Genomic DNA, 115,343 nt, shown 5'->3' with positions numbered 1-115,343 from the left:
CACCGAGGCGACGTCGTCGTCGGTGTGGTCCTGGGCGGCACTGATCGTGGTCACCGCCTGTGCCTGCAGATTTTGGTGGGTCAGCATGGCACCCTTGGGTTTTCCGGTGGTGCCGGAGGTGTACATGATGAGCGCGACGGTGTCTTCGGGGACGTCGACCTCGGGCAGGTCGGCCGACCCGTCGGCGAGCAGCGTCTCGTAGTCGAGGTGCTCAGGATTGTCGCTGCCGCCGACGACGATGGTGGTGTCGATTCCGCCGATCGATGCGTTGACCGCGGCGGCGAGCGGGGCGAGCAGCGTCTCGGTGACCACCACCTTGGCGCCGCTGTTGGTGGCCAGGAAGCCGACCTCTGCCGGGCTCATCCGGATGTTGACCGGGACCGGGATGGCGCCGATCACGTTGGCGCCGAGGACCGCCTCGACGTACTCGGTGCGATTGAGTAGCGCCATCAGGATGCGGTCACCGAACTGCACGCCGTTACGGCTGAGCGCGGCACCGAAGGCCCGACTGCGTTCGTCGAGTTCGCGCCACGTCGTGGTCTGACCCTGGAATCGGAGAGCCGGGCGGTCGGGCGTCATGAAGGCGTGCCGGTGCACCTGGTTGTTCCAGTGGTTACGGCGGGACCGCAGTGGTTCGGTCGTCAGATCGCTCGACGTTTGAGTGCTGGTGGTCAATGAACTCCCCTGACTCTTCTGTGACGCGCGGGCGCCGTGATGTGTGCCCTGGCACACACATTAGAGGGGTGTGGTGGCGGTGGGGGTGGATCGCGAAGGTTGTCGGCGCGCGGTCCCGATCGGCGACGGTGAGCCGGTGAGATAAGGTGACCCTAACTGACGGTGAGCACGTACCCGGCACGCAGCGTTCTTGATCATGTGATCGAGTAAGTGACCGGCGTGACCGGCACATCGAATCGGAAGGTCCATGACAGTTCTGCAGCGCAACCGGAGTGCACTGGTGCAGTCCGTACTCGGTGAGGCCAACTACCGTCGCGTCATTCGGATACTGGCCGAGCGGCGGCAACGCCCCCGAGTCGGAAAGGTGCGATTCGGAGACCTCCGCCGCACCCAGCCCATCTGCCGCGAGTACGGCTTCGAACGCGGCCGTCCCGTCGACCGCTACTACATCGAGAGCTTCCTGGAACGCAGCGCCGACCTCATCACGGGTGCGGTCCTCGAGGTCGGGGAACGCACCTACACCGAGCGGTTCGGTCGCGGGGTGACCCGCTCGGACATGCTGAACATCGTCGAGGAACCCGGCGCCACCTACGTCGACGACCTGACCGACGCGCCGAGTGTGCCGAGCAATACTTACGACTGCATCATTCTGACGCAGACGCTGCAGATGATCTTCGATCTGCCCTCGGCGATCCGAACCATCTACCGCATTCTCAAACCCGGTGGTGTTCTGCTGTGCACCGCGCCGGGGATCAGCCAGATCGCAGATCCGGTGTGGAACTCCACCTGGTACTGGTCATTCACCGAACTCTCGGCGAACCGGCTGTTCGGTCTGGCCTTCCCGCCGGGGAACGTCGACGTCCGAACACGCGGAAACGTGTTGTCGGCCACCACCTTTCTCTACGGCATGGCCGAGGGTGAACTGCGCCGCAGCGAACTCGACGTGGTGGACCCGGAGTACCCGGTCATCATCACCATTGCGGCTCGCAAGGGCGATCTGGGGCAGCGGCAACCGACCGTGCTCGCCCCGGCCGTCGAAGCCGCCACCGAGGCAGCTCTGGCTGACGATGACCCGGCACTGCAGGCGGCGACAGAGTTCCTGAGTGCTGACGTCGGCCCGGTCGGCGCGGGTCCGGGCGAGGCTGCTCCGGTCATCGAGAACTGGGCCGAGGTCGACGTCGCAGACATCGCCGACCGCGTCGGGGGTTCCGGACGGGTGCTGCTGCCGCGGGTGCTCGAACACAACTGGGGGTGGCGGCGCATCATGGCCAACGCCGTGGCCTCCTCCGGTGACCGTCTCGCAATCGTGCTGTCGGTTCCACTCGGGGACAGTGAGATGCGCGTCGACAACGACAAGGCCATCCCCGCACTGCAATTGCCGCGGGAGGAGTTTCTTGCGCACTTCGCCGGCATGACCGTCCGCGAGGACGTCGTCGAATCGGGCGATGGCACCGAGACAGTGATCTATGTCGAGAAGTAGAGCCGCGGCCGCCGCGGTCAGGCGCCGGATTCGGCGGTTGCGGCCGCGCGGCGGGATCCTGATGTATCACTGCGTCTGTGCCGAGGCCTGCGACCCATGGGCGATCTGCATCGCACCCGAGCACTTCGACGATCAGATGGCCGTCCTCGCCGAGGCGCGTGCGGCGGTGCCGCTCGCGGATTTCGCCGACGAGGACGGCTACACGCGGGACGGTTCCCGGCTCGCGGTGACCTTCGACGACGGCTACGTCGACAATCTTCTTGTCGCACTGCCGATCCTGGAGAAGTACGACATACCCGCGACGATCTTCGTGGTCGGCAACGCCGTCGACCGCAGGCGCGAGTTCTGGTGGGATGCGTTGCAGCGGGCGATCCTCGGTCCGACCACTCTCCCCGAGATCCTCGACCTCCCGTTCGGAACCGGCAGGCAGACGTTCACCTCGACCGATGGCTGGGGTGCGGTTGCCGATAGCGCCGGATGGCGTGCCGATGCCGAAGAACCGAGAAACCGGCGGCAACAGCTGTTCCGGACCCTGTGGGATGCCATCGTTGTGCTGGGTCCCGACGAGCAGGACGCGGCCGTCGACCACCTCCTGGAGTGGGCTGGTGAACCCGAGATCGGCGTCAGCTCACGACTTCCGGTGACCGGTGAGCAGTTCGCCGAACTGGCCCGGCATCCGTTGATCACCCTCGGTGGTCACACTCTGGACCACGTCTCGCTCACCGACATGACGTTGCCGGACCGGCACGATCAGATCGACGCGGGTAACCGGTCGGTGTCCGAACTTGCCGACGCGCCGGTGACCCAGTTCGCCTTCCCGTTCGGGCGTTTCGACGCTCCGACGCGAAACCTGTTGCGTGACAGTGATGTCACCGTGGGCTGTACCAGTGTGTCGACACCGGCGACATCTTCGGATGATCGTCACGCGCTGCCCCGACTGCACGCCACGGACATGGACGGCGAGGCATTCAATCGGTGGCTTCGGCGCGATCACGCTGTGCTCGGGCGCTCGGCGGCAACAGTTCTCTGACCTGCGGCGTCGGGGTTCGTTCTGCGGGAACGGATCTAGCGGATGACAAAGTCATCCCACCGGTCGTCGAGATAGTCGACGAAGCGCGGACCGACCGACTCGTTCACGAGGTGACGCTCGGGCACCGGGGTGTCCATCGCCCGGAACTCGTCGTCGGCGGCGACGTGACGGGCGAAGTCGTGATGCAAGATGGCTCCGGTTCCGATCAACACGAAATCGGCTCCGCGCTCCAGGCATTCACGTGCACCCGGTGCGTCCAGTATCTTGCCGGCCGCGCCGAGTCGCGTCGATCCACGTGGGAGGTCGACGAAGTACTCGATCAGGAGGCGGTCGGAATGCTGCTCCTCGTAGGGACGCTTGAACGCATCCCACAGCGAGAGGTCGAGGTAATCCAGTTGTCCGTCGGACAGGACCTCACCGGCCAACGCACGGGCCTCGTCGAGTACGATTCCGTACCTCTCCGGCGAAAGTCGAAGTCCCAGTTGCAGATCCGACGAGGTCGCCGCCCGGATCGCGGCGATGATCTCGTGCACGATGCGGAACCGGTTCTCCGCCGACCCTCCAAAACGGTCGGTGCGGCGGTTGTGCCGGACGTCGAGGAACTGGGCCACCAGGTAGCCGTGGGCGCCGTGGATCTCGACGCCGTCGAAGCCTGCCCGTTCGGCCCGGACCGCGGCGTCGGCGAAGTCGGCGATCACGCGTTCGATCTGGTCGGTGGTCAGCGCGGTCACCCCGCGTTGCGGATCGTCCCACGGCCCGAGCGCCGGCCGACCGGACAGTGCCGGATCGGCGCGACGGCCACCGTGCTGCAACTGCACCGCCGACACCGAACCCGCGGACCGGATACCGGTGGCGAGCCGTCGCAGACCGTCGAGATGGGTGTCGTCGCAGATGCCGAGCTGACCGGGGAATGTCTGTCCCTCCGGACTGACATGCGCGGCGCACGTCATCACCAGACCGAATCCACCCTCGGCGCGGCGAACCAGCCACCGGTATTCGTCGTCGGACAACGTTCCGTCGGCATTGCTCTGCAGGTTGGTCAGCGGTGCGAGCGCGACCCGATTGCGCCACGGGCGACCGTGAGCGAGCTCGAGGGGCGAGCCGAGATACTGCATGGACCTGTCCTTGGGTGCCGAGGGGATGGACCAATCAGTTGTAGCGCACCGACGGTGGCGCGGTGGCGGCGACCATGCCGGCGGACCGGATGGTCGAACTTCGCCCGCGTGCGATGGGGTCGGTGCCAGAATCGCGGTATGAGCGAACATGTATACCGGGTCATCGAGGTTGTCGGTTCATCGGCGGAGGGTACCGATGCGGCGATTGCCAATGCCATTGCGCGCGTGACGAAGACGACGCGGAACGTCGACTGGTTCGAGGTCGTCGGAACGCGTGGGCATGTCGTCGACGGCGCCGTCGCGCACACGCAGGTGACCCTGAAGGTCGGCTTCCGGATCGACGAAGACGACGCCGCGTCGTGAATTCGGCTCGCCCGGAGGTGGCGACGCTATCCTGACGGCGGGCGGACGAGCGGGCCGCGGCATCCGAAGGGAGTCCGGTGACAGACGAGGTCGAATGCGTGGTGGTCGGCGCCGGCGTCGTCGGGCTGGCGGTGGCGCGGCGACTGGCGCGCGACGGTCGCGAGGTGGTGATCGTCGAATCCGAGGACGCCATCGGGACAAAGACCAGCTCCCGCAATTCCGAGGTCATCCACTCCGGGATCTACTATCCGCGCGGCAGCCTGAAGGCACGTGCGTGCGTCGCGGGTCGCGAAATGCTCTATCGCTACTGCGCCGAGGCCGGTGTGGCCCACCGACGCTTCGGCAAGCTGATCGTGGCCACCACCGAGGATCAGCGTCCACAACTTCAGCGCATCATCGCCGCCGCGCACGCCAACGGGGTCACCGATCTCCGTCTCGTCGAGGGTCCCGAACTGGCCGAGATGGAACCGGACCTGTCAGCCGTCGCGGCGGTGCTGTCCCCGTCGACGGGCATCGTCGACGGGCACGGCTTGATGCAGGCGCTGCGCCGCGACGCCGAGGACGCCGGAGCCTCGGTGGTCGTGCACAGCCCGCTCGTCGCCGGCGAGATCGGCGCCGACGCGACGATCACGGTCGAACTCGGCGACTCGTTCCGGGTCCGGTGCGCGACACTCGTCAACTGCGCCGGGCTGGGGGCGTGGGATGTCGCCGCCGCACTGGACGGGTTCCCGCCCGGGCAGATCCCGTCGCGCCGTTTTGCCAAGGGCAACTACTTCGGACTGGACCACGGCACCGCGCCGTTCTCCCGCCTGATCTACCCGGTGCCGGTGGCCGGCGGCCTCGGTATCCACCTGACGCTCGACCTCGACGGCCGGGCGCGATTCGGCCCCGACGTCGAGTGGCTGGGGGACGTCGATCCCGCGCAGATCGACTTGTCCGTCGATCCCCACCGCGTGGATACGTTCACCGAAGAGATCCGGTGGTACTGGCCCGGACTCCCCGACCACGCGCTGCATCCCGATTACTCGGGCGTCCGCCCCAAGATCAGTGGTCCCGGTGACCCGGACGCGGACTTCGCGGTGCGCGGACCCTCGGATCACGGGATACCGGGCCTGGTCCACCTGTTCGGCATCGAATCGCCCGGACTGACGTCGAGCCTCGCGCTCGCCGACGAGGTGGCGGCGAGACTGCGGCCGTAATCCGACGGCGCTCTCTCAAACGCCGGTCGAGCTCGACGAGGCGCCGGCCGGGGAGGCGTCGAGGAGGTGTCGAGGCCTGGTGGGGTGAGGCTGGAACGTGCTGGGGCGTCGGGCGCAACGACATCGAGCGCTGTCAACGGGAAGCCGAGCGCTGTGAACGCGGAGACGGGCGCCGTCGATGTGAGCAGGAGCGCGGTCGACGAGCGGGCGATTGCGGCGTCTGAACAACCCGCTCGTTGATGTGATCCATGTCGCCCGATCAGATCCGTGTGACGTGTCGGTGGCCGGAGCCGGGGTCGTAAGCTCGGAGAGGACCCCGACCCGCGGGCCGCGGATGCGGCGACAGCAAGACAACGCATCAACACGCACGATGTCGCCGCGACCGCGATACTGGTAGCGCCGAGACAACACGAATCCCGGTGCTGCGTGACCACGACTGGAGAGTAAGGCGGATTATGAGCGCGGAAAAACCGACCATCATCTACACGCTGACCGACGAAGCGCCCATGCTGGCGACCCACGCTTTTCTGCCGGTGATCCGAGCGTTCGCCGATGCCGCCGACATCAACGTCGCGACGACTGACATCTCCGTCGCAGCCCGCATCCTGGCCGAGTTCCCCGACTACCTCACCGACGAGCAGAAGGTTCCCGACAACCTCGCCGAACTGGGCAAGCTCACCCAGGACCCCAGCACCAACATCATCAAGCTGCCGAACATCTCCGCGTCGGTGCCGCAGCTGCTGGCCGCGATCAAGGAACTGCAGGCCAAGGGATACAAGATCCCCGACTTCCCGGGCAGCCCGAAGACCGACGAGGAGAAGGCGATCCGCGACCGCTACACCAAGTGTCTGGGTAGCGCAGTCAACCCCGTTCTGCGTGAGGGAAATTCGGATCGACGCGCCCCGAAGGCGGTCAAGGAGTACGCCCAGAAGCACCCGCATTCGATGGGTGACTGGTCGATGGCGTCGCGCACCCACGTCGCGCACATGCGCCACGGCGACTTCTATCACGGCGAGAAGTCGATGACCGTCGACGGTGATCGTGACGTCAAGATGGAACTGGTGACCACCGGCGGCGAGACGATCGTCCTCAAGCCGAAGGTGTCGCTCACCGACGGCGACGTCATCGACGCCATGTTCATGAGCAAGAAGGCCCTCATCGACTTCTACGAGGAGCAGATGGAGGACGCCTACAAGACGGGCGTGATGTTCTCGCTGCACGTCAAGGCCACGATGATGCGGGTCAGTCACCCGATCGTGTTCGGCCACGCCGTGCGCACCTTCTACAAGGATGCCTTCGCCAAACACGGTGACCTCTTCGACGAACTCGGCGTCAACGTCAACAACGGGCTCTCGGATCTGTACGCGAAGATCGAGTCGCTGCCGGCGTCGAAGAAGGAAGAGATCATCGACGACCTGCACAAGTGCCACGAGCATCGCCCGGAGCTGGCGATGGTCGACTCGGCGCGCGGCATCTCCAACTTCCACTCCCCCAGCGATGTCATCGTCGACGCGTCGATGCCCGCGATGATCCGCGCCGGTGGCAAGATGTACGGCGCCGACGGCCGGCCCAAGGACACCAAGGCGGTCAACCCGGAATCCACCTTCTCGCGGATCTACCAGGAGATGGTCAACTTCTGTAAGACCAACGGCGCCTTCGATCCGACGACGATGGGAACGGTCCCCAACGTCGGCCTGATGGCGCAGCAGGCCGAGGAGTACGGCTCCCACGACAAGACCTTCGAGATCCCCGAGGCCGGTTCCGCCAACATCGTCGACGTGGCCACCGGCGAGATCCTGCTGTCCCAGGATGTCGAAGAGGGCGACATCTTCCGTATGTGCATCGTCAAGGACGCCCCGATCCGGGATTGGGTGAAGCTCGCGGTCACCCGCTCCCGTGATTCCGGCATGCCGGTGGTGTTCTGGCTCGATCCGTACCGCCCGCACGAGAACGAGCTGATCGGCAAGGTGCGGACCTACCTGAAGGATCATGACACCGAGGGTCTCGACATCCAGATCATGTCGCAGGTGCGCGCGATCCGGTACACGATGGAACGCCTGATCCGGGGTCTGGACACCATCTCGGCAACCGGCAACATCCTGCGTGACTACCTCACCGACCTCTTCCCCATCCTGGAACTCGGCACCAGTGCCAAGATGCTGTCGATCGTGCCGTTGATGGCCGGCGGCGGTCTCTACGAGACCGGTGCCGGTGGGTCTGCGCCCAAGCACGTGAAGCAGCTGCTGGAAGAGAATCACCTGCGCTGGGATTCACTGGGTGAGTTCCTCGCGCTGGCGGTGAGCCTGGAGGATCTGGGCCGCAAGAATGACAATGCGAAGGCGACGATTCTCGCCAAGACGCTCGACGCGGCCACCGGCAAGCTCCTGGAGAACAGCAAGGGTCCGTCGCGGTCGACCGGTGAGCTCGACAACCGCGGAAGCCAGTTCTATCTCGCCATGTACTGGGCGCAGGAACTCGCCAACCAGACCGACGACGCCGAGTTGGCGAAACACTTTGCGCCGCTGGCGAAGTCGCTCGCCGAGAACGAGGACGCCATTGTCGCCGAGCTGAACGACGCTCAGGGCGGTGCCGTCGACATCGGTGGCTACTATGCACCGGATTTCGAGCTGACCGACAAGGTGATGCGCCCCAGCGCCACGTTCAACGACGCCTTGGCTGCCGTCAGCGGCTGACCGCCGGTCACAACGATCAGGGGTCGTCGCCGGATGCGACAAGCACCGGTGGCGGCCCTCCGTCGTGTTCGGGCGCTGTCGGTGTGGCGGGGCTACATCGATTCGAAGGCGCGGCCCAGCTCGGTGGCGACGTCGATGATGCGTGCCTTGGTGATGGCCGGATCGTTGATGCGCACGGCGACGTCGGCGGCGATGAACCGGCGGATCTCGTCGTCGACCTGGCCCACCATCCGGATGATCTCGCCGCGCAGGTTGCGGGCCGCCACACCCACTGTCACGTCCCGCGGACGTGGTTCGGCGACGTCGATGTGCAGTTCCAATGGCTCGATCGCCCGAGCGGTCAGGGCGAGGGCCACCGAGCCGTCGACGTCGTAGCGGATGCGATCGACCTTCAGATCGACCAGCAATCGGATACTCAGCGGTATCTGGACGGCAAAGGTGATGACGTCGGAGACCTCACGCACGATGTGGGGTTCGTCAATGCGCACCCGGGCGCGGACCTTGGCGATACCGCCGGGGCCCGACGGGATCGGTCCGACCTCGAAGGAATCACCCGTCAGCGTGGAGAATGCGCTGGCCACGCGGTCCTCGGTGACCGCCACCTCGAAGAAGCGGCGGCCGAACTCCTCGTACGTCAGCTCTGGCATCTCTCCATGGTGGCAAATCTCACCGAACTCGGGGGCGATCAGGGTCAACAAGCGTGGTCAGTGCCTGCCGTGCGCGTCGGCGCGGGCAGCCGCGTCCGGCCACATCCGGGGACATGGCGTGCCCGGGATGGTCGCGACCTCGAAGTGCCACCACTCGTTGGCGAATGTGCGGCACAGCCCCCACCGGTTGCCGTTGCGCTCGAGCCAGGCCGCCCCGGCCTGCGGCCCGACGTCGATCGCGTGACCGCCGACGTGGGTGGACTCATCCGGCGGTAGCACCCAGCGGCGTGCCGCCTCGGGGCTGCCGTAGGTGCCGATCGCGTCCCGCCACAGTTGCTGCTGCTCGGCCCGGGTGCGGGCGCCGGAGGTGATGTGCAGCGGAACCCCGTCGTCGTGTGCGGCCGCGGCGGCCTGCGCGTACGCGGTCGCCAGGACCGGGTCGAGGCCGGCGGTGCCCGACTCTGCGTGTGCCGGGGCCGCGGTCCCCGACCAGAGCAGGGCCAGCGCCCCGAGGACGGCCGACAGCATTGCGAGGCGGGCGGTCAGTGGTGTGCGACGGGCAGTTGGCGGCATCAGGGAGAACGACACCCGACCCAGTATGCCGTCTACTCTCGGCCGGTCGTGGTGAACGGCAACACCAACCGCGAGGGGTGGGCGGCGTCGCGGAACACCTTATGGGTGACCGGACGGCCGACCGGCAGGTGGAAGGCATCCGGTGGCAGCAGCGAGTTGTGGTCGTCGACCAGCGGCTCGTCGCCGCCGTGGGATTCAACGGTCCCGGCGGCGGTGCCGGCATGTTCACCAGCACCTTGGCGATCTCGGGATGCAATGCCATCGCTCATGCCCCCGCGGTCTGGGATGTCGACTGTGCTGCCGGCTTCTGACCCGGGAAGGCGTCGTTGAGTTCACCCTCGGTCCAGCCGGACCGCGAAATACGTTGCAGCTCATCGGTGCCGGGCTTGCGGACGGCCTGATACTGCGCCAGCGCGGCCGGGACGGACGCCGCGTCACGCAGTGCGTTGGCGAGTTCGCCGGCATCGAAGATCGCCGAGTTCGCGCATCTCCTCGTTGGACACCACCGGTCACCAGGCGGGGATCCCGTTGTGGAACAGCGCTATCGAACAGGCGAAGGTGGCCGCGACGACGTTGCTGCTCGGCGCGGATGCGCCCGCGCTGGTGCATCGGCCGTACTTCTGGACCGAACAGTTCGGGCTGTCACTCAAGGCGGTCGGTGATCTTCCCTTCGTCGGCGAACCCGAGCGTCTCGACGGGGACCCGGACACCGATTCCGCGTCTGCGTCGACTGTGCGCGTCCTCGCGGGGCCGCGCCGGTGGACTGAGCAGGACGCGTGCCCAGGACCCCGATGGTCACCGGGCCAATACAGTAATGCCCATGACCAGTCTGCGCGAGGCCCAGAAGCAACTCACCCGCCGTCGACTCCTGACGGCCGCGCTGGAGACCTTCCAGGCCAAGGGATACGCAGCCACCACGGTCGATGACATCGCCAAGGCGGCCGGCACCACTCGGGTGACGTTCTATGCCTACTTCCCCAACCGCAGCGATCTGATGAGTGCCCTCGTCGACGAACAGCTCAACGAGTCATTGCAGCGCGATCGGTCCGATGACCACGGGTCGACCGCCACCGATCTGGTCGCGGTGGTGGCGGCGGGGACTCGCGACAGCATCGAGGCGTGGATGCGTGAACGCGTGACCATCTGGCCGGAGATCCGGCCGATCATCCGCATCGCCCGGCAGGCGGCCGGGGTAGATCCCGATCTCGGTGACATCGTCGAACGGTGGATGGAGGAGGCCGTGGCCGACATCGAGGAGGGACTCGAGCGGGCCGGCCGGTTCGAGAAACACCAACGCCACTTCCGGGGCGTCCTGGCCATCGCCGAACTCGACTACGTCGCCCAGAACTGGGGCAGCTCCGACTGGAAACTCGACGAGGAACAGATGATCACCGAACTCGTCGACAGTTGGGTTCGGCTGCTCGCACCGGCCGCGCACTGAACGTCCGCCGTGGTTGTGCCCGACGATCCGGACGAGTCGGAGTCTGGTGTCGGCAGGCGCGTCCTGGTGGTCATCAGTGCGCTGTTGGCATTCGGCCCGATCTCCACCGATCTCTACCTTCCGGCGCTCCCCCGGGCCATCGTGGGCCGATCGGTGTTCGGGATCGGCACTGGTGTCGGTCTTTGCGCTGCTCACCGTCGTCGTAGGGCTCGGCCCGGTACTGGCCCCGCTGCTGGGTAGCGCCATCCAGCTGGTCGGTTCGTGGCGCACGATCTTCGCCGTGCTCGCCGTCATCGGTGCGCTCCTCGTCGTGGCCACCGCGATGTGGATCCCGGAAACGCTGCCGCCGGGACACCGAGTGTCCGGCGGGGTGCTGGCCGGCGCCTCGGCGTCGTATGGGCGGCTGCTCAGCGATGGCCGTACCTGCTGGTCATCACCACCGGCGCCGTCGGTTTCGGGGCGCTGTTCGCCTACATCACCGGCTCCCCCTTCGCATTCCAGGAGGTGCACGGACTGAGCCCCTCGGAGTTCGCGGTGGTGTTCGCGGTCGACGGTCTGTGCCTGATGGCGTGTGCACGGTGGGTGCGATTCTCCCGAGCGCTCCACCAGATCGCCTGTGGTGCTGCGTTTCTCGTAGCCGGTTCGGCGCTTCTGGTCGTGGCCGCGGGAACAGATGGCCTGGCGGCTGCTCGTCGGCTGTGCGGTCATCGCAGCGTTGTGGGGTGTGATCGGCCGAGCGTCACCGCCCTGGCATTGATGCGCCATCCCGAACGCGCCGGCGCGGCGGCGGCACTGCTCGGCGCACTGCAGTTTCGTGGTGGGCGCGGTGACGGGCTCGCTGGTGGGGCACAGAGCCACCACGGGGATCCCGTCATCATCCCGCGTCGCATGGGCCGATTGCATCGAAATGACAAGCCATGTCCGGCAGCGCTTCTCGTCGCCGGTCCGGGGACAGGCGAGGTTCCTGTCCCCGCGTCGGAGGCCTATGGTGGAGGTGCCTGCGAATGAAGTCGGAGGCCTATGCTGGGGGTGCCTGCGAGAAAAGGAGTCAGTGGTGAGTGAGCATGAGGTCAAGATGATCGTGCTGTCGACCGATGATCTCGACGCATCCATCGAGTTCTACAGCGAGACCCTGGGTTTCGCGCTGAAGTTCCGTGACGGTGCGCATTTCGCGGCATTGAACGGCGGGGCCGTCACCCTGGCGCTGGCCACCGAGGTCGATCACCCGATCCCGGGACAGGTGGTGGTCGGGATCAAGACCGACGACGTCGACGCGGCCGCCAAGGCCATCGAGGCGAGTGGCGGCGGCATCGTCAAGGGTCCCTACGACGATGCGCATGAACGTCGCGCCGTGGTCTACGACAACAAGGGCAACGGACTGGTGTTCTACAGTCCGCTCGCACGCTGATCGTGCCGACCGGGGGTAGCGCTTGCGCATCAAAGTGAATACAATTAAATCGTGCACTACTTATCGGCGCCGGGTGGATCGCCCGGTGTACGCGGGTAGCCGACACCCGAGCCGTACACCCCAGAGCCATACACCACAGCCGAGACAAGGAAGACCCCGATGAGCAAGACGTCCACGGTCACCACGACCAGCACGGCCACCGAGCGCCCGCACGGCTGGCAGTACGTGAAGTATTGCTACGGCGCTCGCCTGCCCGATTCGATGCGCGACTGGGTGACCAACGATCTCGCCGGGCCCGGCGCGGCCACCCGGATGGTCGCGCGCTGGGCGATACCCTGCATCATCGTTCTCGTCCCGCTGCTGTTCGCGCCCGCCGACTGGCTCGTGCGCGCGAACATGACGGTACCGATCCTCATCCCGTACATCTTCTTCTCGATCGCGTTGAACCGGGTGTACCGGCGTTTCCGGCTGACCCAGCACGGACTCGATGCCGATCTCGTCAACAAGCTCGAACGTGAGAAGAACGCCGACCTCTACGACGAGTACCGGCGCAAGTACCGCGGCACCGGACACTGAGCCCGGCGCTTCGGCGCAATCCCGACCCACGAAGTGGGGGAAGCATCGTCTTCCCCCACTTCTTCTGTTGTGTCGTCTTCTGTTGTGTCGTCGGTCGGCTGTTCTGGTGGGTCGGCGTTGTCAGATTTCTGGTGGGTCAGCCGTGTCAGATCAGCCGGTTGCGGCCCGATGACCGCCGCAGTTCGGTGAACGCACCGATCGACTTCGAGGTCGCGGTGGCGACCGGCCGCCCACCCGTCTCGGTCTTCGACACCATGATCACGTTGTCGATGTAGGGCTGGATGGTGCTGGTGTTCTGCACGGTGGCCACGATGATCAGCTGGAACCCGAACTTGCGGAACGCCGAGAGGGCCTGCTGGGCGAACTGCGGATCGGACTTGGAGAACGCCTCGTCGAGCATCAGCTGCGCGAAGATCGGCCGATTGTCGTCCCCGTCGGGACTCGCGAGGTTGAAGCTGAGCGCTCCGGCCAGACAGAACGCCATCAGTTTCTCCTGCTCACCACCGGAGTTGTCGCCGGCGTTGCTGTAGGTCCGGATCGTCTCGCCGGTCGTGGCGTCGTGCTCCTCGCAGTAGAAGTCGAAACGGTTGCGCACGTCGAGGGCATCGCGGGTCCACTGGCGATCCTCCGGGGTGGCACCCGCGAGACGTTCGCGCAGCAGCAGGATGTCGGCATACTGCTCGAGGATCGCCTGCTCGTCGCCGAAGGCGACCGCGGTCGACCGCCGGGAGATCTGACGGGCCTTCTCGGTCAGTTCGGCCGCGGCGGCGAGGTGCTTGCGCCCGGGCTGCAGACGCAGCCGGGTACCGCGGTTGAACGCGACGGCCCCGAGGCCGGTGTTGACGCGTTCGATCTGTTCGACGATGCGGCGTTCCTCGGCGTCTGCGGCCATGTGCAGGTTGAGGATCGCTCCCGGCGCCTGCTCGGTGATCAGTCGACGCATCCGTTCGTAGGCCGACGGCAGTTCCCGTTCGTCGATGCGGCGGCACATCGCGACGTAGTCGTAGACCCGCTCGTCGAGGTCGTCGCTGTCGTTGGGGATGGCGTCGGGGAACTCCTCGTCGTAAGTCCGCACGATCCGTGCGAGTTCGTCCCGGGAACGCCGGGCATCGGCGCGCATGCGGTCACGGTCCCGGCCGACCGCCTTCACCAGTTCCGCGCGGTACGGTTCGGGTGCGAGGACGTCGAGGATGGCCGGCGACTCCTCCCGGAATCCGTCGAGCGCCACCTCGATGCCCTCACCGACCTGTTCGGGCGTGAGTCGGTCGGTGAGGTCGAGCAACTGGGTGCGGCGCTCGTCGTGGGAGGCGATGCGGTCGCGCACCAGCGCCGCCTTGGAGATCGCCGCGCGCACCTGTTCCCAGATCTCTTCGGCCTTGCGTTGCAGGGCCTCGACGTCGGGATGCTCCTCCATCAGCAGTTCGTACTGGGCGGACAGGCGCTCGGCGCGGTCCTCGGCCGACTCGACGTCGATCTCGGTCCACTGGGTGAACTGTTCGCAGACACTGCGATACGCGTCGCGTCGCCGTTGTTTGTCGGATCGGTCGGCCTCGATCGACGCCGTCGCCGCGCGGGCCGACTCATAGTTGCTCTCGTGCTGATCGAGTTCGTCGCGCAGGGCGGCGAGTTTGGCATCGACGTTGCCGACGAAGATGAACTGCGACGCCCGCAGGGTCTGACGGTCATCCTTGATGGCGAGTCTGGCCGAATCCTTGCGCAGCCCGCGATCGGTGACTGCCTTCGCGTGCCGGGAGAACTCGGCGGGATCGTCGACGCAGACGTAGTTGCCCAACCGGTTGAGGATGGTCAGGGCCTCCGCCGAACTGGGATGGGTGGGGTCGACCGGACGCAGCGTCGCGGCGAGCGTACCGGGATCGGCGGCGCCGGCGTCACGGGACTGGACCTGGTGCAACTGGATCCGGCCACGCATGTCGTGGGTATTGACGAAACGCAGTGCGGCATGGAAATGCCTGTCGGGCACCAGGAGTCGTAATCCTGCGGTGCGCAGTACCTTCTCGACGGCCGGCCGCCACCGTTCCTGACCGGGATCGAGTTCGACGAGTTCGGCAACGTAGCGCAGTTCGGTGTCGTCGACCTGCAGGGCGTCGGCGATCACCCGGCGCATCTCGTGCTCGGAGCGCGGCAGCGCCGAACCGGCGTTCTCGACGCGGGTGAGTTCGTCCCTCGCGGCGTCGCGCCGGGTCCGGGCGGCCACCTCCTGGGCGAGAACCTCGGCGTAGTGTCCCTTTCCGGCGTCGAGGAGCCCGTCGATCCGGGTGGCCTCCTCGATCAGGAACTCGCGTGATTCCCAGAAATCCTCTGCGGTGTCCGGGATCTCGACGTCGAGCGCGGACAGTTTCGCCTCATACGAGGAGAACCGGATCGACACCTCGTTGGCGGCCTTCTGGGCGGCGGTGAGCTGCTCGGACAGCGGGGCGAGATCCGCTGTGCTCGAAGCGATCCGGGACAGTAGGTGACTGTGATCGGTCCGCAGCTGATCGTGTTGGGCGGTCAGCGCCTCGAGGTCGCCGTCGAGGCGTTCGATCTGATCGTCGAGGTCGGCGATCTCCGGTTGTGCGTGCCGGATTCGCAGATTGGTCAGGTAGGCGCGTACGGCGGCGGTGTCGATGGTGTCGAGGACCGAGAACTTCGCCGCCTCGGTCGCGTAACGTTCCTGGATCGCCTCGATGTCACCGAGAATGGTGCGTTTACGCCGGGCGATGTCGAGGAGTTCACGTGCGTCGACCAACGGATCGATCTGCTCGAGAGCATCCTTGATGCCGACAATGCTCGTCGGTTCGTCGAGCATGAACTCGCGGACGAACTGCGCCAGGCCACCGACGCTCTTGAGCGACTTGGCCTTTCCGAGAAGTTGTTGGGCCGCATCGGATCCGCGGATGCCGATCAGTGAGTACAGGGATGCGAGGTACTTGCCCTCACCGGGACCACCGCGCCAGCCACGTTCACGGAGTCGGGCGGCGTTGTGATTGCCCTGCGCCCACTCGTTGCAGGCCTCGACGATGTCGGCGTCACCCTCGGTCAGGAAGTAGGCGCTGTGCGCATCTGTCATCTTGCCTGCGGCAAGCCATTTGAGCACCAGCCCGGTGATCGCGGCACCCGAATCGGAGGTGTAGGTGACCGCGATGGCCGCCCACGCCGGACCCGTGCCGCGCAGATACATCACCTCGCGGGTGGAATTGACCCCGTCGCGGCGCTCGCCCCACGCGCCGCGGACGTACTTGCCGACCGTGCGTTTGCCACTGGCCGAACCGGCGGCCGTGGCGTCGCCGGAGGCGTTGAAGTTGCGCCGATGATCGGGCAGGAAGGCCAGCGAGATCGCGTCCAGCAGTGACGACTTACCACTGCCGGACGAGCCGGTGACCAGAGACCCGTTGACGCTGAACGGAATCGAGTGGTACCCGTCGAAGACACCCCAGTTGATCAGTTGCAGCCGGGAGAGGTGGAACTGATCGACGCGGCTGCTCACCATTGGTCATCCCCCTCGTCGTCGATATCGTCGGCATCGAGATCCACCGGATCGGCGCCGTCGTGATCCGACGGCGTGTCCTCCGCGTCGTCGTCACCGACTTCGCCGGAACCGATGAACACCTCGAACTGGTGTTGGAGATCGGTGATGACCGAGGCGGTCATCACCGCGGTGATCACCGGGCTGACGGTGAAAGTGTCGGGGTCGTCGCGGTGACGACGCAGGAACTCGAGCTCCTCGAGTTTGTCGATGGCCTTGTCGATGCGCTTGTCGAACAGTGTCAGGTCCCGGTCGATCGTATTCGACACGCCCGCGAACAATTCGTGGATCTCCTCGTGGGTGATCAGCACTTGTTCCTCGCGCGCGGCCCGCATGTGTTTGGCCAGATGCAGAGCCAGGATCGCATCATAGGTCTGGATGGTCTCTCGTTTGAGAAGCCTTCTACCCCAGCGTGAGTCATAGCCCACCTGCTCGACGAAGGCGACCTCGAGTTCGGTGACCAGCCGCAGGCGCAGATCGAGTTCGGACAGCCGTACACGCAGCCGATCCTGATACTCGAGGACCCACGACCACAGCTGCGGGGTGCGATCGGCACTCACGTAGCGGCGGGTCACCAGGTTCTGCAACGCCCAGCACGCACGGTCGGGCATCTCGCTGAGGTCGCCGTCGAAACGCGGCACCTTCGGGCTGTCGTCGACGGTGGCGGTCCGGGCGACGGCGGGCAGGTCGTCGTAGCCGCGGAACTCGTCGGTGGTGGCAGGGTCGACGGCGGTGCCGTGGTCGCGATTGTCGGTCACAGGGTGTCGGCCTCCGCGGTCGGAATCGGTTCGGTGAAGGTGAGGCTCGGTACCTCGATGAAGCGGTCGTCGCCATCGAGCGAGCGGAAGCGGAGGACCGAGGTCGGCGTGGATGCGGTTGGGGGTGGCGCCGACGCCCCGGGTTGGCGCAACGCCCACGACCACAACACGATCACATGGGCCAGATACGGTTCGTCCAGCGAGTCGATGGCCTCGGCGAGGGTGACCGGACCGGTGTGCAGGGCGTCGTTGACGCGCTCGGTGAGTTCGACGGTGTCGACCTGACCGGCCAGCGACACGAACGAGTCGAGATCGGTCCGGCCGTCGGCGATGAGCGCCGGGGTCGGTGGTTCGGGATTGCGGATCTCGAACGCCAGTCGGCCGATGGAGGTCAATGACGTTGTGGCCAGGGGCAATTCGTAGCCGAGGCGACGATCCGACAGCGATGTCGACAGCAACTCGTTCGCCGTCGACAACGCGTCGTTGAGCTGGCGGGCGATGCCGCGGCTCTGTTCGAGGGTGCCGGAGGCGACGAATCGGCGGATGCGGCGGGCGCAGCGCCGACGGATCCGGCCGACCTCACCGATCTGCTGGGTGACCAGGACGAAGAAGTTGTCCATCACCGACCGCAGCGCCGGATCGATACCGGGGAGACGGGCGATGACGGTGTCGATGTCGGCGATCAGCTTCGCGCGTTGTGCGGGGTCGCCGATCATCGTCGTGAAAGCGTGGTAGGAGGCGCTCTGTGACGACTCCAGCAGCGATTCGTAGTCGTCGAACATCTGCCGTTGCCGATCCCGGTAGGCGAGGTCGGAATCGCCGGGATCGTCGAGCAGCGCGGTGGTGATGCGATCGAGCATGCTGCCGTACTGACCGATGTCGGAGATGATCTGTTCCATCTGATAGGCGATGGCGCGGGCCTCGTCCTCGGCGGCGGCCAGGTCGGGCTCGCGCCGACGACCGGCATCGAGGTCCGCCAGTTCGGCGTCGAGTTCCTCGATCTGTTGGGTGAGGTCCTCGCGCAGTGCGTCCGCGTCGTCGCTGACCTGTCCGGCGACGCGCCGCAGGCCCGCGGCGATGCCGTTGATGGACCCACCGGTGGCCACCGAATCCTCACGACGCAACCGGCGGGTGTAATCGAGGACCGAGCGAGCCTCGGGCGTCAGGTGGCACAGATTCTGCCCGGTGACCGCCGGATCGGGCATCCGGTGCAGCCATCCGTTCTTGGCCCACAGTTTGATGAGGTCGAGTCCTTGGGGCTGGTCGGTGAGACCGAGGTCGGCGATGTCGCGATCGAGGCGGACCGCCAGGTCGGTCTCCGACCGTCGCGAGCCGAAGTCGAGGTGGCGCTCCATCAGGGTGACGTAGAGAGCGGAGTTGGTGGCCGCGAAGAGGCGCACGGCGGCAGACTTCTGGATCGAGCGATTGGCCTCCCACGCCTGCGCCAGCGCCGGCTGTTGCACACTCTCCATGGCCGCCTCGTGGGTTCGTCGGGAAACAGTTCGTCGGGGACACTTCGTCAGGGACATTCGGACCCGAGGTAGTGTCCCACGGCCGGGTCGCCTCGCCCGCGTCGCCCGGTGGCACGTGTGGAGGCATCGAGGTATCCGCAGGTCGATCGGCTGGGGTCGATGCCCGCGCACGTCGTTGACGGCGCTCTCGCCCGCATCGACAGCGCTCTGCCGGACGTTGACGGCGCCCCGATGACAGAAGCCAACGACGCACAGAGCGCCGTCGGTGAGGAAAGGGCGCCGTCAGTGAGGAGCAGAGCGCTGTCGGTGAAGCGGTGTTGACGCCGCGGTGGGTCGAAGGGGTCAGCGGCCTGGCATGGTTGCGACGGCGGTGCCAGAGTGGAGCACATGCTGCCGATCCTGGATCTCGCCGACGCCGATACCGATCCGGAGGGTTTTCGGCTCGCGCTGCGCGAGGCCACGCATGTGCACGGATTCTTCTACCTGACCGGCCACGGGATACCCGCCGAACAGATGTCGGCCGCGGTGGGAGTGGCCCGCGAGTTCTTCGCCCTCGACGATGCGGAGAAGGACGAGATCAGCCAGCTGGACAGCCCGCATTTCCGCGGCTACTCGCGACTGGGCGGAGAACTCACCAACGGGCGGGTCGACTGGCGTGAACAGATCGATCTGGGTCCAGATCGACCGGTCATCGACAACGCTGACGGCTATTGGAACCTTCAGGGCCCGAACCTGTGGCCGACGCGACCCTCGCGGTTTCGTGAGGTGTTCGGATCGTGGAGTGACTCCCTGTCCGAGGTCGGGCTGCGGCTGCTGCGGCAGTGGTCGTTGTCGCTGGGTGCCTCGGAGGACCACTTCGACGAGGCGTTTGCCCACGCGCCGGCCACCTTGCTGAAGGTGGTGCGCTACCCGGGCACCGCCGAACGTGAGCAAGGCGTTGGGGCGCACAAGGATTCGGGTGTCCTGACGCTTCTGCTCGTCGACCCGGGATCGGCGGGACTGCAGGTTGAGACCACCGGCGGTGAGTGGATCGATGTGCCGCCGGTGCGCGGCGCGTTCATCGTCAATGTCGGTGAACTGCTCGAAGTCGCGACCGGAGGCTATCTGCGAGCCACCCGTCACCGGGTGCGCGCACCGAAACCGGGAACCGATCGCATCTCGATCCCGTTCTTCCTCAATCCCGCCCTCGATGCGGTGATACCGATCATCGACCTGCCTCCGGAACTCGCCGCCCGCTCACGCGGCGTCGAAGCCGATCCGGCCAACCCGATCTATGCCACCTACGGGGAGAACGCGTGGAAGTCGCGTACCCGGGCGCATCCCGATGTCGCACAACGTCATCACGGGATCACCCTGACGGGCCCGGCCGCGTCGTACTGACCGGAGGGGGCAACTGTCGTCACGGGACGGACTCATCGGCAGCCACTCCGGACGGCAGGAACCACGCGGCACCAGGATGGTGCGTTCGCCCCGGGCGTGCCGCTCATCCGGACCTGATGGGTGACGCCCTGATAGGCACCGAGTGCGGTGTCGGCGGTGAAGGCCTCCGGATCGAGGTAGCGATGCGCACCGCCACCGGCGACACATGCACCCGATAACTGCCGCCGCGCTCTACCCGGCGGGCCAACGCCTCGGTGACCCCGGCGCCGTGCAACGCCGGCGCCCGCACTGGCGACGACGTCGCCCATCCCGAGCGCGCGGATGCCGTCGAAGGGCTGGTCTGCCCCGCCGGACAGCGGAATCGGGTCACCGTCTCCGATGCGGGTGATCTCGATCAATGGCATATCGGCGAGGACGTCACGGTAGTATCCCCGTCATACTCAATTTCATGACCAGAGGTGTTCCATGATCAGGAGTGTTCGATGAAGGAATTCCGCGAGGCCGTCGAACGCGGCGACACGACGGCGATCGAGGCGTTGCTCGCCGACGACGTGGTGTTCACCAGTCCCGTGGCGTTCGCGCCGTACGAGGGCAAGGCGATCACCGCGGCGATCCTGCGTGCCGTGATGCGGGTGTTCGAGGACTTCGGCTACATCCGCGAGTTCGGATCTGCCGGTGTCGCCGACAGTGCGTTGATGTTCACCGCCACGGTGAGCGGGAAATCGATCACCGGCTGCGACTTCATCCACGTCGACGCCGATGGCCGGATCGATGACCTGATGGTGATGGTGCGGCCACTGTCCGGGGCCACCGCGGTGGCCGAGGCGATGGGTGCGCAGTTCGACCGGATCCGCGCCGAGGCGGCGGCCGCCGGCGGGAATCAGGGCTGAGTCAGGGCGCGTCCGCGCCGTCGCTCCGCGCCGTGGCGGTCATCCGGGCCGTCAGGACGTCGGCGGCGCGCCGGCACCATGCGGCATTCTCACGTTCGAAGGCGATGCCGCGCAGTCCGGTGAGATATGGTCCCACGGGCGAACTTTCGGCGAGAAAGCGATCTTCGGAGACGTCGCCGCGCACCTTGCACAACAACCCTTCGATGAGACGGGCCTTGGCCAGCGCCGACTCGGCGCGGCCGCGCAGGTCCTCGATCAGTGCGGGGGTGTCGCCGATGTCGCAGGCCCGCACACGCACGAGGAGCTCGTCGCGCAGGAAGGTCGGTTTCGAGGCGCCCTCGACGAACACCCGCAACGCGTCCCGGCCGACGTCGGTGATCGCGTAGACCCGCTTGTTGGGACGGCCCTGCTGGATGACCTCGCGGCCGCTGATCAGACCGGCGGCCTCGAGGCGGGGCAACTCCGCGTACAACTGTTGCGGGGTGGCGAACCAGAAGCTCGCGACCGCGACATCGAAGGTCTTGGCGAGTTGATAGCCCGACGCCTCGCCGTTGATCAACTCGGCCAGAATCGCGTGGCGCAAAGACATGACGATCCCCTCCTCGGTCGGCGTGGCCGCCGGGAGCGTTCGGTGGCGACGTACCTATGGTAAAGGAATTGACTGCCGATCCCTTGAGGTTGGTGGACCGGGCGGTATAGGTTCGATGCATCGCTTCATCGCCGATGGTCGAGGAAAGGGCCCGCGAGAATGAAACTCGGTCTGCAACTGGGGTATTGGGGCGCGCAACCCGTGCCCGCCCACAAGGGACTGGTGGCGGCGGCCGAATCCGCCGGGTTCGACGCGATCTTCACCGCGGAGGCCTGGGGTTCGGATGCCTACACGCCGTTGGCGTGGTGGGGTTCGTCTACCGAGCGGGTACGCCTGGGCACGTCGGTGCTGCAGATGTCGGCGCGCACGCCGACGGCGTGCGCGATGGCGGCCCTGACCCTCGATCATCTCTCCGGCGGCCGACACATCGTCGGACTCGGTGTGTCGGGCCCGCAGGTGGTGGAGGGCTGGTACGGCCAGAAATTCGAGAAACCGCTGGCCCGAACCCGCGAATATGTCGACATCATGCGGCAGGTGTGGGCCCGTGAGGCGCCGGTCGAGAGCGCCGGCCCGCACTATCGGTTGCCCTACACCGGTCCCGGTTCGACCGGACTCGGCAAATCCCTCAAGCCGATCACCCATCCGTTGCGCGCCGACATCCCGGTGATGCTCGGCGCGGAGGGACCCAAGAACATCGCGCTGGCCGCCGAGATCGCCGACGGCTGGCTGCCGCTGTTCTACACACCCCGGATGGCCGACACCTACAACGCCTGGCTCGACGAGGGATTCGCGCGAGCGGGCGCCCGCCGCAGCCGCGCGGACTTCGAGATCTGTGCCACCGCGCAGATCGTGATCACCGACGACCGGGCGGCCACCTACGCGGCGATCAAGCCGTTCCTGGCGCTCTACATGGGCGGAATGGGCAGCGAGGACACCAACTTCCACGCCGAGGTGTATCGCCGCATGGGGTACGGCGAGGTGGTCGACGAGGTGACCGCGCTGTTCCGATCCGGACGCAAGGACGAGGCGGCGGCGATCATCCCCGACGCGGTGGTCGATGATTCGGCCATCGTCGGCGACCGCGAGTACGTTCGCGAGCAGATCGGGATCTGGGAGAAGGCGGGCGTGACGACGATGCTCGTCTCGCCGGGCAGCGTCGCCGAGGTGGAACAGTTGGCGTCGCTGGTGCAGTCGAGCTGACCGGCCTGCGGGTGTGCGCCGGCCGGCCGGCGCACACCCGGTAGCGTCGAGCACCATGCGTACAGTACGTGGAGTCCTCGGGATCCTGGCCGTTCTCGCTGTTCTGGTGGTCAGCGGGTGTGGCTCCGATGATGGCGGATCGGACGGGGGCGGCAGCTCCGCGCCGGGTGCCAGCTGGAAGCTCGATGGGACCACCGGCAGTGTGACGGTGGCCGCATCGCAGAACACGAGCACTCCACCCACCGTCAAGGTCACCACCCCGTTCGCGGTCGAACAGACTCAGGTGCACGTGCTCACCGAGGGCACCGGCGAGACCGTGTCCCAGTCGGCGATCGTCGAGGTCAGCTATGTCGGCGTGAACGGCCGGACCGGCATCCAGTTCGACAGCAGCTACCAGCGCGGCAGGCCGGCCAGTTTCTCGCTGGCCCAGGTGATCCCCGGGTTCGCCAAGGCCATCGGCGGGCAGCGGGTCGGGTCGACGGTCGCGGTGGCGATCGCCCCGGCCGACGGGTACACCACCGGCAACGCCGACGCCGGGATCGACGCCGGCGACACCCTCGTGTTCGCCCTCACCATCATCGACGCGCAGGGCTGACCGGCGCACCCGGCCGGGTCCGGGTCAGGCCCCGACGTAGTCGGCGAGGTGCCGCCCGGTGAGGGTGGATCGATCGGCGACGAGATCGGCCGGCGTGCCCTCGAACACGACCTGCCCGCCATCGTGGCCGGCGCCGGGACCGAGGTCGATGATCCAGTCGGCGTGGGCCATCACCGCCTGGTGGTGTTCGATCACGATCACCGACTTCCCGGAATCGACCAGCCGATCGAGGAGACCCAGCAGCGCTTCGACGTCGGCGAGATGCAGTCCTGAGGTGGGTTCGTCGAGGACGTAGATGTCGCCCTTGTCCCCCATCTGGGAGGCGAGCTTCAGTCGTTGGCGTTCGCCGCCGGACAGGGTGGTCAGCGGCTGCCCGATGGTGAGGTATCCCAGACCCACGTCGACCAGCCGCGTCAGGATCTTGTGTGCGGCCGGAACTTTCGCGTCCCCGTCGGCGAAGAACGTGTGCGCCGTGGCCACCGACATGCCGAGGACCTCGTCGATGTTGCGGTCGCCGAAGGTGTAATCGAGGACCTCGGCGAGGAACCGTTTGCCCTCGCAGACCTCGCAGATGGTCGACACCCCGGCCATCATCGCGAGGTCGGAGTAGACGACGCCGGCCCCCTTGCAGTTGGGACACGCGCCCTCGGAGTTGGCGCTGAACAGTGCGGGTTTGACGCCGTTGGCCTTGGCGAAGGCCTTGCGGATGGGTTCGAGCAGACCGGTGTAGGTGGCCGGGTTGCTGCGTCGCGATCCCTTGATCGCTCCCTGGTCGATGGTGACCACGCCGTCGTGGGAGGCGACCGAACCGCCGATGAGGGAACTCTTGCCGGATCCCGCGACGCCGGTGAGCACCACGAGCACACCGAGCGGGATGTCGACGTCGACGTCGCGCAGGTTGTGGGTGTTGGCGCCGCGGATCTCGACGGCGCCGGTCGGTTGGCGCACCACGTCCTTGCACGCCGACCGGTCGTCGAGGTGACGTCCGGTGAGGGTGTCGCTGTGGCGCAGCTCCTCGACGCCGCCCTCGAAAACGATGGTGCCGCCGTCCTTTCCGGCACCGGGACCGATGTCGACGACGTGGTCGGCGATCGCGATCGCCTCCGGTTTGTGCTCGACCACCAGGACGGTGTTGCCCTTGTCGCGCAACTGGATCAGCAGATCGTTCATCCGGGTGATGTCGTGCGGGTGCAGGCCGATCGTCGGTTCGTCGAACACATAGGTGACGTCGGTCAGCGACGAACCGAGATGCCGGATCAGCTTGGTGCGCTGTGACTCTCCACCCGACAGCGTCCCCGAGGGACGGTCCAGGGATAGATAGCCGAGGCCGATGTCGACGAAGGAGTCGAGCAACTCGGTCAGGGAGGTCAGCAGCGGTGCGACGCCGGGATCGTCGAGTCCGCCCACCCACTGCGCCAGGTCGGTGATCTGCATGGCGCAGGCGTCGGCGATGCTGACGCCGTCGATGGTCGAGGATCGGGCCAACTCGCTCAGTCGCGTGCCGTGGCAGTCCGGACAGACGGTGAAGGTGATCGCACGGTCGACGAAGGCACGGATGTGCGGCTGCATCGCTTCCCGGTCCTTGGAGAGGAACGACTTCTGGATCTTCGGGATGAGACCCTCGAATGTGACGTTGATGCCCTCGACCTTGATCCGCTTGGGTTCGGAGTACAGCAGGATGTCGAGTTGCCGCTTGGTGAACTTCGCGATGGGTTTGTCCGGGTCGAAGAACCCGGACTCGCGATAGATCCGCCCGTACCACCCGTCCATCGAATAGCCCGGGATGGTCAGGGCTCCCTCGTTGAGGGACTTCGTGTCGTCATAGAGCGCCCCGAGGTCGAAGTCGGAGACATCGCCGCGTCCCTCACACGTCGGGCACATGCCGCCGGTGACGCTGAACTCCTTGCGTTCCTTCACCTTTCGTCCACCGCGTTCGATCTCCACCGCACCCGCCCCGGACACCGAGGCGACATTGAACGAGAATGCCTGCGGCGAACCGATCCTCGGTGTTCCCAACCGGCTGAACAGGATCCGCAGCATGGCGTTCGCGTCGGTGGCGGTACCGACGGTCGACCGCGGATTGGCGCCCATCCGTTCCTGATCGACGATGATCGCGGTGGTCAGTCCCTCGAGCACGTCGACGTCGGGCCGACCCAACGTCGGCATGAACCCCTGCACGAACGCGCTGTAGGTCTCGTTGATCATCCGCTGGGATTCGGCGGCGATCGTCGCGAAGACCAGTGAACTCTTCCCCGACCCGGACACTCCGGTGAAGACGGTCAGCCGGCGCTTGGGGATCTCGACGTCGACGTTGCGGAGATTGTTCTCGCGGGCGCCGTGCACACGAATGATGTCGTGGGTGTCGGCGGGGTGGAGTGTTGACGCACGGGGCGTCCGGCTCATCGGGTCTCCGTCTGTTCGGGGGTGGGGTTCAGGATGCCTGATTGATGCGCAGGAGGTTGCCGGTCGGGTCGCGGAATGCGCAATCACGGACGCCGTAGGGCTGGTCCATCGGTTCCTGGACCACCTCGGTACCGGCGGCTTCGAGTCGGGCGAAGAGGCCGTCGAGGTCGTCGGTGGCCAACGTCAGGCCGGCGCCGTAGGTGCCCTTGGCGATCAGGTCGAGGATGGTCTGGCGCTCGTCGTCGGTGATACCCGGGTCGGCGGCCGGTGGTTGCAACACGATCGAGGTCTGCGGTTGGTTCGGTGGGCCCACGGTGATCCAGCGCATGCCGTGGTAGCCGACGTCGTTGCGGACCTCGAATCCGAGTGTGTCGCGGTAGAAGCCCAACGCGGCGTCGGGATCGGTCTGTGGCAGGAACGCGTAGTGGATAGTGATGGTCATGCCGCTCACGCTACTGACTCGCGGGGCCGGGGACTTCTCGATTCCTGATCGGTTTGGTGACCTGTTTGGCGACACATGCGGGGATGCCGTCGGTGGACACCCCGGCCGCGAGGTCGGCGGCACGCCGGCGGTACTCACTCGGTGACATCCCGACCAGTTCGGTGAACCGGGTGCTGAAGGTGCCCAGCGATGAGCAGCCGACGGTGAAGCAGGACTCGGTGACCGATACGTCTCCGCGGCGGAGCAGTGACATGGCCCGCTCGATCCGCCGGGTCATCAGGTAGGAATACGGCGACTCCCCGTAGGCGCGTCGGAACTCGCGGCTCAGGTGGCCGGCCGACATGTGCGCGCCGCGGGCGAGGGCCTCGACATCGAGTGGTTGCGCGTAGTCACGGTCGATCCGATCGCGGACCCTGCGCAATCGCTCCAGATCCTGCCGACGTTGCGCGGTGGAGGAGTCGTCGCGGCGGGTCACCTCACCGATCCTGGCATATCACCGGGTCGTCGGACGCGCCCGAACGTAGGCCTGCACGCGTATCCGGAGCACGGTGATGCCGGACTGATTGATCACATCGCATCGGTGGGTGACCAGCGCGCGCCCACGGTCGTCGAAGTCGACGCCCTCGATCTCGAGGAATCCGCCCAGATCGTCGTCGGGGCGGACGGGGGCGAGGAACTCCACCTCGGTGAGCCGACGTCCGGCGATCACATCCCAGGTGTGCAGCACCGCGTCAACCGACAGGCGCTGTGCGACGGCCAGGGTGTGGATTCCGCTAGCGATCAGGCCCCCGAACGCGCCCGCATCGGCGGCGGCGCGGTCGATGTGGAACGACTGCGGGTCCCACGCCGAGGCGTACTCGACGATGGCGGCCTCGGTGACGTGATGTGGGTCGAACTCGTATCGGGTGCCGACGGAGAGATCGTCGGCGTAGACGAGGGTGGGATTCGGGCTCGTATCGGTCATCGGCGGTGATCACTCCTCTGCGGGCCGCGGCGTGTCGGAAAGCTCTATGACCGTACCGCCCGGCGGACACCCGCCGTACCCGCGGGAGGCAGCCCCCGAATGTCTGAGGGCGCTGCAACGGTGAGGCGAGCGCTGTCGACGCGGCCGTCGAAAGGAATCTCTGGGGATGTGTAACACCCGGGTGGGTGGCGCCGAAGACATAGATAGCTCCGACCGAGAGTGCCAGACCCCCGACCCGGCATCCTCGGTCGGAGTTCTTTGTGCTCGGACAATCTGGTGGGCGCCCTGCCGGGACGGTGGTGTCGGACGTGGTCGTGATGCCGGTCGGGATCGACGGTGCGTCGCCCTTTGGCTCCCAGGCACAATTTGTCTCCCGGGCACAATTTGTCTCCCGGGCACAATGCGGCCGGAAAAGTCTGGCTCCCGAGGCCGTATCAGATCACATTCTTACTTTCTAGTGTCAGAGGTCACACCACCTCACACGGAAGGCCACTGCGCAGTGATCAGCTCCTCCTACTTCTCCTGGGATCTTCTCGACCGCGACGAGGCGCCCTGCGTCCGCGACGATGCCGTCGAGTTGTCCTATCGCGGGTTCGCGGAGGCGGTGGACGCGGCCGCCGGCGCCCTGCACCGGCGCGGGATACGCGCCGGCGACGTCGTCGCGACATTGCTCCCCAACCGCGTCGAACTGCTCGTCGTGCTGCAGGCGGCCTGGCGGCTGGGGGCCATCGGGACACCGGTGAATCCCGCATTCACCGCAACCGAGGCCGAGTACCAGCTCACCGACGCGGTGGCGCGCATCGTCGTCGTCGACGACACGACCGCAGCGACCCGGCCGGAGGTGGCCGGATGTGCGGTGATCGACGTGAACGATCTGAGCAGTACCGATGATCTGAGCGCCACCGGATCGCTTCCCGCCGATCTCGGTGGACCGGCCGACGACGCGGCCGACGTCGACGCCCTACTCATCTACACGTCCGGATCGACCGGACGCCCCAAGGGTGTCCGGCTCACGCACGCGAATCTGCGCCACATGGCCACGGCCATGGTCACGCTCCTGGATCTGCGATCCGACGACCACGCACTGCTGATCCTGCCGCTGTTCCATGTCAACGCGATCTGTGTCAGCTTCCTCGCGCCGATGCTGGCGGGCGGGCAGCTGAGTATCACCGGGAAGTTCTCCGTTTCGCGATTCTTCGACGACGTGGCACGTCTGCGTCCCACCTACTTCTCGGCGGTTCCGACGATCTATGCGCTGCTGGCGTCGCACAACGATGTCGCGGAGAAGTCACTGGGGTCCCTGCGCTTCGCGATCTGCGGTGCCGCGCCGATCTCCAAGGAACTACTGGGCCGGGTCGAGAACCTGTTCGGCATCCCGATCCTGGAGGGGTACGGACTCACCGAGGGAACATGTGCCTCCGCCTGCAATCCCCGCCACGGAGTCCGCAAACTCGGGACCGTCGGACCGGCCGTCCCCGGCCAGCAGATCGCGATCGTCGACCCGGATGGCACCGACCTGCGGCCCGGGGAGGTGGGCGAGGTGGTCATCACGGGTCCGAATGTCATGCGCGGCTACCTGAATCGGCCGGAGGCCACCGAGGCGACGATCGTCGGCGGGCGGCTGCACACCGGTGATGTCGGGAGCCTTGACGCCGACGGTTACCTCACGCTGGTCGACCGGATCAAGGACATGATCATCCGCGGCGGAGAGAACCTGTACCCCAAGGAGATCGAGAACGCGCTCGCCACCCACGGCGACGTCCTCGAATGCGCCGTCGTCGGTGCGCCCGATGAGGTCTACGGCGAAGTGCCCATCGCCTTCGTGGTGGCCTACCCGGACCGGGAGATCTCCGCCGACGATCTCGCCCACCATCTCGAGTCCCGGCTGACCGCCGTCAAGCGGCCCGCGGTCATCCACGTCGTCGAGGCACTCCCCCGAAATCCCGTGGGCAAGGTCGACAAGCCGGGACTCCGCGCCCGCCTGTCCACCCCCTCGCCCGCCTGACCCTAACCCCACAGCACTTTTCGTGTCCGTCGCAGTCCCGCGATGGGGGCTGTCCGGTCGTGCCGAGATGACGCGCGGTGCCGCCCACTCGCGGTGACCGAACCGATCACCGAGCCCTCAACCCACCCCCCCCCAAAAAAAGAAAACCGAACCCCCCAAACCGAACCCCGCTGTTCTACCGAACCCGAGGAGGAGTACTCATGGGATTCACCCAACCCGATTTCCCGCCGGTCGATCCGGACACCTTTCTGGACAGGCCCTTTCTGGACCGGCTTCGTGTCCTGGGTGCGCACTGGGCCGAATACGGCTTCGGCACGCCGAAGATGGTGCACACGATCTATCTGCTGAAGGTGGCGATCCTGTATGTCGTTGCCGGACTGTGCATTGCCACCTTCACCTCGGGCTACAACGTCCTCGACGTCGGGGCGTGGTGGGATCAGCTGATCGTGTATCAGAAGATCGTGTTGTGGACGGTGCTGATCGAGACGCTCGGTCTCGGTGGATCGTGGGGACCCCTGGCCGGTCATTTCAAGCCGATGACCGGGGGATTCCTGTTCTGGCTGCGACCGCAGACCATCCGGCTGCCACCGTGGCCGGGTAAGGTCCCGTTCACCAGAGGTGACAATCGCACCGTTGTCGACGTCGCGATCTACGCCGCAATCCTCATCAACCTGGTTGTGGCGCTGGCACTTCCGTCGATCTCGTCGGACTCTCTCGATGCACTGGTCGCCGACAACCACGGCCTGGTCAACCCGGCGGTCCTTTATCCGCTGATCGCCCTGTTCGTCGTGATCGGATTGCGCGACAAGGTGATCTTCATCGCCGCACGTTCCGAGCAGTACCTGCCCGCGCTTGTGTTCTTCGCCGCCCTGCCGTACCTCGACATGATCCTGGCACTCAAGCTGCTCATCGTCAGCGTGTGGGTGGGAGCGGGCATTTCCAAACTCGGACATCACTTCTCGATGGTGATCCCTCCGATGATCTCGAATACGCCGTGGTTGCCGAGCAAGGCGATCAAACGCGCTCACTACCGCGACTTCCCGCACGACATGCGTCCGTCCCGGCTGGCCGGCGGCATCGGGCATGTGCTGGGCACCATCGTCGAGGTGGTCACTCCCCTGGTGCTGCTGTTCTCGACCAACAAGTGGCTCACCCTCGTCGCGGTGGTGCTGATGGTGTGCTTCCACCTGTTCATCTTCTCGACGTTCCCGCTTGCCGTGCCGCTGGAATGGAACATCCTGTTCGCCTACGCCGCGATCTTCCTGTTCTGGGGCCACCCGGCGTGGGATGGGTATGCGCTCACCGACACCACGATGCCGTGGGTGCTCGTCGCCATCGCCGCCGCGCTGTGTTTCTTCCCGGTCCTGGGCAATCTGCGCCCCGATCTGGTCTCCTTCCTGCCGTCGATGCGGCAGTACGCCGGCAACTGGGCGTCGGCGACCTGGGCGTTCGCGCCGGGCGCCGAGGACAAGCTGGACCAGTACGTCGTCCGGTCATCGAAGAACACCCGCACCCAACTGCTGGCCTCCTATCCGCCCGAGGTTGCCGACGTGGTGATGCATCAGATGTTGGCGTGGCGGTCGATGCACAGCCAGGGCCGTGCGCTCTACTCACTGATGCTGCGGCATCTCGGCTCCGACATCGACACCTACACCCTGCGGGAGGCGGAGTTTTCCTGTAACTCGTTGGTGGCATTCAACTTCGGCGACGGCCACCTGCACGACGAGAAGATGATCGCCGCGCTGCAGCGACGCTGCGATTTCGCCCCGGGTGAGTTCACCGTCGCCTGGATCGAGTCGCAGCCCATCCACCGCGGCACGCAGCGGTACAAGGTGATCGACGCCGCCCTCGGTGTCATCGAGACCGGCACGTATCGGGTGGCCGACGCCGTCGCCGAGCAACCGTGGCTCCCCAACGGACCGATCGACATGAAGGTCGACTGGACGCTCGACGTTGACGCCCGGCGCGCCCTGACCGATCCTGACATCGTGGCCGAACCGAAGATGCGCGCCGGCTCCCCCGCCGGACCGGCGCCCGATGTCACCGCCGGGCAGGTGCAGCAGTGACGACTGCGGTCGTCGTCGGCGGCGGGCCCAACGGGCTCGCCGCCGCCCTGCACCTGGCCCGCAACGGCGTCGAGGTGACCGTTCTGGAGGCGGCGAACGAGGTCGGAGGGGGTGCGCGCTCCGGTGAGCTCGCCGTGCCCGGCGTGATCCACGATCACTGCGCCGCGTTCCATCCGCTGGGAATGGGATCCCCGTTCTGGCAGTCGGTCGGACTCGAACGGTACGGCCTGTCGTGGTGCCTGCCACCCGTGGACTGTGCCCACCCGCTCGACACCGGCGAGGCCGGGCTGCTCTACCGGTCCATCGACGAGACGGCACGTGCACTCGGACGTGACGGCCGCCGGTGGCGGCTGGCCTTCGGCGATCTCGCCGCCGGTTTCGATGACCTCGCCGCCGACTTGCTGCGCCCGATCGTGCACGTGCCACGCCACCCGATCCGGTTGGCGGCCTTCGGCCCGCGGGCACTGCTCCCGGCGAGCACGATGGCCAGGCTGTTTCGCACCGACACCGCACGGGCGTTGTTCGGTGGGATCGCCGCCCATGCCTTCACCCGACTCGACCGGCCGCTGACGGCGTCGCTGGGCATGATGATCGCGGCCAGCGGTCATCGCTACGGCTGGCCCGTCGCCCGCGGTGGCTCCGGTGCGATCACCGGCGCTGCGGCTGCGGCACTGCGCGCCCAGGGCGGCAGGATCGAGACCGGTGTACCGGTCACGCGGCCGGCCGACATCCCGCCCGCCGATCTCGTGTTGCTTGATCTCTCTCCCGCGCAGGCGCTCGGACTCTACGGTGATCAGATGCCGTCGCGGGTGGCCGCCTCGTTGAAGCGGTATCGCGTGGGTTCCTCGGCGTTCAAGGTCGACTACGCGATCGCCGGTGACATCCCGTGGCGCAACCCCGCGTGCGCCGATGCGGGCACCGTTCACCTCGGCGGCGACCTGACGGAGATCTGCCACACCGAGCGGCAGCGGGCGGCCGGAATCATGGTGGAACGGCCGTTCGTCCTGCTGGGTCAGCAGTATGTCGCCGACCCGTCGCGCAGCCGGGACGGAGTCAATCCGATCTACGCCTACGCCCACGTGCCACGCGGCTTCGATGGCGACGCCACCGAGGCGGTGACCGCGCAGATCGAGCGCTTCGCCCCGGGATTTCGCGACCGGATCATCGCCGTGCACAGCACCGGTACGGCCGAATTGCACCGGCACAACCGGAATTTCGCGTTCGGCGACATCATCGGCGGCGCCAACGACGGTCTGCAGATGTTGTTCCGGCCCCGCGTGGCGGTCAACCCGTACTCGCTCGGGATCAACGGGGTGTACCTGTGCTCACAGTCCACCCCGCCCGGAGCGGGCGTCCATGGATTGTGCGGGTATCACGCCGCGAGTTCGGCACTGGCCGAACTGCGGCGGCGGCCGACGCGATCGGCGGGATCGAACGGTCGAGGACATCGGGTGTCGCGATGACCTACATTCCGGCCGACGCCGAGGAGGCCCGGTCCCGACTGGCCCGGGTTCCGGCGATGGCCACCACCGATCTGCTCGAGGTGGTGGGCGTGCTCGCCGGTCGACTGCGGGAGCGGGAGGCCGAGATCGTGGCCGATCTGGCCGGAATGATGGCCCGGGAGATCGATCAGCTCGACACCGACCCCAAACTGGTGGAGATGCTCGAGGCGAGCGTGCACGGCAACGTGTCCACCATCATCCACGTCCTCGCCAACGACATCCCGGTCGATCATCTCCAACCCACCACGGCCGCAGTCGAGTACGCCCGACGGCTGGCCCAGCGCGACGTGCCCTCCAACTCCCTGGTCCGGGCCTATCACCTCGGTCAGAACAGCGTGATGCTGCTGTGCTACTCGATCATCGAGGAATTGGGTCTCGACGCGACCCAGGCGATGGCGGTGACCCGGCATGTGTCCGATGTGATGTTCGGGTACATCGACTGGATCACGCTGTTCGTGTTCGAGGCCTATGAGGACGAGCGACGTCGGTGGCTGGGTGCGGACGCGCATGTGGTCTCGGCCGCGATCCGCCGGGTCCTCGACCGCACCGACGTCGATCCGACGGCATTCGAGTCCGAGACACGGTATCGCCTCGACCGGGCCCACCTCGGCGGGATCATGTGGACCGACGACGCGGACGCCCACACACTCGGCCGCCTCGACCGGGCGACCCGTGAGCTGGCCGCAAGTCTGGGTTCCGACGGGCCCCCGCTGGTGATGGCCATGGACCGCTCGACCATCTGGTTGTGGATACCGCTGCGGGCACGCACGACGGTCATCGAGGAGTCGTTGTCGCCCTCGGTGCTGCCCGAGGGGGTGCGGCTGACTGTCGGATTGCCCGGCTCCGGTGTCCGGGGTTTCCGGCGTACCCACGAGCAGGCGTCGGCGGCATATTCGGTGGCCACCATGCCGGGAACGGCGGACCGCCCGGTGGTCGGCTTCGCCGACCGTGGTGTCGCCGTGGTGTCGCTTCTCGCGCAGGACCCGGACGGCACCCGCTCCTGGGTGCATGACGTGCTGGGATCGCTCGCCGAGGACACACCGTCGGCGGCCGTGCTCCGCGAGACGCTGTCGGTCTACTTCGCGACCAAGGAAAGCCACCTGCACACCGCGACGCGACTCAATCTGCACCGCAACACGGTCAAGTACCGCGTCGGCAAGGCGCTGTCGGAGGTGGGTCCCGATCGCGACCGACTCGACCTCGCCCTCGCGTTGACCGCGTGTGACCTGCTCGGCCCGATGGTGCTGAATCCGGCAGCGGGCGGGTCAGGTCCGCGGGTTGCGCCGGCCCGTCACCCCGGGGTCGTCGGCGGGGCGTAGCGCCCATGACGGCACCCAGTGGGTCACCGTCTCCTCGCGGTCGCGGGCATGCAGCACGTAGGTCACCTTGCCGTACCACTCGCCCCACTCGGATCGTCCCCATTCGGTGAGCACGCCGGTGATCACCTTGCGGACCTGCAGGCCGTCGGGGTGGTACGTGCCGCTGTGGTGCGGTGTCTGCGGATAGAGGGCATTGAGATCGATGAGGACGGCGCGATGCCCCACCCGAACGAAGGCGGGCAGGTGGGGTCGACCACTGTCCCCGCCGATGCGCGCCATACCCATGTATGGATCATATGTTCGAATACGGAGCGCACCAGATTCGAGGTGTGCGAGTTGAGTGGACGAATGTACACTCAATCACATGATCGCCACGACATCCGTCGACGAACCCGGCGAGGTCCGAGCCCTCGCCCGGCTCGGCCTGACCGAACTGTCGGCGGCCACGGTGGGCGTCGCGCGAGTCCATCAGGCGGTGTCGTCGACGGTTTTCGGCGCGATGCGGATCGCCGCCGGGCGGCGCGTCGAGCCGATCCGAATGCTGCACGACACCGTGAGCGAGACGGTGTACACGTCGATCACCGGAATCCTCGACTCCGCCCAGATCGTCGCCGACGCACTGCCGGAAACCGCTCGTCAGCCCAGCCGCACCGTGCGGGGCGCAGCGGTGATCGGGGTCCTCGACGGACTGATCGGCGACGCCCTGGTCGACAACGAACCGGCGCTGGCACCGGAGATGGCAGTCCGGGTCGACGGGGTCCCGGTGACCCTGTCGCCGTCGGCGCTGCGCGCGGCCTTCCCCGACGCGACCGGACATCTCGTGGTATTCCTGCACGGATTGATGGAGACCGAGCATGCGTGGCGGATGGGACACCGACCGTCGTACGGCAGCCGGATGGCTCTCGAGATCGGCGCGACCGAGATCCTGGTGCGCTACAACACCGGACGCGGCATCGCCGACAACGGCGCGTCGCTGGCCGAGTTGCTGAACGCGCTGACACTGCAGTGGCCGGTCCCGGTGCGCCGGGTCTCACTGATCGGGCACTCGATGGGTGGTCTGGTGATCCGCAGCGCATGCCACATCGGCGCCGTCGGCGACCCGGCCCGGCGGGCACCGTGGATTCCGCTGGTGACCGAAACAGTGAGCCTCGGCTCGCCACATCTCGGGGCGCCTCTGGCGCGGGGTGTACACGCGGCGTCGTCGGCCCTGCGAGCACTCAGCGTGACCCGGCCGTTCGGTGAGTTGCTGCGTCGGCGCAGTGCGGGTGTTCGGGATCTCTTCCACGGCACGGTGATCGCCGACGCGAACGCCGGCGCCGACGATCCGGACGGCTTCTGGCAGGCGCCCGGCGCCGACGTGGCACTGCTCGCCTCGGCGCGGCACCTGTTCGTCACGGCGTCGCTGTTCGACGATCCGGACCATCTGCTCGGTCGCTACCTCGGTGACGGACTGGTACTCACGCCGAGCGGCCGCGGATTCCACCGGTCCCGGCACATCGGGTTCCGCGCCGAGGACGGCATGCACATCGGTCATGCCCACCACTTCACGCTGCTCAACAGTGAGCTGATCTATCCGTGGCTGCGCGACGCCCTCCGGCCGCTGCCGGCGCTGACGGCGGGATGATCCGACACCGGTATGCCGCCGTGGTGTGTCAGGCTACTGTGCTGGGTCAAGGACGACGCGGACGGTGACGCGGCCCTGCTCATCACGCCGCGCGGTACCGTGACCAGGCCGATCGACACCGTCGAGTGTGAGGCTCAACGGTGATCCCTCGCCGGTGAAGTTGCGCCACCAGGTCTTCTTGTCGGCGATGGCCACACCGATCATCACCTCGTCAGGAGATTCGGGCCGTCGCCGATAGGCGACGGGAAATCGCACGGTGGTCCCCGACTTGCGGCCCGTGTAGGTCACGACGGTCATCGAGCCGGCCAGGACGCCGCCGATCACCGGTAGCCCCAACATCGGGATCACCGCCCTGTTCGCGGCGGCTGCGATGGTGTGGAACGCGCTCACTGGTGAGTTCTCCTTGTCGTGGGATGTGTGACCGGGCGGGTCACGGCCGGGGCCCGATGATGACGGTCCGGGTGGCCAGGGCGTCATCGGCGACCGTGGCGATCAGGGTTCCGGGTTTGCGGCCGTCGCGGATCTCCGACACCTCGATCCCGGCCGAGATCAGCCGGTGCCGGGCGGCATGCACGTCGGGGCTGCGCCACGCAACGCCCCAGAGCGCCACCGGAGCGTCCTCGGGCGCCGCCAGCGGAGCGCTCCCGGGGACGTCATCGGGAACGACCACCTCGATCACGAGGTCGGCGACCCGGAAGAAGAGTTGCCGGACGCCGGCGACGACGCGGCGGTCGAGGCGAAAATCGAATCCCAGCGTTGCGCCGAACAAGGCCACCGCACGGTCCCGTCCGACGCAGCTGAACACGAGGTGATCGATCCCGGTGATGTCGCCGGGGTCGGTGTTGGGCGGCCCATCGCTTGTACCGGACACGCCGAAGGGAAAACCATCGGCATACCACTCGCCCGATGCGTGCGGGACCGGACTGAACGCGAGGCCGCGGCGCCGCAGCAGGCGCACCCGGGCATCCGGGTCGTCGGCGGTGACGAGGACGCGGTGTGCGTCATCGACGTCCTTGTGCTGCAACCGGATTCGGGAATTGCCCACGCACAGGTCGGCAGTCGGCGCGGCCGCGCCCAACAGGCGGGCGTAGGCCGGTGCCGACCGTTGCACGTCCACGACCGCCAGATCCACCACGACCGCCGGCGCGTCGGGATCGATCACCTCACCGCTCCCCGGATCTCGCACGATACCGCTCACCGCGCCCGGCTCCCGCGGCGTCGGCTCGAGCGCGGCGGCTCGTCGCGCGGAGGACTGCTGGTGATGTGCCAGGCGCCGCAGGCGCAGCGGTAGCACCGCAGGGCGAGCGAGCGACGACCCGACTCGGTGATGCGGTCGATGCCCTCCCGGGCGGACCGTTCCGACCCGAACGCATCCTTGTCCGGTGTCGGACACGGCGGGCGCGGTCGTGCCACTCGTCGTCGGCGCGGCGGAGTGAGATCGGTGCGCGCCTCGACACGGCGATAGAACTCCTCGAGATCGTCGTCGGAGAAACCAGGCATCGGGTATCAGTGTGCACCGGGATCCCGGAGTCCGCGCCATCGGTTGATCATGGCCATCGGTTGATCATGGTTGTGGACTCAGATCCGGTATTCCGCTGTCTCAGCGAGCCATCCACAGGCGGCGACGGATCACCTCACGCATGCGCCGCAGCTCGGAGTTGCTCAACTGAGCCGGCGGGGCCGCATCGACCAGGCGGTTGACCTCGGAGAAGAAGTCGCGATCCGACAGCCCGAACTGCTCGCTGATCTCGCGCGACGATCCGCCGCCCAGCGAGTACCAGCTGGTCTCGAAGTCGACCATCTTCTGTTGTTTGTCGGTGCTCATCGTCATGGTGCCGCCCAGCCCTGGAAGTGTGGTGAACCGCACTCGAGCCACGATGGCCGTTGCTTGGCCACGTGTGGGTCGGTGTGCGCGTTGACGTCCTTTGTACACCGCCACGGTGACGCTGCACAGTCATTTGCGCATCGACGAGGTTAACGTGTCCGCACCCGGGATCCGGTGAACGAGACACCGTGTCGCACTGGACATTCCGTGGGCGGGTGTCGAGGTCCGGTCGATGTCCGGATCGGGCGTGCTCAGCCGTCGTAGCGCGGCACGACCGAGACCACCGTCAGTTCCCGCGGAACGCCCTTGGCCTTGAACCGGCGTCGACGCCGCACCGAGTATCGCGCGGGATCGACGAGTGCGAGCGTCGCATCGCTGATCAACAGTTCCCCGGCGCCGGCCGCGGCGGCCACCCGCGCGGCGATGTTGACGTCCACGCCGAGGAAATCGTCGCCGACCGCCCGCGGATTGCCGGTGTGCAGACCGGCCCGCAACTGCGGCCGGTATCCGTCGACGGTGAGCGCGGACACCGCCCCGATCACCTCGTGGGCGGCCGCGATGGCGTCGTCGGGATCGGCGAAGATCGCCATCACGCCGTCGCCGAGGTTCTTCACGATGCGCCCGCCGCGACGGCCGATGACCTCGTCGGTGGCCGTGTTGACCGCGGCGAGCAGGCGCAGTACCTCGTCGTCTCCCGCGGCCAGTGCCCAGGTGGAGAATGCGACGAGATCGGTGAACAGGATGGTGGCGGTGACCGGACCATCCTGGGCGTGTCGGCGTCGGGTCAACGACTGCCAGGCCTGCACCGCGGTCAGACCGAGTTCGCGGGAGGCGCTGGGCTGCTCGGGACGCGACTGACCGATGAGACGGGCCACCCGGTCGGAGGTCCGCGCCGTCGAGATCGCCGGCGTCGCGTCGGGCAACAGGCTACGCAGCGCGCGGATCGCGCGGACCGCGGTCGGGTTGGCGTCGGTGCGGGCGAGCAGGTCCGCGGCACGCCGCGTGGGTGGGCGGGCCGGCGCGTCGGAATCCGGGCCGGAATCCCGGTCTTGCGGTGTGGGGTCGCTCACCGCAGCCGTTCCGCGTCGCGGGCCAGTTCCAGCAGACCCTCCGCGAGCCCGGAGAGGGTCTCGGAATCGGCCGCCTCGGCCACCGCGGTCGCCAGATCCTCGGCGGCACACCGCAGGGCGAACATGCGATCGCCGAAATCGGCGACGTCGAGCGGGGTCAGGATCACCGCATCGTCAGGGATGGAAGTTCCGGCCACCAGGGCGCGTTGTTCGTAGGCGCGTTGACGGCAAGAACGTTTGCAGTACTTGCGGCGACGCCCCATGTCGGAATCGGCCACCGCCGAACCGCACCATGCGCAGGCATAGGTCCGCCGGGACCGGGTCGCATCCACGGGTCAGACCGTACCCGATCGGTCTCTCCACGGACACGATCTGCGGCGGGCGCCGGTGTCGGCCGGGGCCGACATGAGTTGTGGTTGATCTGTACGGCCACCGAGAAGAGTAGAATGGATCTGTTCAGCTGGTTGTGGTCGGCTCATTCCGGCCAGGACGCGAAGCCGAGAGGAAAGCAGTAGGAAATGGCAGATCGAGTACTTCGGGGTAGCCGCCTCGGTGCGGTGAGCTACGAAACCGATCGTGATCACGATCTTGCGCCGCGGCGTATCGTTCAGTACCGCACCGACAACGGTGAGATCTTTGACGTTCCCTTCGCCGACGATGCCGAGGTGCCGTCGAAGTGGCCGTGCAAGAACGGCATGGAGGGCACCATTCTCGAGGGCGCCGAGCCCGAAGAGAAAAAGGCCAAGCCGCCGCGTACGCACTGGGACATGCTGCTCGAACGGCGCAGCGAAGAGGAGCTCGAGGTGCTCCTCAACGAGCGTCTGGAGCTGCTCAAGCAGCGGCGTCGCGGTGTGACCAACTAACGGTGTGAATCACTGACGGCGAGTACGCCGAACGACACGGCCGGGTGGAGTCTTCACTCCCCGGCCGTGTCGTTTGTGCGGTCTGCTCAGCGACGGATACCGAGTTGGGCCATGCGGGCCTCGGCGCCCCAGCGCAGCACCTTGATGAACGCCTCCGACATCACGCCGCCACTCATCTTGGATTGGCCGATTTCGCGTTCGGTGAAGGTGATGGGTACCTCACGGACGTCGAATCCCGCCTGGATGGTTCGCCAGGCCAGGTCGATCTGGAAGCAGTAGCCCGCCGATTCGACGGTGTCGAGGCTGATCTTGTCGAGTGCGGCACAACGATAGGCGCGATATCCGGCGGTGATGTCGTGGATGCCGGCGCCCAGCGCCAGACGGGCGTAGGTGTTGGCGCCGCGGGAGAGGATCTCGCGCCGCCGGGGCCAGTTGACCAGCTTGCCACCGCGTACGTACCGCGAGCCGATCACCAGGTCGGCGCCGTCGTTGATGGCGGCGAGGAGCGCGGGCAGCTGTTCGGGTGCGTGGCTGCCGTCGGCGTCCATCTCGATGATGACCTCGTAGTCACGTGCCAGGCCCCACGCGAATCCGGCCAGGTAGGCCTTTCCGAGGCCGTCCTTGTCGACGCGGTGCATCACGTGGATGCGTCCGGCATCGTCTGCGGCGGCGAGCTCGTCGGCCACCTCGCCGGTGCCGTCCGGGCTGGAATCGTCGACGATGAGGATGTGGACGCCGCTCAGCGTGGATTGCAGCCGGCCGACGATGATCGGCAGGTTGTCGCGCTCGTTGTAGGTCGGGATCACCACCAGTGCGCCACCGCCGTCGGCGGCCACGAGTGGGGTACGCCCGACTCCCCCAACAGGTGATGGGTCACTGTTCGTCAACGGCGAACTCCTCCGAGTGGTCGGTGCTCCCCGCCACGTGCGGCGGCGGAAAATCTCTGTGTGAACCTAGTACGCAAAGCCAGCGCGGCCAAAAGCGACACCACGGCGATGATCACCGCGAGCCGTTCCGGCCATGGTCCCAGGCGAGTCGCGATCGTCTCGTCGGAACTCAACGGCATGCGATTCTGCAGGATCGCGGCCTCGAAGATGCCGGATTCGGCGGTGATCGTCCCATCCGGTTCGATCAACGCGCTGACGCCGCTGGTCGCGGCGACGATCACGGCCCGTCCGTGTTCGACCGCACGGAACTGCGACATCGCCAACTGCTGATACGTCATGTCGGTGCGTCCGAAGGTCGCGTTGTTGGTGGGGACGTAGAGGATCTGCGCGCCGTCGCGGACCGCATGACGTGCGGCGCGGTCGAAGGCCACCTCCCAGCAGGTCGCGATCCCGACGGTCACCTGACCCGACTGCACCGGAACCGACACCACCGACGGGCCCGACCCGGCCCGGAAGTTGCCCGCCATGTCGGCATAGGAGGAGAACTTCCGGAAGAACGGGCGCCATGGAAGGTACTCGCCGAACGGCTGGATGATGTGCTTGTCGTAGCGGTCGACGGGTCCCCGCGCCCCGTCCCACACCAGGACGGTGTTGGTGGGTCGGCCGTCCTCGCCCCGGATCAGTGTGCCGACCAGGATGGGCGCACCCACCGCCTCGGACGCCGCGGTGATCTCGGCGGCGGCATCGGGGTTGGCGAGCGGATCGATGTCGGAGGCGTTCTCCGGCCAGGCCACGAATGCGGGTTGTTCGGCGTGTCCGGTCCGGATGGCCGCGGCCAGGGCGTACGTCTCGCGGACATGGTTGTCCAGGACGGCGCGTCGCTGGGCATTGAAATCCAGACCCAGGCGGGGGACGTTGCCCTGGATGGCGGCGATCTGCGCCGACGACCCGGCGACATTGCGATCGACGGTGTCGGGAGTCAGGGCGATCGCCGACACCGGTGCCAGCAGTGCCAGTACCACCGCCAGCACCGCCGTGCGCAACACCGAGTCGGGGCATGCGCCCGGGGCCCGGCCCTGCTGAATGGTCAGCTGCACCACCCAGGCGACGCTCGCGCCGAACAGGGCCACCGCCCCGGACACGCCGGGGGCGCCGAGCACCGAGGCGAGCGGCAGCAGTGGGCCGTCGACCTGACTGAAAGCGGCTCGGCCCCAGGGAAATCCGCCGAAGGGAAAGGACGAACGCAAGAACTCGACGAGCACCCAGGACAGTGCGAACCAGATCGGCGGGACCGGCAGACGGGTGGTCAGCGTGGCACACACACCGAAGACCGCGAGATAACCGGCCAGGGCGGCCGCCAGTGCGAGCCACGGCACCGGGCCGACATACACCCCGATCCAGGGCAAGAGGGGGACGAAGAAACCCAGGCCGAACACGAATCCGATCCATGCGCCGGTACGTACCCGCACCCGCACCTCGCTCCCGGCGGCCGGCCCTTCGGTGAGGAGCGCATACAGCAGTCCGAGCGAGAGGACCGCCATGAACCACCAGTCGCGGGGCGGGAATGCCGCCGCCATGGCGAGGCCCGCAACCGCGGCCCCGGCGGTCCGCGCACCCCAGGTGACCCATCGGCGGGTGCGCGGCGACCATCGCTCACTGCGCGGCCACCATCGGATCCGGCCGGTTCCGGCGGCGGTGACGACGTCGTCGTGGCCGGAGTTGTCGTGGTGGGAGCCGTCGTGGCCGGAGTTGTCGTCCCCGGAGTCGCCCGCCACCCGTGCATCGTGTGCGGCGGTGTCCTCGGGTGCGGAACCGGGCCCCGGCGTCACCAATCGTCCCCGACGTAGACGTCGTGGCCGTCGCGGACGGTGCGCACGCAATGTGGCAGTCGCGCATCGGCGGACACATCGGGCAGTGCCGGGACCCGGGATCGCGGGTCGGTCGACCATCGCTGGACGCCGGCGTGCGAACCGACCACCACGAGCTCGTCGACGTCCCAGATCGCGTAATGTGCCGGGGCGCCCGGTTCCAGGGTGCCGGTCAGGCCGTCATGGGTGCCCCCGGCCCGCCAGCCACCCCGCGTCGCGGCGGCGAAGGCCGCGCGCGCGGACACCGCATGCTCGGCGCGATGCGGATGGACCGCGGCCCGCACCGTCGCCCACGGGGTGATCGGGGTGACCGGGCTGTCCGACGAAAATGACAGGGCGACACCGGTCTTGGCGAGCATCGCGAAATCGTTGAGGGTCGCGGCACGTGCGTCGCCGAGACGTTGGGCGTACAACTGTCCGGGCCCCGCCCATTCGGCGTCGAACAGGGGTTGCATGCCGGCCACCACCCCGCACCGGGCCAGCACCGCGGCGTCGTCGGCGTCGAGCATCTCGGCGTGTTCGATGCGGTGCGCGCACCGCGCCACCGCCGGGGTGCCGAGGTCGTCGGCGACCGCGGCGAACCCCGCCACCACCGCCTTGGCGGCCGCGTCACCGATGACGTGGAAACCGGCCTGAACCCGGGCGACGGTGCAGGAGTGGATGTGGGCGCGGACCACCTCGGGGTCGAGGTAGGCGATGCCGCCGAGTTCGGGTGCGTCGGCGTACGGCGCGGACAGCCACGCGGTATGCGAGCCGAGGGCTCCGTCGACGAACAGATCACCGCCGAGACCGTGTGCCCGGGTGATGGACATCAGTTCGGTGGCGTGCTCGGCACTCTCGGCCGCCTGGCCCCAGTACCGGCGCACGTCGACGGGATGGTCGAGTTCGCCGAGCGCCAGGAAATCATCGAGTCCGGCGATCTCCGGGCCGCCGTTCTCGTGCACCGACACGACCCCCGCCGCGGCGGCCTCGTCGAGCGCCCGGCGCTGCAGTCGTGCGCGCATCTCGGGTGTGATCAGGGTGCGTGCGGCGGCCCGCACCAGGTGATGGGCGTGTGCGACCAGAGGCTCATCGGGATGGAACCCGTCGGCGGCGGCCAGGTCCGGGACGAGTCGGCGCAGTGCCGTCGACGCGACGGCCGAGTGTTCGTCGACCCGCGCGAGGTAACACGGTCGGTGCCCGACGACCGCGTCGATCTCCGCGGTGGTGGGTACCCGGCGTTCGTCGGGGTCGGTGCCGGTCCAGCCGGAGTCATCCCAGCCCAGACCCCAGATGAGGTCTCCCTCGGCGGTGTCGGTGGCGGCGGCGCGGATGCGGGCGAGTGCGTCGGAGCGGTGAGTGGCCTCGCCGAGTGTCAGACCGTCGAGGGCCAGGCCGGTGGAGGTCAGATGCACATGGGAGTCGACGAACGCCGGCGCGACGAAGCGGCCGCGCAGGTCGGTGACGTGTGCGTCGGGATGCAGCGAACGGCCGACGGCGTCGGATCCGACCCAGGTGACGATCCCGTCGGTGACGGCGAGTGCCGTCGCGTCCGGGACGCTCGAGGAGTAGACGGCCCCGCCCAGCAACAGTTCGGTAGACACGGTGGTCCAGTGTGCCCTGAGCGCGTGTCCGGTCCGTCAGTGGCCCCGCGGCAACTGACGTTCACCCGGGGTCCACGCGCCGGTGTCGGCCGAGACCACGTCACCGTCGACGACGGTTCCGTCGATGACCGTGCCGCGCCGGAAGCCGGTGGTGGCATACACCCCCGCGCGGTCCATCGCGACGACCATGCGGCGGGCACCGAAGGCGGTCACCGCGGGCCGGATCAGGCGTCGAGTCGGCGGTGCCAGCAGCAGCATGCCGAGCAGCGTGGACACCACGCCGGGGATGACCAGCAGGAATGTGGATCCGGCGAGCATCGCGGTGTCGGCCAGCGGGGCGCGCGCGTCGACCTCGTTGCGGGATGCGCGGCGCAACTCGCCGAACACCTTGGCGCCCTGCCACCGCAGCATCACGAATCCCAGGACGGCCGCGGCGATCGTGATCAGCACCGCCCAGCCGAAGCCCAGGGTCATCGTCAACGCGACGAAGACGCCGATCTCCACGGCGAGGTAGATGAGTACGTATGCGAGTCGCATGGCGGTGCCTTTCGGTGACGGCCTTTCGGTGACGGTCTACCCGATGCAACGAACGAGCGTCCGATTTTGCTCCGCGCTGACCGCAGCGGTCCCTGGGAAGTCGCTGAGACCTGCCGGCCCTGTCGTCACCGCCGACTCGCGCCGCCGGCCCAGTCGTCCCCGCGTCAGTCGTCCCCGCGTCCCTCGATGTCCCCCTCGGTCTGCAGGTACACCGCGCGCAGATCGGCGAGCATCTCGGCGGGCGGCTCCTGCCACATCCGGCGTTCCACCGCCTCGAGGAGTCGTTCGGCGATGCCGTGCAGGGCCCACGGGTTCGACTCCTGCATGAACTGCTGATTGGTCTCGTCGAGGACGTAGGACTCGGTGAGCTTCTCGTACATCCAGTCGGCGACGACGTCGGTGGTGGCGTCGTAACCGAAGAGGTAGTCGACGGTGGCCGCCATCTCGAAGGCGCCCTTGTATCCGTGCCGCTGCATCGCCGAGATCCACCGCGGATTGACCACGCGGGCACGGAACACGCGGCTGGTCTCCTCCGACAGCGTGCGGGTGCGCACGGCGTCGGGTCGGGTGGAGTCGCCGATGTAGGCCTCCGGTGAGCGTCCGGTGAGCGCGCGCACCGTGGCGACCATGCCGCCGTGATACTGGAAGTAGTCGTCGGAGTCGGCGATGTCGTGCTCGCGGGTGTCGGTGTTCTTCGCGGCCACCGCGATCCGTCGATACGCGCCGCGCATGTCCTCGACGGCGGCGACACCGTCGAGGTCACGGCCATAGGCGTAGCCGCCCCACTCGGTGTAGACGCGGGCCAGGTCCTCGTCGGTGCGCCAGTCGCGGGAATCGATGAGCTGCAACAGGCCGGCGCCGTAGGTGCCCGGTTTGGAGCCGAAGATGCGCGTGGTGGCCCGACGTCGGTCGCCGTGTTCGGCGAGCGCGGCACGCGCGTGGGCGGCGACGAAGTTGTCCTCGTCGGATTCGTCGGCGCCGGCGGCGAGGGCGACCGCGTCGTCGAGCATCGTCACGACGTGCGGGAAGGCATCGCGGAAGAATCCGGAGATCCGCACGGTGACGTCGATGCGGGGTCGGCCGAGTTCGGCGAGGGGGATGAGTTCGAGTGTCGACACCCGTCGGGAGGCGTCATCCCAGACCGGCATCACCCCGAGCAGGGCGAGGATCTCGGCGATGTCGTCGCCGGAGGTGCGCATCGCGCTGGTCCCCCACGCCGACAATCCGACGGATGCCGGGAATTCACCGTGGTCGGTGCGATAGCGCTCGAGCAGTGAGTCGGCCATCGCCCGGCCGGTCTCCCACGCCAGTCGCGACGGCACCGCCTTCGGGTCGACCGAGTAGAAGTTGCGGCCGGTGGGCAGCACGTTGATCAGTCCGCGCAGCGGGGATCCACTGGGTCCGGCCGGGATGAAACCGCCGTCGAGGGCGTGCAGGACCCGGGGGATCTCGCGGGTGGTCTGGCGTAGGCGGGGCACCACCTCGGTGGCGGCGAAGGTGAGGATGTCGGCGACGGCCTGCGGGTGACCGTCGGCCGCGGCCGCCACGGCAGCGGCCGACCAGTCGTCCTTCGCGCACGTCTGCACCAGCCCGCGGGCGAGGTGTTCGATCTCGTCGACCTCGCCGCGGGCGGCCTCGCCGCTGCCCTCGGTGAGGCCGAGTGCCTCGCGGAGGCCGGGCAGCGCGGCGCTGCCGCCCCACAGTTGCCGGGCCCGCAGCATCGCCAGGACGAGATCGACCTCGGCGTCGTCGACGGGCGGCTCGCCGAGGACGTGCAGGCCGTCGCGGATCTGCACGTCCTTGATCTCGCACAGCCAGCCGTCGACGTGCAACAGCATGTCGTCGAAGACGTCCTCGTCGGGGCGTTCGGACAGACCGAGATCGTGATCCATCTTGGCCGCGGTCAGCAGCGTCCAGATCTGCTGGCGGATCGCGGGCAGCTTCGCCGGGTCGAGGGTGGAGATGTTGGCGTGCTCGTCGAGGAGTTGCTCGAGCCGGGCGATGTCGCCGTAGCTTTCGGCGCGCGCCATCGGCGGGATGAGGTGATCGACGAGAACCGCGTGGGCGCGGCGTTTGGCCTGCGTCCCCTCCCCCGGATCGTTGACCAGGAACGGGTACACCAGCGGCAGATCACCGAGGGCCGCGTCGGTGCCGCAGTCCGCCGACATGCCGAGCGTCTTGCCGGGCAGCCACTCGAGGTTGCCGTGCTTACCGACGTGGACGACCGCGTCCGCACCGAAACCCGGGATGTCCGAGGGATTCTCGCCCCGGCCGGCCACCCAGCGATAGGAGGCCAGGTAGTGATGTGACGGCGGGAGATCCGGATCATGGTAGATGGCCACCGGGTTCTCGCCGAACCCGCGCGGCGGCTGTACCAGGATCGCGATGTTGCCGAAACACAGTGCGGCCACGACGATGTCACCGTCGGGGTTGGTCGCGCGGTCGACGAACAGGTCACCCGGCGGAGGTCCCCAGTGGGCGATCACCGACTCCCGCAAACCGTCGGGAAGGGTGGCGAACCACCGCGTGTAATCGGCCGCCGACACCCGAATCGGATTGGCGGATAAGGCTTCCTCGGTCAGCCAGTCCGGATCCTGCCCGCCGGCGGCGATGATCGCGTGGATCAGTGCATCCGAATCGTCCTCGGCGAGGCCGGGAATCGCACCGTCACCGGTCGCCGGGCCGGTGTCGTAACCGGCGGTGCGCATCGCCGACAGCAGGCGCAGCAGGCTGCGCGGGGTGTCGAGCCCCACGGCGTTGCCGATGCGGGCGTGCTTGGTGGGATACGCCGACAGCATGATCGCGATACGACGCTGTGGAGGGGCGGTGTGCCGTAACCGGGCGTGCGCCACGGCGATTCCGGCGACCCGCGCGCACCGTTCGTCGTCGGGCGCGTAGGTGGGCAGCCCGTTCTCGTCGAACTCCTTGAACGAGAAGGGAACCGTGATGATGCGTCCGTCGAACTCGGGAACCGCCACCTGGGTGGCCACGTCCAGTGGTGACAGACCGTCGTCGTTGGCCTCCCAGTCCGCCCGCGGACCGGTCAGGCACAGGCCCTGCAGGATCGGGATGTCGAGTGCCGCAAGGCGTTCGATATTCCACGCCTCGTCGTCGCCGCCGGCCGAGGCGGTCGCCGGGGTGGCCCCGCCGGCCGCGAGGACCGTCACCACCAGCGCGTCGGCGGTGCCGAGGAGCTCGATGAGGTCGTCGGGTGCGGTGCGCAGCGACGCGCAGAAGACCGGCAGTGCGCGTGCGCCCTTCGCCTCGATCGCCCGGCACAGTGCGTCGATGTAGCGGGTGTTGCCCGCGAGGTGTTGCGCACGGTAGTAGAGCACCGCGATCGTCGGACCGTCGTTGTCGGCGGCGGCACGCTCGAGCACACCCCACGGCGGGGTCTGCACCGTCGGTTCGAATCCGAGGCCGGTGAGCAGAACGGTGTCGGACAGGAAGTTGTACAGATTGACCAGATTGGGCACGCCACCCGCGGCGAGGTAATTGTGGGCCTCCTGCGCGACACCCGCCGGTACCGTCGAGAGGGCCATCAGGTCGGGGTCGGGTTGCTGCTCACCGGAGAGCACGACCACCGGGGAACCCACCGCCAGAACCGCATCGAGCCCCTCCTCCCATGCCCGACGGCCGCCGAGGATGCGGACGACGGTGAGGTCGGCGGCGGCGACCATGTCACCGACCTCGTCGACCAGCAGACGCGACGGGTTGGCCACCCGGTAGTCGGCACCACTGGCATGCGCGGTGATGAGGTCGGTGTCGGAGGTCGACAGCAGCAGGATCATGGTGCACTCCTCACCGGGGTTGCGCGCCCGGTCACGACGGTCGGGGCACCCAGTCGCAGGTCTGGCTTGTGGGCGTCGTCGGCCCGACACAGTGGCGCGACCGCGCCGGAATCGCACCGGCTTCTGCCGCACTGGGTGTGCCCGAAAGCCTAGTCGAGCCCTCCGGCGCCGGAACACCCACGTCGACGCCGCGGCGAGGGGACACACTCGTGTCCGCGACGAGGAGACACACTCGTGTCCGCGACTACCCTCGACGGTGTGACCGGCCACGACCAACGCCCCGCCCACGACCGCTGCCCGGGTGTCTTCGACCCCCATCCCGCGGCCGACGGTGCGCTGGCGCGCATCCGGCTGGTCGGCGGATCGCTGAAGCCGTCGGCGATGGGTGCCCTCGCCCGGGTCGCCGCCGACCACGGCGACGGTTTCATCGAGTTGACCGGCCGCGCCAACGTCCAGTTGCGCGGGATCACCGACGTGGCGGCCGTCGCCGACGCCCTGATCGCCGCCGACCTCGTCCCCAGCACCACCCACGAGAAGATTCGCAACATCGAGGTCAGTGCCCTGACCGGTCGGATCGGTGGTCGGGCCGCCGTTCGTGAGGTGGCGGTCGCCCTCGACCTGGCGCTGCGCGCCGAGGCCGCGCTGACATCGCTGTCGGGACGTTTCCTCTTCGGCGTCGACGACGGTCGCGGTGACATTCTCGCCCGACGTCCCGACGTGTGTGCCGTGGTGCGTGCCGACGGCCGTACCGACATCATGATCGACGGGACGGGCGTCGGGTCGGTGGCCGACTCGGCCGACGTCGCGCCCGCCCTCGTGGCCGTGGCGACCGACATGGTGGAGATCGCCGGGCCGCGTGGCGCGTGGCGTGTCCGTGACCTCGACGACACCTCGCGCGCGCGGTTGCTGACGGCGGCGGCCGCACGGCTGACGCCACCGGCCGGGGCGGCCGACGACGCCGAGCCGGTCGGACCGGCCGAGACGATCGCGCCGATCGTCGGATGGTTCACCCAGGACGACGATCGGGTGCTGCTCGGTGCCGTCGTCGAGGCGGCGCGAGTGCCGGCGCGGTTGGCGGAGTTCCTGTCCGCCATTGGCGCCCCCATCGTCGTGACGCCGAACCGGGAGATCCTGATCTGCGATCTCACCGAGGGCGTCGCCGAGACCGTGGTGCGGGTTCTGGCACCGATGGGCTTGATCTTCGACGCCGCCTCGCCGTGGGCCCGGGTGAGTTGCTGTGTCGGGGCGCCCGGCTGTGCCAACGCCCACGCCCCGGTACGCGCCGACCTGATCGCGCACATCGCCTCCGGTGCCGAGATCACCGACCGGCAGCATTGGGTGGGCTGCGCGCGTGGATGCGGGTCGCCCGCCGGACCGCATCTGCGGGTGGAGGCCGGGCCGGACGGATACGTGCGCAGCGCCCGCTAGGCTTGTCCCACCATGACTGACTATCTGCGCGACGGTGCCGCGATCTATCGGCGATCGTTCGCGATGATCCGCGAGGAATCCGACCTGTCGGCGTTCGCGCCGGACGTGGGTACCGTCGTCGTCCGGATGATCCATTCCTGCGGGCAGACCGACCTCGCCGGTGACGTCGTGGCCACCCCGGGCGTGGTGAGTGCCGCCCGCGGCGCGCTGCGGTCCGGTGCACCGATTTTGTGCGACGCGACGATGGTCGCCTCCGGGATCACCCGACGGCGTCTGCCGGCCGACAACGAGGTGATCTGTCACCTGAAGGATCCGCGGGTCGCCGCACTCGCCGAACGGATGCAAACCACGAGAACCGCTGCCGCGCTGGAACTCTGGGGAGATCGACTCGAAGGATCGGTGGTGGCGATCGGGAATGCGCCGACGGCGCTGTTCGCGTTGTTGGAGATGATCGACGCCGGGGCGCCGCGGCCGGCGGCCGTCGTGGGGGCGCCGGTGGGCTTCGTCGGAGCGGCCGAATCGTGCGCCGAACTCGCCGCCCGCACCGACCTCGAGTTCATCACCGTCACCGGCCGCCGCGGCGGATCGGCGATCACCGCCGCGGCCGTCAACGCCCTGGCCACGCCGGAGGAGTGAGGGTGTCGGCAGCGCCGGGAGTCGGCACGCTCTGGGGTGTGGGCCTCGGCCCCGGCGACAGCGACCTGGTGACGGTCAAGGCCGCCCGCGTCATCGAGAGCGCCGACGTCGTCGCCTACCACTGTGCGCGCCATGGCCGCAGCATCGCGCGATCGGTGGCCGAACCGTACCTGCGGGACGGGCAGATCGAAGAGCGCCTGATGTATCCGGTGACCACCGAGACGGCCGACCATCCCCGTGGGTACCGTGGCGCACTCGACGACTTCTACAGCGAGAGCGCCGAAGTGCTGGCGACCCACCTGAGCGCCGGGCGTGACGTGGCGCTGCTGGCCGAGGGCGATCCCCTGTTCTTCAGCTCGTACATGCACATGCACAAACGACTCGCCGACCGCTTCCCCACCGAGATCATCCCCGGGGTCACGTCGGTCAGCGCGGCGTCGGCGGCCACCGAGATCCCGCTCGTCGAGGGTGAGGAGACACTCACCGTGGTGCCCGGCACCCTGCCGGTGCCGCGGATGCGCGAATTGTTCTGTCGCGCCGATGCCTTCGTGGTGATGAAACTGGGCCGGACGTTCACCCGGGTGCGCGAGGCCCTCGCCGCGGCCGACCGGCTCGACGAGGCCTGGTACGTCGAGCGGGCATCGACGTCGGTGCAGAAGGTGGCTCCAGCCGCGGACGTGGATCCGGCTGCGGTGCCCTACTTCTCGATGATCGTGGTCCCCGGCCGCACCAACAATCCACGCGCCGACGTCGCCGGGCAGGTGCGTGGTGAGGTGGTGGTCGTCGGGTTGGGTCCGGGTGCCGACGACTGGACCACCCCCGAGGTCACCCGCGAGTTGGCGGCGGCCACCGACCTCGTCGGGTACAAGACCTACCTCGCCCGCGTCTCGGCGCGGCCCGGTCAGCGCGTGCACTCCTCGGACAATCGGGTGGAGGCCGAAAGAGCGGAATTCGCACTCGATCTCGCGTCGCGCGGGGCCCGCGTCGCGGTAATCTCGTCCGGCGACCCCGGGGTGTTCGCGATGGCGACGGCCGTCGCGGAGGTCGCCGCGGACCCACGCTGGGCGGACGTGGCGGTGCGGGTGGTGCCCGGGGTGACGGCGGCATCGGCGGTCGCCGCGGCCGTGGGTGCTCCCCTCGGTCACGATTTCGCGGTGATCTCGCTGTCGGATCGGCTCAAGCCGTGGGATGTGATCGTCGAACGGATCCGGCACGCGCTGGCCGCCGATCTGGTGATCGCGATCTACAACCCCGGTTCGGCGAGCCGCCACTGGCAGGTGGCGGCACTCAAAGAGATTCTGGCCGAGGCGGTCCCGGGTGATCGGGTGATCATCCTCGGGCGTGACGTCGGCGGGCCCCAGCAGTCGCTCACCGTGACCACCGTGGCCGCTTTCGACCCGGCCATCGTCGACATGCGCACCCTGGTGATGATCGGGTCGTCGGCGACGACGGTGGCCTCGCGGGCCGCCGGGGATCTGGTCTTCACCCCGCGCGACCATCCACGCGGCGGATCGACGCGGTGATCGGGGTCTGAATCACTCGGCCGGCAACTGATCGGCCACCCATTGGCCCGCGGTCGCGACATCGTCGGTGACCGGTGTGTCGGCCGGTTCGCCGGGACGATCCACCATCACCACGCCGACACCCAGCATGCGTGCGGCGTCGAGTTTCGGTCGGGTGAGCTCTCCCCCGCTGTTCTTGGTGACCAGCGTGTCGATGCGGTGCTCGCGCATCAGGGCCAGTTCGCCGTCGAGGTGGTACGGGCCACGCGAGCGCAGGATCTCGTGATGCGGTGGTACCGCGCCGGTCGGGGGGTCGACGACGCGGATCGCGAACCAGGCGGAGGAGATCTGGGCGAACGCCGAGACATCCTGTCGTCCGGTGGTCAGCAGAATCCGGCGCGGACCGTGTTCCATGGCGCGTGCGGCCGCCCCGATCGTCGGAACCATCCGCCAGACGTCGTCGGGTCCGGGCAACCACGCGCGACGACGCAACCGCAGCAGCGGGACGCGCGCCTCGGCGCAGGCCGTCGCGGCGTTGGTGGTGATGGTGGCCGCGAACGGATGGGTGGCGTCCACCACCGCACCGATGCGGTTGTCGCGCAACCACTCCCGCAGACCCTCGGCGCCGCCGAAGCCGCCGATGCGGACCTCTCCGACGGGTAGGCGGGGATTGGATACCCGCCCGGCAAGCGAACTGATGACGTCGTGGGGGCCGTCGTCGAGAACACGTGCCAGCGCCCGGGCCTCGGCGGTTCCCCCGAGAATCAGCACGCGGCGTCGCCCGTTCATGGGTGTCGACCGTTCATGGGTGCGGGTCCGCTCCGTCGGCGTCGGCGCGCAGCTTCGTCATCCGCGCCGTCGAGTACAGGTAGCTGTCGAGGCGGTCCGGGCTGTCGGCCGCGCCGAGAACCGCTCCGACGAAGATGACGGCGGTGCGTCGAATCGCGTTGGCCGCCAGCGCCCCGGGCAGTTCGGACAGCGCGCACCGGATGACCTGCTGTTCGGGTCGCGAGGCGAAGGCGACCACCGCGGTGGGACAGTCGGCTCCGTAGTGCGGCGTCAACTCGGCGGTGATCTGCTCGGCCTGATGCGCGGCGAGGTGCAGCGCCAGGGTCACGCCCGTCGCGGCGAGGGTGGCGAGGTCCTCCCCGGTGGGCATGTCGGTCGACAGGGTCGACACCCGGGTGATCAAGAGGCTTTGTCCGACACCGGGAATGGTGAGTTCGTTCTCGAGGGCCGCGGCGGCGGCGGCGAAGGCCGGTACGCCGGGCACCCACTCGACGGCGATGCCCAGCGCACGAATGTGTCGGACCTGCTCGGTGACCGCCGAGTACAGCGACAGATCCCCGGAGTGCACACGCGCGACGTCATGTCCGGCGGCGTGGGCGTCGGAGATGTGGGAGATGATCTTCGGCAACGGCATACGCGCGGTGTCGATGATGTGGGCGTCGGGTGCGCAGAGTCCCAGGATCTCGTCCGGGACGAGGGACCCGGCCACCAGTGCCGTCTGACACCGCCCGAGGATGCGCGCCCCGCGCAGGGTGATCAGGTCGGCGGCACCGGGGCCGGCACCGATGAGGTAGACGGTCATCGGCTCCCCTGCCCGGCGGGTGTGTCACCGAACCACTGGACGATCGGCAACGCCGGGCGCCACGCGGAGAAACCACCCAGCGGCGCGGCCGTCTCGATGCCGATCCGGCGCAGGACGCCGGGATGGTCGCGGTGCCAGTCGATCATCAGGGTCTGATTCTCGATGGTCACCGCGTTGACGACCAGACGACCACCCGGAGGTAGTGCCGCCCAAGCGGATTCGAGGATGTCGCGGGTGAGTCCACCGCCGATGAACACCGCGTCCGGCGGTGCGGCGGTACGCAGTGCGTCCGGTGCGGCGCCGCGGATGTCGACCCGCTCGGCGACGCCGTGGTGTCGGGCGTTGGCCGCGATGCGTTCGGCGCGGTCCGGATCCTTCTCGAACGCCACCACCCGCACCCCGGGAGCGGCCCGCAGCCATTCGATGCCGACGCTCCCCGATCCGGAACCGATGTCCCACAACACCTGTCGCGCCGAGGGGGCCAGAGCGCAGACGGTGAGTGCGCGGACCGCGGACTTGGTGATCTGACCGTCGTGATCGAAGGCGTCGTCGGCGCGACCGGGCAGCGTCGAGCGGTGCGGCCCCACACAGGCGAGCGCAATGATGTTGAGAGCGTCCACGATCGCGGCGCGGTCCCAGCCGTCGACGGTACCCGAGGTGACGCGTTCGGCCGGGCCGCCGAGCTGTTCGAGCACGACCATGCCCGAGGCGCCGAATCCGTTGTCGGCCAGCATGTCGGCGACACGCGCGGGGGTGGCGGCGTCCCGGCTCAATACCAGCAGCCGACGGCCGTCGGTGATCTCGGTGAGCACGATCTCCGGATCGGCGGTGACCGCGCTGACGATGACGGTCCGGGCCAGATCCCACCCGAGTCGGGCGCAGGCCAACGACGCGCTCGACACCTGCGGTATGACGGTGACGCGATGGGCGCCGACGGCACCGACGATGGTGGATCCGATGCCGTGGAACATGGGATCACCGCTGGCGAGGACGTGGACCGTCGACGACCCCGCGGTAGCGGTGGTCGAATCGAGGAGCGCGGCAAGGTGTTCGGACATGGGCGAGGTCCACGGGACACGTCGGCCGGCCGGTCCGTCGAGCATGTCGAGTTGACGGCGGGAGCCGTGGATGACGGTCGCCGACTCCAAGGCGCGACGGGCGGGCGGGGTGAGACCGTCCCACCCGTCGGCGCCGATCCCGACCACGACGAAATGCGGTCCGTCGGCGCGAGCGGCTTCGGGTGCTGGGGTTTCTGGTGTCGGGGTCATCGCGGAAGTCGTCGCCAGATCGCTCGTGGCAACATCCGCATCCCGGCGAACAGTGGCCGCAGAGCCCACGGAACCCACACCTCGCCCTTGCCCTTGCGGTACGCCCGCGCCACCGCGGTCGCGACCTGATCGGCGGTCACCGACAACGGTGCCGGCGCGGTGCCCGCGGCCATCAGGTCCGCGGTCATGTTGCCGATCACGAAGCCCGGGCGCACGAGCAGCAGGCGGGCACCGCTGCCGTGCAGGGCATCGGCCAGGCCCGAGGCGAATCCGTCGAGTCCCGCCTTGGTGGAGCCGTAGACGTAGTTGGCGCGGCGCACCCGGATCCCGGCCACCGAGGAGAACACGATGATGGTGCCCGAGCGTTGCGCCCGTAGCGCGGTGGCCAACGGCGTGAGCACACTGATCTGTGCGAGGTAGTCGGTGTGGGCGATCTGCAGTGCGTGGGTGATGTCGGTCTCGGCGCGGGCTTGATCACCGAGAATGCCGAAGGCGACGATGGCGACCTCGATGGGGCCGTGCTCGCGCACGATCGCGTCGATCAGTGCCGGATGGGAGTCGGTGTCGTCGGCGTCGAAGGCGATCGTGGACACCGACGTCGCCCCGGCCGCCCGAAGTGTCGCCGTCTCGGCGTCGAGGTCGTCGGGGCGTCGTGCCGCCAGCACAATCGGATGGCCCGGGGCGAGCTCGGCCGCCAGCGCCACCCCGATCTCGCTGCGACCGCCGAAGACGACGACGCTGCCGGTCCGGTTCTGCCCACCATCATCCGTCACGTTCCGAGTATTTCATCGACGTGAGGTGGGGGCGTGAGGGTGGTGAGTCCCCCACTACCGTGGAGGCCATGTCACGATCGCGGTCCGACCTGGGTGCCGAGGCGCTCACCTTTCTCACCGAACGACATCTGGGCGCCATCACCACCCTGCGTGCCGACGGCACGCCACATGCGGTGGCGGTGGGGTTCACCTACGACCCGGAGTCGGGACTGGCGCGGGTGATCACCGTGGACGGCAGCCAGAAGGTCCGCAACGTCGAGCGCGGTGGATACGCCGCTCTCACCCACGTCGACGGGCCCCGGTGGTTGACCCTCGAGGGTCCGGCCCGGGTGCGCCGCGAGCCCGACCGCGTCGCCGAGGCGGAGAACCGCTACGCCGCGCGGTACCGCCAACCGAAGCCGAACCCGCGGCGCGTGGTCATCGAGGTGACCGTCGAGCGGGTGATGGGATCGCGCACCCTGCTGGGGTGAGGACTCCGGGGGTGAGACTCCTGGGGTGAGGACTCAGAGCACCTGCAGTTCATGGGGCCGGGTGTTCAGCGCCTCGTGACCGTCGTCGGTCACCACCACGATGTCCTCGATGCGCGCACCCCAACGGCCGGCGAAGTAGACGCCGGGTTCGACGGAGAACGCCATCCCGGGTCGCAACTCGAGGTCGTTGCCGCCGACGATGTAGGGCTCCTCGTGCACCGAGAGTCCGATGCCGTGTCCGGTGCGGTGGATGAACTGCTCGGCAAGTCCGCTCTCCCGCAACCGATCCCGTGCGGCCGCATCGATCGATTCCGCGGTGACACCGGGACGTACCGCGGCCACCGCGAGTGCCTGCGCATCCTGCAGCGCGGCGTAGGCATCGGCGATCTCCGATGAAGGCTCCGAAAAGCAGTAGGTGCGTGTCGAATCCGAGTTGTACCCGGGTTCCACGGGGCCACCGATGTCGATGACGACGATGTCGTCGGGCGTCACCACGCGATCGGACTGTTCGTGATGGGGGTCGGCGCCATTCGGTCCGGACCCCACGATGACGAATTCGGCACCGGTATGCCCCTCGGCGACGATGGCCGCCGCGATGTCGGCGGCGATGGCGCGTTCGGTCCGCCCGGGCCGCAGCCACTGCCCCATCTGCGCATGCACACGATCGATGGCCGCCCCGGCCCGACGGAGGGCGTCGATCTCGTCGGCATCCTTGATCATTCGCAGTTCGCGCAGCACATCGGTCGCCAGTTGTGGTGTCGCAGCGATCCGGTCGGCGATCGGAATGACATGGAGCGCGGGCATGGCGTCCGACACCGCGATCCTGGCGGCGGACGGCAACCCGGCGAGCGCCAACGCGTGGGCGTCCTGACCGTCGACCCAGTCGGCGACCTCGATGTCGAGGTCTCCCACCGCGGACTCACGCAACGATGCGGTCTCCAGACGAGCCACCACGAGTCGGGGCGTTCCGTCGGCGGGGATCACCAACGCGGTGAGCCGCTCGAAGGTGTTCGCGCGCGACCCGACCAGGTACCGGAGGTCGGGACCCGGCGAGACGATCAATGCATCCAGGCCTGCCTTCCCGGTGAGTTCGGCCGCGCGGGACACCCGCGCTCGATAGACGTCGGAACCGAAACGCGCTGCGGTGGTGCTCATGTGGGCAGCCTACGCGGGATTCACCCGAGTGTGACGCCGACGAACGCCGGCAGGTGGACGTGACACCGGGATGGATCGGCCCGGACCGGGATGACACAGTGGTAAGCGTGGCCGACACTCACCCGACCGGATCGCTCATGCTCCTCGACGGGGCCAGCCTGTGGTTTCGATCGTTCTTCGCCCTGCCGGAGAAGATGACCGCGCCGGATGGGCGCCCGGTCAACGCCGTTCGCGGGTTCATCGACACCATCGCGAATCTGGTCACCCGTGAGCATCCGACGCGGCTGGTGGTGTGCCTGGACCTGGACTGGCGGCCGACGTTCCGGACCGACCTCATTCCGTCGTACAAGGCGCACCGGGTGGCGCACCCCGCGACCGGTGGCACCGACGTGGACGTCGAAGAAGTACCCGACACCCTCACACCGCAGGTCGACATGATCGCCGATGTGCTTGCGGCGGTGGGACTGTCGACCTCGGGCGCGCCGGGATGTGAGGCCGATGACGTCATCGGCACACTGGCGTTCGCCGAAGCCACGGACCCGGTGATCGTCGTCAGCGGCGATCGGGATCTGCTGCAGGTCGTCACCGACGACCCGGTGCCGGTGCGGGTCCTCTACGTCGGACGTGGGCTGGCCAAGGCGGAGATGATGGGCCCGCGCGAGGTGGCCGAGAAGTACGGCGTTCCGCCGGAGCGGGCCGGCGCGGCGTATGCGGAGATGGCGATCCTGCGCGGCGATCCGTCCGACGGTCTCCCCGGCGTGTCGGGGATCGGTGACAAGACCGCGGCCAAGCTCATCTCGGCGTTCGGTGGTCTCGACGAACTCGAAGCGGCCGTCACCGACCCCGCATCGGATCTGCCGCCACGCAATCGCAAGGCCTTGGTCGCCGCCGCCGACTATCTGTCGGTCGCGCGCACCGTCGTCTTCGTGCGCACCGACGCGGAGACGATCGACAGCGGGAACGATCACCTACCGACGGCCCCGGCCGATCCGGCACGCCTGGCCGACCTCGTCGAGGAACTCGGCATCGGCGCGTCGATCACGCGGCTGTCCAAGGCGTTGGCCTGGGACGTCTGACATGCGCTGTGACACCACGGTGCCTGGGTGCGCAGATCTGGCTGCTCACCCAGGCACCGTAGGAGTCACCGAGATCGGGGCACTCAGCTGGTCGGCCGGGCCACCTGGTACTTGCCGTCGTCGTCGAGGAAGGTCACCTTCACGTTCTGCTGCTGACCGCCGACCTTGACCGTGCAGGTAAACGATGCGCCCTTCTCGACGCGCTGACCGGATGGGCAACTGACGCCGGTGACGTCACTGGCCTGATAATCCTCTGTGAGGACCTGCTTGACGCCACTCTCGGCGGCGGACTGATCGAGCGACCGCGGCCACCACCACAACCATCCGGTGACGACGATGACGATCGCGATGACGACGAGAGCGGCACCCACCCCGATGAGGATCTTCCACGGACCCTTCTTCTGGCCGGTGGCCATCCCACCGAACTGATCGGGCTGCCCGTAGGCGCCGTACGGTCCCGGCTGGCCCGGCTGACCCGGTTGCCCTGGCTGGGAGAACTGACCCGGCTGGCCGAACTGACCGAAGCCTGCCGTGCCCGGCTGGCTCGGCTGTCCCGGGGCGAATCCACCGCTGCCCGGCGCGCCGAACGGAGAGGTTCCCGGCTGTGCCGGCTGACCGTATGGGTTGCTCGCCGCTCCCGGTTGGGCCGGTGTGCCGTAGGGCGTGGTGCCGGGTTGCCCGTACTGACCGGCCGCCTGCTGAGTGGGATCGGCACCGTATCCACCGGGTTGCTGTGGGGTCGTCGGAGCCATCTGCGTCGGGTTGTACTGTCCGGGCGCACCCGGTGTCTGTGGCGGCGTTCCGAATCCGCCGGAGCCATATGCGGGCGGCGGCGTCTGCCCCGGGGTGGGTGTCGCGGTGGTCGGCGGTGCCGGTTGGCCGGTCTGTCCGAAACCGGGTTGCCCGTATGCCGGTGGTTGGCCGAATCCGGGTGTCGCCGGCGGCACCGTGGTGGGATCGCCCGGTGCCGGTGCCGGTGGCTGTCCCTGTCCGGGGATACGGACGATCTCGGTCTTACCGTCCTCGGGACCACCGCCCGCGCCATGGGGTGGCTGGCCGGCCTGTCCGTTCGGGTCGTTGGGGTAGCTCATGTGTGGTGTCTCCCGCCCTCTTCTCGGTCGCCGTGGCCACCGGATGTGCTGCTCGCTCAACCGGGTCGGCAGACACTGCGACACCGCCCGATGCTGTCCGAAACGTTACCTCAGGCACCACACACAATCACTTACTCACGCCCGATGCGCACAAGTGTCGGTCAGACGACCGAACGCGCGAGGTCACCCCAATTCGGCCGCGACGACGCCACGTCGGATGGAACCCACCGCCGACCGGGCCGGACGCGCCAGCGGGGAATCGTCTCCGACGCAGAGTCGGATCTGTTCGAGGAGGTCGACGACCTGCCGGTTCCACCGCACGAAGTCGCCCGGTGAGAGCAGATGGCCGCGTTCTCCGGCGGCGGCGAGACACTCGGTCAACGATCGGCCGCTCACCCACAGGGACACCGCCACGGAGAACCCGGTGTCGGGTTCGCGGGTCGGCGCGACCCGGTGACGGGTCTCGAGGGTGCTCACCTGTCGCCAGATGTCGACGGTGTCCATCATCGCCGTACGCAGCGCCGGATTCCCGGGCAGGGCGTCCACCCCCGAATAGCTGTCACGCCGAGACTCGAACACCATCGACGCGACCACCGCGGCGAGGTCGGGAGGCGAGAGCGAGTCCCAGATGCCCGCCCGGATGCATTCGGTGACCACGAGGTCGCTCTCACTGTAGATACGGCCGAGCACCTCGCCGGTGGGCGTGACGCGCACGGTCCCGTGGTCGTACTCGAGGTAGCCGAGTTCGCTGAGCACGCCGACGATGTGGTCGAAGGTGACACCGAGTGTCGAGGTGCGCTCCCCGATCCGTTGCTCGGCGCTGACGATGTCGCGGAGCAATCGGTTGCGGCGTTCGGCGAGCCGGAACAGTTCGTCGGAACCGTCGATGCGGTGGGCGGGATGCGCGCGCAGTTCGTGTCGCAAGCGGCGCAGTTCGGCGTCGTCGGTGGCCTCCGCACGCTTCTTTCCGCGGCCACGCGGCATCTCGATCCCGGTCGATCGCAGCGCCGCGGCCAGATCCCGCCGGCCGCGGCCGGTGCGGCGGTCGACGTTGCGCGGCAACCGCATTCCCCCGAGCACCTCCGGCGGGTTGATGAAATCGCCGATGCCGACGCGACCACACCACGCATCCTCGGTGAGGACGAGGGGTTTCGGGTCGGCGGGCTGGGTGGCGGTTTCGAGGACCACAGCGAGGCCGCGGTGCCGCCCACTCGGGACACCGATCACCGCTCCGCGTTTGAGGGAGGTCAACTCGGCGGCGATCGAGTCGTGGGTGGTGACGCGGCGTCGGAACTTGAGGTCGCGTTCGGTTCGCCGGATCTCCTCACGCAGGGTGATGTAGCCGAGGAAGCCGTCGTGGGCGCCGTCGGCCGGGGTGCGATCGCCGGGTTCCAGCGGTCCCGGATCGATCCCACGGGCCCGCGCGGCCTCGGCGAGCGCCACGTCGAGCTTGCGGAGCTGCCGCCTCATCTCGTCGACCTTGCGGGCCTGCCCGACCACCGAACGGTCGGCCTGGAACTGGGCGAATGAGCGGTTGAGCAGATCGCGGGAGCCGTTGATGCCCAGGCGTCCGATGAGGTTGACCGCCATGTTGTATTCGGGTGCGAAGGAGCTGCGCAACGGGAAGGTGCGGGCGCCGGCCAGGCCGGCGACCTGTTCGGGGACCATGTCCGGCGACCACACGATCACCGCATGCCCCTCGACGTCGATGCCGCGACGACCGGCACGCCCGGTGAGCTGGGTGAATTCGCCGGGACTCAGGTCGACATGCGCCTCACCGTTGAACTTCACCAACCGCTCGAGCACGACCGACCGCGCCGGCATGTTGATCCCCAACGCCAGGGTCTCGGTCGCGAACACCATGCGGACCAGCCCGCGGACGAAGAGCTCCTCGACGGTGTGGCGGAAGGTCGGCAGCATCCCGGCGTGGTGCGCGGCGAAACCACGTCGCAGCCCGGCACGCCACTCATCGACACCGAGTACGTCGGCGTCGGCGGGTGAGAGATCCATCAGGTGGCGGTCGACGACCTCGTCGACCGCGGCGACCTCGTCCGGTGCGAGCAGGCTCAGACCCGAACGCAGGCATTGCGCCAGCGCCCCATCGCATCCGGCCCGGGAGAAGATGAATCCGATGGCCGGCAGCAGGCCTTCCCGGTCGAGCTGTTTGACCACCTGCGGCCGGGACACGGTATTGCTGCGACGCGGTCGGCCGGACCGCCCTCGATGACCCCGCCGATCGTCGTCGTCGGTCAGCAGGATCCGGTGTCGGATGAAGCGTTTGAGGTCCGGATTGACCTTCGGTCGTTCGCCCGGTGCGTGGTGCGGATCGAAGAGATCGAACATCCGGTTGCCGACCAGCATGTGCTGGGTCAGCGGGACCGGACGATGCTCGTCGACGATGACGGTGGTGTCGCCGCGAACGGTCTGAATCCACTCCCCGAACTCTTCGGCGTTGCTGACCGTCGCCGACAGGCTGACGACCCGCACGGACGGTTCGAGATGCAGGATCACCTCCTCCCACACCGCACCGCGGAAGCGGTCGGCGAGGAAGTGCACCTCGTCCATCACCACATGCGACAGACCGGTCAGCGCCGGGGAGTTCGCGTAGATCATGTTGCGGACGACCTCGGTGGTCATCACCACGACCGGTGCATCGGAGTTGATCGAGGTGTCGCCGGTGAGCAGCCCCACCGATTCCTTGCCGTGCACGGCGACGAGATCGGAGTACTTCTGATTGCTCAGGGCCTTGATCGGGGTGGTGTAGAAACACTTGGTTCCCGACGCCAGTGCGAGATGTACGGCGAACTCGCCGACGATGGTCTTACCCGCCCCGGTCGGGGCGCACACGAGCACCCCGTGGCCGTCCTCGAGTGCGTGACAGGCACGGATCTGGAAGTCGTCGAGCGGAAAGCCGACGCGGGCGGCAAACCGGTCGAATGCCGAATGGGTGGGAGCAGGCCGGGAATCGACCGCAGGGTCGGTGGGAGTCATCGCCTCCAGCATGTCACTGTCGAGGACGTGCGGGGCAGCGACACGTCACGATCCGAGCGTGCCCGGCGCGATCGGAGCAGGTCGCGATCAGAGCACGTCGTCGAAGGTGTGTCCGTCCCGCGCGGACCGCCGGGGACCGGCAGGAGCCGATGACGCGGTCGGCGCCGTCGAGGGTGCGCCGACCTGCGAGGCCATCGGACGGGGAGAGGGTGCCGGGATCGTGGAGGCCTGATCGTCGGGCAGCGATTCCCACTCGGCCGAGCGTTTCGTGCGTCGCCGGTCGTTGAAACGGGCGATCTGGATCGCGATCTCCTGCAGCATGGTCAACGCCAGTGCCAGCGCCAGCATGGTGAACGGGTCCTGCCCGGGTGTCACGATCGCGGCGAAGACGAACATGGTGAAGATCAGGCCGCGTCGCCACGCCTTGAGACGCGCGTAGGTGAGAACACCGACGAGATTGAGGGCCACGATCAGCAGCGGCAACTCGAAGCTGACGCCGAAGATGATCAACAGATGGATCATGAACCCGAAGTACTGATCGCCGGCGAGCGCGGTGACCTGCACATCGTTGCCGACGGTGAGCAGGAAGTGGAAGGCCTTGGCGACGACCAGATACGCCAGCACCGCACCCGCGACGAAGAGCACCGCGGCCGAGGACACGAATCCGATCGCGTACTTGCGCTCGTGGGAATGCAGGCCCGGGGTGACGAACCCCCAGATCTGATACAGCCAGATCGGGCAGGCCAACACCAGACCGGCGGTCAGCGCGACCTTCAGTCGCAGCATGAACTGGTCGAACGGCCCGGTCGCCAGCAGGCGGCAACTGTCGTCGGGGGTCAGCGAGGCGCGCGTCGATGCAGGCAGGGAACAGTAGGGTTCGCGCAGCAGGTCACCGAGCGACGGCAACCCCAGAAACCCATGGGAATACCAGATGAATCCGACGATGGTGGTGACCACGATGGCCACCATCGAGACCAGCAGTCGGTACCGCAGCTCTTGCAGATGCTCGACCAACGGCATCGTGCCGTCGGGATTCAGTTTGCGTTGGCGCCGTCGCGGGTCGAGTGGGATCCGCACAGTGGACGAACCTCAGGCGGACTTCTTCGTGGTCTCGTCGGTGCTCGACGAGGCATGCGGTGCCGAATCCGGCGAGGCCGGCAGTTCGCGTGGCTTCTCGGGTTCGGGCTTGGCGGCCGCGGGGGTCTCGCCGTCCTTCTGCATCTCCTGGACCTCGCTCTTGAAGATGCGCAGGGACTGCCCCAGACCCCGCGCGGCGTCGGGGAGCTTCTTCGACCCGAACAGCAGAACCAACACGATCAGCACGATGACCCAGTGCCACCACGACATTGCACCCATGAAGAACTTCCCTTTCCCCGTCGTCTGGACCTCATCGTACCGCGCGCATCACACCCATCGTTGCGCGCGCGAAGAGTTGCCCCCGTCACCGATAGCGTGCACGCGCCGCCGCGGCCGCGGCGATCACCGAGTTCGCGACGTCGGCGTCGTCGATCACCCGCACGTGCCCGCCGAAGCCGAGGAGGAATCGGGTGAGCCATTCCGGCGATCCGTACACGATCCGGGCGCGAACCGGGGCCTGCGGATCCGTTCGTTCGTCGAGCGCCTCGACCGGAGTCACCGTGTAGTAGTCGAGGATCCACAACTCTCCCGGATCGATCTCGATCAACGCGGTCGGGAGATCCGGGTTCTCCGACAGGATCGGCGACTGCGACGAGACGGCGGCCTGCTCCGGCGGCATGGACGGTTCGTCGAGCAATGTCGCGTCGTCGATCCGGTCGAAACGGAACAACCGAACGCCCTCGCTGTCGCGGCACCACGCTTCCAGGTAGGTGTGACTGTCGACGGCCTGGATGCCGATCGGATCGACCACGCGTCGGGTGACGATGTCGCGGGTGGCCGAGTAGTAATTCACCGACAGTGCGCGACCGGTGCGGACCGCCTCCCGGACCGTGCGGTACTGCGCGGATTCGGTGTGGGCGCCCGCATCGCCGGATGTGCCCGCGACCCCCGGGATGGTCAGGCCCACGGCCTGCTCGATCTTGGCGATGGCCCGGGTGGCGGCCTCGCTGTCGACGACGCCCGGGGTGTCCACGAGGGCACGCAGGGCGATCAGCATGATGCTGGCCTCGGTCGGTGTCAGCCGCAGCGGCCGGTCCATCCCCGCGGTGAATCCGACGTGGACGTGTCCCTCGCTGAACTCCAGCTCGATCAGGTCATCCGGGTAGTACCCGGGGAGTCCGCATACGAACAGTTGCTCGAGATCCCTGGTCAGTTGGGGGACGGTGACGCCGAGGTCGGCTGCCGCCTGCTCGACCGAGATCCCGTCGTGGGCAAGGAAATACGGAACCAAGGCGAGGAGTCTGCTCAGTCGTGAGGGTGCCGAGGCGGCCATCACCGGTTCACCTGCGCCAACTGATCGAGTGCGGAGACCACCGACTCGCGCAGTTCCGGTGGTGACAGCACGACGGCGTCCGCACCGGCGCCGAGGACCATTCGCGACAACGTCGACAGGGAGCGGATCTCGAGGTCGAGCAGGTCGCCCGGCTCCCCCGAACGGTCGAAGGACTCGCTGCGCTTGGCCGCTCGGCGCAGCCCGGCGGCCCGGCCGGACGCCACCCAGATCCGTGCGGTCCGCCCGTCCGACCCGGCGGCCGAGTCGACCGCGGCGGACACGATCCGTTGCAGGTCCGTGCCCTCGGGTGGCCGCGACCGGCCGGCCGGTCCGATGGCGTCGACGTCGGAGACGCGACTGAGCCGGAAGGTGCGGGTGTCGTCGCGGTCGCGGTCGTGGCCGACGACGTACCACCGGCCGTGGTGGGTGACCACGCCCCACGGTTCGAGTGTGCGACGCACCCCCGCGGTCCCCGACCCCGCGCGGTAGGTGAAGGTGATCGCACGCTCGGCCTGCAAGGCCGACAGCACCGCCCCGAGGGTCGCCTCGGTACCCATCGACCGTGTCGAGCCCCCCGCAGACATGCCGATCTCGTCGTCGGCCCGAACGTCGAAACCCGCGGCCCGCAGCTTCAAGACCGCGGTCTGGGAGACTGCTGAGATCTCCGGGGTGTCCCATAGGGTGGCGGCCATGGCGATCGCGGCGGCCTCGTCACGTTCGAAACTGATGTCGGGCAACTCGTAGCTGTCCCGGTTGATCCGGTAACCGTCGAGCCCATGGCCCATCGACGACGGTCCGGTGACCAGCGGGATCCCGAGGTCGCGGAGCTCTGTCTTGTCCCGTTCGAACATCCGGTTGAACGCCTCGACCGACTGGTCGTCGTCGTTGTAGCCGACGACGTTGCGGCGGATGTACTCGGCGGTGACGAACTGCCGTGTGGACAGCAGACAGATCACCAGGTTGAGCAGACGTTCGACCTTGGAAACCTTGGATGTTGGTGCCACCCGAGCAGCCTACGACTCACATGGACGCGATCAGGCGATCGACGCGCTCATCAACACTGCGGAACGGGTCCTTGCACAGCACGGTGCGCTGGGCCTGATCGTTGAGCTTGAGGTGCACCCAGTCGACGGTGAAGTCACGGCCGGCCTTCTGCGCCGCCGAGATGAAGTCACCGCGCAACTTGGCCCGCGTGGTCTGCGGCGGTTCGTTGACGGCGGTCTTGATGGCCTCGTCGGTGGTCACCCGACGGACCAGCCCCTTCCGGCTCAGCAGGTCGAACACGCCGCGACCACGTTTGATGTCGTGGAAGGCGAGATCGAGTTGCGCGATCTTCGGATCCGACAGATCCATCGAGTACCGGTCCTGATAGCGCTGGAAGAGTTTGCGCTTGATCACCCAGTCGATCTCGGTGTCGACACCGGAAAAATCGCCGCTCTCCACCGCGTCGAGCATGCGGCCCCACAGATCGACCACCATGTCCATCTCGGGATCCGGACGTCGGTTGACCAGGTGCTCGACGGCCCGCGCGTGGTACTCGCGCTGGATGTCGAGGGCGCTGGCCTGCCGGCCGCCGGCCAGTCGCACCGGCCGGGTGCCGGTCGTGTCATGACTGACCTCGCGGATGGCGCGGATCGGATTGTCGAGCGCGAAATCGCGGAATGCGACGCCCGCCTCGATCATCTCCAGCACCAGCGCCGCCGAGCCCACCTTCAGCAGGGTCGTCATCTCCGACATGTTCGAGTCGCCGACGATGACGTGCAGGCGGCGGTACTTCTCGGCGTCGGCGTGCGGTTCGTCGCGGGTGTTGATGATCGGTCGCGACCGGGTCGTCGCCGACGACACGCCCTCCCAGATGTGTTCGGCCCGCTGCGACAAACAGAACGTCGCCGCCTTCGGTGTGGCGAGGACCTTGCCGGCACCGCAGATCAACTGCCGCGTCACCAGGAACGGCAGCAACACATCGGAGATTCGGGAGAACTCGCCGGCCCGGACGACGAGATAATTCTCGTGACAACCGTACGAATTGCCCGCGGAGTCGGTGTTGTTCTTGAACAGATAGATGTCGCCGCCGATACCTTCGTCGGCCAGTCGCTGCTCGGCGTCGACCAACAGGTCCTCGAGCACCAACTCGCCGGCCCGGTCGTGGTTGATCAGCTGGACGAGGCTGTCGCATTCGGCGGTGGCGTACTCCGGATGGGAACCCACGTCGAGGTAGAGCCGGGCCCCGTTCTGCAGGAACACGTTGGAGGACCGGCCCCACGACACCACGCGGCGGAAGAGATACCGCGCGACCTCGTCCGGACTGAGCCGACGATGTCCGTGAAAGGTGCACGTGACACCGAATTCCGTCTCGATGCCCATGATTCGACGCTGCACGTGATCAACCCTACCCGTGTGACCGGCCGCTGACCGGGCAGTGACGCTCACTCACCCGCGGTGTCACCCGACCCCGATTCGGCGGTCGATCCCGAGGCCGGGTCCGTGTCCTCACCGGTGGACGCGGTGGCCGGTGAAGACACAGCGCCGGCAGCGCCCAGGAACTCCTCGACCTGGGCACGCGAGAGTCGCTTGAACGCGCGTCGCGGCCGATTGCGGTCGAGGATCGCCACCTCGAGATCCCCGGGATCGAGGTCCCGCGGTGCCCCGGCGCTCCCGTTTCCGGACTCGATCGGCGTGGCCAGTGCGGTCACGGCCACCGACAACGCCTGCGCCAGCGGGAGATCCGGGCGATAGGTCTCCTTCAGCGCCGCGGCGATGGAGTCCGTCGCGCCACCCATCACCAGGAACCGCGTCTCGTCGGCGATCGAACCGTCGTAGCTGATCCGGAACAGCTGCGAGGGCTTGGGTTTGCCGGGACGCGACACCTCCGCCACACACAACTCCACCTCGTAGGGCTTCGGTTGCTCGGTGAACACCGATCCCAACGCGTTGGCGTAGGTGTTGGCCAGCGACAGCGCCGACACGTCGTTGCGGTCGTAGCTGTATCCGCGCATGTCGGCGAGCTGGATACCCGCCTTCCGGAGGCTCTCGAACTCGTTGTATTTGCCCACCGCCGCGAAGCCGATCCGGTCGTAGATCTCGCTGGTCTTGCGCAGCGTGTTCGACGGATTCTCCGCTACGAACAGCACACCGTCGGCGTAGGTGAGGATGATGACGCTGCGTCCCCGCGCGATGCCCTTGCGTGCCAACTCCGAGCGATCCCGCATGATCTGCTCGGCGCTGGCGTAATACGGGAACGTCACCGTGACTCTCCTTCGTGTTCGGCCGCGCGACGTTCGACGATCGCCCGCGCCGCCGCCTCGATGGCATCCGACTCGACCTCACGGGCGCCGTCGGCGCCGACGATCACGGCGAGCGGAAAGATCTTGCGGACGATGTCGGGGCCACCGGTGGCGGTGTCGTCGTCGGCGGCGTCGTAAAGGGCCTCGACCGCCACCGCGAGAGCGGAATCGGCGTCGAGGTCACGACGGTAGAGCTTCTTCATCGACGACTTCGCGAACACCGAACCGGAACCGATGGCGGTGTACCCGCCGAATTCCTCGTGACGGTCTCCGGCGACATCGAAGGAGAAGATCCGTCCCGGCTCGGACGGATCGTCGTGGTCGATGTCGTAACCGACGAGCAGCGGAATGGCCGCCAGACCCTGCAGCGCCGCGCCGAGGTTGCCGCGCACCATCGACGCCAGTCGGCTGACCTTGCCGTCGAGGGTCAGTGGGACGCCCTCGATCTTCTCGTAGTGCTCGAGTTCGACCGTGAACAGGCGCACCATCTCGATGGCGATCCCCGCCGTCCCGGCAATGCCGGCGGCCGAGTACTCGTCGGTGATGTAGACCTTCTGCACATCCCGGGTGGCGATGAGGTTGCCCATCGTCGCGCGCCGATCGCCCGCGAGGACCACACCACCCGGAAAACTCACCGCTACGATCGTCGTTCCGTGCGGGATCTCGGATGTGTCGGCCGTGCCACCGAACGCGCTCATGCGCTCAGCACGCGCCGCCGGAAGCTGATCCGGGGCGTGGGTCCTGAGGTAGTCGCTGAACGAGGAGATGTCCGCGCCGAGCGAGAGGGAGGGACGGGCTGTGGACGGGGAACTCAGTGAACCGAACGGATCGCTCACTGGCCGCCCTTCTGGACGTAGGCACGCACGAAGTCCTCGGCGTTCTCCTCGAGGACGTCGTCGATCTCGTCGAGCAGATCATCGGTGTCCTCGGCCAGCTTCTCGCGACGTTCCTGGCCCGCACTGCCGTCGGCACCGAGATCGTCATCGTCGCCGCCACCGCTGCGCTTGGTCTGTTCCTGCGCCATCTGCACTCCTTAATTCTGCGGCGGCTCCGCCGCCGCGTGTGTTCCGCGCTGTGCTGCACCGCTCTTCGTCGTCAGCGACGTTGCTCGCTTCGCTCGCTTGTCGCTTCCTCCTGCATCGCGGCGCCGCGCGGAACACCCCGGGGCCACATCACCGGGTCGGACACGTGGTGGAGCTGTGCCGCGTCGCCGGTGTCTCTCCACACTACCGGCGAGTGGCCGATCGCGAGGGGTGGAACACGAGGCGAACCCGGGCGTGTCTCAGGTGGTGAGCTGATCGACCAGATCGGCCGCCGAGGTCACCGAGTCGAGGAGCTTGCCGACGTGGGCTCGACTGCCCCGCAACGGTTCCAGGGTCGGGATGCGCACCAGCGAATCCCCGCCGAGGTCGAAGATGACCGAATCCCAGCTCGCCGCGGCGACGTCGGCACCGAAACGACGCAGGCACTCACCGCGGAAGTAGGCGCGGGTGTTGGTCGGCGGTTCGGTGATGGCCCGGGTGACATCGGCCTCGTCGACGAGGCGCTTCATCGAACCCCGAGCGACGAGGCGGTTGTAGAGCCCCTTCTCCAGGCGCACATCGGAATACTGCAGGTCGATCAGGTGCAGCCGCGGCGCCGACCACCCCAGACCCTCGCGCTGGCGGAATCCCTCCAGGATGCGCAGCTTGGCCGGCCAGTCGAGGATGTCGGCGCACTCCATCGGATCGCGCTCGAGGCGATCGAGGACGTCGGCCCAGGTGTCGAGGACGTGGCGGGCGCGCTCGTCGTCGGAATGCTCGCGCTCGTGGAACGCCACACACCGCTCGAGATACTCGCGCTGCAACGCCACACCGGTCAGTTCCCGACCGTCGGTGAGCGCCACGGTCGCCTGCAGCGTGGGATCGTGACTGATCGTGTGGACCGCCTGGACCGGCCGTGCGAGCTCGAGGTCGGTGAAACTCTGCCCCGCCTCGATCAGATCGAGGACCAGCGCGGTGGTCCCGACCTTGAGGTAGGTGGCGGTCTCGGCCAGGTTGGCGTCACCGATGATGACGTGCAGCCGTCGATACCGTTCCGGATCGGCGTGCGGCTCGTCGCGGGTGTTGATGATGCCGCGCTTGAGGGTGGTCTCCAGCCCGACCTCCACCTCGATGTAGTCCGAACGCTGCGACAGCTGATACCCGGCCTCGTCGCCGGACTGGCCGATACCGACGCGACCGGACCCGCAGATCACCTGACGCGACGCGAAAAAGGTCGTGAGCCCGGCGATCACCGCGGTGAACGGGGTGGACCGACTCATCAGATAGTTCTCGTGGGTGCCGTAGGAGGCGCCCTTGTTGTCGATGTTGTTCTTGTAGAGCTGCAACCGCGGTGCCCCGGGGACGCTGGCGACGTACCGGGCGGCGGCCTCCATGACGCGCTCCCCCGCCTTGTCCCAGATCACCGCGTCGAGCGGGTCGGTGACCTCGGGAGCGGAATACTCCGGATGGGCGTGATCGACGTAGAGCCGCGCGCCGTTGGTGAGGATCATGTTGGCCGCACCGATCTCGTCGGCGTCGATGATCGGTGCCGGGCCGGCGCCGCGCCCAAGGTCGAAACCGCGGGCGTCGCGCAGCGGTGACTCCACCTCGTAATCCCATCGGGTGCGCTTGGCGCGGGGTACCCCGGCCGCCGCCGCATAGGCCAGCACGGCCTGGGTCGAGGTCATGATCGGATTCGCGGTCGGGTCTCCCGGGGCCGAGATGCCGTATTCCACCTCGGTGCCGATGATTCGCTGCATGTGTTCGAGGGTAGATGTCCTTGTCCGCGAGCACCGATCCGACTCTGAAGAGACGGTGGATCCGATCTCCGCCGACGTTCCGTGTGCCCTGGGCAAATGGGTGATGAATGTCGCCGAACTCGCGGTGCACGACGGTCCCCGGCGAAGTACCGTCTACGCCGTGAAAGCCTTCCGCCGGTTCACCGTCCGGGTACCTTTACCAGCCGCTCTCGACGACCTCGCTGTCCTCGCCCACAACCTGCGCTGGGTGTGGCACAGCGAAACCCAGGATCTGTTCGCCACGATCGACGACGACCTGTGGAGCGCCTCGGGCGACCCGCTGCGTCTGCTCGCAGAGGTCGATCCCGGTCGGCTGGCCGACTTGGCGCACGACGACATCTTTCTCGCGCGACTGGCCACGCTGCGGGCCGAACTCGACACCTATCGCAAAGCGCCCCAGTGGTTCGGCAAGCAGCAACAGGCGGGCGCATCGATGCCGCGCGGGATCGCCTACTTCTCGATGGAGTTCGGCATCTCCGAGGTGCTGCCCATCTACTCCGGCGGCCTCGGCATCCTGGCCGGCGACCATCTGAAGGCCGCCTCCGATCTCGGTCTCCCACTGATCGGTGTCGGGCTGTTCTACCGTTCGGGTTACTTCCGGCAGAGCCTGACCCACGACGGCTGGCAGATCGAGAAGTATCCGGTCAACGATCCGGGCCTGTTGCCACTGACGCTGCTCACCGACGCCGACGACCGTCCGGTGGTGATCTCCGTGTCGATGCCGGGGAGCCGGACGCTGAACGCGCAGGTGTGGGTCGCCACCGTCGGCCGGATCCCGTTGCTGCTGTTGGACTCCGACATCCCCACCAACGACATCGAGCTGCGTTCGGTCACCGACCGCCTCTACGGCGGCGACCAGGATCACCGCATCAAACAGGAGATCCTGCTCGGCGTCGGAGGCGTGCGCGCGCTGCGTGAATACGTCGCGATCACCGGACGCGAGGAGCCGACGGTGTTCCACATGAACGAGGGGCATGCGGGTTTCCTCGCGGTCGAGCGAGTGCGTGAACTCGTCCAATCGGGACTGGACTTCGCATCGGCGGAGTCGGTGGTGCGCGCGTCGAACATCTTCACCACTCACACCCCGGTGCCCGCCGGAATCGACCGCTTCCCCAAGGATCTGGTGTCGTTCTATCTCGATGCCGAGAGCGACGGCGGATCGCGACTGTTGCCCGGACTCCCGGCGAGCACCGTGCTGGCACTCGGCAACGAGGGCCACCCCGGAGTATTCAACATGGCCCACATGGGTTTCCGGCTCGGGCAGCGGTCCAACGGGGTGTCCGAACTCCACGGTGAGGTCAGTCGCGAGATGTTCGCGGGCCTGTGGCCGGGCTTCGACGCCGACGAGGTGCCGATCGGGTCGATCACCAACGGTGTCCACGGCTTCACCTGGGTCGCCCGACCCTGGCGCAAGCTGGTCGGCCACGACGAGGATTCGGCCGCACCGGGTTATGCCGCACTGGGCGCCACCGCGGTGTGGCGGACACGCCAGGATCTGCGTGCCGAACTCGTCGCGGAAGTGCGCCGGCGGGCACGCGCCAGCGGTCATGATCGTGGCTTCTCCGATGTGGAACTTTCTTGGACCGCAGATCTTTTCGACCCGCAGGTACTCACGATCGGGTTCGCCCGCCGAGCCGCCACCTACAAACGCCTGACCCTCATGCTGCGGGATCCGGAGCGGCTCAAACGCATCCTCACCGATCCCGAGCGGCCGGTCCAGCTGGTGATCGCGGGTAAAGCCCATCCGGCCGACGACGGCGGCAAGTCACTCATCCAGCAGGTGGTTCGCTTCACCGAGGATCCCGCGATCCGCGACCGAATCGTCTTCCTCCCCGATTACGACATCTCGATGGCCCGCTACATCTATGCCGGTTGCGATGTCTGGCTGAACAATCCGGTGCGGCCGATGGAGGCATGTGGCACCTCGGGGATGAAATCGGCGCTCAACGGCGGACTGAACCTGTCGATCCTCGACGGCTGGTGGGACGAGATGGCCGACGGCGAGAACGGCTGGGCCATCCCGTCGGCGGAGGGCGTCACCGATGAGCATCGTCGCGACGACCTCGAGGCTCAGGCGCTGTACTCGCTGCTGGAGGATACGGTCATTCCGCTGTTCTATTCCCGCGACGAGAACGGGGTACCACAGCGCTGGGTGGAGATGGTGCGTCACACGCTGTCGATCCTCGGGCCGAAGGTGCTCGCCTCCCGGATGGTTCGTGACTATACGACGAAGTTGTACTCACCGGCTGCCCTCTCGTACGCCGCTGCCGTGGCCGACGACCACGCCGCGGCAAAGGATCTCGCCGTCTATCGGTCACGGGTGCAGAAGGCGTGGCCCGCGGTGACGATCGCAGGTATCGACGAGGCCTCCGAGACCGTCGCCGAGGCCCTGCAACTGACCGCACAGGTCGGGCTGGGCGGGCTCGACCCCGAAGAGGTGAAGGTGGAGGCGGTGCTCGGCCGCGTCGACGACGAGGGCGACATCCACGATCCGATCCTGACCGCGATGAGCCCGGTCGGCGACGTCGACGCCTTCGGCCGACTGACATTCGCCACCGCCGTGACCCCCTACCGATCGGGTGTCCTCGGCTACACCGCACGAGTGCTGCCGAGCCACAGCCTGCTCGGTACCGACGCGGAACTCGGGCTGGTGCGCTACCCGGTCGATCCGGTGTCCTGACGCTTCAGACATGACACGACCCGCCATCGTGACGATGGCGGGTCGTGTCACGTCTCTGCGATCAGCGTTTTTTGAGGCGCAGCCGGGAGAACGTCACCACGTACAGGATGACGGCGATGACGATGAGGACGCCGTAGGCCAGCGCGGAGTGCAGGATCGACGGATTCCACAGGTCGACCGTCTGCGTGGCGTCCGGGTTGATCAAGGGAAGATCGACGGCCCCGGCCGCCGCCACGTAGCCCCAGTACGACGGGAAGATCCAGGACAGCTGCGCAAGTCCGGGAGTGTCGAGCGCGAAGAGGCCACCGCAGAACACGAACTGCATCATGATCACGATGACGAGGGGCGGCATGGCCTGCTCGTTGGATTTCACCGACGCCGAGATGGCGAGGCCGACCAGCGTCGACACGCAGGCGAGTGTGGCGATCGCGAGGAACAGCGCCAACGGCGGCGGCAGCAGCGCACCTCCGTACTCTGGGACTCCGCGTCCGACGAACGTGATCGCGACCATGACGGCGCTGAGCAGGATCGCCGTGATGAAGAAGACGACCACCTTTGCCCACAGATAGGCTCCGGGACGCAGGCCGACCGCACGCTCACGCTCGAAGATGTCACGCTCGCCGACGAGGTCGCGCATCGTCAGCGCGGCACCCATGAACGCTGCTCCCACCACCATGATCACCAGGACCTGAACCGCCTCGACGGGATCGTCGGCCGCAGGAATCGGCGGTACCGCGGTGGCATCGCTCCCGATCTTCTTGGTGAAGCCGTCGTCGCCGGGGATGACCAACGTCAACAAACCCAGCACCACCGGCAACAGCACCAGGAAGACCAGGTAACCGACGTCGGCGAAGATCAACCGGACCTGCCGCCGACCGATGGTGCTCGATTGCCGGACGAAACTGGTCTGCGGGACCGGAATCGGCGGACCGGGTGGTCGGGGTGATGGGGGCGGAGCGGGTTGCCCACGGCCCTGCAGGTAGCGCATGTGCGCGGTGTCGGGCTGCGCGGCGACGAAGGCGAAGATCTCGGCCCAGTCGGCGGTACCCATCGCTGCCCCGACGTCCGCGGGCGCGCCGCAATAGGCGGTCTTGCCGCCCGGTGCCAGCAGCAGCACCTGATCGCACATCGAGAGGTAGGTCAGCGAGTGGGTGACGACGAGGACGACGCGCCCGGCGTCGGCGAGCCGGCGCAGAGTCGACATCACCTGCCGGTCGAGGGCCGGATCCAGACCCGAGGTGGGTTCGTCGAGGATCAGCAACGACGGCCCGGTGAGGAGTTCCATCGCCACCGATGCGCGTTTCTGCTGGCCACCGGAGAGCTTTTCGACGCGGGTGTCGACGTGCTCGGTCAACTGCAGCTCGGCGAGCACACCGTTGATGACGTTGTCGCGGTCGGCCTTCGACAGGTCCGGGGGCAGTCGGAGTTCGGCGGCGTACCGCAGTGCCTGGCGGAGGGTGAGTTTGTGGTGCAGCACATCCTTCTGCGGCACCATTCCGATACGGGTGCGCAGCGCATCGTATTCCTCATGGACGCTGCGGTTTTCGAAGGTGACCTGACCGCTGGTGGGCGAGTTGAGCCCGGCGACGATCCGCGACACGGTGGACTTGCCCGCGCCGGACGGGCCGATCACCGCGGTCAGCGATCCGGGACGGGCACTGAACTCGACGTTCTGCAGGAGCTGTTTTCCACCGTCGACGACGAGGCTGACGCCGTGCACCTGCAGACCACCGGCGACGACGTCCTGGGCCTGACCGCGGACCAGGCTGCCCCGCGAGACCACGAAGTCGCTGTTGCCGATGGTGACGACGTTGCCGTCGGTCAGTCGTGCCCGCGAAACCCGTTGACCGTTGACGTAGGTGCCGTTGACGCTGCCGAGGTCCTCGATGTACAAACCGTCCGGCTGCGTCAGGACACGCGCGTGACGCCGCGAGGCCAGGACGTCGGAGACGACGATGTCGTTGTCCGGTGTCCGGCCGATCGTCTGGGCCCCGGCCAGCGAAATCGTCTCGCGCCCGGCCCGTTCCGGGCGTCCCGGCAGCTGGTAGATCGCGGACACATTCTGCTTCAGTGCCTGCAGGTGCGGGGCGTTCTGCAATTCCTCGGGCATCGGCGCCACCGCTCCCGGGGAGTAGCTGCCCGGCGCGGGAACCCGCATCGGCATCCGGCCCGACCCGGGCGGTCCCGCAGGGAACCGTCCCGACGCCGGGGGCGGTCCGGCGACCGGACCGCTGCCGGGACCACGCGGCGGACCCGTCGGTCCGGGTGCGCGTGGCGCCTCGAGCGCCACCTCCACCACCGGCCCGGTGGCGCCGTCACCGAGACGAAAGCTGGTCGAGCCGGTCAGCGGTAGCTCCGCGACGCGGGCGCCACCACTGTAGAAACCGTTCGTGCTACCCGCGTCGATGACCCACCAGCCGGTGCCACGCCACTCGATCAGCAAGTGATGACGCGACACGAGTGGATGATTGACGACCACATCGTTGTCGGGGGTTCGACCGAGGCGGACACGGTGCGCGTCGCCCAGTGGGTGGCTCACCCCGGCCACCGTCACCCGACCACGGATCATCGAGACGCTGCTGTTCATCACCGACAGACTCTAGTGCCTGGCGCCGACCGCGTCCTCGCACGTCCTCCACACGGTCGACGTGGGCCGGTTCGGGCGTCGAACCAGTGACCCCGCACCGGCCGAAACGACCGCTGCCCGCCCCGGTGGGGCGGGCAGCGGTGCTGTGTGCCGCGAAGGGGCTACAGATATTGGCCGGTGTTGGTCTCGGTGTCGATGGCGCGGCTGGCGCCCGAACTCTTGCCGGTGACCAACGTGCGGATGTAGACGATCCGCTCGCCCTTCTTGCCCGAGATCCGCGCCCAGTCGTCCGGGTTGGTGGTGTTGGGCAGGTCCTCGTTCTCGGCGAACTCGTCGAGAATGGAATCGAACAGGTGCTGGACCCGCAGACCCGGTGCGCCGGTCTCCAATTGGGACTTGATCGCGTACTTCTTGGCCCGGTCGACGACGTTCTGGATCATCGCACCGGAGTTGAAGTCCTTGAAGTACATGACCTCCTTGTCGCCGTTGGCGTAGGTCACCTCCAGGAAGCGGTTGTCATCACTTTCGGCGTACATCCGCTCGACGACCTTCTCGATCATCGCGTTCAGGCATGCGGTGCGGTCTCCGCCGAACTCGCCGAGATCGTCGGCGTGCACCGGCAACTGCTCGGTCAGGTACTTGGAGAAGATGTCCATCGCCGACTCGGCGTCGGGACGCTCGATCTTGATCTTCACGTCAAGGCGGCCCGGTCGCAGGATGGCCGGGTCGATCATGTCCTCGCGGTTGGACGCACCGATGACGATGACGTTCTCGAGTCCCTCGACACCGTCGATTTCACTGAGCAGCTGCGGTACGACGGTCGTCTCGACGTCGGAGGAGACACCAGATCCGCGGGTGCGGAAGATCGAGTCCATCTCGTCGAAGAACACGATGACCGGGGTGCCCTCGGAGGCCTTCTCACGGGCACGCTGGAAGATCAGGCGGATGTGCCGCTCGGTCTCACCGACGAACTTGTTGAGCAGTTCGGGGCCCTTGATGTTCAGGAAGTACGACTTGGCTTCCTTGGCATCGTCGCCACGGACCTGGGCGATCTTCTTGGCCAGGGAGTTCGCGACCGCCTTGGCGATCAGCGTCTTGCCGCAGCCGGGCGGGCCGTAGAGCAGCACACCCTTGGGCGGACGCAGAGCGTAGTCGCGGAACAGGTCCTTGTGCAGGAACGGCAGTTCGACGGCGTCACGGATCTGCTCGATCTGACGGCCCAGACCACCGATGTCCTCGTAGCCGACGTCGGGGACCTCCTCGAGGACCAGATCCTCGACCTCGGCCTTGGGGACACGCTCGAAGGCGAAGCCGGCCTTGGTGTCGATGAGCAGCGAGTCGCCCGGCCGCAGTTTCCGGCGTTGCCCGTCCTCACCGTCGACCTCACCGAGCAGTGGCTCGGCGAGCCAGACGACGCGTTCCTCGTCGGCGTGGCCGACGACCAGGGCACGTTCCCCATCCCCGAGGACCTCGCGCAGTGTGCTGATCTCGCCGACCGAGTCGAATTCGCACGCCTCGACGATGGTCAGTGCCTCGTTGAGACGCAGGGTCTGCCCACGATGAAGGGTCTCGGTGTCGATGCTCGGCGAGCACGTCAGGCGCATCTTGCGACCGGAGGTGAAGACGTCGACGGTCTGGTCGGGGAACACCTCGAGCAGTACGCCGTACCCACTCGGCGGCTGTCCGAGACGGTCGACCTCCTCGCGCAGCGCGACGAGCTGTTGCCGCGCCTCTTTGAGGGTTTCGAGCAGCTTGGCGTTGCGTGCGGTCAGATTGTCGACACGATCCTGCAGGTCCGTGTCGGCCGACCGTGCACCCGCCGGGCGTTCACGGTCTGCTCGGGCCACCAGCGGCGGTGTGTAGGCAGGAGTGAACGAGTCACCGGACGCTCCCGTGGTCTCACTGCCCGCGTCATCCGCCGAGGCACCATGGCGATCAGATTCGGTCATTGCTGACTCCTCTCCCCGGCAACCACTCCGCATTGGAGTTCGTGCACCGTGACTCCACGCTACCGGCCCGGGGACCGATACGCCTCACACCGCGCATCCACCGATGTTGATGGTGTGTTAAATGTACGTCTTCCCTACGTATTCACCGTGTTTCGCGTGGATGTCCACGCTCGGTTCACCCCCGGGTCGGACGTCGTTGCGGCCGGAGTGTGGTGGTTCCATCGGCCAGACGTCGAGCGGTGATCAGAAAGGCCGTGTGTCCTTGCATTTTGTGTTCCGGCCGCACCGCGAGACCGACCGCGCTCCAGTCGCGGACCAGGGATTCCCAGGCGTGCGGTTCGGTCCAGCACTCCTGCTCGCGCAGGGCCTCGATCACGCGCGACAACTGGGTGACAGTTGCCACATAAACCGTTAAGACCCCACCTGGTTTCAGGATCGAACGGACGACGTCGAGGGGCTCCCAGGGTGCGAGCATGTCGAGGATGACGCGGTCGAAGCGCTCGCCGGTGTCGATGGTGGCGAGGTCGTCGATCACCAGGGTCCAGTTCGCCGGGTGTCCGGCGAAGAATGTCTCGACGTTGCGTTGGGCGTGCTCGGCGTGGTCGTCCCGGATCTCGTAGGAGACGACCTCGCCGTCGGGTCCGACGGCGCGCAGCAGCGAACACGTCAGCGCGCCCGAACCGGCCCCCGCCTCGAGCACCCGCGCCCCCGGGAATATGTCACCCTCGGTGACGATCTGGGCGGAATCCTTCGGATAGATGACCTGTGCCCCGCGTGGCATCGACAGAACGTAATCGACGAGGAGGGGGCGAAGTGCCAGGTACTCGGTGCCACTGGTCGCGGAGACGATGCTGCCCTCGGGCGAACCGATGAGGTCGTCGTGCGCGATCGCGCCGCGATGGGTGTGGAATTGCTTTCCCGGTTCCAGGATGACCGTGAACTTGCGTCCCTTGGCGTCGGAGAGTTGAACCCGATCTCCCACTTCGAACGCGCCGCTCGCGGCCATCTGCTGGTCTCCTCGCCGGTTGGACCCGAGTCTCTCGGGGCTGATGTGACTGGTGTTATCTGCTGGTGACAGCGATATTCGCAGCCCCGGCTCAGTGGCCGCGTCGAGCGTCGGATTGTCACTGGTGGGTCCTACCCTGCCAAATGTGACGATCACCGTTTCCTCCGGGGCCGACAACGCAGCCGGCTCGGCCCCCGCCCACCGACTCGCCGGCACCGCGCGGGGTCTGGTGGGCAGACCGCTGGCGCTGTCACCCTCGCGTGCGGCCGACTTCAAGCAGTGTCCGCTGCTCTATCGCTACCGTGCGATCGATCGCTTCCCCGAGACACCGACACCGGCCCAGACCCGTGGCACGGTGGTACACGCCGCGTTGGAGAACCTCTTCGACATGCCCGCTGCGCTGCGAACCCAGGAGTCGGCCGATTTCCTCGTCGACGGCGCATGGGCGGCAATGTGCGAGGCCGATCCCGATCTCGCCGACCTGATCGGCGACGGCGACCACGCCGCGTTCCTGCGGGAGGCCCACAAGCTGATTGCGAACTACTACCGGATGGAGAATCCGACGGCCTTCGACGCCGACGCCGTCGAACAACACGTCGAGATCGAGTCCGACGAGGTGTTGATGCGCGGTTTCATCGACCGGATCGACGTCGCTCCCACCGGCGAGATCCGGGTGGTCGACTACAAGACCGGTCGCGCACCCGGCGAGGCCTACGAGGCCAAGGCGCTGTTCCAGATGAAGTTCTACGCCCTGGCCATCTTGCGGCTACGCGGGGTGCTGCCGACACGTCTGCAGTTGATGTACCTCTCCGACGGTCAGACGCTGTCCTACACCCCCGACCGTGACGAACTCGAGCGATTCGGACGTACCCTCGCCGCGATCTGGCGGGCCATCCGCGCGGCCGTGGCCACCGGCGACTTCCGGCCGCAGCGCTCGCGGATGTGCCGCTTCTGTGAGCATCAGGCACGCTGCCCCGAGTTCGGCGGCGAGATACCCGAGTATCCGGGTCCTCCCGCCGGTTTCACGCCCTAGCGACGATCACGCCGCGGGGGCCTGCGTCGAGTCCGCTGCGTCGCCGCCGGCCGACGGTGCCTGACCGTCGGTCGAGTGCCGCCCGCTGCCCTGCAGCCGATGCCGACCACCACCGGCGCCGTCGACGGATTCGAGCGCACCGGCACCCGCCGAGGCATCGGTCGTCACCGGCGCGCGGTGTCGACCACCGGTGGGAGCCGAGGTCTGGGTCGGTGTTTCGGTCGTCACCGATGGCTCGGTGCTCTCCGATGTTTCTGTCCCCTCCGACGTTTCGGTGCCCTCCGATGTCTCGGTGGTCACCGGTGCCTGGGTCGTCGCCGGTGCCGGGGATTGCCGGGTGACCTCGACGCCTGCCTGCGGTGTGACCTCGGTGGTGGGTTGCGGGGTCACCACCCTGGGTGTGCCGTCGGGTGTCTCCGGGACGATCGATGATCCGTCGTCTCCGGTCCCGACCTCCGAGCCACCACCCTCGGTCTCCACCGCGGACAGGGTGCGCGCCGCGACCAACGGCGCCGGCGCCGATGGCTGTGGCCCGTCCTCGACCGGGACCGCGGCGGTGTCGGCGCTGGGTGCCTGCAGCGGATAGAAGGCATTGTTGACCGCGTCCCACCGCTGGACATCGTCGCCGTCGTAGGTGATGCCGACGGCGTCGTTGAGCATCATCGCGACCATGGTCAGCGGATGGTGTTTCGGCGTGTAGACGACGTAGGTGGTGTTGCCGTCGGTGCTGTGCAGGATGGTCGGCGGCGTGTCGTAGGCGATCAGATTGCCGTAGTTCTCCTCCCCCAAACCCGAATGGATGGCGATGAAGCCCGCGCCGTCGACCAGTAGCGAACTGATCGGTCGATACCAGACCCACTGGAAGTTGCTGACCGGGTCGCCGACGACGATCACCGAGGTCACCTGGAGGCCGTCGGACGCACCGGGATCGCGCGCACCGTTCGACTCGGCGCCGAACAGTTCGAACAGTCCGCCGATCACCGGGTAGTCGGCTGCCCAGGCCTTCAGACCCCACGGACTGCGTGGATCGGAGATGAGCAGCAGCCGAGAGTTCTCGACGTCGATTCCGGTGCCATCGACGTTCTGCGCGACCGCCTGCTCGGCGGCGTTGCCGAGGGCCTCGGCACCCTGTGAGTACCCGGTGTAGACGACGTACGGACGGTCCCCCTGCTGCGTGGCGAAGGCATGCATGACCGCCACGTTCCCGTCGACGGCGATGTCGCGGGACTCGTCGTAGGACGGAGCGAAGATCGACAGGGCCGCATCCGAGCGGCCGGACACCAAGGGCGCCAACGCTTCCGGGTAATCGATGATGAGCGTGGTCCGGCCCGCCCGGAGTTCCCGGATCCGGGGATAGAGGGTGCCGTCATCGGTGCCTGGCGTGACGACGAGGATCGCATCCGCGCTCGCCCCGTAGGGCGCCGACCCCAGCAGATCTCGGCTGATTCCGTGTTCGGCCTCGGCAGGACGGAAGACCCCGTCGTCGGTGAGTGCGTCGATCGTCTGCAGCGTCTCCGTGGACAAGGCACCCGCTTGGGCAACGGTCGCCGACAACGCCGTGGGAACCACGGCTCCCACACACAGTGCGCAACCGACGGCTGTGGTGCCGACGGCCCTTCGAATTGCGTACACGAACTTCTCCCTCTGGCATGCTTGGACGGGGCTGGTCATCCATGGCGGCAAGCGACGCATCGATCCCTGTGACGTGGCTGTGGGATCGTCATCACGCGATGGCCACTGGCGAACCGGATTCATCATGGACGTTTGACCAGCCGCACGACGAGCGCATTCAGTGAATTCGTCTGAACGAAGGAACGGGTCACCCCGCTCGAATGACCAGGTCCCCAAAGTGGGCGACACGGCCGAGCGCGGCGGGCTATGCACAGTGTCATAGAGTCGCTCGGGTGGATACCGCGTACTACCTTCCCGAGGTCCCGCCCGCCGACGATCGCGATTCGGGCCGCGAATACTTCCGCCCCACCGAGGCCACCATCAGTCCGTGGTCGAACGACATCCAGCACGGCGGGCCACCCACCGGACTGTTGATGCGGGCGCTGGAACGCGTGTCCCCCGACCCGTCACTGCACGTCACCCGGGTGACCACCGAGATCGTCGGTGCGGTCGGGCTCGGCCTCAACCGCGTCAGCTCACGGGTGTTGCGCCCGGGACGCCGGATCAGCATGGTCGGCGCCGATCTGGAGGTGCAGCAGCCAGACGGCAGTTTCCGGGTCGCCGCACGCGCCGTCGCCTGGCGCCTGCGCACCGGGGACACGTCGTCGATCAGTCAGCAGCCGTTCGCGCAATTGCGGCCGCTCCCCGAGGAACTGGGCACGACAACCGGCGTCACCTCGGACAGTTCACTGGGCGTCGACTGGGGCACCGCCGGCTTCATCGGCACCGTCGAGACGGCCGTTGCGCCGGGTCGTTTCGGTGACACTCCGGCAGTCTGGCTGCGCCCTGCGATCGATCTGGTGGAGGGCGAGACGATCACCGACCTCGAGGCCCAGATGACGGTCGTCGACGTCGCCAACGGGGTCGGCACACGCCTACGGCCCGATCAGTGGACGTGGATGAACACCGACACCACCGTGCACTTCTCGGCGATCCCGCACGGCATGTGGCTGGGGATCGACGCCCACCTGGCGACAGGGCCGGACGGATTCGGGGCCACTTTCGCCGAGCTGTACGACGTCGACGGGTTCATCGGCCGGTCGGCGCAGACAGTGCTGCTCGACGGTCGCTGAGACCTCAGAAGCGGCAGGACCGGATGTCGGAGGCGAGGATGGCGCGGGCCCCGAGTTCGGAGAGTTCGTCCATCAGGTTCTGGTGATTGCGGCGCGGCACCATGGCACGGACGGCCACCCAGTCGGGATCGGCCATCGGCGCGACGGTCGGCGATTCCAGGCCCGGCGTCAGGGCACTGGCCTGATCGAGAATGGCCCGCGGGCAGTCGTAGTCGATCATCACGTACTGCTGACCGAACACCACTCCCTGCACGCGCTTGATGAACTGCCGTGCGGCCTTGTCGACCTCGGCACCGGCACGACTGATCAGCACCCCCTCGGAGTCGCACAGCGACTCGCCGAAGGCCACGAGACCGTGCTGGCGCAGTGTGCGCCCGGACCCGACGACGTCGGCGATGGCGTCGGCGACACCGAGCTGGATGGAGATCTCCACCGCACCGTCGAGCCGGATGATGTCGGCGGTCATGCCGCGGGCGGCCAGGTCGGCGCGGACCAGATTCGGGTACGAGGTCGCGATGCGTTTGCCGGCGAGATCCTCGACGGTCCACGCCTGGTCGGCGGGCGCGGCGTAGCGGAAGGTCGACGAACCGAATCCCATCGAGATCTGTTCGTCGACCTCGGCGCCCGAGTCGCGGGCGAGGTCGCGGCCGGTGATGCCGACATCGAGGGTGCCCGCCCCGACGTAGATGGCGATGTCCTTGGGACGCAGGAAGAAGAACTCGACGTCGTTGTTGTTGTCGAGGACGGTCAGGTCCTTGGCATCGGTACGTTTGCGGTAGCCGGCCTCGGCCAGGATGGCGGCGGCGGATTCGGACAGGGCGCCCTTGTTGGGTACTGCGACTCGCAGCATCGGATGACTCCAGTGATCGATCGGGTGGGGACGGCGGGTGCGTAGGGCCGCGACCGGGGGTAGGCCGCGGCCTACAGATGGCGGTACACGTCCGCGAGCGTCAGGCCCCGTTTGATCATCATCACCTGCAGCCAATAGAGGAGCTGGGAGATCTCCTCGCCCAGGGACTCGTCGGACTCGTGTTCGGCCGCCAGCCAGACCTCGCCGGCCTCTTCGATGATCTTCTTGCCGAGGGTGTGGATCCCCGAGTCCAGCGCGGCAACGGTGCCACTGCCGGCCGGACGGGACTGCGCCTTGTCGCTCAACTCGGCGAACAGCTCCTCGAAGGTTTTCACGAGTTCCTATCCTCGCATGTCCGCAAGTTCGAGTTCGGCGAGGGTCAGGCCGACCAGCGTCGAGCGGAAGGACCGACGTGGACCGGCCGGCACCTCGGCCGTCGACGGCACCACCAAGGTGTGGCAACCGGCCGCGATGGCCGACTCGGTGCCGGTCGGCGAATCCTCGACGGCGCGACACCGCATCGGATCGACGCCGAGCAGCGTCGCAGCGCGCCGGTACGGGTCGGGTGCAGGCTTGCCCACCGCGACCTCGTCACCACACACCGTGGCCGTGAAGAAATGGCGGCCGAGGGTGTCCAGGGCCTGTTCGGTCAGCTCACGCACCGTATTGGTCACCAGCGCCATCGGAATTCCGGCGGCGGCCAGCAGGTCGAGCGCCTCGAGTGCTCCGGGCCGCCACGGTAGGTCCTCGGCAAAGAGCTGACCGACTCGGTCGAGCAACCATCGCTCGTCGAGTGCGTGTCGACGAGCGGCGGGCGGTACTCCGGCCGCGTCATAGACCTTGTCGAGTGCGTCGGCCATGGAGTTGCCCAGCGTCGACTCACGCACCTCGGGAGTCATGACGAAGCCGTGCCGCTCCGACAACTCGGCGACGGCGATGTCCCACAGTCTTTCCGAGTCGAGCAGGGTGCCGTCCATATCCCAGAAGACGGCGGCGGGACGGAAGGCGGTGCTGCTCACCACCGCATCATCGCCGACCGTCGGCCCACGATGCGAATCCGGTGGCCGCCACCGTGACAGCCGTCACCGAGGGCGGCGCCGGGTCAGCTCGGCGGGCGCCCGTGCGGCATCCGGGCAGCATCCGCGTGATGATCACCGGCGACGACGATTCCGAGCCGTTCCGGATCAGCCATTCGAGCCTCCTCGTCGATCTGTTCACCAGCCGATCGCGGCCGTTTCTCACGCCAACAATCACCAGAGGTGGACGGCGGAGACTTCGGGCCCTGCCGCTTCGTCGAAGGACACGATGTCACTCTCCGGGATCACCGGCCGAGCGCGCGCCGGCCGCATACGGCGGAAGGTGTCGATCACCGCATAGACCAGACCGAGGGCCGCCAAACCCATCATGGTGGCGTAGACGCCGAGTTCGGTGTCGCCACGACCGGAGGTGTAGCCGCCCGATCCACCGCGATCGCCCCCCATGGCGCCGCCCTGCCCCCCGTGAGACTGTCCGGCTCCGGACGGCGAATCACCCGGACTTGCGCCACCACCCGGACCACCGGTCGGTGGTGTTGCGCCGGAACCGTTGCCGCCCGGCATATTCGGCGCGCCACCGGTTCCACCGGTGCCGCCGCCCTGTGGTCCGCCGGCCTGTTGTCCACCACCGAATCCGCGGCCGGCGCCCCCACCGAATCCCTGACCCTGGTCACCGGACAGCGACGAGTGATACACACCGATGGCCGCGGCCTGGACGAGCACCGGGATGATCATGAATCGCAGGGGCAGGTAGAACGCCATCACCACGCTGAGAATCTCGGCGGTATAGAAGTAGCGGTCGTGCATCGCGGGCAGCAGGAAGGGCACGATGACGGCGCTGGCGGTGGCCACCACCAGGGTGGCGGCGGGCGTCACCGGAGGCTTCTTCCACAGCGACCAGGCGAGGAAGACCACGATCACCGCGGCCGCCATCCCGATACCGAGATGCGCCAACCACGTCGCATCCCCGGAGATCGGGATGAGCTGATACAGGTTCGCCGCGCCCAATGTGAGCTGCTTGTAGGAGTCGGTCTGATCCAGATAGACCGACAAGGCCTCGCGCCACGGCGCGCCGCCGAGGATGGCGGGAACGTCGAGCGCCAAGAACACCGCCGGAATGGCGAGCAGGGTGTACCAGGGCAGACGCCGCCGCAGCAGCAGCCAGATCAGCACCGGCAAAACAAAGACCGCCTGCAGCTTGAACGAGAGCGACAGACCGAAGAACACGCAGGCCCACGTCGAGTTCATCACGTACGAGCGATAGGTGATCCCCTCACGTTGGGTGCGGAGCAGGAAATACACCCCGCCCAGCGCGAACGCCGAGTAGATGGCGTCGGCCTGACCCCAGTAGGCACTGTTCGCGATCACCGACGGCAGCAGCAGCATCACGCCGAAGGCCAAGGCACGCAACCAGAATCGTGGGGTTCGCAGACCCACGATCCGGTAGGCGAAGAACGCCAGGACGAGGTCGAAAACCATCGACAACGCCTTGATGCCGATCAGCGACGGCGCCTTGACGACGGTCAGCAGCCAGATCAGGTACAGATACGGATAGTTGTAATCGGCGAAGCGCTCCTTGAACGCGGAGAAGCCCTGCGTGTCGAGCGTCTCGTACCACCGGCTGAGGAACGCCCGGTAGTCCATGGTTTCCATGTCGATGAAGTGCCAACGCACCAGCGCGGCCACCACCACGAGGGCGGCGAGGACGCTCCAGCGCACCCAACGAGCCGGATGCGCCGCGGAGGCCGGGGCGCACTCACTGCTGCCGTGATCGTCGGTGTCGTGATCGTCGCCGTCGGCGCCGACCGGTGTGAGGGTCACAGAGGTCATGGCATCAAGACTGACCGGCGAGGCTGGGAACTCGATGGGTGGCGGCTGTCAGGTGGCGGCGACCCGGATTCGCCTGTGCGATCGGCGTCCGCCGGACGGTCGATCAGGCAAATGCACTACCCGGTGGGACACGGTCCGTCGCGGATCTCGGGCTACGGTGACAGCCGGGCGAGGTCCGACATCTCGGACCCGATCGGAACGTGTCACGGGGGTGCGACGACACGCAGGAGCCAGATGCGACGTGGTGCGGGACGCCGGCCACACCGACATCGGTTCGGGTGCTGCGGGCGATCATCATCGTCGTCGCGGTCGTCGGTCTCGTCTGCGGTGTGCTCCTGGCGCTGCTGTTCTACTCGATGAGTTCGATGTGCATGGGTGACCTCGACGACAGCGACTGCCCGGCAGCCCAATGGGCGGCGGTCACGCCCGTGTTCACCGGGATCGCCGGGATGGTCCCGGCGCTGTTCACGCTGCGCACACGCAGCAGCAAGCTCGTCGTGTGGCTGGGCGTTGCCGTGCCGGCGGTGTGGTTCGTCGGTCTGGTCTATCTGCCGGGCTTCGTCGGGTGACCGGGTTCGTCGTCGACGGAAGTCAGGGCGCCGTCAACGAGATCCACGGCGCAGATCTTCTGGCAGCGCCCCCCGATCACGATGGGGCCGCCCCGAACTCACCCTATGTGTTGAAGTACTTCGCCTCGGGATGATGCAGCACGAAGGCGTCGGTGGACTGTTCCGGGTGCAACTGCAATTCCTCCGACAGATGCACACCGATGCGTTCGGGTTCGAGGAGCGCCATCATTTTGACGCGGTCCTCGAGATCAGGGCAGGCGCCGTAACCGAAAGAAAAACGCGCACCACGGTATTCGAGGTCGAAGAAGCCCTGCGCACTGTCCGGATCCTCGGCGTCGCCGGCGTGGTCGGCGAAGCGCAGTTCGCTGCGCACCCGCTGATGCCAGTACTCGGCGAGCGCCTCGGTCAACTGCACCGAGATGCCGTGTACCTCCAGGTAATCGCGGTAGGCGTCCTTGGCGAACAGTTCGTTGGCGAAGTCGGCGATCGGCTGACCCATGGTGACCAACTGGAACGGCAGGACGTCAACGCGGCCGTCGGCGATGGCAGCCTCGCGTGAACGCAAGAAATCGGCGATACACAGGAACCGGGTCCGCTGCTGACGTGGGAAGGTGAACGAAAAGCGTACCGGTGCATCAGGTTTCGGTTCGGTGAGCACGTGCACCACGTCACCTTCACTGACCGCGGGGAAGTACCCGTACACGACGGCGGCGTGCGCGAGTATCCCCTCGGTGGACAGCCGTTCGATCCATTCCCGCAGCCGCGGACGACCTTCGGTCTCGACGAGATCCTCATACGACGGTCCGTCCCCACCGCGGGCGCCGCGCAGGCCCCACTGCCCGAGGAACAGGGCTCGTTCGTCGAGCAACTGGAGGTAGTCGGCGACCGGGACGCCCTTGACGATCCGGGTGCCCCAGAACGGCGGCGTGGGAACCTCGTTGTCGGCGGCCACATCCGAACGCGCGGGCACCTCGACCGGTGTCTCGGCGGCCTTGCGCTTCTCCGCGATCCGCTTGGACCGCTCATGACGGGCCTTGCGTTCGGCGGCCTTCTCCTGTGCGGCAAGGGCTTCCGGGCTGTCGGGGTCCGGTCCCTCCCCGCGCTTGCGGGCCATGATGTCGTCCATCAGCCGCAGCCCCTCGAAAGCGTCACGCGCGTAATGCACGTCGCCCTCATAGGTCTCGGAGAGATCGTTCTCCACGTAGGCGCGCGTCAACGCCGCGCCGCCGAGGAGGACCGGGTAGTTCTCGGCGAGACCGCGGGTATTGATCTCCTCGAGGTTCTCCTTCATCACCACGGTCGACTTGACCAGTAGTCCCGACATGCCGATGACGTCGGCGCGCTTGTCCTCGGCCACCTCGAGGATCGTCGCGATCGGTTGTTTGATACCGATGTTGACGACCTCGTAGCCGTTGTTGCTCAGGATGATATCGACGAGATTCTTGCCGATGTCATGGACGTCGCCCTTCACCGTGGCCAATACGATCCGGCCCTTGCCGTCCTCGCCGGTGGACTCCATATACGGTTCGAGATGTGCGACAGCGGTTTTCATGACCTCGGCCGACTGCAGCACGAACGGCAGCTGCATCTGGCCGGAGCCGAAGAGCTCACCGACGGTCTTCATCCCCGACAGCAGGGTCTCGTTGATGATGGCCAGCGGCGGCTTCTGTGTCATCGCCTCGTCGAGGTCATCGGTCAACCCGTTGCGTTCCCCGTCGACGATCCGCCGCTCGAGCCTCTCGAACAGCGGCAGCCTGGCGAGTTCCTGAGCGCGTGATTCACGGGCGGACGCCGCCGAGACACCTTCGAACAGCTCCATCAGCTTCTGCAGCGGGTCGTAGTCGTCGCGACCCTCGCTGCGTGTGCCCACCGCGCCCCGACGGTCGTAGACGAGATCGAGGGCGACCTCGCGCTGCTCGTCGGGAATCTTGTTCATCGGCAGGATCTTCGACGCGTGCACGATCGCGGTGTCGAGTCCGGCCTGCACGCATTCATGCAGGAACACCGAGTTGAGCACCTGCCGCGCGGCCGGATTCAGGCCGAAGGAGATGTTGGAGATGCCCAGCGTGAAGTGCACATCCGGATGCGCCTCGTGCAGCCGTCGGATCGACTCGATGGTCTCGATGCCGTCGCGGCGCACCTCCTCCTGCCCGGTGGAGATCGGGAAGGTGAGGGTGTCGAGGATGATGTCCTCCTCGGACAGCCCCCAGTTGCCGGTGATGTCGGCGATAAGGCGTTCGGCCACCCGGATCTTCCAGTCGGCGGTGCGCGCCTGTCCCTCTTCGTCGATGGTCAGCGCGACCACGGCGGCACCGTGTTCGACGACCAGCCGCATGATCCGCGCGAAGCGGGAATCCGGTCCGTCGCCGTCCTCGTAGTTGACCGAGTTGACCGCACAGCGTCCACCGAGGGTTTCCAGCCCCGACCGGATGACCTCGGGTTCGGTGGAGTCGAGCATGATCGGCAAGGTCGACGACGTCGCGAACCGCGCGGCCAGCGCTGTCATGTCGGCGGCACCGTCGCGGCCGACGTAGTCGACGTTGAGGTCGAGCATGTGGGCGCCGTCGCGGGTCTGTTCCTTGGCGATGTCGAGGCAGCGTTGATAGTCCTCCGCGAGCATCGCCTCACGGAATGCCTTGGAGCCGTTGGAGTTCGTCCGCTCCCCGATTACCAGGAAGCTGGCGTCCTGATCGAAGGGAACGGCGGTGTAGAGCGACGAGGTCTCCGAGATGTGCTCGGGTCGGCGGGCGGCCTTGGTGGTCTCGCCGACCGCCTCGGCCACCTGCCGGATGTGCTCGGGAGTGGTACCACAGCAGCCACCGACGAAGGACAACCCGAAGTCACCGACGAAGTCACTGAGTGCGACCGCCAACTCGTCGGGCCGCAGCGGGTACTCGGCGCCGTTGGCACCCAGCACCGGAAGACCCGCGTTGGGCATCACCGACACCGGGATGCGCGCATGCCGCGAGAGGTAGCGCAGATGTTCGCTCATCTCGGCCGGGCCGGTCGCGCAGTTCAGCCCGATCATGTCGACCCCGAGGGGTTCGATCGCGGCCAGGGCCGCGCCGATCTCCGAACCGAGCAGCATCGTCCCGGTGGTCTCCACGGTGACGTGGGTGATGATCGGGATGCGGCGGCCGAGGTCGGCCATCGCCCGGCGCGCGGCGACGACGGCCGCCTTGACCTGCAGGAGATCCTGGCTGGTCTCGATGAGGACCGCGTCGGCGCCACCGTCGAGCATGCCGGCGACGCACTCGAAGTAGGCGTCGCGGATGACCGCGAAGGTGGTATGACCCAGGCTCGGCAGTTTGGTACCGGGTCCGATCGAGCCCAGCACGAAGCGGGCGGTGCCGTCGGCGGACGGCCCCATCTCGTCGGCCACCCCGCGCGCGATGGCCGTGCCCTTGTAGGACAGTTCCCGGATGCGGTCGGCGATGTCGTAGTCACCGAGGTTGGAGAGGTTGCAGCCGAAGGTGTTGGTCTCCACCGCGTCGGCGCCGGCCTCGAAGTACGCCCGGTGAATCCCCTCGAGCACGTCGGGCCGGGTGTCGTTGAGGATCTCATTGCAGCCCTCAAGGCCCAGGAAGTCGTCGAGCGTCAGATCCGCGGCCTGCAGCATCGTGCCCATCGCGCCGTCACCGATCAACACTCGACGCGACATCGCGGTCAGCAAGGTCGTGTCGTGGTTACCGGTGGACGATGACGGTGTGGACATGGTGCTCAGGGTAGTTCGCTCTCTCTTGGGTTCGGTCGTAGGCTGGATCAGTGAACGCCGAGCAGATGTCGAACCTTCCCCGCCTGCGTAGACCCATCCTGCTGGCCGCCTTCGAGGGCTGGAACGACGCCGGCGACGCGGCCAGCAGCGCCGTCGAGCACCTCGCGCTGATGTGGGATGCCCGCCCGCTGGCCGACATCGAATCCGATGACTACTACGACTTCCAGGTCAATCGGCCCACGATCAAGCAGGTCGATGGCGTGACGCGCCGCATCGATTGGCCGACCACGTCCATCTCCTATTGCAGCCCCGTCGGGGCCGACCGGGACATCCTACTCGTGCGCGGGATCGAACCCAACATGCGCTGGCGTGGCTTCTGTGCGGAGATCGTCGATCTCGCCCAGGCGCTCGAGGTGGAGACCACCGTCATGCTCGGCGCGTTGCTGGCCGACACGCCACACACCCGCCCGGTACCGGTGACCGGCAGCGCATACAGCAGCGACGCCGCGGAGCGTTACAACCTGGCCGAGAGTCGCTATGAAGGCCCCACCGGGATCACCGGCGTGCTGCAGGATCTGTTCGTGCAGGCCGGCATGCCCGCGGTGTCGTTCTGGGCGGCCGTGCCCCACTACGTCTCCACCCCACCGAATCCCAAGGCCACCGTCGCGCTGCTGAATCGGGTCGAGGAGGTCCTGGACATCGAGGTTCCGCTGGGCACGCTGCCCGAGCAGGCCGAGGAGTGGGAGCAGGCCGTCACCGAGATGACCGAGGATGACGAGGAGATCGCGGAGTACGTCCGTGGTCTGGAAGAACGCGGCGACGCCGAGATCGACACCGACGAGGCGATGGCCAAGATCGACGGCGACGCGCTCGCGGCCGAGTTCGAGCGGTACCTCAAGCGGCGTGGCGGTCCGGGTGCGTTCGGCGGCTGATCCGCCGACGAGTGTGCCGTCCCGGAGCCCGGGTCAGCCGATGCGTTCGATGGACACGACCGGGGTGGTGATCCGCCAGGTCCGGACGTCCGGGTCGTCGGCGGCGCGCACCCAGAACTGGGCCGACTCCCCCACCCGGCACGACTTCACGCCGAGCAGCGGGATGTCCTCGGAGTCGCGGCGCAGCGTGCTCACCGCCCATTCCTCGCCTTCGGTGCTGCCCACCCCGGGAGCACGCAACAGCGTCATCTCGTCGAAGTCGATGAGATATGTCGAGGTCCGGGTCTGCACGGTCCACACCCCGGTTGCCGAGTTCGGATCGATCTCCTTCACGCGAGCCACGCGCAAACTGTACTAAGCCGCGGGCGTTGGCCCCCACCCGAGTCCAACCTCACCCGAGCGGGTGACCTCACGGCCGCAACCGCACGCCGAGCAGGGCATCCACGACGTGGCTCATCCGACCGGGCGCACCCGGGTCCTGACCGAAACCCTGCTCGACGTCGCGACACCAGCCGTCGATCGCGTCGAGGGCCTTCGGGGTGTCGAGGTCGTCGGCCAGATGCTGCCGGATCCGCTCGATGATCGGGGCGGCATCGGGGCCGGTCGCCGCGTCGGTGGCCGCGCGCCAGCGCGCCAGCCGGGCCTTCGCGGTCTCGAGGACCTCGTCGGTCCACATGCGATCACCGCGGTAGTGATCGGCGAGCAGGGCCAGACGGATCGCGGCCGGGTCGACCCCGGCCTCCCGCAGCTTCGACACGAAGACCAGATTGCCGCGGCTCTTGGACATCTTCTCGCCGTCGAGCCCCACCATCCCGGTGTGCACGTAGTGCTTGGCGAAGCGCCGGGCGCCGGTGAGGGCCTCACCGTGGGCCGCGGAGAACTCGTGGTGCGGGAAGATCAGGTCGTTGCCGCCGCCCTGGATGTCGAAATCGATACCGAGCCGGTTCAGCGCGATCGCCGAGCATTCGATATGCCAGCCCGGCCGACCCCGTCCGAAGGGGGCGTCCCACGCCGGTTCGCCGGGACGTTCGGCCCGCCACAGCACCGCGTCGAGTCGGTCGCGCTTGCCCGCCCGGTCGGGATCGCCGCCGCGCTCGGCGAAGAACCGTTCCATCGTGGCGCGGTCGTAGCCGGATTCGTAGCCGAACTGTTCGGTGGCGTCGATGCGGAAGTACACATCGGGGAACTCCGCGTCGTCGACGACGTAGGCCGCGCCCGATGCGAGCAGTTTGCCGACCATCTCGACGACCTCGCCGACCGACTCCATCGCGCCGATGTAGTCGCGCGGCGCCAGCACCCGCAGGGCGGTCATGTCGTCGCGGAACAGCTGGATCTGCTCGGATCCGAGTTCCCGCCAATCCACCCCGTCGCGTTCGGCACGTTCGAACAGCGGATCGTCGACGTCGGTGATGTTCTGCACGTAGTGCACGTCGTGACCCAGGTCGCGCAGCACCCGGTTGACCATGTCGAAGGTCAGGTAGGTGGCCGCATGCCCGAGGTGGGTGGCGTCGTACGGCGTGATCCCGCAGACGTACATCGTGGCGGTCGGGCCGGCTGCGACAGGCAGGACCTGACGCGCCGAGGTGTCGTAGAGGCGGAGTGCGGGACCGGCGCCGGCGACCGACGGCAGGGTGGGATCAGGCCACGAATGCATGTTCCCCACTGTATTGCGTACGCGTTCACGGGTTGTCGTCGCCTCGGGCATATCGCCCGGGCCACGGTCTCGCCGAACCCGGTCAGAACGGTGACCCGGTCAGAACGGCGGCCAGGGAATCGGGCGATGGCCCGGCGGGTACGGCATGCGTTCGGATTCGACGAGCATGATCGCCCGGATGATCAGCGCATCGAGTTCGTCGACGGTGATGTGCGCCGTCAGCGCGTCGCGTACCGACGAAGCATCGGATTCGAGGTCATCGGCCAGGGCTGCGACATCGGCGATCAGGTGACCGGGGATGCGGTCACCGGCCCACCCCCACAGCACGGTGCGCAGCTTGTCCTCCTGATGCAGGCAGATCCCGTGATCCACCCCGTATACCGAACCGTCCAGACCCTCGAGCACATGCCCACCCTTGCGGTCGGCGTTGTTGAGGATCACGTCGAGCACCGCCATGCGCAGCAGGCGCGGATCGTCGGCGTGGACGAGTTCGACCGGCTCACCGCGACCGTCGAGCGCACGCAGCACCGACCGGTAGCCGGACGGAATGGCGTCCGGCGGCGCGAGATCCACCAGGTCGACGCGGGTGGCACACAACTCCGGATCCTCGTGGTCGGGGGTGTCGATCCAGCGTTGCACCATGCCCGGCCCGAGCGGGCCGTCACGGAGAACCGTCGTCGGGATGGACCCCCACCCCAGCGCCTCCGACACCAGATATGACGCCACCTCGCGACCGGCGAGGGTGCCGTCCGGGAAATCCCACAGCGGGATCTCGCCGCGGACGGGCTTGTACACGCACCGCACCGATCGGTCGCCGTCCACCGCGTCGCACACCAACGTCGCGTTACTCGCGGTGGGGATGCGACCGATGATGGTCAACTCGGCCGTCGCCAACACCGTGTCGCCGGAATTCGTGTCGCCGGAATTCGTGTCGCCGGAACTCGACGTGCCGGTTGGATCGAGGTCGTCGGGCAGGTCCGCGGCGTCGCCGAGACTCACGGGTCGATGTCGCCCGGGTCGGTGTCGGGCTCGTCGGGTTCGCCGTACTCGTCGCCGATGATCGGCGGACCGTCGCCGGTCAGGCCGCGAAAGACCTCCGGATCGATGAAGTCGAGCGACTTGCTCAGCTCGGCGTCACGCTTGTAGCCGTTCATCCGGGCGCACAGGTGCCCGTCGGCGTCCAGCGGCTGCCCGCACAACGGGCACGGTGGGCGGCCGGCGGAGATGACGCGTGTGGAGCGTGCGGCGAACTCGCGGGCGGCGAGAGTGGACAGGAACACCCGCACCGCGTCGGGCCCCTCGTCGGTGTCATCGAGGACGACGCTCTCATCGAACTCGCCCTCGGTGATGGCCAACAGTTCGACGACCACGGCCTCGGTTTCGGCGTCCCAGCCCAGACCCATCGTCCCGACCCGGAACTCGGCATCGACCGGCATCACGAGCGGACTGAGGTCGGCGACGTCGTCGGCCTCGGGTGGGATGGCGGTGCCGAACCGTCGGTGGATCTCTTCCAGAAGCGCGCCGATGCGCTCGGCGAGGATCTGCACCTGCTGCTTCTCGAGGACGACGCTGACGATGCGCGACTCGTGGACCGCCTGGAGGTAGAACGTCCGATCCCCCGGCTGTCCGACGGTCCCCGCGACAAACCGATCGGGGCTGCGGAACACATGTATCGCTCGGGACATCACACCTCCTCACATCTCACGTTGACTGCCATTATCCGTGGTGCCCGCCGGCCGCGGCCACCGCCGGCGCTTCGGCGGGCCCATCGGTGCCCCGATCACCGCCGACCACGGCATCGTCGGATTCCGGCTTACGCATCGGAATCGTCAGCGAGGCAGTGGAATTCACCGTATGTACGAACGGCCGGACGTCGGAGTAGCGGATGATGCTCACCGACGCCGGTTCGACGACGATCCGCTGGAACGAGTCCAGGTGTGTCCCCATCGCATCGGCGATAACCGACTTGATGACGTCACCGTGCGAACACGCGACCCACACACCCGCCCCGTCCGGACCGCCGTAGCGACGGTCGAGGTCGCGGATCGCGGCGACCGCGCGGGCCTGGACCGTGGCCAGCCCCTCACCGTCGGGAAAGACCGCGGCCGACGGATGCTGCTGCACCGTCTTCCACAGCGGCTCACTACGCAGTTCCCGAATCGTGCGGTTGGTCCACGAGCCGTAGTCGACCTCGGCGAGGTCGTCGATCACCACCTCGGGGACGTCGCGGCCGTCGGCCGTCAGCGCGGCCAGCAGTGGGGCGACGGTCTCGGCGCACCGCTGCAGCGGTGAGCGGGCGACCGCCGTGATGGCCGGCAGACACGACGTCAGGCGACCGACCAGTTCGGCGGCCTGTGCGCGCCCCTTGTCGTCAAGGGCCACACCCGGGCTACGTCCGGCGAGCACCCCGGAGGTGTTGGCCGTCGAGCGTCCGTGGCGGACGAGGATCACGGTCATCCCACAACCTTAGGCACACCCGCGCCTCGCGGTCAGGTCGCGCTGATGACCCCGGCCGTCAACAGGCCCATCACGGTCAGGCCCAGGAGCACCCGGTAGGCGCCGAACCAGTTCATCGAGTGGTGGCTGACGAACTTCAGCAACCACGCGATCGAGGCGTAACCGAGGATGAAGGCGACGATCGTCGCCACGATCAGCTGCGGAACCGTGGCCTCCATCCCCTCTCCGGTCGGATTGATCGCGTCGGGAATCGAGAACAATCCCGACGCCAGGACGGCGGGAATGGCCAGCAGGAAGGAGAATCGGAACGCGGCCTCGCGTTCGAGTCCGAGGAACAAGCCCGCGCTCGCGGTCGCACCCGACCGTGACACGCCGGGAATCAATGCCAGGCACTGGGCCAGACCCATGACGATCCCGTCACGCAGGGTCAGCTGCTCCATGGACCGCTGCCGCGTGCCGAATCGCTCGGCGAGCCAGAATACTCCGGAGAAGAGAATGAGGACCGTCGCCACCACCCAGAGGTTGCGCGCTGCGGTCCGGATCTCGTCCTTGAGGAGGAAGCCGATCACGCCGATCGGAATGGTGGCCAGGATCACGTACCACCCGATGCGGTAGTCGAGGCCGCGTTCGGTGCGGTCGAACAGGCCCCGGAACCACGCCACGATGATCCGCGCGATGTCGCGGGCGAAGAACACCAGCACCGCGGCCTCGGTGCCCAACTGGGTCACGGCGGTGAACGAGGCGCCGGCGTCCTCGCCGAACATCAACTCCGAGGCGATGCGCAGATGGCCCGAGGACGAGATCGGCAGGAACTCGGTGATGCCCTGCAGGGCACCGAGGACGATCGACTGCGTCCACGTCATGGTGTCGGTCACGGCGCCCGATGCTACCGGCCGGTCGCTGTGACGCCGCTGAACGCGTGCGCGGACGTCACGCCGCTCACCCCGGCGTCGTCCGCGCGTCCGGGTACGTCCAAGATGGACCCCATGCATGCCGACCGCCCGCGCCTCCCCTCCCGCATACGCGCCCGGCAGGCCATCGCCCTGGTCACCGCCCTGGTCACGGCCGGTCTCCTCGTCGCCGGTTGCGGGTCGGGAAATGATTCGCAGTCCGGTGCCACCGACGTGGCCACCGTCGTCCCCGCCACCCCGAGTCCGGCACCGGCGGGACCGGCGACCCCGGCCGGCGTGATCATCCCCACACCGGCGGGCGCGTCGGCGTCGGCGCTGTCCGGCAGCAAGCTGGGTGTTCTCGGTCCCGGCGGCACCAGCGTGCTGCGCTTCGACACCGCATCCATGTCGACGCCGCCGACGACGATCACCACTCCCCGGCTGCAGGCCCTGACCGCCGCATTCCCGGGTGCCTTCGTGGGCGTCGGCCCCGGCTCCTTGGTGCGGATCGCCGAGGACGGCACCGTGCTCACGACGCCACTGGACACCGATGACCCGACCGCCGTCACACGCACCACCGACGGCCGCTATCTGGTGGGCACCGGCAACGGTCATGTGCTGGTCATCGGCACCGACCTGAAGGTCCAGCGCGACATCGGCGGATTCGTCCGGGTCGACGAGATCACCGTGTCGCCGCCCGGCGCCGATCTCGGCTCCGAGCAGGTGGTCGTCCTTGATCGTGCGCAGTCGTCGGTCACCCCGATCGATCTGGCCACCGGCAATCTCGGACCGGCACTGCGGGCCGGCAACGGCGCCACCAACGCCACCGTCGATCACTACGGCCGGGTCCTGGTGGCCAACACCCGCGACAACGAGATCCTGGGATTCTTCGGCTCGCCGCTGGTAATGCGATTCCGCTACCCCGTACCCGAGGGCCCCTACGCCGTAGACTACGACGACACCCGCAACCTGCTGTGGGTCACGACCACAGGGAACAACGAGGCGGTGGCCTATGACCTGGCCGGGGGCGAACCCATCGAGAAGCATCGATTTTCGACTGTGGCACAACCGGATTCACTCATCGTCGACGACAAGACCGGAGTCGTCTATGTGCTCTCCGCCCGCGATGGTGGCATCGAGGTCGTGCCACCGGCCCAGCAGACCGGGAGTGTGCCCATGAGTTCGGGGCCGGTGACATCCGCTCCTGCGACATCCGCTCCTGCGACATCCACTCCGGTGACATCCACTCCGGGAACCGCCCCGTGACGGCTCGCCCCGCCTCAGCCCCGATCCCGTCCGGGCGCGCCGGGATCCGCAACGGCGCCCGGTATCCCCGCGGCTGGGAGGTCACCTCCGAGGACTACGAATGCGTCCTGGTGCGTCTGCCCCCAGATGTCACGCGGGTCACCGCGTCGATGCGTCTGTCGCTGGAAGCCGAGTTCGGCGGCTGGGAGCTGTCCCGGGTGCGCCTGTACTCCGACGGCACCCGCAAGGTGCTCCTCAAGCGGCGCAAGCCACCGCGCCGGCCCATCACAACGGCCGGCGAACACGCGAGCGACGAGGCCCCCGGAGACGAGGACGCACAGGCATGCTGACACGACTCAACCGCCATCTCTACCCACCGATGCTGCGGCTGATGTTCCTGCTCTCACCGGAGCGGATCCATCGGATCGTTGCCGAGACCATCCGGATCTCCATGGGCCTCGCCCCGCTTCGCGCACTGTCGGCTCGCCTTCTGGCACAGCATGATCCGCTGTTGCGGCAGACGGTCTTCGGTGTCGACTTCCCCGCGCCCGTCGGGCTGGCCGCCGGATTCGACAAGTCCGCATCCGCCGTGAACGCCTGGGGCCAACTCGGTTTCGGCTTCGCCGAGATCGGCACCATCACCGGTCGCGCACAACCGGGCAATCCCGCCCCGCGCCTGTTCCGGCTCCCTGCCGACCATGCGCTGATCAACCGCATGGGATTCAACAACCCGGGCGCCGAGGTGGCCGCCGAGCATCTGCGCACCACCCGGTTCGGACCGGTCCACGCGCCGGTCGGGGCGAACATCGGCAAGACCAAGGTGGTGCCGGTCGACGAGGCCGTCGACGATTACCGGCTCTCCGCACGACTGCTGGGACCGCACGCCGACTTCGTCGTCGTCAATGTCAGTTCACCGAACACCCCCGGTCTGCGGGACCTGCAGTCCGTCGACGCGCTGCGTCCCATCCTGACGGCGGTGCTGGCCGAGGTCGAGGTGCCGGTCCTGGTCAAGATCGCGCCCGACCTCGCCGACGAGGACGTGGACGCGGTGGCCGATCTCGCGGTCGAACTCGGCCTCGCCGGCATCGTCGCGACCAACACCACCATCTCCCGGGCGGGCCTGCGCACGCCCGCCGACGAGGTGGAGGCGATGGGAGCAGGCGGCTTGAGCGGCGCCCCGGTCGCCGCGCGGTCGCTGGAGGTGCTGCGCCGCCTGTATGCCCGGGTGGGTGGCCGGATCTCGCTGGTGAGCGTCGGCGGTATCGAAACCGTCGACCAGGCCTGGGAACGCATCACCGCCGGGGCCGACCTGCTGCAGGCCTACACCCCGTTCATCTACGGCGGCCCGGTGTGGCTCAAGGAGATCCACGACGGCATCGCCCAACGTGTGCGTGCCGGCGGATTCACCGACCTCGCCGCCGCGGTGGGCAGCGACGCCGGCCGGTGATCCCTGGCCCGACCGTCTCGCGGAGCGCCAGGGATCCGGCGCGCTACAGATCCTCTGACGGCTGTTCGTAGGTGCCGATGAGGGTCGCCCGCGCGATGGCGTGGGAGAACAGGTTGAAGCCGAGATAGGCAGGGGTGGCGCCGTCGGGCAGGCCGAGGGACTCCACGTCGACGGCATGCACGACGACGAAGTAGCGGTGCGGTCCGTGTCCGGGTGGCGGTGCGGCACCGACGAAACGCTTCAGCGACGCGTCGTTGGCGAGGGTGAGGGCACCCGCAGGCAGGCCGCTGCCCTCGTCGTCGCCGGCGCCCTCGGGCAGGCTCGTGACCGATGCGGGGATGTCGGCGACCGCCCAGTGCCAGAATCCCGACGCCGTCGGGGCGTCCGGGTCGTACACCGTGACCGCGAAACTCTTGGTGTCGGTGGGGAATCCGGACCAGCTCAGCTGCGGGGACGCGTCGGCGCCACCGGCCCCCATCAGGCCGCTGACCTGAGGGGTGGCCAGCGGGGCGCCGTCGGTGATGTTCTCCGAGGTCACGGTGAAGGTGGGCAGGTTCGGCAGGGCCTCGTACGGGTCGAACGTCGCCATGTGCAGCGCCTTTCTCGAGTGCGAATCGATCAACTGTTGAGCAGGAAGTGTTCCAGGACCCGGGTGCCGAAGAGGACCGAGTCCACCGGGACGCGTTCGTCGACGCCGTGGAACAGCGCCGCGAAATCCAGTTCGCGGGGCAGTTGCAGGGGCGCGAATCCGAAGCAACGGATCCCGAGCTTCGCGAAGGCCTTGGCATCGGTACCGCCGGACATCATGTACGGCACGGTGCGCGCCTGCGGATCATGGGCGAGGATCGCCGCGTTCATCGCATCGACCAGGTCGCCGTCGAAGGTCGTCTCATAGGAATCGAGGTGGGTGATCCACTCCCGCGTCACGTTGGGGCCGATGAGGCGGTCGATCTCGGCCTCGAACTCCTGCTGACGCCCCGGCAGGACACGGCAGTCCACCACGGCCTCGGCCTTCTGCGGGATGACATTGGCCTTGTACCCGGCCCGCAGCATCGTCGGGTTGGCGGTGTCGCGCAGCGTGGCCCCGATGATGCGGGCCAGACTGCCCAGCTTGAACAGCGAGGTCTCCAGGTCGGGTGCGTCCGGACTCAGATCCAGTCCGCTCTCCTCCGACACCGCGGCCAGGAACTCCGCGACGGAATCGCTGATCACCAGCGGGAAGGTGTGCCGACCGATTCGTGCGACCGCTTCGGCGACCTCGGTGACCGCATTGTCGGCGTGCAGGAACGAGCCGTGGCCTGCGGTGGCGTCGGCGGTGAGCTTCATCCACGCCAGGCCCTTCTCGGCGGTCTCGACGAGATAGAGGCGCTTCTCCGAGCCGTCCGGGCGGTCGACGGTCAGCGAGTAGCCGCCGACCTCACCGACCGCCTCGGTGATCCCCTCGAACAGGTCCGGGCGATGCTCCACCAGCCAGTGCGCACCCCAGGAACCACCGGCCTCCTCGTCGGCGAGGAAGGCGAAGACCAGTTCGCGGGGCGGGACGGTGCCGTCGCGCTGGAATTGGCGGGCCAGCGCCAGCGCCATCCCGACCATGTCCTTCATGTCGACGGCACCGCGACCCCATATGTAGCCGTCCTTGACGGTTCCGGAGAACGGATGAACGCTCCAGTCGGCCGGTTCGGCCGGGACCACGTCGAGGTGGCCGTGGACCAGCAACGCTCCCCGATCCGAATCCGGCGGGCCGGGCAGCCGGGCGAACACATTTCCGCGACCCGGTTGACCGGATTCGACGTACTGGGTGGTGTAGCCGACCTCCTCGAGCATCTGCGCGACCCACTTGGCGCACTCCTCCTCGCCGCGCGTGGTCTCCAGTTCACCGGTGTTGCTGGTGTCGAAGCGGATGAGGGTACTGACGAGATCGACGACTTCGTCGACCGCGCGCGGGGCGAAAGGCTCATCGGTCACCCCTCACTCCTACGGGATTTGGGATACGGGGGCAACCTCGGTTAGTGTTATCGCCGCCGGTGTGAGAGGTTCACTCCCACCACGGCAACGCAAGTCCGAGTGGCGGAATGGCAGACGCGCTAGCTTGAGGTGCTAGTGCCCTATTAACGGGCGTGGGGGTTCAAGTCCCCCCTCGGACACACGTACACCGCAGGGCCCCAGGAATCTTCCCGGGGCCCTGCGGTTTTCGCCCATCTCGCGTCAGTGACGTCGATCGGCTCAGTCCGCGGTCCGACCGACGAGCACCTTGCCGTTCGGATAGGGCATGTCAATCCCGTTGCGCTCATATCCGCGCAAGATCTCGTGGCGCAGGCGGCGCGCCACCGCCCACTGCGCGTTGGGCCGGGTGGTCACCGTCATCCGCAGTGTCACCAGATCGGCGGCGACCTCCTGGATCCCGAGCATCCGCGGGTCGTCCAGGACATCACGGGCCAGCTCGGCGTCCTCGTCGATCGCGGCACGGACCGCCTCCACGGCCACACGCTGAGCCAGGTCGAGATCGGCGCGCAACGACACCGGCACCTCCACCCGGGCCACGGCGTAATCCTGACTCATGTTGCCCACCCGCACGATCTCGCCGTTGCGGACGTACCAGAGGGTGCCGTCGACGTCGCGGACCGTGGTGACCCGCAGACCCACACTGGCCACCTCGCCGATCGCCTCACCGAGATCGACGGTGTCGCCGACCCCGTACTGGTCCTCCAGGAGCATGAACACGCCACTCACGAAGTCGCGGACCAGATTCTGTGCGCCGAATCCGATGGCCAGGCCGACGACGCCGGCCGAGGCGATGAACGGTGCGATGTTGACCCCGAGGACCGACAGGATCGCCAGGCACAACCACACCAGCACGACGATGGAGACCGTGGACTTGCACACAGAGCCGATGGTCTGGGCTCGCTGGGTGCGCCGCGCGATGATCGTCTCGTCCGGGATCGATCCCGGTGCCCGCTCACGCAGGTGCCGCACCACCGCGGGCATGCCGCGGCCATCACCACCGCCGCGCGTGGCGCGGTCGATCAGGCGGTGTGCGAGGTAGCGCACCACCAACGCCCCGATCAGATACGCGACGATCCGAACCGGGGTCTCCACCAACCACATTCGCGTGGTGTCCGTCCATTCGAAGGCCAGTACTCGATCAGTCATGCCCTCCGACCGTACGCATCTGAGCCGAGATGTCGAACCTGCTGGACAGGCCGGGCAGGCACAATGGCCCGATGACCGCGCGACTCTTCTTCGACTGCGACACCGGCATCGACGACTCCCTGGCGCTGCTGTATCTCCTTGGGCGCGACGACGTCGACCTCGTCGGGATCGCGAGTACCGCCGGGAATGTCCCGGCCGACGTCGTCGCCGCCAACAATCTCGCCTGGCTGGACCTGTGCGGCCGTGAGGACGTGCCGGTCCATCTCGGCGCCGCCGTCCCGCTGGTCGCGGATCTGATGACCACCGAGGACACCCACGGACCACTCGGCGTCGGATACGCCGAACTGCCCACCAGCACGCGCGCGGTCGCCGACGACGACGCCGCCGATGCGTGGATCGTCGCCTCCACATCACATCCGGGTGAGTTGGTGGGTCTGGTCACCGGACCGATGACGTCGCTGGCCACCGCCATCCGCCGTGATCCGCAGCTGCCCTACCGACTTCGCCGACTCGTGATCATGGGTGGTGCCTTCCATGTGCACGGCAACACCACTCCGACCTCGGAATGGAATGTCGCCGTTGATCCGGAGGCCGCCGCCGAGGTCTTCGCCGCGTTCGGCGTCGCCGGCACACCGGCGCCGATCGTGTGTTCCCTCGACCTCACCGAGGCCATCGCACTGACGCCCGACCACGCGGTCCGGTTGGCCGCCGCCGCGGGCAGTGAGCCGCTCGAATGCCCCGATCCGTCCGACCAACCCGGCCTGCGTTCGGTCGCGAGCAATCACCTCATCCGCCACGTGATGGATGCGGTGCGTTTCTATCTCGAGTTCCACCACGCGCACGACGAGGGATATATCGCGCACCTGCACGATCCGTTCGCCGCGATGGTGGCGCTGAATCCGTCGCGCGTCACGACCCGTCCGGCGCAGGTCGCGGTGGAATTGACCGGACCGCTCACGCGTGGGACGACGGTGGCCGACGAACGCGGAATGTGGGGCGGCGAACCGAATGCCGCGATTGCGACCACCACCGACGTCGAGGCCGTGTTCGACGATCTCATCGACACCATCGCCGAACTCGCCCGAACGGTCGGCAATCGCGAGGGCTCGGCGTAGCGTTGATGCGGTGACCCGCCTCGGCTATCAGATTCCGAATTTCACCTATCCCGGCATCGCACCCGATCACCTGTTTCCCACCATCACCGCGCAGGCGGTCGAGGCGGAGAACTCCGGTTTCGACACGGTGCTGGTGATGGACCACTTCTATCAGCTGCCCATTCTGGGCGAACCAGACGATCCGATGATCGAGTGTTACACCCTGCTCTCGGCGCTGGCCCAACACACCTCACGAGTGCGGTTGTCGGCGCTGGTCACCGGCAACACCTATCGCAACCCGACGCTACTCGCGAAGACCATCACGGCTCTCGATCTGGTATCGGAGGGCCGCGCCCAGCTCGGCATCGGCGCGGGCTGGTTCGAACTCGAACACGACTCTCTCGGTTACCAATTCGGTACTTTCACCGACCGGTTCGAGAAGTTGGAGGAAGCGCTGCAGATCATCCTGCCGATGCTGCGGGGCGAGCGTCCCACCCTCGCCGGCAAGTGGTATCAGGTCGCCGACGCGATCAACTCCCCGGCGCCGGTGTCGGCCATCCCGGTGATGATCGGCGGTGGCGGCGAACGCAAGACCCTGCGCATGGTCGCCCAGTACGCCGACGAATCGAACATCATCTGTGCGCCCGACGAGATCGGTCGCAAACTCGACGCCCTGGCCGGCCACTGCGAGAAGCTCGGCCGCGATCGCTCCGAGATCACCGTCAGCCTGCAGACGTCGGCGTGCGTGGCACCGACGCACGATCAGGCGATCCGCGAGTTCGAGGCATACCTGGCGCGAAATCCCCGCGCCGAGGTCCGGCATGCGAGCACCATCGTCGGTTCGCCCGAGGAGGTGGCGGCCCGTTACGGCGAGTTGCTGGCCACCGGAATCGACGGCTTCACCGTCAACGCTCCGGCCAACGGTCACATCGCCGGCCGCGTCGGCTTGCTCGGCGAGACCCTGACGCCCGTCGTCGGACACTGAGGCCGGCCGTCGTCGGACACTGAGGCCGGCCGGTCACACCACCGCCTACAGTCCGGACGGCGTCGAGACCCGCACCGAGGTGGCGACACCGTCGGTTCCGTTGGGTACCGCGCCGGTGCCGGTGCCGGTGCCGGTGCCGGTGCCGGTGCCGAGGATCGTGTCGACGATCTCCCCGGACCGGATCGCGACATTGGACAACAGCGTCGACGTGAGACCGTGGGTGTGCTCAGAATTGCCCTGCACAAAGATCGACCCGGTGACCTCGGGATCGGTGCGCACGCGGTACTGCCGATCCAGGATCGGCCGTCCATGCACATCCGAATGGCATCGCCTCGCGAGGCCGCCGACCAGGTCGGCGATCGGGGTGGGCTCGAAGCCGGTGGCGAAAATCACCGCGTCGCAATCGATATCGAGTTCCTCTCCGGTCAGCCGATGGATCATCCGGAGCCGCGCGGTGTCATCGGTTTCGACGATGTCGACGACCTCGGTGGATCCGTGGACGAACAACCGGCGGTCGCCGGCGACCCGCTCGGTGTACTCGCGCCGGTACAGTTCCTCGATCAACTCCGGGTCCACCGCCGAATAGTTGGTGCCGCGGTGATAGGTGAGCAATCGCTCACGCCAGGCCGGCTCGGCGGCGAAGTACTCGTCGACGGTCGACGCATCGAAGACCCGATTGGCGTACGGGCTGTCGTCGGCGGGTGTGTAGCCGTACTTGGCGAACACGGCGTGCACCTCGGCACGTGTTTCGGCATGCAGGTATGCGGTCACCTCGGCGGCGCTCTGTCCGGCGCCGACCACCACGAACCGTCCGTGCGGCGTCGACGGCAACGCGGCCAGACGGGTGAGCAGGTCATGGTTGTGGAAGACCCGGGGCCCGGCCGACACGCCCGCGGGCAGTTTGCCGCGGATGCCGCCGCCGAGTACCAGGTTGCGCGCCCGGTGGGTACCCGAGGCGGTCACCACCTCGAACACGCCATCGGACCACCGGACATCGGAGGCCTCCGTCGAGTACTGCACCGGGATGTCGACCCGGTCGGCGGCCCATCCGAGATAGTCGTGGAACTCCGACCGGAGGGGGAAGAAGGTGGCCAGATTGATGAAGTCGGACAGCCTGCCACGCTCGGACAAGTAGTTCAGGAACGTGAACCGACTGGCCGTATTGCGTTGAGTGGCGAGATCTTTGAGAAACGACACCTGCATCGTCGCGCCCGGCAACAACATCCCCGGGTGCCACTCGAACCGGTCACGCCGTTCCAGGAATCGCGCCGACAGTGGGCGCTGGTCGGGGGTCCGCTGTGTGGGGGTGTCGGAGTGAATGGCGCCGTTGGTGTGAAAGGCCCCGTTGTGAAAGGCACTGTTGTGTTCCTCGATGGCGATGGCCAGCGCCAGGTTCGACGGACCGAAACCGATCCCCACCACATCCGTCGTGGAACTGTCACTGCACACGCGCTACTCCTCTACGTTGACACCGGCGGTGGCTGCGATGGCGCCGGGTCGGTCATGGCACCCTGATCGGGGCGGGAAGGCCACCGCTTCGATGACCCGGTGAGATCGTCGTCTCATGCCCGGCCGTCGGCCCCCGCACCGGACGCCAGCTATCGTGAAGGTAAGTCTAACCTAAGGTTCAGCAGTGGGTTCATCTGGCATGCATGTGGGTCAGCGCACCAGACGATCCGACAACCAGAGTGAACCGCTGTCCTGCTCAGGAGAAGAAACGAGATGAACCCTTCGATCGTCAGCACCCGCGATGTCACCGCCGACGCCGCCACCACGAGCCATCAGGGAAGGCCGGAATCGGCCGACCCAGGCGGGTTCCTGTTCTGTCGCAACGAGTATCACGTGATCGCCGCGGGCGTCGAGCAGCCGTTCGCCGACGTCACCCTGGCCGCGTCGGCCCTGCGTGACGGATCGGTGCGGGCGGTGGTGGGCGCCATACCATTCGACACCACCGACGACGCCGCCCTGTGGGCACCGCAGACGGTGTCGAAGCACACGGGCACCTGGACCGCGTCCACCCGCCTCGGCATCCCCGACACCGGAACCCCGCACACTGGAATCCCGCACGCTGGAGTCCCGCACGCCGCGATCGAACGCGCCGATCCGGACACCGCCGAGCACCGACGCCGTGTGGTGTCCTCGGTTCGACGCCTCGCCGACCCCTCCGACGAGCTCGAGAAGGTGGTGCTGGCCCGGACCCTTCGGCTCAGTGCCGACGGTGCGATCTCACCGTGGGAGATCGCCGCACGGATGCGGGCGGCCGACTCGAACGGGTCGGTGTTCGTCACCGACCTCTCGGCCGCATCCGGGCATCGCGGCGCCCACCTCGTCGGCGCGAGCCCGGAGGTGCTCATCTGCAAACGCGGAACCACCGTGACCGCCCATCCCCTGGCGGGCTCGTCGGCACGCCACCCCGATCCGCGGATCGACGCCGAACGCGGTCGCGCCCTGAAGAATTCGACGAAGGACCACACCGAACACCGCTACGTCGTCGACGCCCTGGCCGCAGCGCTCACGCCACTGTGCGACACCCTGCACATCCCGGAGGAACCGGTGCTGATGACCACCCCGACCATGTGGCATCTCGGCACCCCCATCGAGGCCACGATCACCGAGCGGTCCATCACCTCCCTCGATCTGGCGTTGGCGGTTCATCCGACCCCGGCGATCTGCGGAACCCCGACGCGGCCGGCCCGCGAGCACATCCTGGCCACCGAAGGGCCCCGCGGGTTCTACGCCGGAGCGGTGGGCTGGTCGGAGTCGGCGACCGCGGGGGGCGACGGTGAATGGATGGTGACCATCCGCTGCGCCGAGATCGCCGCCGACGGCCGCAGTGCCGTCACCTGGGCCGGCGGTGGAATCGTCGCGGCGTCGGACCCCGATGCCGAGGTCTCCGAGACCGAGAGCAAGTTCGCGGCCGTCCTCGATGCGTTCAGGATCGATCGAGGGTAGGCATCGTCGGGGCAGCAGTCTGCGGCGATGGGGGTGCGGGTGAATCACGTTCCGGCGCAACGTCGATGACTGCCACACGCGCGCTGCGTGTCACGCAGTAGGCAACCCAGGGCCCGGCCATGATCGAGGTGACCACGGCCAACAGCACCACGATCATGTAGATCTCTTCGCCGAAGACGCCCATGTGCAGTCCCGCGGAGGCGATCACGATCTCGACGACGCCCCGCGCGTTCAGTCCTGCGCCCAGCGCGGCGGCATCCCACCTCGGGATCCGTGCGATGCGCGCACCGGCATAGGCACCGACGAACTTGCTCACCACCGCGGCCACCAGGAGCCCCGCCGTGGCGAGCAGCACCTGGGGACGCGCGATCAGGTGCAGATCCAGGTGCAGTCCCGCACCGGCCAGGAAGACCGGGGCCAGCACCCAGCTCGTGATCGCTTGCAGCGGCGCCATCACGGACTCGCCCCGGTGGCCGATGATCACCCCGGCGAGGAATGCACCCAGGACCGGCTCGAGGTGCACGGCCCCGGTCAGAGCCGCACCGGCGATCAGAGCCAACACCACGATCCCGCCGGTCTCCGAGCGATGGCGGGAGGTCTCCAGACGATCCAGCGCCTAGCTCACCGGTCGTCGCAACAGCCAGGTCGCCACCAGCAGGGCCGCCAGGGCTCCCAGGGTCAACGGCAACCGGGAACCCCGGAGCCCGGAGGTGGCCATGGCCGAGACGACCGCGAGGATGACCCAGGCGGCGACGTCGGTGAGGGTGCCGGTGGCCAGGGTCAGCTGACCGATTTCCTTGCGCATCAGGTCGAGCTCGGTCAGGATGCGGGCGATCACCGGAATCGCGCTGACCGACAACGCCGTTCCGAGCAGCAGCACGAATTCGGTGGTGCCGGCGGACTGCCCGCGCAGCGTGTGCGGAATCAGCAGTCCGGCAACCACTCCGGCGACCAGCGGGATCACGAACGATCCGACGCCGACGGACGCCAGCACGGTGGTACGGCGGCGGAGGAAGGCACCGTCGAGGTCGACGGCGGCCAGCCCGACGAGCAGGACGACGCCGAGCGTACCCACGGCCGACACCAGCGGCAGCGCATCGCCGGTACCGAAACTCCACGCCGGGGGCAGCACCGCCCCGAGCAGCGACGGCCCGAGAATCACTCCGGCCGCGAGTTGCCCGGTCATCGCCGGCAGCCCGAGTCGCTGCGCGATCATGCCGCAGCCGAGCGCGGCCATCAGGACCAGGGCGAGATGTCCGAGCATCAGGGCCGTCGGTGGTTCCCGGTCACCACCGACCGCGACACCCGATCAGACCGGTACATCGGCCGGCTCGGCCCACGACAGACCGTTGGCCGACGGTACGAGCCCGCCCGCCAGCAGCGGCGGCTCGGTGGCCCGATCACCCACCGCCCCGCGTGCCTGGAGTGCGTTCATCTCCTCCATCACGTCGCGGACCACCGGAGCGGAGAACATGTGCCCCATCCGCTGACCCGAATCGGTGTCCATACCACCGGTTTTCGCGGCGGCCCGGGTGAGGGCGTCCGACGATGCGCGGAAGCGTTCGATGATCTGCGACGGGTCGGTGAGAGCCTGCTCGCCGGAGAAGCCGCCGGCCACCAGGGATACGAACGCGGTCATATCGGTGCGATCGAAGTTGGTGACCCGGCGGGCCTTCCAGAAGTACGAGTCCTCGGACTGCTCCATGTCGTAGAACGCCGACAGGAATTCGTGGAACACCGCGTACTCACGCCGGTAGCGGCCCTCGAATTCGCCGAATGCCCGGTCCTCGCTCACGGTGCCGTCGAGCACGCTGTTGATGGATCGGGCCGCCAGCACACCGGAGTATGTCGCGAGGTGGACCCCGGTGGAGAAGACCGGATCGATGAAGCACGCGGCGTCGCCGACGAGCACCATGCCATTGCCCCAGAAGCGGGTGTTGGCATACGAGTAGTCCTTGCGCAGCCGGATCTCACCGTAGGTCCCCTCGGTCACCCGGGTGGCATCGGCGAGCATGTCGCGCACGATCTCGCAGCGATCGATGTAGTGCAGGAGGGTCTGTTCCTGCGCGTTGATCACGTGATCGGCCTTGTCCTTGGCGATGACGACGCCGACGCTCGTCAGCGTGTCCGACAGCGGGATGTACCAGATCCAGCCCTCGTCGAATGCCGCGCACAGGATGTTGCCGCTGTCCGGGGCCGGAAATCGTTTGCCCCCTTCGAAGTACCCGAACACCGCAATGTTCTGGAAGAACTCCGAGTACACGCGTTCGGCGCCGGCGTGCCGGGTCAGTCGGGTGGAGTTGCCCGACGCGTCCACCACGTAGGCGGCGCGGATGTGATGCTCGACGCGATCGGCATCGACGTAACGCACACCCACGACGCGTCCGCTGTCGTCGGTGTCGACGCCGTTGACCCGACTGTTCTGCCGGACGTCGACGCCGTTGGCCGCCGAGTTCTCCAGCAGGATCTGGTCGAACTTCATCCGCTCGACCTGGTAGGCGTAACTCCCCTCGCCGGCGAACTCGGGTGAGATGGCGAACAGGAAGTTCCACGGCACCGGATTGGTACCCCACCGGAAACTACCGCCGCGCTTGTGCATGAATCCGGCGTCACGCACCTGCTCGTAGCAGCCGAGGAGTTTGCACACACCGTGAATCGTGGACGGCAGCAACGATTCCCCGATCTGGTACCGGGGAAAGGTCTCCTTCTCGAGCTGGATCACCCGCCGACCGCTCTTGGCCAACATCGTGGCGGTGGTAGAGCCACCCGGTCCACCGCCGACGACCACGACATCGACGTCTTCGGTCACGGCGGGCGCCTGATCTCGCTGCCCGCTCATCGTGCGGAGTCCGGCGTCGACGCGGCGGCCGCGGTGAGTTCGCGCACCCAGGAGCCGACGACCGGGTCCGAGGCGAGGGCGACCAGATCTGCCTGCACCGCACCCGCGGCGCGCCACCGTTCGATCAGCGACATCAACCGCACCGAATCCAGTCCGATGTCGAGAACGTTTGTCTCGTCGGTGATCTCGGATGCGGGCAACTCCAGGATGTCGGCGATGTCCCCGATGATTCGTTCCCGGGTCAGCACTGCACCAACAGCGGCCATCTGGTCTTCCTCACTTCTCCGCCATCGTCGTGATGGCACGTCGCGCGCTCGGTGACGACTCCCGCCGATCCGGTGTCACCGCATCGGGCATACACTCGGCGTGAGCACTTTCCCTTGAGCTTAGCCTGCCCTAATGTAGACGCCGCCCGGTGAAAGCCGCGGACCGCCCCTCTTTGGAAAGTCTAACCAAATGAAGGGTAGGCTGCCCTACTATGTCTATGGCCTGCGCTCCGTCCCACGAACCCTCGTTCCCCGCATCGGCGGCGGCGCAGGGCCTGTGGGCCGCGCAGTCGGTCATCGGGCCGTCGCCGGTGTTCACCATCGGCCAGCTTCTCGAGTTCGACACACGGCCCGACGCGGCACGACTGATCGCCGCGGCCACCGCCGCCGCGCGCGAGGCCGATCTACTCTCCGCGCGGTTCTCAGATGACAACGGCGAATTGCGCTTTCACCTCGGCGAGCCGATCGAGGTCAGACAGGTCGATCTCGGCCCGGACCCATCTGCACTGAACTCGGTGGCCACCACGGCGGTTGGCCGGCCGATCGATCCGGCCATCGGGCCGTGCGCCGAGATCTCGGTGCTCACCGCCGGGAACCGCCTCGGCCTGCTCATCGTCGCCCATCACATGGTTCTCGACGCCTATGGGCTCGGCCTCCTTGTTCGCCGCATCGCACGCCTGTACGACAACCTCACCGATGCACGGGCATTGCGTTCGATCACCGACCTCCCCGCCGGGGTGGACGACGCCCGCCCCGGCGACCGCGAGTTCTGGGAGCGCGAACTCGGCGCCGCGAACGGTCCGGTGACACTCGCGAAAGCCCCTCGCGGCCATCGCATCGCGCGCGGTGTCCGCACCGAACGGGTCGTGGTCGGCGGGGCCGGATCGCTCACCCGGACGCCGGCGGTCCTCGCCGCGCTGATCGCGGCCCACTGCGCACGACTCGTCGACTCCGACGAGGTGATCCTGGGATTCCCGATGATGAATCGGCTGGGATCGCCGGCGGCCACGTGCGCGTGCAGCACGGTCAACGTCATTCCTCTGCGGGTGGCGACGCCCCGGCACGCGACCTTGTCCGAGGTGGCCACCGACGTCGCCGGCCGGATCGCCACCGTGAGCGCACACGCCCGCTACCGGGGCGAGGACATCGTGCGCGACCTGCGGCGCCGCGGGATCGACGGTGTCATCGGACCCACCCTCAACATCAAGCCCTTCTCCCCGACGGCCGCCATCGGCGGACACGTGGCGGTCATCCGTTCACTCGCCCGTGGCCCCGTCGTGGACGTGGCGATCACCTGCGCGGACCTCGACGGCGACCTCGAGATCGTGCTGGATGCCGACGCCGATCTCTACGGCAACGCCGACGTCGCCGACATCTGCTCGGGCATCGGTGCTTTCGTCGCGGCCGCAACGAGAGCACCGACGCTCGACGAGGTATCGATCGGAGCGATCGCGATGCCGGACGAACAGTCCGCGGCACGTGCCATCGCCGCCGCCGACGAGGCCACTCGGGGCCCGATCGATCCGACTCCGCTCGTGCAGCGTGTGCTCGCCCACCCCGACGACGCGGTCGCACTGATCTGTGGAGACGAGCGGATCGACGTCGCGACGCTGCGTGCGCGGGTGACGGCGCTGTCGGACGAACTCGGGGTCCTGGCGCCGGAGGATATCGTCGCGGTCGCCCTGCCGAGGGGTGTCGACATGATCGTCGCGCTGCTCGCCGTCCATCACAGTGGTGCGGCATTCCTGCCGCTGGATCCCGGTTTCCCGGCCGAACGGCTGGCCGCGACCATGGCCGACGCCGCACCGGTGGCCGTCATCGAACCGGGCTCCGCCGCAACCGCTGAGGTGCGCGCGCTGACGCCGGCGTCCGCACCGCCGTCGGATCATCGTGGTGTCGTATCGTCAGCGTCGCCGGCACCGGCACCGGAGCACCCGGCATACGTCATCTACACCTCCGGTTCCACCGGCACACCCAAGGGCGTGGTGATCAGCCATCGGGCGTTGGCCAACTTCGGCGGACACCTCGCCGAACTCGTCGGATATCACCCCGGCCGTCGTGTGCTGTCGGTGACCACCATCTCCTTCGACATCGCGATCCTGGAGACGCTGGTGCCGCTGGCCGCGGGTGCGACGGTGATCCTGGCCACCAACGACGACGTGCACGACCCGGCGCGATTGGCCGCGCTCATCCGCACCCACCGGATCGACGTCATGCAGGCCACCCCCTCGCTGTGGTCGGCATTCCTGGAATCCGGCCACGGCAAGGCCCTCACCGACGTCGACGTCCTGGTCGGCGGCGAAGCACTGCCGGCCGACATCGCCGGTGAACTGACGCGGCACGCGGCCTCGGCCCGAAACATGTACGGCCCCACCGAGACCACCATCTGGTCGACGACCGAACCGCTGCGCCGCGGCCAGACCGCCGAGGTCGGCATCGGCACGCCGATCGCGAACACCGGTGTCCGGATTCTCAATTCGGCGCTGCATCCGACCACTGACGGCGATGTGGGCGAGTTGTACCTGTCCGGAGCCGGCCTCGCACGCGGCTACCACGGGCGGCCCGACCTGACCTGCACACGATTCGTCGCCGACCCGTTCGGGCCACCCGGCACCCGGATGTACTGCACCGGTGACCTCGCGCGCCGAGGTCACGACGGGACGCTGCACTGCCTCGGCCGCACCGACCACCAGGTCAAGATCCGCGGCTTCCGGATCGAACTCGGTGACATCGATGCCGCCCTGGCACAGCACCATTCGGTCGAACGAGCGGTCACCGTCGCCGTCGACGGGCGTCTCGTCGGTTATGCCGTGCCGACGCGCGGACATCAGATCGACACCGTCTCGCTGCGCCGGCATCTGGCCGACCGTCTCCCCGACTACATGATCCCGACCGTCATCACCGCCATCGACGAGGTTCCGCTGACACCCAACGGAAAGATCGATCGAACCGGGTTGCCCCGACCCGACTTCGCTGCGCTTGCCGGTGACTCCCGGGAACCGTCGAGCGCCACCGAACACGCACTCGCGCAGGCCTTCCGGGAGGTTCTCGGCCTTCCCGCGGTGGGAGTCGAGGATGATTTCTTCATCCTCGGCGGCGACAGCCTGACGGCGGTCCGCGTGGTGGCCCACGCGGCCCGGGCCGGTCTGAGGATCACCCCGATCGAACTCTTCGACCACCCCACCATCACGCGGCTCGCCACGATCGCCCGGGCCGCCGATCCGAATCACGAGGCATCGTTGCACTCCGAATACACCACCACCACCGCAGATCTCGGCGTCGACGAACTCGACGAGCTGGTCGAGGGGGACCTGCTGTGAGCGCCACCGGTACCGGTGTCGGCGGCATCGAGGACGTCCTGCCGCTGACCGGGCTACAGGAAGCCATCGTCTACCACTCGACCCGGCCGCGGACCGACGGATCCCACGATCCCTACCTCATCCTCGCCGATATCGATCTGGCCGATCACGTCACGATCGATGCCGATCTCCCCACCCGGGTGATCGCCGCCGTCACCACGGTGATGGCACGCCACGCCTCGCTGCGCACCTCCTACACCCGCCGACGCACCGGTGCACCGGTCGCGCGCGTGCACACCGACGTCGCCGCCCCGGTGGAGTTCTGCACGCTCGCCGCCGCCCTCGACCTCGACGCACTGCGGCACCGCGAACGGAACCGCGGGATCACCCTGACCTCGCCGCCCCCGTTCCGTGTCATCCTCGCCGCCGCCGACAACGCCTCCACCGGCCACCACCTGCTGATCGTCGCTCATCACGTCGCCCTCGACGGCTGGTCACTGCACCGGCTCTTCGACGAGATCGTGCGGGCGCTGCGCGACGAGCCGCTTCCGGCACCGGCGGACGTGCGTGACTTCCTGCGCTGGCGGGCGGGCCGACCGGACGGGCTCGAGCGCTGGCGTACCGCCCTGTCCGGTGTGCGGTCCGCCACCCGGCTGCCGTTGCCGGAGATCGACCCCGCCCCACCGGTCGTGGGACACCGACTCGGGACCGCCCGGTCCGCCCGGATGCGTGCGGTGGCGCGTGATCACGGGGCGTCGGTGAACACCCTGATCCAGGTGGCCTGGGCGCTTGTCCTCGCCGATCACACCGACGCCGACGACGTGATCTTCGGTGCCGTCGTGTCCGGGCGCGATCCGGCGGTCGACCGTGTCGACGAGATGGTCGGTATGTTGATCAACACGATCCCGGTGCGGATCCGGATCGATCCGAATGAATCGGTGGCACAGCTGCTTTCGCGTGTTCAGCGGGAACAGCTCGCCCTCCTCGATCAGCATCAGAGCGCGCTGGGTGACATCCAGGCATCCCTTCGCCTCGGTGAGTTGTTCAACTCGGTCGTGGTATTCGAGAGTTTCCCGCGCGGCCCGGTCCGCCCGCACATCGAGGATGAGAACAGCTACGCCGCAACCATTCTCGTCGAGGATGATCCCGACATCCGTATCCTCCTGGAACGGCGGGCACAGGATGGGTGCACGGTGCCTGCGGCCCTTCTCGAACGCTTGATCCGGACGATCGGGGCGATCGTCGACACCCCCCAGGTCACCCTCGCACGGCTGCCCCGCA

General features: G+C 67.7%; 99 protein-coding genes, 1 tRNA gene and 3 pseudogenes (2 of these 103 cut by a window edge). 39 read left to right on the top strand and 64 right to left on the bottom strand.

Translation table 11 applies throughout. The annotated features are described in order from the left end of the window. Window positions 1-675: the 5' portion of a fatty-acid--CoA ligase FadD5 gene (fadD5, locus tag ACWETB_RS06235; protein WP_452209986.1), read on the bottom strand. 933 nt of this gene lie to the left of the window's left edge; only the first 675 of its 1,608 coding nucleotides appear in the window; it begins with the start codon at window positions 673-675; its stop codon lies beyond the left edge, outside the window. Window positions 676-922: 247 nt separating this feature from the next. On the opposite strand from fadD5, the gene ACWETB_RS06230 reads away from it, so the two are divergent. Together ACWETB_RS06230 and ACWETB_RS06225 are read left to right on the top strand one after the other, a co-directional pair. Continuing rightward, window positions 923-2,155 carry a methyltransferase domain-containing protein gene (locus ACWETB_RS06230; protein WP_452209985.1) on the top strand — a complete coding sequence of 411 codons (1,233 nt, stop codon included), beginning with the start codon at window positions 923-925 and terminating at the stop codon, window positions 2,153-2,155. Next, complete coding sequence (locus ACWETB_RS06225) at window positions 2,142-3,185, top strand: polysaccharide deacetylase family protein (protein WP_452209983.1); 1,044 nt, start codon at window positions 2,142-2,144, stop codon at window positions 3,183-3,185. Before ACWETB_RS06230 ends, ACWETB_RS06225 begins: the two co-directional genes overlap by 14 nt. A gap of 35 nt (window positions 3,186-3,220) precedes the next feature. On the opposite strand, the gene ACWETB_RS06220 is transcribed toward ACWETB_RS06225, so the two are convergent. Continuing rightward, complete coding sequence (locus ACWETB_RS06220; protein WP_452209981.1) at window positions 3,221-4,300, bottom strand: NADH:flavin oxidoreductase; 1,080 nt, start codon at window positions 4,298-4,300, stop codon at window positions 3,221-3,223. 138 nt (window positions 4,301-4,438) lie between these two features. Between ACWETB_RS06220 and ACWETB_RS06215 the strand changes: the two genes are divergently transcribed. The 3 genes from ACWETB_RS06215 (at window position 4,439) to ACWETB_RS06205 (ending at window position 8,555) form a co-directional block, all read left to right on the top strand. After that, window positions 4,439-4,663: a dodecin gene (locus tag ACWETB_RS06215; RefSeq protein WP_348806853.1), complete on the top strand. Its 225-nt coding sequence runs from the start codon at window positions 4,439-4,441 to the stop codon at window positions 4,661-4,663. A gap of 77 nt (window positions 4,664-4,740) precedes the next feature. Beyond that, complete coding sequence (locus ACWETB_RS06210) at window positions 4,741-5,862, top strand: NAD(P)/FAD-dependent oxidoreductase (protein ID WP_452209978.1); 1,122 nt, start codon at window positions 4,741-4,743, stop codon at window positions 5,860-5,862. Between the two features lie 455 nt (window positions 5,863-6,317). Next, window positions 6,318-8,555 carry an NADP-dependent isocitrate dehydrogenase gene (locus ACWETB_RS06205; RefSeq protein ID WP_452209976.1) on the top strand — a complete coding sequence of 746 codons (2,238 nt, stop codon included), beginning with the start codon at window positions 6,318-6,320 and terminating at the stop codon, window positions 8,553-8,555. A gap of 92 nt (window positions 8,556-8,647) precedes the next feature. Here the strand turns inward: ACWETB_RS06205 and ACWETB_RS06200 are convergent, their stop codons facing one another. The 3 genes and pseudogenes from ACWETB_RS06200 to ACWETB_RS06190 form a co-directional block, all read right to left on the bottom strand. Continuing rightward, window positions 8,648-9,202 carry a hypothetical protein gene (locus ACWETB_RS06200; protein ID WP_348806850.1) on the bottom strand — a complete coding sequence of 185 codons (555 nt, stop codon included), beginning with the start codon at window positions 9,200-9,202 and terminating at the stop codon, window positions 8,648-8,650. A gap of 57 nt (window positions 9,203-9,259) precedes the next feature. Further along, window positions 9,260-9,730, bottom strand: coding sequence for a M15 family metallopeptidase (locus ACWETB_RS06195; protein ID WP_348806910.1), 471 nt, complete (start codon window positions 9,728-9,730; stop codon window positions 9,260-9,262). 77 nt (window positions 9,731-9,807) lie between these two features. Continuing rightward, a pseudogene (locus tag ACWETB_RS06190) lies at window positions 9,808-9,954 on the bottom strand (X-Pro dipeptidyl-peptidase domain-containing protein); the annotation flags it as partial. Between the two features lie 641 nt (window positions 9,955-10,595). Here ACWETB_RS06190 and ACWETB_RS06185 point away from each other — a divergent pair. The 5 genes and pseudogenes from ACWETB_RS06185 to ACWETB_RS06165 all read left to right on the top strand — a co-directional run bounded on the left by ACWETB_RS06185 (window position 10,596) and on the right by ACWETB_RS06165 (window position 13,200). Further along, on the top strand, window positions 10,596-11,216 hold the full coding sequence (locus tag ACWETB_RS06185) for a TetR/AcrR family transcriptional regulator (RefSeq protein WP_449742787.1): 621 nt from the start codon (window positions 10,596-10,598) through the stop codon (window positions 11,214-11,216). Window positions 11,217-11,262: 46 nt separating this feature from the next. Continuing rightward, window positions 11,263-11,532: pseudogene (locus ACWETB_RS06180) on the top strand (hypothetical protein); the annotation flags it as partial. A gap of 8 nt (window positions 11,533-11,540) precedes the next feature. Continuing rightward, window positions 11,541-12,224: a hypothetical protein gene (locus tag ACWETB_RS06175; protein WP_452210081.1), complete on the top strand. Its 684-nt coding sequence runs from the start codon at window positions 11,541-11,543 to the stop codon at window positions 12,222-12,224. Between the two features lie 46 nt (window positions 12,225-12,270). Then, window positions 12,271-12,624, top strand: a complete 354-nt coding sequence (locus ACWETB_RS06170) for a VOC family protein (protein ID WP_348806847.1) — start codon at window positions 12,271-12,273, stop codon at window positions 12,622-12,624. A 159-nt stretch (window positions 12,625-12,783) separates the two neighbouring features. Continuing rightward, window positions 12,784-13,200, top strand: a complete 417-nt coding sequence (locus ACWETB_RS06165; protein ID WP_449742789.1) for a DUF5313 domain-containing protein — start codon at window positions 12,784-12,786, stop codon at window positions 13,198-13,200. Between the two features lie 145 nt (window positions 13,201-13,345). On the opposite strand, the gene ACWETB_RS06160 is transcribed toward ACWETB_RS06165, so the two are convergent. From ACWETB_RS06160 to ACWETB_RS06150, 3 genes are read right to left on the bottom strand one after another with little or no spacing between them, the layout of a single operon-like run. Then, a complete protein-coding gene (locus ACWETB_RS06160) occupies window positions 13,346-16,687 on the bottom strand; it encodes an ATP-binding protein (protein WP_449742988.1) in 3,342 nt (1,113 codons plus the stop codon). Beyond that, the gene (locus tag ACWETB_RS06155) at window positions 16,684-17,484 is read right to left on the bottom strand and encodes a DUF4194 domain-containing protein (RefSeq protein ID WP_452209973.1); all 801 of its coding nucleotides are present in this window, start codon (window positions 17,482-17,484) and stop codon (window positions 16,684-16,686) included. Before ACWETB_RS06155 ends, ACWETB_RS06160 begins: the two co-directional genes overlap by 4 nt. Beyond that, a complete protein-coding gene (locus tag ACWETB_RS06150) occupies window positions 17,481-18,956 on the bottom strand; it encodes a DUF3375 domain-containing protein (RefSeq protein ID WP_452209972.1) in 1,476 nt (491 codons plus the stop codon). The genes ACWETB_RS06155 and ACWETB_RS06150 overlap by 4 nt, the downstream gene beginning before the upstream one ends. A 387-nt stretch (window positions 18,957-19,343) precedes the next feature. Here ACWETB_RS06150 and ACWETB_RS06145 point away from each other — a divergent pair, with 387 nt between their 5' ends. Beyond that, window positions 19,344-20,336 carry an isopenicillin N synthase family dioxygenase gene (locus ACWETB_RS06145; RefSeq protein WP_452209970.1) on the top strand — a complete coding sequence of 331 codons (993 nt, stop codon included), beginning with the start codon at window positions 19,344-19,346 and terminating at the stop codon, window positions 20,334-20,336. A gap of 32 nt (window positions 20,337-20,368) precedes the next feature. Here ACWETB_RS06145 and ACWETB_RS06140 read toward each other — a convergent pair whose 3' ends face one another. Next, window positions 20,369-20,740, bottom strand: coding sequence for a hypothetical protein (locus ACWETB_RS06140; protein ID WP_452209968.1), 372 nt, complete (start codon window positions 20,738-20,740; stop codon window positions 20,369-20,371). A gap of 78 nt (window positions 20,741-20,818) precedes the next feature. Between ACWETB_RS06140 and ACWETB_RS06135 the strand changes: the two genes are divergently transcribed. Beyond that, the gene (locus ACWETB_RS06135) at window positions 20,819-21,226 is read left to right on the top strand and encodes a nuclear transport factor 2 family protein (protein ID WP_449742794.1); all 408 of its coding nucleotides are present in this window, start codon (window positions 20,819-20,821) and stop codon (window positions 21,224-21,226) included. Between the two features lies 1 nt (window position 21,227). On the opposite strand, the gene ACWETB_RS06130 is transcribed toward ACWETB_RS06135, so the two are convergent. After that, a complete protein-coding gene (locus ACWETB_RS06130) occupies window positions 21,228-21,815 on the bottom strand; it encodes a PadR family transcriptional regulator (RefSeq protein ID WP_452209966.1) in 588 nt (195 codons plus the stop codon). Between the two features lie 159 nt (window positions 21,816-21,974). Between ACWETB_RS06130 and ACWETB_RS06125 the strand changes: the two genes are divergently transcribed. Beyond that, window positions 21,975-23,015, top strand: a complete 1,041-nt coding sequence (locus ACWETB_RS06125; protein WP_449742796.1) for an LLM class F420-dependent oxidoreductase — start codon at window positions 21,975-21,977, stop codon at window positions 23,013-23,015. Between the two features lie 55 nt (window positions 23,016-23,070). Continuing rightward, entirely contained in the window at window positions 23,071-23,610 is a 540-nt protein-coding gene (locus ACWETB_RS06120; protein ID WP_452209964.1) for an FKBP-type peptidyl-prolyl cis-trans isomerase, read from the top strand. 24 nt (window positions 23,611-23,634) lie between these two features. Here the strand turns inward: ACWETB_RS06120 and ACWETB_RS06115 are convergent, their stop codons facing one another. The 4 genes from ACWETB_RS06115 to ACWETB_RS06100 are packed head-to-tail and all read right to left on the bottom strand — an operon-like array spanning window position 23,635 to window position 27,419. Next, a complete protein-coding gene (locus tag ACWETB_RS06115; RefSeq protein ID WP_452209962.1) occupies window positions 23,635-26,013 on the bottom strand; it encodes an ATP-binding cassette domain-containing protein in 2,379 nt (792 codons plus the stop codon). Window positions 26,014-26,041: 28 nt separating this feature from the next. After that, window positions 26,042-26,455, bottom strand: coding sequence for a VOC family protein (locus ACWETB_RS06110; protein ID WP_449742799.1), 414 nt, complete (start codon window positions 26,453-26,455; stop codon window positions 26,042-26,044). Between the two features lie 10 nt (window positions 26,456-26,465). After that, window positions 26,466-26,930: a helix-turn-helix transcriptional regulator gene (locus ACWETB_RS06105; RefSeq protein WP_452209960.1), complete on the bottom strand. Its 465-nt coding sequence runs from the start codon at window positions 26,928-26,930 to the stop codon at window positions 26,466-26,468. A gap of 18 nt (window positions 26,931-26,948) precedes the next feature. Next, a complete protein-coding gene (locus tag ACWETB_RS06100; RefSeq protein ID WP_449742801.1) occupies window positions 26,949-27,419 on the bottom strand; it encodes a MaoC/PaaZ C-terminal domain-containing protein in 471 nt (156 codons plus the stop codon). Between the two features lie 499 nt (window positions 27,420-27,918). On the opposite strand from ACWETB_RS06100, the gene ACWETB_RS06095 reads away from it, so the two are divergent. From ACWETB_RS06095 to ACWETB_RS06080, 4 genes are all read left to right on the top strand, one after another. Continuing rightward, window positions 27,919-29,424 (top strand): class I adenylate-forming enzyme family protein, encoded by a 1,506-nt coding sequence (locus ACWETB_RS06095; protein ID WP_452209958.1) that lies wholly within the window; start codon window positions 27,919-27,921, stop codon window positions 29,422-29,424. A gap of 200 nt (window positions 29,425-29,624) precedes the next feature. After that, window positions 29,625-31,490, top strand: coding sequence for a DUF3556 domain-containing protein (locus tag ACWETB_RS06090; RefSeq protein ID WP_449742803.1), 1,866 nt, complete (start codon window positions 29,625-29,627; stop codon window positions 31,488-31,490). Next, window positions 31,487-32,953 (top strand): phytoene desaturase family protein, encoded by a 1,467-nt coding sequence (locus tag ACWETB_RS06085; protein ID WP_452209956.1) that lies wholly within the window; start codon window positions 31,487-31,489, stop codon window positions 32,951-32,953. Before ACWETB_RS06090 ends, ACWETB_RS06085 begins: the two co-directional genes overlap by 4 nt. Further along, entirely contained in the window at window positions 32,950-34,311 is a 1,362-nt protein-coding gene (locus tag ACWETB_RS06080; protein WP_449742805.1) for a PucR family transcriptional regulator, read from the top strand. The genes ACWETB_RS06085 and ACWETB_RS06080 overlap by 4 nt, the downstream gene beginning before the upstream one ends. Here the strand turns inward: ACWETB_RS06080 and ACWETB_RS06075 are convergent. Further along, a complete protein-coding gene (locus tag ACWETB_RS06075; protein ID WP_348803950.1) occupies window positions 34,258-34,590 on the bottom strand; it encodes a hypothetical protein in 333 nt (110 codons plus the stop codon). The genes ACWETB_RS06080 and ACWETB_RS06075 overlap by 54 nt on opposite strands. 85 nt (window positions 34,591-34,675) lie before the next feature. Here ACWETB_RS06075 and ACWETB_RS06070 point away from each other — a divergent pair, with 85 nt between their 5' ends. Further along, the gene (locus ACWETB_RS06070; protein WP_449742806.1) at window positions 34,676-35,935 is read left to right on the top strand and encodes an esterase/lipase family protein; all 1,260 of its coding nucleotides are present in this window, start codon (window positions 34,676-34,678) and stop codon (window positions 35,933-35,935) included. Between the two features lie 33 nt (window positions 35,936-35,968). On the opposite strand, the gene ACWETB_RS06065 is transcribed toward ACWETB_RS06070, so the two are convergent. The 6 genes from ACWETB_RS06065 to ACWETB_RS06040 all read right to left on the bottom strand — a co-directional run bounded on the left by ACWETB_RS06065 (window position 35,969) and on the right by ACWETB_RS06040 (window position 39,093). Then, the gene (locus tag ACWETB_RS06065) at window positions 35,969-36,325 is read right to left on the bottom strand and encodes a hypothetical protein (RefSeq protein WP_449742807.1); all 357 of its coding nucleotides are present in this window, start codon (window positions 36,323-36,325) and stop codon (window positions 35,969-35,971) included. 40 nt (window positions 36,326-36,365) lie between these two features. Then, window positions 36,366-37,133 carry a VOC family protein gene (locus ACWETB_RS06060; RefSeq protein WP_449742808.1) on the bottom strand — a complete coding sequence of 256 codons (768 nt, stop codon included), beginning with the start codon at window positions 37,131-37,133 and terminating at the stop codon, window positions 36,366-36,368. After that, window positions 37,130-37,435: a hypothetical protein gene (locus tag ACWETB_RS06055; protein WP_449742809.1), complete on the bottom strand. Its 306-nt coding sequence runs from the start codon at window positions 37,433-37,435 to the stop codon at window positions 37,130-37,132. The genes ACWETB_RS06060 and ACWETB_RS06055 overlap by 4 nt, the downstream gene beginning before the upstream one ends. A gap of 100 nt (window positions 37,436-37,535) precedes the next feature. Continuing rightward, complete coding sequence (locus ACWETB_RS06050) at window positions 37,536-37,760, bottom strand: DUF3263 domain-containing protein (RefSeq protein WP_449742990.1); 225 nt, start codon at window positions 37,758-37,760, stop codon at window positions 37,536-37,538. Between the two features lie 251 nt (window positions 37,761-38,011). Then, window positions 38,012-38,830: an adenylate/guanylate cyclase domain-containing protein gene (locus ACWETB_RS06045; protein WP_452209952.1), complete on the bottom strand. Its 819-nt coding sequence runs from the start codon at window positions 38,828-38,830 to the stop codon at window positions 38,012-38,014. Continuing rightward, window positions 38,827-39,093 carry a hypothetical protein gene (locus tag ACWETB_RS06040; protein ID WP_449742991.1) on the bottom strand — a complete coding sequence of 89 codons (267 nt, stop codon included), beginning with the start codon at window positions 39,091-39,093 and terminating at the stop codon, window positions 38,827-38,829. The genes ACWETB_RS06045 and ACWETB_RS06040 overlap by 4 nt, the downstream gene beginning before the upstream one ends. 255 nt (window positions 39,094-39,348) lie before the next feature. Between ACWETB_RS06040 and ACWETB_RS06035 the strand changes: the two genes are divergently transcribed. Beyond that, window positions 39,349-39,693 carry an RNA polymerase-binding protein RbpA gene (locus ACWETB_RS06035; protein WP_348803878.1) on the top strand — a complete coding sequence of 115 codons (345 nt, stop codon included), beginning with the start codon at window positions 39,349-39,351 and terminating at the stop codon, window positions 39,691-39,693. 86 nt (window positions 39,694-39,779) lie between these two features. Here ACWETB_RS06035 and ACWETB_RS06030 read toward each other — a convergent pair whose 3' ends face one another. The 5 genes from ACWETB_RS06030 to cobN all read right to left on the bottom strand — a co-directional run bounded on the left by ACWETB_RS06030 (window position 39,780) and on the right by cobN (window position 48,359). Then, a complete protein-coding gene (locus tag ACWETB_RS06030) occupies window positions 39,780-40,580 on the bottom strand; it encodes a polyprenol monophosphomannose synthase (protein WP_452209950.1) in 801 nt (266 codons plus the stop codon). After that, entirely contained in the window at window positions 40,577-42,157 is a 1,581-nt protein-coding gene (lnt, locus tag ACWETB_RS06025) for an apolipoprotein N-acyltransferase (RefSeq protein ID WP_449742992.1), read from the bottom strand. The genes ACWETB_RS06030 and lnt overlap by 4 nt, the downstream gene beginning before the upstream one ends. Window positions 42,158-42,405: 248 nt before the next feature. Next, complete coding sequence (locus ACWETB_RS06020) at window positions 42,406-44,031, bottom strand: amidohydrolase (RefSeq protein WP_348803875.1); 1,626 nt, start codon at window positions 44,029-44,031, stop codon at window positions 42,406-42,408. Window positions 44,032-44,067: 36 nt separating this feature from the next. Then, window positions 44,068-44,568: an FxsA family protein gene (locus ACWETB_RS06015; RefSeq protein WP_348803874.1), complete on the bottom strand. Its 501-nt coding sequence runs from the start codon at window positions 44,566-44,568 to the stop codon at window positions 44,068-44,070. A gap of 164 nt (window positions 44,569-44,732) precedes the next feature. Continuing rightward, window positions 44,733-48,359, bottom strand: coding sequence for a cobaltochelatase subunit CobN (cobN, locus tag ACWETB_RS06010; RefSeq protein ID WP_452209947.1), 3,627 nt, complete (start codon window positions 48,357-48,359; stop codon window positions 44,733-44,735). 234 nt (window positions 48,360-48,593) lie between these two features. Between cobN and cobG the strand changes: the two genes are divergently transcribed. From cobG to ACWETB_RS05995, 3 genes are read left to right on the top strand one after another with little or no spacing between them, the layout of a single operon-like run. After that, complete coding sequence (gene cobG / locus ACWETB_RS06005; RefSeq protein ID WP_449742813.1) at window positions 48,594-49,787, top strand: precorrin-3B synthase; 1,194 nt, start codon at window positions 48,594-48,596, stop codon at window positions 49,785-49,787. Window positions 49,788-49,799: 12 nt separating this feature from the next. Further along, on the top strand, window positions 49,800-50,423 hold the full coding sequence (locus ACWETB_RS06000) for a precorrin-8X methylmutase (RefSeq protein ID WP_449742814.1): 624 nt from the start codon (window positions 49,800-49,802) through the stop codon (window positions 50,421-50,423). A 2-nt stretch (window positions 50,424-50,425) separates the two neighbouring features. Further along, window positions 50,426-51,946: a precorrin-2 C(20)-methyltransferase gene (locus ACWETB_RS05995; protein WP_449742815.1), complete on the top strand. Its 1,521-nt coding sequence runs from the start codon at window positions 50,426-50,428 to the stop codon at window positions 51,944-51,946. Window positions 51,947-51,958: 12 nt separating this feature from the next. Here ACWETB_RS05995 and ACWETB_RS05990 read toward each other — a convergent pair whose 3' ends face one another. From ACWETB_RS05990 to ACWETB_RS05975, 4 genes are read right to left on the bottom strand one after another with little or no spacing between them, the layout of a single operon-like run. Next, complete coding sequence (locus ACWETB_RS05990; RefSeq protein ID WP_452209944.1) at window positions 51,959-52,714, bottom strand: cobalt-precorrin-6A reductase; 756 nt, start codon at window positions 52,712-52,714, stop codon at window positions 51,959-51,961. 13 nt (window positions 52,715-52,727) lie between these two features. Next, the gene (locus ACWETB_RS05985; protein WP_452209942.1) at window positions 52,728-53,516 is read right to left on the bottom strand and encodes a cobalt-precorrin-4/precorrin-4 C(11)-methyltransferase; all 789 of its coding nucleotides are present in this window, start codon (window positions 53,514-53,516) and stop codon (window positions 52,728-52,730) included. Further along, window positions 53,513-54,784 carry a precorrin-6y C5,15-methyltransferase (decarboxylating) subunit CbiE gene (gene cbiE / locus ACWETB_RS05980; RefSeq protein ID WP_452209940.1) on the bottom strand — a complete coding sequence of 424 codons (1,272 nt, stop codon included), beginning with the start codon at window positions 54,782-54,784 and terminating at the stop codon, window positions 53,513-53,515. The genes ACWETB_RS05985 and cbiE overlap by 4 nt, the downstream gene beginning before the upstream one ends. Next, a complete protein-coding gene (locus tag ACWETB_RS05975; protein ID WP_348803863.1) occupies window positions 54,781-55,557 on the bottom strand; it encodes an SDR family NAD(P)-dependent oxidoreductase in 777 nt (258 codons plus the stop codon). The genes cbiE and ACWETB_RS05975 overlap by 4 nt, the downstream gene beginning before the upstream one ends. A gap of 68 nt (window positions 55,558-55,625) precedes the next feature. Between ACWETB_RS05975 and ACWETB_RS05970 the strand changes: the two genes are divergently transcribed. Further along, window positions 55,626-56,027 (top strand): pyridoxamine 5'-phosphate oxidase family protein, encoded by a 402-nt coding sequence (locus ACWETB_RS05970; RefSeq protein WP_348803862.1) that lies wholly within the window; start codon window positions 55,626-55,628, stop codon window positions 56,025-56,027. A gap of 33 nt (window positions 56,028-56,060) precedes the next feature. Here the strand turns inward: ACWETB_RS05970 and ACWETB_RS05965 are convergent, their stop codons facing one another. Continuing rightward, window positions 56,061-57,182 carry a M24 family metallopeptidase gene (locus tag ACWETB_RS05965; protein WP_452209938.1) on the bottom strand — a complete coding sequence of 374 codons (1,122 nt, stop codon included), beginning with the start codon at window positions 57,180-57,182 and terminating at the stop codon, window positions 56,061-56,063. Window positions 57,183-57,319: 137 nt separating this feature from the next. Here ACWETB_RS05965 and ACWETB_RS05960 point away from each other — a divergent pair, with 137 nt between their 5' ends. Further along, window positions 57,320-58,258: a 5'-3' exonuclease gene (locus ACWETB_RS05960; protein ID WP_449742993.1), complete on the top strand. Its 939-nt coding sequence runs from the start codon at window positions 57,320-57,322 to the stop codon at window positions 58,256-58,258. An 83-nt stretch (window positions 58,259-58,341) separates the two neighbouring features. Here ACWETB_RS05960 and ACWETB_RS05955 read toward each other — a convergent pair whose 3' ends face one another. The 11 genes from ACWETB_RS05955 to dop all read right to left on the bottom strand — a co-directional run bounded on the left by ACWETB_RS05955 (window position 58,342) and on the right by dop (window position 70,816). Next, window positions 58,342-59,349 (bottom strand): DUF4333 domain-containing protein, encoded by a 1,008-nt coding sequence (locus ACWETB_RS05955; protein ID WP_449742822.1) that lies wholly within the window; start codon window positions 59,347-59,349, stop codon window positions 58,342-58,344. A gap of 183 nt (window positions 59,350-59,532) precedes the next feature. Continuing rightward, window positions 59,533-62,352 carry a DEAD/DEAH box helicase gene (locus tag ACWETB_RS05950; protein WP_452209935.1) on the bottom strand — a complete coding sequence of 940 codons (2,820 nt, stop codon included), beginning with the start codon at window positions 62,350-62,352 and terminating at the stop codon, window positions 59,533-59,535. 75 nt (window positions 62,353-62,427) lie between these two features. Next, window positions 62,428-63,417, bottom strand: coding sequence for a twin-arginine translocase subunit TatC (gene tatC / locus ACWETB_RS05945; RefSeq protein ID WP_449742824.1), 990 nt, complete (start codon window positions 63,415-63,417; stop codon window positions 62,428-62,430). Window positions 63,418-63,429: 12 nt separating this feature from the next. Next, window positions 63,430-63,696, bottom strand: coding sequence for a Sec-independent protein translocase subunit TatA (tatA, locus tag ACWETB_RS05940; RefSeq protein ID WP_449742825.1), 267 nt, complete (start codon window positions 63,694-63,696; stop codon window positions 63,430-63,432). Window positions 63,697-63,781: 85 nt separating this feature from the next. Further along, window positions 63,782-64,750 (bottom strand): helix-turn-helix transcriptional regulator, encoded by a 969-nt coding sequence (locus tag ACWETB_RS05935; RefSeq protein ID WP_452209933.1) that lies wholly within the window; start codon window positions 64,748-64,750, stop codon window positions 63,782-63,784. Next, window positions 64,750-65,754: a helix-turn-helix transcriptional regulator gene (locus tag ACWETB_RS05930; protein WP_449742827.1), complete on the bottom strand. Its 1,005-nt coding sequence runs from the start codon at window positions 65,752-65,754 to the stop codon at window positions 64,750-64,752. Before ACWETB_RS05930 ends, ACWETB_RS05935 begins: the two co-directional genes overlap by 1 nt. A gap of 16 nt (window positions 65,755-65,770) precedes the next feature. Continuing rightward, window positions 65,771-67,129 (bottom strand): Pup--protein ligase, encoded by a 1,359-nt coding sequence (pafA, locus tag ACWETB_RS05925; protein ID WP_348803854.1) that lies wholly within the window; start codon window positions 67,127-67,129, stop codon window positions 65,771-65,773. Between the two features lie 47 nt (window positions 67,130-67,176). Beyond that, window positions 67,177-67,995: a proteasome subunit alpha gene (gene prcA / locus ACWETB_RS05920; protein WP_452209930.1), complete on the bottom strand. Its 819-nt coding sequence runs from the start codon at window positions 67,993-67,995 to the stop codon at window positions 67,177-67,179. After that, complete coding sequence (prcB, locus tag ACWETB_RS05915; protein ID WP_452209928.1) at window positions 67,992-68,870, bottom strand: proteasome subunit beta; 879 nt, start codon at window positions 68,868-68,870, stop codon at window positions 67,992-67,994. Before prcB ends, prcA begins: the two co-directional genes overlap by 4 nt. Further along, window positions 68,867-69,058 carry a ubiquitin-like protein Pup gene (locus ACWETB_RS05910; protein WP_452209926.1) on the bottom strand — a complete coding sequence of 64 codons (192 nt, stop codon included), beginning with the start codon at window positions 69,056-69,058 and terminating at the stop codon, window positions 68,867-68,869. The genes prcB and ACWETB_RS05910 overlap by 4 nt, the downstream gene beginning before the upstream one ends. Window positions 69,059-69,316: 258 nt before the next feature. Continuing rightward, window positions 69,317-70,816 (bottom strand): depupylase/deamidase Dop, encoded by a 1,500-nt coding sequence (gene dop, locus ACWETB_RS05905; RefSeq protein ID WP_452209924.1) that lies wholly within the window; start codon window positions 70,814-70,816, stop codon window positions 69,317-69,319. 160 nt (window positions 70,817-70,976) lie between these two features. On the opposite strand from dop, the gene glgP reads away from it, so the two are divergent. After that, window positions 70,977-73,535 carry an alpha-glucan family phosphorylase gene (glgP, locus tag ACWETB_RS05900; RefSeq protein WP_452210074.1) on the top strand — a complete coding sequence of 853 codons (2,559 nt, stop codon included), beginning with the start codon at window positions 70,977-70,979 and terminating at the stop codon, window positions 73,533-73,535. A gap of 61 nt (window positions 73,536-73,596) precedes the next feature. Here the strand turns inward: glgP and ACWETB_RS05895 are convergent, their stop codons facing one another. The 3 genes from ACWETB_RS05895 to ACWETB_RS05885 form a co-directional block, all read right to left on the bottom strand. Then, a complete protein-coding gene (locus ACWETB_RS05895) occupies window positions 73,597-76,104 on the bottom strand; it encodes an FHA domain-containing protein (protein WP_452210072.1) in 2,508 nt (835 codons plus the stop codon). A 179-nt stretch (window positions 76,105-76,283) separates the two neighbouring features. Beyond that, complete coding sequence (gene arc, locus ACWETB_RS05890; protein WP_452209922.1) at window positions 76,284-78,071, bottom strand: proteasome ATPase; 1,788 nt, start codon at window positions 78,069-78,071, stop codon at window positions 76,284-76,286. A gap of 175 nt (window positions 78,072-78,246) precedes the next feature. Next, window positions 78,247-79,077: a tRNA (adenine-N1)-methyltransferase gene (locus ACWETB_RS05885; RefSeq protein ID WP_452209920.1), complete on the bottom strand. Its 831-nt coding sequence runs from the start codon at window positions 79,075-79,077 to the stop codon at window positions 78,247-78,249. 145 nt (window positions 79,078-79,222) lie between these two features. Here ACWETB_RS05885 and ACWETB_RS05880 point away from each other — a divergent pair, with 145 nt between their 5' ends. After that, window positions 79,223-80,110, top strand: coding sequence for a RecB family exonuclease (locus ACWETB_RS05880; protein WP_452209918.1), 888 nt, complete (start codon window positions 79,223-79,225; stop codon window positions 80,108-80,110). Window positions 80,111-80,116: 6 nt separating this feature from the next. Here ACWETB_RS05880 and ACWETB_RS05875 read toward each other — a convergent pair whose 3' ends face one another. After that, window positions 80,117-81,742 (bottom strand): PE-PPE domain-containing protein, encoded by a 1,626-nt coding sequence (locus ACWETB_RS05875; RefSeq protein ID WP_452209916.1) that lies wholly within the window; start codon window positions 81,740-81,742, stop codon window positions 80,117-80,119. Between the two features lie 272 nt (window positions 81,743-82,014). On the opposite strand from ACWETB_RS05875, the gene ACWETB_RS05870 reads away from it, so the two are divergent. Further along, window positions 82,015-82,854 carry a thioesterase family protein gene (locus ACWETB_RS05870; protein ID WP_449742835.1) on the top strand — a complete coding sequence of 280 codons (840 nt, stop codon included), beginning with the start codon at window positions 82,015-82,017 and terminating at the stop codon, window positions 82,852-82,854. 4 nt (window positions 82,855-82,858) lie between these two features. Here the strand turns inward: ACWETB_RS05870 and hisG are convergent, their stop codons facing one another. The 4 genes from hisG to ACWETB_RS05850 form a co-directional block, all read right to left on the bottom strand. Next, complete coding sequence (hisG, locus tag ACWETB_RS05865) at window positions 82,859-83,704, bottom strand: ATP phosphoribosyltransferase (RefSeq protein ID WP_449742836.1); 846 nt, start codon at window positions 83,702-83,704, stop codon at window positions 82,859-82,861. Window positions 83,705-83,775: 71 nt separating this feature from the next. Beyond that, a complete protein-coding gene (locus ACWETB_RS05860; RefSeq protein WP_449742837.1) occupies window positions 83,776-84,039 on the bottom strand; it encodes a phosphoribosyl-ATP diphosphatase in 264 nt (87 codons plus the stop codon). 6 nt (window positions 84,040-84,045) lie between these two features. Continuing rightward, complete coding sequence (locus ACWETB_RS05855) at window positions 84,046-84,723, bottom strand: HAD family hydrolase (RefSeq protein ID WP_452209913.1); 678 nt, start codon at window positions 84,721-84,723, stop codon at window positions 84,046-84,048. Between the two features lie 231 nt (window positions 84,724-84,954). Then, window positions 84,955-86,568, bottom strand: a complete 1,614-nt coding sequence (locus tag ACWETB_RS05850) for a hypothetical protein (RefSeq protein WP_452209911.1) — start codon at window positions 86,566-86,568, stop codon at window positions 84,955-84,957. Window positions 86,569-86,846: 278 nt separating this feature from the next. On the opposite strand from ACWETB_RS05850, the gene ACWETB_RS05845 reads away from it, so the two are divergent. Further along, window positions 86,847-87,137 (top strand): hypothetical protein, encoded by a 291-nt coding sequence (locus tag ACWETB_RS05845; protein WP_452209909.1) that lies wholly within the window; start codon window positions 86,847-86,849, stop codon window positions 87,135-87,137. Window positions 87,138-87,240: 103 nt separating this feature from the next. On the opposite strand, the gene metH is transcribed toward ACWETB_RS05845, so the two are convergent. Further along, window positions 87,241-90,852 carry a methionine synthase gene (gene metH, locus ACWETB_RS05840; protein WP_452209907.1) on the bottom strand — a complete coding sequence of 1,204 codons (3,612 nt, stop codon included), beginning with the start codon at window positions 90,850-90,852 and terminating at the stop codon, window positions 87,241-87,243. Window positions 90,853-90,902: 50 nt separating this feature from the next. On the opposite strand from metH, the gene ACWETB_RS05835 reads away from it, so the two are divergent. Further along, window positions 90,903-91,784, top strand: a complete 882-nt coding sequence (locus ACWETB_RS05835) for a PAC2 family protein (RefSeq protein ID WP_449742843.1) — start codon at window positions 90,903-90,905, stop codon at window positions 91,782-91,784. A gap of 33 nt (window positions 91,785-91,817) precedes the next feature. Here the strand turns inward: ACWETB_RS05835 and ACWETB_RS05830 are convergent, their stop codons facing one another. The 6 genes from ACWETB_RS05830 to ACWETB_RS05805 form a co-directional block, all read right to left on the bottom strand. Beyond that, window positions 91,818-92,126: a hypothetical protein gene (locus tag ACWETB_RS05830; RefSeq protein WP_348803833.1), complete on the bottom strand. Its 309-nt coding sequence runs from the start codon at window positions 92,124-92,126 to the stop codon at window positions 91,818-91,820. Between the two features lie 67 nt (window positions 92,127-92,193). Next, window positions 92,194-93,438, bottom strand: coding sequence for a cysteine--1-D-myo-inosityl 2-amino-2-deoxy-alpha-D-glucopyranoside ligase (gene mshC / locus ACWETB_RS05825; RefSeq protein ID WP_449742844.1), 1,245 nt, complete (start codon window positions 93,436-93,438; stop codon window positions 92,194-92,196). 99 nt (window positions 93,439-93,537) lie between these two features. Continuing rightward, a complete protein-coding gene (locus ACWETB_RS05820; RefSeq protein WP_449742995.1) occupies window positions 93,538-94,335 on the bottom strand; it encodes an SCO1664 family protein in 798 nt (265 codons plus the stop codon). Window positions 94,336-94,433: 98 nt separating this feature from the next. Further along, window positions 94,434-95,123 (bottom strand): DUF3090 domain-containing protein, encoded by a 690-nt coding sequence (locus ACWETB_RS05815; RefSeq protein ID WP_452209904.1) that lies wholly within the window; start codon window positions 95,121-95,123, stop codon window positions 94,434-94,436. Window positions 95,124-95,154: 31 nt separating this feature from the next. Beyond that, the gene (locus ACWETB_RS05810) at window positions 95,155-95,895 is read right to left on the bottom strand and encodes an MSMEG_4193 family putative phosphomutase (protein ID WP_452209902.1); all 741 of its coding nucleotides are present in this window, start codon (window positions 95,893-95,895) and stop codon (window positions 95,155-95,157) included. 32 nt (window positions 95,896-95,927) lie between these two features. After that, window positions 95,928-96,770 carry an undecaprenyl-diphosphate phosphatase gene (locus ACWETB_RS05805; RefSeq protein WP_449742847.1) on the bottom strand — a complete coding sequence of 281 codons (843 nt, stop codon included), beginning with the start codon at window positions 96,768-96,770 and terminating at the stop codon, window positions 95,928-95,930. Window positions 96,771-96,881: 111 nt separating this feature from the next. Between ACWETB_RS05805 and ACWETB_RS05800 the strand changes: the two genes are divergently transcribed. Genes ACWETB_RS05800 through ACWETB_RS05790 form a run of 3 tightly spaced genes read left to right on the top strand, consistent with a single transcriptional unit; the run spans window position 96,882 to window position 99,477 of the window. Further along, window positions 96,882-98,051, top strand: coding sequence for a YncE family protein (locus ACWETB_RS05800; protein ID WP_452209900.1), 1,170 nt, complete (start codon window positions 96,882-96,884; stop codon window positions 98,049-98,051). Further along, on the top strand, window positions 98,048-98,380 hold the full coding sequence (locus ACWETB_RS05795; RefSeq protein ID WP_449742849.1) for a DUF5703 family protein: 333 nt from the start codon (window positions 98,048-98,050) through the stop codon (window positions 98,378-98,380). Before ACWETB_RS05800 ends, ACWETB_RS05795 begins: the two co-directional genes overlap by 4 nt. Beyond that, a complete protein-coding gene (locus tag ACWETB_RS05790; RefSeq protein WP_449742850.1) occupies window positions 98,374-99,477 on the top strand; it encodes a quinone-dependent dihydroorotate dehydrogenase in 1,104 nt (367 codons plus the stop codon). The genes ACWETB_RS05795 and ACWETB_RS05790 overlap by 7 nt, the downstream gene beginning before the upstream one ends. A gap of 43 nt (window positions 99,478-99,520) precedes the next feature. Here the strand turns inward: ACWETB_RS05790 and ACWETB_RS05785 are convergent, their stop codons facing one another. Together ACWETB_RS05785 and ACWETB_RS05780 are read right to left on the bottom strand one after the other, a co-directional pair. Beyond that, a complete protein-coding gene (locus ACWETB_RS05785) occupies window positions 99,521-100,066 on the bottom strand; it encodes a YbhB/YbcL family Raf kinase inhibitor-like protein (protein ID WP_449742851.1) in 546 nt (181 codons plus the stop codon). Window positions 100,067-100,095: 29 nt separating this feature from the next. After that, a complete protein-coding gene (locus ACWETB_RS05780) occupies window positions 100,096-101,442 on the bottom strand; it encodes a M20/M25/M40 family metallo-hydrolase (RefSeq protein WP_449742852.1) in 1,347 nt (448 codons plus the stop codon). Window positions 101,443-101,535: 93 nt separating this feature from the next. Here ACWETB_RS05780 and ACWETB_RS05775 point away from each other — a divergent pair. Continuing rightward, window positions 101,536-101,621 (top strand) — tRNA-Leu (locus tag ACWETB_RS05775). Between the two features lie 79 nt (window positions 101,622-101,700). Here the strand turns inward: ACWETB_RS05775 and ACWETB_RS05770 are convergent. Further along, a complete protein-coding gene (locus ACWETB_RS05770; protein ID WP_449742853.1) occupies window positions 101,701-102,627 on the bottom strand; it encodes a mechanosensitive ion channel family protein in 927 nt (308 codons plus the stop codon). Window positions 102,628-102,698: 71 nt separating this feature from the next. Between ACWETB_RS05770 and ACWETB_RS05765 the strand changes: the two genes are divergently transcribed. Then, window positions 102,699-103,742 (top strand): nucleoside hydrolase, encoded by a 1,044-nt coding sequence (locus ACWETB_RS05765; RefSeq protein WP_452209896.1) that lies wholly within the window; start codon window positions 102,699-102,701, stop codon window positions 103,740-103,742. A 10-nt stretch (window positions 103,743-103,752) separates the two neighbouring features. Continuing rightward, window positions 103,753-104,706, top strand: coding sequence for an LLM class F420-dependent oxidoreductase (locus ACWETB_RS05760; RefSeq protein ID WP_452209894.1), 954 nt, complete (start codon window positions 103,753-103,755; stop codon window positions 104,704-104,706). A 45-nt stretch (window positions 104,707-104,751) separates the two neighbouring features. Here the strand turns inward: ACWETB_RS05760 and ACWETB_RS05755 are convergent, their stop codons facing one another. Beyond that, entirely contained in the window at window positions 104,752-106,155 is a 1,404-nt protein-coding gene (locus tag ACWETB_RS05755; RefSeq protein ID WP_452209892.1) for a lysine N(6)-hydroxylase/L-ornithine N(5)-oxygenase family protein, read from the bottom strand. Window positions 106,156-106,428: 273 nt separating this feature from the next. Between ACWETB_RS05755 and ACWETB_RS05750 the strand changes: the two genes are divergently transcribed. Then, on the top strand, window positions 106,429-107,658 hold the full coding sequence (locus ACWETB_RS05750) for an isochorismate synthase (protein ID WP_348803813.1): 1,230 nt from the start codon (window positions 106,429-106,431) through the stop codon (window positions 107,656-107,658). Here the strand turns inward: ACWETB_RS05750 and ACWETB_RS05745 are convergent. From ACWETB_RS05745 to ACWETB_RS05735, 3 genes and pseudogenes are all read right to left on the bottom strand, one after another. Continuing rightward, a pseudogene (locus ACWETB_RS05745) lies at window positions 107,639-108,895 on the bottom strand (cation:proton antiporter). The gene ACWETB_RS05750 and the pseudogene ACWETB_RS05745 sit on opposite strands and share 20 nt — an antisense overlap. Before the next feature lie 72 nt (window positions 108,896-108,967). Next, window positions 108,968-110,497: a tryptophan 7-halogenase gene (locus ACWETB_RS05740; protein WP_348803810.1), complete on the bottom strand. Its 1,530-nt coding sequence runs from the start codon at window positions 110,495-110,497 to the stop codon at window positions 108,968-108,970. Beyond that, entirely contained in the window at window positions 110,494-110,763 is a 270-nt protein-coding gene (locus tag ACWETB_RS05735; RefSeq protein WP_348808637.1) for a phosphopantetheine-binding protein, read from the bottom strand. Before ACWETB_RS05735 ends, ACWETB_RS05740 begins: the two co-directional genes overlap by 4 nt. Before the next feature lie 218 nt (window positions 110,764-110,981). On the opposite strand from ACWETB_RS05735, the gene ACWETB_RS05730 reads away from it, so the two are divergent. Next, window positions 110,982-114,083, top strand: coding sequence for an amino acid adenylation domain-containing protein (locus tag ACWETB_RS05730; protein WP_348808638.1), 3,102 nt, complete (start codon window positions 110,982-110,984; stop codon window positions 114,081-114,083). After that, on the top strand, window positions 114,080-115,343 hold the 5' end (the start) of the coding sequence (locus ACWETB_RS05725; protein WP_452209889.1) for an amino acid adenylation domain-containing protein. 6,344 nt of this gene lie beyond the right edge of the window; only the first 1,264 of its 7,608 coding nucleotides appear in the window; the start codon lies at window positions 114,080-114,082; its stop codon lies beyond the right edge, outside the window. The genes ACWETB_RS05730 and ACWETB_RS05725 overlap by 4 nt, the downstream gene beginning before the upstream one ends.

The sequence above is a fragment of the Gordonia sp. NPDC003950 genome (assembly GCF_053605205.1).
The sequence above is the reverse complement of the archived record's forward strand: the minus strand, read 5'-3'. Positions and strand labels throughout refer to the sequence as shown.

Coding starts and splice junctions, on each gene's coding strand:
- ACWETB_RS05850 (WP_452209911.1), bottom strand. CDS start 86,568: ATGACCTCTGTGACCCTCACACCGGTCGGCGCCGACGGCGACGATCAC.
- ACWETB_RS05955 (WP_449742822.1), bottom strand. CDS start 59,349: ATGAGCTACCCCAACGACCCGAACGGACAGGCCGGCCAGCCACCCCAT.
- ACWETB_RS05785 (WP_449742851.1), bottom strand. CDS start 100,066: ATGGCGACGTTCGACCCGTACGAGGCCCTGCCGAACCTGCCCACCTTC.
- ACWETB_RS06100 (WP_449742801.1), bottom strand. CDS start 27,419: ATGACCGATACGAGCCCGAATCCCACCCTCGTCTACGCCGACGATCTC.
- hisG (WP_449742836.1), bottom strand. CDS start 83,704: ATGCTGCGAGTCGCAGTACCCAACAAGGGCGCCCTGTCCGAATCCGCC.
- dop (WP_452209924.1), bottom strand. CDS start 70,816: ATGCAGCGAATCATCGGCACCGAGGTGGAATACGGCATCTCGGCCCCG.
- ACWETB_RS06205 (WP_452209976.1), top strand. CDS start 6,318: ATGAGCGCGGAAAAACCGACCATCATCTACACGCTGACCGACGAAGCG.
- ACWETB_RS06220 (WP_452209981.1), bottom strand. CDS start 4,300: ATGCAGTATCTCGGCTCGCCCCTCGAGCTCGCTCACGGTCGCCCGTGG.
- ACWETB_RS05730 (WP_348808638.1), top strand. CDS start 110,982: ATGGCCTGCGCTCCGTCCCACGAACCCTCGTTCCCCGCATCGGCGGCG.
- ACWETB_RS05735 (WP_348808637.1), bottom strand. CDS start 110,763: ATGGCCGCTGTTGGTGCAGTGCTGACCCGGGAACGAATCATCGGGGAC.
- ACWETB_RS06135 (WP_449742794.1), top strand. CDS start 20,819: ATGAAGGAATTCCGCGAGGCCGTCGAACGCGGCGACACGACGGCGATC.
- ACWETB_RS06200 (WP_348806850.1), bottom strand. CDS start 9,202: ATGCCAGAGCTGACGTACGAGGAGTTCGGCCGCCGCTTCTTCGAGGTG.
- ACWETB_RS06185 (WP_449742787.1), top strand. CDS start 10,596: ATGACCAGTCTGCGCGAGGCCCAGAAGCAACTCACCCGCCGTCGACTC.
- ACWETB_RS06195 (WP_348806910.1), bottom strand. CDS start 9,730: ATGCTGTCGGCCGTCCTCGGGGCGCTGGCCCTGCTCTGGTCGGGGACC.
- ACWETB_RS06050 (WP_449742990.1), bottom strand. CDS start 37,760: ATGAGCACCGACAAACAACAGAAGATGGTCGACTTCGAGACCAGCTGG.
- ACWETB_RS06215 (WP_348806853.1), top strand. CDS start 4,439: ATGAGCGAACATGTATACCGGGTCATCGAGGTTGTCGGTTCATCGGCG.
- ACWETB_RS06075 (WP_348803950.1), bottom strand. CDS start 34,590: ATGGCGCGCATCGGCGGGGACAGTGGTCGACCCCACCTGCCCGCCTTC.
- ACWETB_RS06055 (WP_449742809.1), bottom strand. CDS start 37,435: ATGCCTGGTTTCTCCGACGACGATCTCGAGGAGTTCTATCGCCGTGTC.
- ACWETB_RS06115 (WP_452209962.1), bottom strand. CDS start 26,013: ATGAGCCGGACGCCCCGTGCGTCAACACTCCACCCCGCCGACACCCAC.
- ACWETB_RS06035 (WP_348803878.1), top strand. CDS start 39,349: ATGGCAGATCGAGTACTTCGGGGTAGCCGCCTCGGTGCGGTGAGCTAC.
- ACWETB_RS05770 (WP_449742853.1), bottom strand. CDS start 102,627: ATGACTGATCGAGTACTGGCCTTCGAATGGACGGACACCACGCGAATG.
- ACWETB_RS05935 (WP_452209933.1), bottom strand. CDS start 64,750: ATGGCCGCCTCGGCACCCTCACGACTGAGCAGACTCCTCGCCTTGGTT.
- lnt (WP_449742992.1), bottom strand. CDS start 42,157: ATGGCGGCGGCATTCCCGCCCCGCGACTGGTGGTTCATGGCGGTCCTC.
- ACWETB_RS06015 (WP_348803874.1), bottom strand. CDS start 44,568: ATGCGACTCGCATACGTACTCATCTACCTCGCCGTGGAGATCGGCGTC.
- mshC (WP_449742844.1), bottom strand. CDS start 93,438: ATGCATTCGTGGCCTGATCCCACCCTGCCGTCGGTCGCCGGCGCCGGT.
- ACWETB_RS06140 (WP_452209968.1), bottom strand. CDS start 20,740: ATGCCATTGATCGAGATCACCCGCATCGGAGACGGTGACCCGATTCCG.
- cbiE (WP_452209940.1), bottom strand. CDS start 54,784: ATGACCCCGACACCAGAAACCCCAGCACCCGAAGCCGCTCGCGCCGAC.
- ACWETB_RS06070 (WP_449742806.1), top strand. CDS start 34,676: ATGATCGCCACGACATCCGTCGACGAACCCGGCGAGGTCCGAGCCCTC.
- ACWETB_RS05800 (WP_452209900.1), top strand. CDS start 96,882: ATGCATGCCGACCGCCCGCGCCTCCCCTCCCGCATACGCGCCCGGCAG.
- ACWETB_RS05765 (WP_452209896.1), top strand. CDS start 102,699: ATGACCGCGCGACTCTTCTTCGACTGCGACACCGGCATCGACGACTCC.
- ACWETB_RS06125 (WP_449742796.1), top strand. CDS start 21,975: ATGAAACTCGGTCTGCAACTGGGGTATTGGGGCGCGCAACCCGTGCCC.
- ACWETB_RS05740 (WP_348803810.1), bottom strand. CDS start 110,497: ATGAGCGGGCAGCGAGATCAGGCGCCCGCCGTGACCGAAGACGTCGAT.
- tatA (WP_449742825.1), bottom strand. CDS start 63,696: ATGGGTGCAATGTCGTGGTGGCACTGGGTCATCGTGCTGATCGTGTTG.
- ACWETB_RS05990 (WP_452209944.1), bottom strand. CDS start 52,714: ATGAACGGGCGACGCCGCGTGCTGATTCTCGGGGGAACCGCCGAGGCC.
- ACWETB_RS05960 (WP_449742993.1), top strand. CDS start 57,320: ATGCTCCTCGACGGGGCCAGCCTGTGGTTTCGATCGTTCTTCGCCCTG.
- ACWETB_RS06120 (WP_452209964.1), top strand. CDS start 23,071: ATGCGTACAGTACGTGGAGTCCTCGGGATCCTGGCCGTTCTCGCTGTT.
- ACWETB_RS05895 (WP_452210072.1), bottom strand. CDS start 76,104: ATGATCCGTGGTCGGGTGACGGTGGCCGGGGTGAGCCACCCACTGGGC.
- ACWETB_RS05790 (WP_449742850.1), top strand. CDS start 98,374: ATGCTGACACGACTCAACCGCCATCTCTACCCACCGATGCTGCGGCTG.
- ACWETB_RS06165 (WP_449742789.1), top strand. CDS start 12,784: ATGAGCAAGACGTCCACGGTCACCACGACCAGCACGGCCACCGAGCGC.
- ACWETB_RS06110 (WP_449742799.1), bottom strand. CDS start 26,455: ATGACCATCACTATCCACTACGCGTTCCTGCCACAGACCGATCCCGAC.
- metH (WP_452209907.1), bottom strand. CDS start 90,852: ATGTCCACACCGTCATCGTCCACCGGTAACCACGACACGACCTTGCTG.
- ACWETB_RS05965 (WP_452209938.1), bottom strand. CDS start 57,182: ATGAGCACCACCGCAGCGCGTTTCGGTTCCGACGTCTATCGAGCGCGG.
- ACWETB_RS05810 (WP_452209902.1), bottom strand. CDS start 95,895: ATGACCGTGATCCTCGTCCGCCACGGACGCTCGACGGCCAACACCTCC.
- ACWETB_RS05985 (WP_452209942.1), bottom strand. CDS start 53,516: ATGACCGTCTACCTCATCGGTGCCGGCCCCGGTGCCGCCGACCTGATC.
- ACWETB_RS06090 (WP_449742803.1), top strand. CDS start 29,625: ATGGGATTCACCCAACCCGATTTCCCGCCGGTCGATCCGGACACCTTT.
- ACWETB_RS06225 (WP_452209983.1), top strand. CDS start 2,142: ATGTCGAGAAGTAGAGCCGCGGCCGCCGCGGTCAGGCGCCGGATTCGG.
- arc (WP_452209922.1), bottom strand. CDS start 78,071: ATGACCGAATCTGATCGCCATGGTGCCTCGGCGGATGACGCGGGCAGT.
- ACWETB_RS05815 (WP_452209904.1), bottom strand. CDS start 95,123: ATGTCCCGAGCGATACATGTGTTCCGCAGCCCCGATCGGTTTGTCGCG.
- ACWETB_RS06230 (WP_452209985.1), top strand. CDS start 923: ATGACAGTTCTGCAGCGCAACCGGAGTGCACTGGTGCAGTCCGTACTC.
- ACWETB_RS05750 (WP_348803813.1), top strand. CDS start 106,429: ATGAACCCTTCGATCGTCAGCACCCGCGATGTCACCGCCGACGCCGCC.
- ACWETB_RS06080 (WP_449742805.1), top strand. CDS start 32,950: ATGACCTACATTCCGGCCGACGCCGAGGAGGCCCGGTCCCGACTGGCC.
- ACWETB_RS06130 (WP_452209966.1), bottom strand. CDS start 21,815: ATGTCTTTGCGCCACGCGATTCTGGCCGAGTTGATCAACGGCGAGGCG.
- ACWETB_RS06145 (WP_452209970.1), top strand. CDS start 19,344: ATGCTGCCGATCCTGGATCTCGCCGACGCCGATACCGATCCGGAGGGT.
- ACWETB_RS05950 (WP_452209935.1), bottom strand. CDS start 62,352: ATGCTGGAGGCGATGACTCCCACCGACCCTGCGGTCGATTCCCGGCCT.
- cobN (WP_452209947.1), bottom strand. CDS start 48,359: ATGATCCTGCTGCTGTCGACCTCCGACACCGACCTCATCACCGCGCAT.
- ACWETB_RS06040 (WP_449742991.1), bottom strand. CDS start 39,093: ATGGGGCGTCGCCGCAAGTACTGCAAACGTTCTTGCCGTCAACGCGCC.
- ACWETB_RS05970 (WP_348803862.1), top strand. CDS start 55,626: ATGTCACGATCGCGGTCCGACCTGGGTGCCGAGGCGCTCACCTTTCTC.
- ACWETB_RS06000 (WP_449742814.1), top strand. CDS start 49,800: ATGACTGACTATCTGCGCGACGGTGCCGCGATCTATCGGCGATCGTTC.
- ACWETB_RS05910 (WP_452209926.1), bottom strand. CDS start 69,058: ATGGCGCAGGAACAGACCAAGCGCAGCGGTGGCGGCGACGATGACGAT.
- ACWETB_RS05885 (WP_452209920.1), bottom strand. CDS start 79,077: ATGGCCGCGAGCGGCGCGTTCGAAGTGGGAGATCGGGTTCAACTCTCC.
- ACWETB_RS06150 (WP_452209972.1), bottom strand. CDS start 18,956: ATGGAGAGTGTGCAACAGCCGGCGCTGGCGCAGGCGTGGGAGGCCAAT.